At 53.1% G+C, this 115,343-nt stretch carries 104 protein-coding genes, 1 other RNA gene, 1 pseudogene and 1 other annotated feature (1 of these 107 running past the window's edge); of the genes and pseudogenes, 95 read left to right on the forward strand and 11 right to left on the reverse strand.

What is annotated here, in order from left to right; translation table 11 throughout:
- Window positions 1–522 precede the first annotated feature (522 nt).
- The 14 genes from J2X61_RS08740 to leuS all read left to right on the forward strand — a co-directional run bounded on the left by J2X61_RS08740 (window position 523) and on the right by leuS (window position 14,744).
- A complete protein-coding gene (locus J2X61_RS08740; protein ID WP_274469458.1) occupies window positions 523–1,482 on the forward strand; it encodes an AAA family ATPase in 960 nt (319 codons plus the stop codon).
- Window positions 1,483–1,486: 4 nt separating this feature from the next.
- A complete protein-coding gene (locus J2X61_RS08745; protein ID WP_310187417.1) occupies window positions 1,487–2,779 on the forward strand; it encodes a DUF58 domain-containing protein in 1,293 nt (430 codons plus the stop codon).
- Complete coding sequence (locus J2X61_RS08750; RefSeq protein ID WP_310187420.1) at window positions 2,772–5,000, forward strand: transglutaminase TgpA family protein; 2,229 nt, start codon at window positions 2,772–2,774, stop codon at window positions 4,998–5,000. The genes J2X61_RS08745 and J2X61_RS08750 overlap by 8 nt, the downstream gene beginning before the upstream one ends.
- 61 nt (window positions 5,001–5,061) lie before the next feature.
- Complete coding sequence (locus J2X61_RS08755) at window positions 5,062–5,838, forward strand: alpha/beta hydrolase (RefSeq protein ID WP_274469455.1); 777 nt, start codon at window positions 5,062–5,064, stop codon at window positions 5,836–5,838.
- Window positions 5,839–5,929: 91 nt separating this feature from the next.
- Window positions 5,930–6,424 carry a YqeG family HAD IIIA-type phosphatase gene (locus tag J2X61_RS08760; protein WP_274469454.1) on the forward strand — a complete coding sequence of 165 codons (495 nt, stop codon included), beginning with the start codon at window positions 5,930–5,932 and terminating at the stop codon, window positions 6,422–6,424.
- 8 nt (window positions 6,425–6,432) lie between these two features.
- Window positions 6,433–7,548 carry a ribosome biogenesis GTPase YqeH gene (gene yqeH / locus J2X61_RS08765; RefSeq protein WP_274469453.1) on the forward strand — a complete coding sequence of 372 codons (1,116 nt, stop codon included), beginning with the start codon at window positions 6,433–6,435 and terminating at the stop codon, window positions 7,546–7,548.
- Between the two features lie 17 nt (window positions 7,549–7,565).
- The gene (aroE, locus tag J2X61_RS08770) at window positions 7,566–8,426 is read left to right on the forward strand and encodes a shikimate dehydrogenase (RefSeq protein WP_310187425.1); all 861 of its coding nucleotides are present in this window, start codon (window positions 7,566–7,568) and stop codon (window positions 8,424–8,426) included.
- Between the two features lie 20 nt (window positions 8,427–8,446).
- Window positions 8,447–8,740, forward strand: a complete 294-nt coding sequence (yhbY, locus tag J2X61_RS08775) for a ribosome assembly RNA-binding protein YhbY (protein ID WP_310187429.1) — start codon at window positions 8,447–8,449, stop codon at window positions 8,738–8,740.
- Between the two features lie 12 nt (window positions 8,741–8,752).
- A complete protein-coding gene (locus J2X61_RS08780) occupies window positions 8,753–9,340 on the forward strand; it encodes a nicotinate-nucleotide adenylyltransferase (protein ID WP_274469450.1) in 588 nt (195 codons plus the stop codon).
- Window positions 9,330–9,896: a bis(5'-nucleosyl)-tetraphosphatase (symmetrical) YqeK gene (yqeK, locus tag J2X61_RS08785; protein WP_274469449.1), complete on the forward strand. Its 567-nt coding sequence runs from the start codon at window positions 9,330–9,332 to the stop codon at window positions 9,894–9,896. The genes J2X61_RS08780 and yqeK overlap by 11 nt, the downstream gene beginning before the upstream one ends.
- A gap of 19 nt (window positions 9,897–9,915) precedes the next feature.
- Complete coding sequence (gene rsfS / locus J2X61_RS08790; RefSeq protein WP_274469448.1) at window positions 9,916–10,263, forward strand: ribosome silencing factor; 348 nt, start codon at window positions 9,916–9,918, stop codon at window positions 10,261–10,263.
- Entirely contained in the window at window positions 10,260–11,153 is an 894-nt protein-coding gene (locus J2X61_RS08795; RefSeq protein ID WP_274469447.1) for a CvfB family protein, read from the forward strand. Before rsfS ends, J2X61_RS08795 begins: the two co-directional genes overlap by 4 nt.
- Before the next feature lies 1 nt (window position 11,154).
- The gene (locus J2X61_RS08800; RefSeq protein ID WP_310187436.1) at window positions 11,155–11,913 is read left to right on the forward strand and encodes a class I SAM-dependent DNA methyltransferase; all 759 of its coding nucleotides are present in this window, start codon (window positions 11,155–11,157) and stop codon (window positions 11,911–11,913) included.
- Window positions 11,914–11,980: 67 nt separating this feature from the next.
- Window positions 11,981–12,219, forward strand: a binding site (T-box leader).
- Window positions 12,220–12,284: 65 nt separating this feature from the next.
- A complete protein-coding gene (gene leuS / locus J2X61_RS08805; protein WP_274469445.1) occupies window positions 12,285–14,744 on the forward strand; it encodes a leucine--tRNA ligase in 2,460 nt (819 codons plus the stop codon).
- Window positions 14,745–14,774: 30 nt separating this feature from the next.
- Here the strand turns inward: leuS and comER are convergent, their stop codons facing one another.
- On the reverse strand, window positions 14,775–15,596 hold the full coding sequence (gene comER, locus J2X61_RS08810) for a late competence protein ComER (protein ID WP_310187439.1): 822 nt from the start codon (window positions 15,594–15,596) through the stop codon (window positions 14,775–14,777).
- Window positions 15,597–15,762: 166 nt separating this feature from the next.
- On the opposite strand from comER, the gene J2X61_RS08815 reads away from it, so the two are divergent.
- From J2X61_RS08815 to J2X61_RS08825, 3 genes are all read left to right on the forward strand, one after another.
- Complete coding sequence (locus tag J2X61_RS08815; RefSeq protein WP_274469443.1) at window positions 15,763–16,302, forward strand: ComEA family DNA-binding protein; 540 nt, start codon at window positions 15,763–15,765, stop codon at window positions 16,300–16,302.
- Window positions 16,303–16,379: 77 nt separating this feature from the next.
- Window positions 16,380–16,892 (forward strand): deoxycytidylate deaminase, encoded by a 513-nt coding sequence (locus tag J2X61_RS08820; protein ID WP_274469442.1) that lies wholly within the window; start codon window positions 16,380–16,382, stop codon window positions 16,890–16,892.
- Between the two features lie 150 nt (window positions 16,893–17,042).
- The gene (locus J2X61_RS08825; protein ID WP_310187441.1) at window positions 17,043–19,580 is read left to right on the forward strand and encodes a DNA internalization-related competence protein ComEC/Rec2; all 2,538 of its coding nucleotides are present in this window, start codon (window positions 17,043–17,045) and stop codon (window positions 19,578–19,580) included.
- Window positions 19,581–19,621: 41 nt separating this feature from the next.
- Here J2X61_RS08825 and J2X61_RS08830 read toward each other — a convergent pair whose 3' ends face one another.
- The 4 genes from J2X61_RS08830 to J2X61_RS08845 are packed head-to-tail and all read right to left on the reverse strand — an operon-like array spanning window position 19,622 to window position 23,670.
- Entirely contained in the window at window positions 19,622–19,807 is a 186-nt protein-coding gene (locus J2X61_RS08830; RefSeq protein WP_274469440.1) for a hypothetical protein, read from the reverse strand.
- Window positions 19,808–19,812: 5 nt separating this feature from the next.
- Window positions 19,813–21,009, reverse strand: a complete 1,197-nt coding sequence (locus J2X61_RS08835) for a Ger(x)C family spore germination protein (RefSeq protein WP_274469439.1) — start codon at window positions 21,007–21,009, stop codon at window positions 19,813–19,815.
- Complete coding sequence (locus tag J2X61_RS08840) at window positions 20,999–22,108, reverse strand: GerAB/ArcD/ProY family transporter (protein WP_274469438.1); 1,110 nt, start codon at window positions 22,106–22,108, stop codon at window positions 20,999–21,001. Before J2X61_RS08840 ends, J2X61_RS08835 begins: the two co-directional genes overlap by 11 nt.
- Window positions 22,105–23,670 (reverse strand): spore germination protein, encoded by a 1,566-nt coding sequence (locus J2X61_RS08845; RefSeq protein WP_274469437.1) that lies wholly within the window; start codon window positions 23,668–23,670, stop codon window positions 22,105–22,107. The genes J2X61_RS08840 and J2X61_RS08845 overlap by 4 nt, the downstream gene beginning before the upstream one ends.
- Before the next feature lie 334 nt (window positions 23,671–24,004).
- Between J2X61_RS08845 and J2X61_RS08850 the strand changes: the two genes are divergently transcribed.
- From J2X61_RS08850 to holA, 3 genes are all read left to right on the forward strand, one after another.
- Entirely contained in the window at window positions 24,005–24,553 is a 549-nt protein-coding gene (locus J2X61_RS08850; RefSeq protein ID WP_274469435.1) for an RNA polymerase sigma factor, read from the forward strand.
- Window positions 24,550–25,794 (forward strand): anti-sigma factor family protein, encoded by a 1,245-nt coding sequence (locus J2X61_RS08855; protein ID WP_310187446.1) that lies wholly within the window; start codon window positions 24,550–24,552, stop codon window positions 25,792–25,794. The genes J2X61_RS08850 and J2X61_RS08855 overlap by 4 nt, the downstream gene beginning before the upstream one ends.
- A 216-nt stretch (window positions 25,795–26,010) precedes the next feature.
- Window positions 26,011–27,030 carry a DNA polymerase III subunit delta gene (gene holA / locus J2X61_RS08860; RefSeq protein ID WP_274469433.1) on the forward strand — a complete coding sequence of 340 codons (1,020 nt, stop codon included), beginning with the start codon at window positions 26,011–26,013 and terminating at the stop codon, window positions 27,028–27,030.
- A 64-nt stretch (window positions 27,031–27,094) separates the two neighbouring features.
- On the opposite strand, the gene rpsT is transcribed toward holA, so the two are convergent.
- Complete coding sequence (gene rpsT, locus J2X61_RS08865) at window positions 27,095–27,346, reverse strand: 30S ribosomal protein S20 (RefSeq protein WP_274469432.1); 252 nt, start codon at window positions 27,344–27,346, stop codon at window positions 27,095–27,097.
- 196 nt (window positions 27,347–27,542) lie between these two features.
- On the opposite strand from rpsT, the gene gpr reads away from it, so the two are divergent.
- From gpr to J2X61_RS08965, 20 genes are all read left to right on the forward strand, one after another.
- Window positions 27,543–28,541 carry a GPR endopeptidase gene (gene gpr, locus J2X61_RS08870; RefSeq protein WP_274469431.1) on the forward strand — a complete coding sequence of 333 codons (999 nt, stop codon included), beginning with the start codon at window positions 27,543–27,545 and terminating at the stop codon, window positions 28,539–28,541.
- 123 nt (window positions 28,542–28,664) lie between these two features.
- Entirely contained in the window at window positions 28,665–29,138 is a 474-nt protein-coding gene (locus tag J2X61_RS08875; protein ID WP_274469430.1) for a nucleotide-binding protein, read from the forward strand.
- The gene (locus J2X61_RS08880) at window positions 29,135–30,112 is read left to right on the forward strand and encodes a TIR domain-containing protein (RefSeq protein WP_274469429.1); all 978 of its coding nucleotides are present in this window, start codon (window positions 29,135–29,137) and stop codon (window positions 30,110–30,112) included. The genes J2X61_RS08875 and J2X61_RS08880 overlap by 4 nt, the downstream gene beginning before the upstream one ends.
- Entirely contained in the window at window positions 30,096–30,251 is a 156-nt protein-coding gene (locus J2X61_RS08885) for a hypothetical protein (protein WP_310187447.1), read from the forward strand. The genes J2X61_RS08880 and J2X61_RS08885 overlap by 17 nt, the downstream gene beginning before the upstream one ends.
- A gap of 248 nt (window positions 30,252–30,499) precedes the next feature.
- Window positions 30,500–31,729: a stage II sporulation protein P gene (gene spoIIP, locus J2X61_RS08890; RefSeq protein WP_274469427.1), complete on the forward strand. Its 1,230-nt coding sequence runs from the start codon at window positions 30,500–30,502 to the stop codon at window positions 31,727–31,729.
- Between the two features lie 27 nt (window positions 31,730–31,756).
- Window positions 31,757–32,170 carry a DUF3679 domain-containing protein gene (locus J2X61_RS08895; protein WP_274469425.1) on the forward strand — a complete coding sequence of 138 codons (414 nt, stop codon included), beginning with the start codon at window positions 31,757–31,759 and terminating at the stop codon, window positions 32,168–32,170.
- 77 nt (window positions 32,171–32,247) lie between these two features.
- A complete protein-coding gene (gene lepA, locus J2X61_RS08900) occupies window positions 32,248–34,062 on the forward strand; it encodes a translation elongation factor 4 (RefSeq protein ID WP_274469424.1) in 1,815 nt (604 codons plus the stop codon).
- A gap of 86 nt (window positions 34,063–34,148) precedes the next feature.
- Complete coding sequence (hemW, locus tag J2X61_RS08905; protein WP_274469423.1) at window positions 34,149–35,318, forward strand: radical SAM family heme chaperone HemW; 1,170 nt, start codon at window positions 34,149–34,151, stop codon at window positions 35,316–35,318.
- A 148-nt stretch (window positions 35,319–35,466) separates the two neighbouring features.
- Window positions 35,467–35,946 (forward strand): N-acetyltransferase, encoded by a 480-nt coding sequence (locus J2X61_RS08910; protein WP_379239857.1) that lies wholly within the window; start codon window positions 35,467–35,469, stop codon window positions 35,944–35,946.
- A gap of 112 nt (window positions 35,947–36,058) precedes the next feature.
- Complete coding sequence (hrcA, locus tag J2X61_RS08915; protein WP_274469421.1) at window positions 36,059–37,087, forward strand: heat-inducible transcriptional repressor HrcA; 1,029 nt, start codon at window positions 36,059–36,061, stop codon at window positions 37,085–37,087.
- On the forward strand, window positions 37,084–38,625 hold the full coding sequence (locus tag J2X61_RS08920) for a TCP-1/cpn60 chaperonin family protein (protein WP_274470856.1): 1,542 nt from the start codon (window positions 37,084–37,086) through the stop codon (window positions 38,623–38,625). The genes hrcA and J2X61_RS08920 overlap by 4 nt, the downstream gene beginning before the upstream one ends.
- A 61-nt stretch (window positions 38,626–38,686) precedes the next feature.
- Window positions 38,687–39,262 carry a nucleotide exchange factor GrpE gene (grpE, locus tag J2X61_RS08925; protein ID WP_274469420.1) on the forward strand — a complete coding sequence of 192 codons (576 nt, stop codon included), beginning with the start codon at window positions 38,687–38,689 and terminating at the stop codon, window positions 39,260–39,262.
- Between the two features lie 79 nt (window positions 39,263–39,341).
- Window positions 39,342–41,186 (forward strand): molecular chaperone DnaK, encoded by a 1,845-nt coding sequence (dnaK, locus tag J2X61_RS08930; RefSeq protein WP_274469419.1) that lies wholly within the window; start codon window positions 39,342–39,344, stop codon window positions 41,184–41,186.
- Between the two features lie 114 nt (window positions 41,187–41,300).
- Window positions 41,301–42,413, forward strand: a complete 1,113-nt coding sequence (gene dnaJ / locus J2X61_RS08935; RefSeq protein ID WP_274469418.1) for a molecular chaperone DnaJ — start codon at window positions 41,301–41,303, stop codon at window positions 42,411–42,413.
- Window positions 42,414–42,612: 199 nt separating this feature from the next.
- The gene (locus J2X61_RS08940; RefSeq protein ID WP_274469417.1) at window positions 42,613–44,376 is read left to right on the forward strand and encodes an alkaline phosphatase; all 1,764 of its coding nucleotides are present in this window, start codon (window positions 42,613–42,615) and stop codon (window positions 44,374–44,376) included.
- Between the two features lie 85 nt (window positions 44,377–44,461).
- The gene (locus J2X61_RS08945; RefSeq protein ID WP_274469416.1) at window positions 44,462–45,139 is read left to right on the forward strand and encodes an ABC transporter ATP-binding protein; all 678 of its coding nucleotides are present in this window, start codon (window positions 44,462–44,464) and stop codon (window positions 45,137–45,139) included.
- Window positions 45,136–46,350, forward strand: a complete 1,215-nt coding sequence (locus tag J2X61_RS08950; RefSeq protein WP_310187450.1) for an ABC transporter permease — start codon at window positions 45,136–45,138, stop codon at window positions 46,348–46,350. The genes J2X61_RS08945 and J2X61_RS08950 overlap by 4 nt, the downstream gene beginning before the upstream one ends.
- Window positions 46,351–46,367: 17 nt before the next feature.
- On the forward strand, window positions 46,368–47,165 hold the full coding sequence (locus J2X61_RS08955; protein ID WP_310187452.1) for a hypothetical protein: 798 nt from the start codon (window positions 46,368–46,370) through the stop codon (window positions 47,163–47,165).
- Between the two features lie 79 nt (window positions 47,166–47,244).
- On the forward strand, window positions 47,245–47,394 hold the full coding sequence (locus tag J2X61_RS08960; RefSeq protein WP_274469413.1) for a YfhD family protein: 150 nt from the start codon (window positions 47,245–47,247) through the stop codon (window positions 47,392–47,394).
- A 2-nt stretch (window positions 47,395–47,396) separates the two neighbouring features.
- On the forward strand, window positions 47,397–47,672 hold the full coding sequence (locus J2X61_RS08965) for a hypothetical protein (RefSeq protein ID WP_310187454.1): 276 nt from the start codon (window positions 47,397–47,399) through the stop codon (window positions 47,670–47,672).
- A 64-nt stretch (window positions 47,673–47,736) separates the two neighbouring features.
- Here J2X61_RS08965 and J2X61_RS08970 read toward each other — a convergent pair whose 3' ends face one another.
- The gene (locus J2X61_RS08970) at window positions 47,737–48,543 is read right to left on the reverse strand and encodes a glycerophosphodiester phosphodiesterase (protein ID WP_274469411.1); all 807 of its coding nucleotides are present in this window, start codon (window positions 48,541–48,543) and stop codon (window positions 47,737–47,739) included.
- Between the two features lie 238 nt (window positions 48,544–48,781).
- Between J2X61_RS08970 and prmA the strand changes: the two genes are divergently transcribed.
- From prmA to deoC, 5 genes are all read left to right on the forward strand, one after another.
- The gene (gene prmA / locus J2X61_RS08975; protein ID WP_310187456.1) at window positions 48,782–49,756 is read left to right on the forward strand and encodes a 50S ribosomal protein L11 methyltransferase; all 975 of its coding nucleotides are present in this window, start codon (window positions 48,782–48,784) and stop codon (window positions 49,754–49,756) included.
- Window positions 49,757–49,766: 10 nt separating this feature from the next.
- Window positions 49,767–50,438: a site-2 protease family protein gene (locus J2X61_RS08980; protein WP_274469409.1), complete on the forward strand. Its 672-nt coding sequence runs from the start codon at window positions 49,767–49,769 to the stop codon at window positions 50,436–50,438.
- A 105-nt stretch (window positions 50,439–50,543) separates the two neighbouring features.
- Window positions 50,544–51,311 (forward strand): 16S rRNA (uracil(1498)-N(3))-methyltransferase, encoded by a 768-nt coding sequence (locus tag J2X61_RS08985; protein ID WP_274469408.1) that lies wholly within the window; start codon window positions 50,544–50,546, stop codon window positions 51,309–51,311.
- A 5-nt stretch (window positions 51,312–51,316) separates the two neighbouring features.
- The gene (gene mtaB / locus J2X61_RS08990; RefSeq protein ID WP_274469406.1) at window positions 51,317–52,657 is read left to right on the forward strand and encodes a tRNA (N(6)-L-threonylcarbamoyladenosine(37)-C(2))-methylthiotransferase MtaB; all 1,341 of its coding nucleotides are present in this window, start codon (window positions 51,317–51,319) and stop codon (window positions 52,655–52,657) included.
- A 106-nt stretch (window positions 52,658–52,763) separates the two neighbouring features.
- Window positions 52,764–53,444: a deoxyribose-phosphate aldolase gene (gene deoC, locus J2X61_RS08995; protein ID WP_274469405.1), complete on the forward strand. Its 681-nt coding sequence runs from the start codon at window positions 52,764–52,766 to the stop codon at window positions 53,442–53,444.
- Here the strand turns inward: deoC and J2X61_RS09000 are convergent.
- Entirely contained in the window at window positions 53,407–54,417 is a 1,011-nt protein-coding gene (locus J2X61_RS09000; protein WP_310187459.1) for a Na/Pi cotransporter family protein, read from the reverse strand. The two genes, deoC and J2X61_RS09000, sit on opposite strands and share 38 nt — an antisense overlap.
- 123 nt (window positions 54,418–54,540) lie before the next feature.
- Between J2X61_RS09000 and J2X61_RS09005 the strand changes: the two genes are divergently transcribed.
- The 8 genes from J2X61_RS09005 (at window position 54,541) to J2X61_RS09040 (ending at window position 73,250) form a co-directional block, all read left to right on the forward strand.
- Window positions 54,541–55,902 (forward strand): class I SAM-dependent rRNA methyltransferase, encoded by a 1,362-nt coding sequence (locus J2X61_RS09005; RefSeq protein WP_310187460.1) that lies wholly within the window; start codon window positions 54,541–54,543, stop codon window positions 55,900–55,902.
- Between the two features lie 469 nt (window positions 55,903–56,371).
- The gene (locus J2X61_RS09010) at window positions 56,372–57,490 is read left to right on the forward strand and encodes a citrate synthase/methylcitrate synthase (RefSeq protein ID WP_274469402.1); all 1,119 of its coding nucleotides are present in this window, start codon (window positions 56,372–56,374) and stop codon (window positions 57,488–57,490) included.
- A 154-nt stretch (window positions 57,491–57,644) separates the two neighbouring features.
- The gene (gene addB / locus J2X61_RS09015) at window positions 57,645–61,172 is read left to right on the forward strand and encodes a helicase-exonuclease AddAB subunit AddB (RefSeq protein ID WP_310187463.1); all 3,528 of its coding nucleotides are present in this window, start codon (window positions 57,645–57,647) and stop codon (window positions 61,170–61,172) included.
- A gap of 67 nt (window positions 61,173–61,239) precedes the next feature.
- The gene (gene addA / locus J2X61_RS09020) at window positions 61,240–65,205 is read left to right on the forward strand and encodes a helicase-exonuclease AddAB subunit AddA (RefSeq protein WP_310187465.1); all 3,966 of its coding nucleotides are present in this window, start codon (window positions 61,240–61,242) and stop codon (window positions 65,203–65,205) included.
- 15 nt (window positions 65,206–65,220) lie between these two features.
- The gene (locus J2X61_RS09025; RefSeq protein WP_310187467.1) at window positions 65,221–66,399 is read left to right on the forward strand and encodes an exonuclease SbcCD subunit D; all 1,179 of its coding nucleotides are present in this window, start codon (window positions 65,221–65,223) and stop codon (window positions 66,397–66,399) included.
- Between the two features lie 33 nt (window positions 66,400–66,432).
- Window positions 66,433–69,900, forward strand: coding sequence for an SMC family ATPase (locus J2X61_RS09030; RefSeq protein WP_310187469.1), 3,468 nt, complete (start codon window positions 66,433–66,435; stop codon window positions 69,898–69,900).
- Between the two features lie 152 nt (window positions 69,901–70,052).
- Window positions 70,053–71,153 (forward strand): chymotrypsin family serine protease, encoded by a 1,101-nt coding sequence (locus J2X61_RS09035; protein WP_310187470.1) that lies wholly within the window; start codon window positions 70,053–70,055, stop codon window positions 71,151–71,153.
- A gap of 150 nt (window positions 71,154–71,303) precedes the next feature.
- Window positions 71,304–73,250, forward strand: coding sequence for a stalk domain-containing protein (locus J2X61_RS09040; protein ID WP_310187471.1), 1,947 nt, complete (start codon window positions 71,304–71,306; stop codon window positions 73,248–73,250).
- A 68-nt stretch (window positions 73,251–73,318) separates the two neighbouring features.
- On the opposite strand, the gene J2X61_RS09045 is transcribed toward J2X61_RS09040, so the two are convergent.
- Window positions 73,319–75,241 carry an FAD-dependent oxidoreductase gene (locus J2X61_RS09045; RefSeq protein WP_274469395.1) on the reverse strand — a complete coding sequence of 641 codons (1,923 nt, stop codon included), beginning with the start codon at window positions 75,239–75,241 and terminating at the stop codon, window positions 73,319–73,321.
- Window positions 75,242–75,432: 191 nt separating this feature from the next.
- On the opposite strand from J2X61_RS09045, the gene rsgA reads away from it, so the two are divergent.
- From rsgA to rpoD, 22 genes are all read left to right on the forward strand, one after another.
- Window positions 75,433–76,494 (forward strand): ribosome small subunit-dependent GTPase A, encoded by a 1,062-nt coding sequence (gene rsgA, locus J2X61_RS09050; protein WP_310187473.1) that lies wholly within the window; start codon window positions 75,433–75,435, stop codon window positions 76,492–76,494.
- 66 nt (window positions 76,495–76,560) lie between these two features.
- Window positions 76,561–76,863, forward strand: coding sequence for a hypothetical protein (locus J2X61_RS09055; protein WP_310187475.1), 303 nt, complete (start codon window positions 76,561–76,563; stop codon window positions 76,861–76,863).
- Between the two features lie 153 nt (window positions 76,864–77,016).
- Complete coding sequence (locus J2X61_RS09060) at window positions 77,017–77,367, forward strand: histidine triad nucleotide-binding protein (protein WP_274469392.1); 351 nt, start codon at window positions 77,017–77,019, stop codon at window positions 77,365–77,367.
- A 114-nt stretch (window positions 77,368–77,481) separates the two neighbouring features.
- Complete coding sequence (gene rpsU, locus J2X61_RS09065; RefSeq protein WP_029195880.1) at window positions 77,482–77,655, forward strand: 30S ribosomal protein S21; 174 nt, start codon at window positions 77,482–77,484, stop codon at window positions 77,653–77,655.
- Window positions 77,656–77,663: 8 nt separating this feature from the next.
- Window positions 77,664–78,107: a GatB/YqeY domain-containing protein gene (locus J2X61_RS09070; protein WP_274469391.1), complete on the forward strand. Its 444-nt coding sequence runs from the start codon at window positions 77,664–77,666 to the stop codon at window positions 78,105–78,107.
- Window positions 78,108–78,251: 144 nt separating this feature from the next.
- Window positions 78,252–78,935 (forward strand): NfeD family protein, encoded by a 684-nt coding sequence (locus J2X61_RS09075; RefSeq protein WP_310187480.1) that lies wholly within the window; start codon window positions 78,252–78,254, stop codon window positions 78,933–78,935.
- Complete coding sequence (floA, locus tag J2X61_RS09080; protein WP_274469389.1) at window positions 78,925–79,914, forward strand: flotillin-like protein FloA; 990 nt, start codon at window positions 78,925–78,927, stop codon at window positions 79,912–79,914. The genes J2X61_RS09075 and floA overlap by 11 nt, the downstream gene beginning before the upstream one ends.
- Window positions 79,915–79,933: 19 nt before the next feature.
- Window positions 79,934–80,395 carry a hypothetical protein gene (locus J2X61_RS09085; protein ID WP_310187482.1) on the forward strand — a complete coding sequence of 154 codons (462 nt, stop codon included), beginning with the start codon at window positions 79,934–79,936 and terminating at the stop codon, window positions 80,393–80,395.
- A gap of 162 nt (window positions 80,396–80,557) precedes the next feature.
- Entirely contained in the window at window positions 80,558–80,836 is a 279-nt protein-coding gene (yqfC, locus tag J2X61_RS09090) for a sporulation protein YqfC (RefSeq protein WP_274469387.1), read from the forward strand.
- Between the two features lie 37 nt (window positions 80,837–80,873).
- Window positions 80,874–82,067: a sporulation protein YqfD gene (yqfD, locus tag J2X61_RS09095; RefSeq protein ID WP_274469386.1), complete on the forward strand. Its 1,194-nt coding sequence runs from the start codon at window positions 80,874–80,876 to the stop codon at window positions 82,065–82,067.
- Window positions 82,068–82,073: 6 nt separating this feature from the next.
- The gene (locus J2X61_RS09100) at window positions 82,074–83,039 is read left to right on the forward strand and encodes a PhoH family protein (protein ID WP_274469384.1); all 966 of its coding nucleotides are present in this window, start codon (window positions 82,074–82,076) and stop codon (window positions 83,037–83,039) included.
- A 39-nt stretch (window positions 83,040–83,078) separates the two neighbouring features.
- Complete coding sequence (locus tag J2X61_RS09105; RefSeq protein WP_274469383.1) at window positions 83,079–85,307, forward strand: HD family phosphohydrolase; 2,229 nt, start codon at window positions 83,079–83,081, stop codon at window positions 85,305–85,307.
- A gap of 24 nt (window positions 85,308–85,331) precedes the next feature.
- A complete protein-coding gene (gene ybeY / locus J2X61_RS09110) occupies window positions 85,332–85,862 on the forward strand; it encodes an rRNA maturation RNase YbeY (RefSeq protein WP_274469382.1) in 531 nt (176 codons plus the stop codon).
- Window positions 85,862–86,566, forward strand: a complete 705-nt coding sequence (locus J2X61_RS09115) for a diacylglycerol kinase (protein WP_274469381.1) — start codon at window positions 85,862–85,864, stop codon at window positions 86,564–86,566. Before ybeY ends, J2X61_RS09115 begins: the two co-directional genes overlap by 1 nt.
- A 32-nt stretch (window positions 86,567–86,598) precedes the next feature.
- Complete coding sequence (gene cdd, locus J2X61_RS09120; RefSeq protein WP_274469380.1) at window positions 86,599–87,018, forward strand: cytidine deaminase; 420 nt, start codon at window positions 86,599–86,601, stop codon at window positions 87,016–87,018.
- On the forward strand, window positions 87,019–87,918 hold the full coding sequence (gene era, locus J2X61_RS09125; protein WP_274469378.1) for a GTPase Era: 900 nt from the start codon (window positions 87,019–87,021) through the stop codon (window positions 87,916–87,918).
- A gap of 95 nt (window positions 87,919–88,013) precedes the next feature.
- On the forward strand, window positions 88,014–88,166 hold the full coding sequence (locus tag J2X61_RS09130; RefSeq protein ID WP_274469377.1) for a YqzL family protein: 153 nt from the start codon (window positions 88,014–88,016) through the stop codon (window positions 88,164–88,166).
- A gap of 44 nt (window positions 88,167–88,210) precedes the next feature.
- The gene (recO, locus tag J2X61_RS09135) at window positions 88,211–88,960 is read left to right on the forward strand and encodes a DNA repair protein RecO (protein WP_310187484.1); all 750 of its coding nucleotides are present in this window, start codon (window positions 88,211–88,213) and stop codon (window positions 88,958–88,960) included.
- Between the two features lie 122 nt (window positions 88,961–89,082).
- Window positions 89,083–89,898, forward strand: coding sequence for a pyruvate, water dikinase regulatory protein (locus J2X61_RS09140; RefSeq protein ID WP_274469374.1), 816 nt, complete (start codon window positions 89,083–89,085; stop codon window positions 89,896–89,898).
- 95 nt (window positions 89,899–89,993) lie between these two features.
- Complete coding sequence (locus J2X61_RS09145; protein WP_274469372.1) at window positions 89,994–90,458, forward strand: YaiI/YqxD family protein; 465 nt, start codon at window positions 89,994–89,996, stop codon at window positions 90,456–90,458.
- Between the two features lie 50 nt (window positions 90,459–90,508).
- On the forward strand, window positions 90,509–92,356 hold the full coding sequence (gene dnaG, locus J2X61_RS09150; RefSeq protein ID WP_274469371.1) for a DNA primase: 1,848 nt from the start codon (window positions 90,509–90,511) through the stop codon (window positions 92,354–92,356).
- Between the two features lie 37 nt (window positions 92,357–92,393).
- Window positions 92,394–93,509 carry an RNA polymerase sigma factor RpoD gene (rpoD, locus tag J2X61_RS09155; RefSeq protein ID WP_274469370.1) on the forward strand — a complete coding sequence of 372 codons (1,116 nt, stop codon included), beginning with the start codon at window positions 92,394–92,396 and terminating at the stop codon, window positions 93,507–93,509.
- Between the two features lie 195 nt (window positions 93,510–93,704).
- Here rpoD and J2X61_RS09160 read toward each other — a convergent pair whose 3' ends face one another.
- A complete protein-coding gene (locus J2X61_RS09160) occupies window positions 93,705–93,917 on the reverse strand; it encodes a hypothetical protein (RefSeq protein WP_310187485.1) in 213 nt (70 codons plus the stop codon).
- Window positions 93,918–93,990: 73 nt separating this feature from the next.
- Here J2X61_RS09160 and J2X61_RS09165 point away from each other — a divergent pair, with 73 nt between their 5' ends.
- From J2X61_RS09165 to rnpB, 4 genes are all read left to right on the forward strand, one after another.
- Window positions 93,991–94,461, forward strand: coding sequence for a hypothetical protein (locus J2X61_RS09165; protein WP_310187486.1), 471 nt, complete (start codon window positions 93,991–93,993; stop codon window positions 94,459–94,461).
- A 3-nt stretch (window positions 94,462–94,464) separates the two neighbouring features.
- Window positions 94,465–95,232: a tRNA (adenine(22)-N(1))-methyltransferase gene (locus tag J2X61_RS09170; protein ID WP_274469366.1), complete on the forward strand. Its 768-nt coding sequence runs from the start codon at window positions 94,465–94,467 to the stop codon at window positions 95,230–95,232.
- Entirely contained in the window at window positions 95,208–96,317 is a 1,110-nt protein-coding gene (locus J2X61_RS09175; protein ID WP_310187487.1) for a Nif3-like dinuclear metal center hexameric protein, read from the forward strand. The genes J2X61_RS09170 and J2X61_RS09175 overlap by 25 nt, the downstream gene beginning before the upstream one ends.
- A gap of 99 nt (window positions 96,318–96,416) precedes the next feature.
- Window positions 96,417–96,834: RNase P RNA component class A (rnpB, locus tag J2X61_RS09180), an RNA gene on the forward strand.
- 124 nt (window positions 96,835–96,958) lie between these two features.
- On the opposite strand, the gene J2X61_RS09185 is transcribed toward rnpB, so the two are convergent.
- Complete coding sequence (locus tag J2X61_RS09185; RefSeq protein WP_310187488.1) at window positions 96,959–98,899, reverse strand: S8 family peptidase; 1,941 nt, start codon at window positions 98,897–98,899, stop codon at window positions 96,959–96,961.
- A gap of 175 nt (window positions 98,900–99,074) precedes the next feature.
- Between J2X61_RS09185 and J2X61_RS09190 the strand changes: the two genes are divergently transcribed.
- The 16 genes and pseudogenes from J2X61_RS09190 to J2X61_RS09260 all read left to right on the forward strand — a co-directional run.
- Window positions 99,075–99,575 carry a YpuI family protein gene (locus tag J2X61_RS09190; protein ID WP_274469362.1) on the forward strand — a complete coding sequence of 167 codons (501 nt, stop codon included), beginning with the start codon at window positions 99,075–99,077 and terminating at the stop codon, window positions 99,573–99,575.
- A 79-nt stretch (window positions 99,576–99,654) separates the two neighbouring features.
- Window positions 99,655–100,749, forward strand: a complete 1,095-nt coding sequence (locus J2X61_RS09195; protein WP_274469361.1) for a glycoside hydrolase family 15 protein — start codon at window positions 99,655–99,657, stop codon at window positions 100,747–100,749.
- A 48-nt stretch (window positions 100,750–100,797) separates the two neighbouring features.
- Complete coding sequence (locus tag J2X61_RS09200) at window positions 100,798–101,013, forward strand: DUF1540 domain-containing protein (protein ID WP_274469359.1); 216 nt, start codon at window positions 100,798–100,800, stop codon at window positions 101,011–101,013.
- Between the two features lie 2 nt (window positions 101,014–101,015).
- Window positions 101,016–101,444: a hypothetical protein gene (locus J2X61_RS09205; protein WP_310187489.1), complete on the forward strand. Its 429-nt coding sequence runs from the start codon at window positions 101,016–101,018 to the stop codon at window positions 101,442–101,444.
- Between the two features lie 338 nt (window positions 101,445–101,782).
- On the forward strand, window positions 101,783–103,075 hold the full coding sequence (locus tag J2X61_RS09210; RefSeq protein ID WP_274470855.1) for a hemolysin family protein: 1,293 nt from the start codon (window positions 101,783–101,785) through the stop codon (window positions 103,073–103,075).
- A 102-nt stretch (window positions 103,076–103,177) separates the two neighbouring features.
- Window positions 103,178–103,480 (forward strand): annotated as a pseudogene (locus J2X61_RS36570) (IS91 family transposase); the annotation flags it as partial.
- Between the two features lie 429 nt (window positions 103,481–103,909).
- A complete protein-coding gene (locus J2X61_RS09215; protein ID WP_310187490.1) occupies window positions 103,910–104,620 on the forward strand; it encodes a lytic transglycosylase domain-containing protein in 711 nt (236 codons plus the stop codon).
- 126 nt (window positions 104,621–104,746) lie between these two features.
- Window positions 104,747–105,925: a cysteine desulfurase family protein gene (locus J2X61_RS09220; RefSeq protein WP_310187491.1), complete on the forward strand. Its 1,179-nt coding sequence runs from the start codon at window positions 104,747–104,749 to the stop codon at window positions 105,923–105,925.
- Window positions 105,922–107,130, forward strand: a complete 1,209-nt coding sequence (gene thiI, locus J2X61_RS09225) for a tRNA uracil 4-sulfurtransferase ThiI (RefSeq protein ID WP_310187492.1) — start codon at window positions 105,922–105,924, stop codon at window positions 107,128–107,130. The genes J2X61_RS09220 and thiI overlap by 4 nt, the downstream gene beginning before the upstream one ends.
- Window positions 107,131–107,197: 67 nt before the next feature.
- Window positions 107,198–107,878, forward strand: coding sequence for a TerC family protein (locus J2X61_RS09230; RefSeq protein WP_274469354.1), 681 nt, complete (start codon window positions 107,198–107,200; stop codon window positions 107,876–107,878).
- 135 nt (window positions 107,879–108,013) lie between these two features.
- Complete coding sequence (locus tag J2X61_RS09235) at window positions 108,014–110,440, forward strand: DUF7408 domain-containing protein (protein ID WP_310187493.1); 2,427 nt, start codon at window positions 108,014–108,016, stop codon at window positions 110,438–110,440.
- Window positions 110,437–111,390: an ABC transporter ATP-binding protein gene (locus J2X61_RS09240; protein ID WP_274469352.1), complete on the forward strand. Its 954-nt coding sequence runs from the start codon at window positions 110,437–110,439 to the stop codon at window positions 111,388–111,390. Before J2X61_RS09235 ends, J2X61_RS09240 begins: the two co-directional genes overlap by 4 nt.
- Entirely contained in the window at window positions 111,362–112,198 is an 837-nt protein-coding gene (locus J2X61_RS09245; RefSeq protein WP_274469350.1) for an ABC transporter permease, read from the forward strand. The genes J2X61_RS09240 and J2X61_RS09245 overlap by 29 nt, the downstream gene beginning before the upstream one ends.
- Window positions 112,199–112,223: 25 nt before the next feature.
- Window positions 112,224–113,879 (forward strand): coiled-coil domain-containing protein, encoded by a 1,656-nt coding sequence (locus J2X61_RS09250; protein WP_310187494.1) that lies wholly within the window; start codon window positions 112,224–112,226, stop codon window positions 113,877–113,879.
- 39 nt (window positions 113,880–113,918) lie between these two features.
- Complete coding sequence (locus tag J2X61_RS09255; RefSeq protein ID WP_274470950.1) at window positions 113,919–114,908, forward strand: AAA family ATPase; 990 nt, start codon at window positions 113,919–113,921, stop codon at window positions 114,906–114,908.
- On the forward strand, window positions 114,905–115,343 hold the 5' portion of the coding sequence (locus J2X61_RS09260) for a DUF58 domain-containing protein (RefSeq protein WP_310187496.1). 473 nt of this gene lie beyond the right edge of the window; the window shows 439 of its 912 coding nt (coding positions 1–439); the start codon lies at window positions 114,905–114,907; its stop codon lies off the right edge, out of view. The genes J2X61_RS09255 and J2X61_RS09260 overlap by 4 nt, the downstream gene beginning before the upstream one ends.

Raw genomic sequence — 115,343 nt, forward strand, 5'->3', positions numbered from 1 at the left:
GTGGCCGGCTAACGGACACAGATGCGCTTATTCGGCCGTTTCGGGCCGAATTGCCGAGCTAACGGACACCAGCGCAGCTATTTGGCGAATTCGAGCGTGATTTCGCTCAAAAACGCCAAATAAGCACGCGTGTGTCCGTTAGCTTTAATCCGCGGCGGCCAGCGCGTCAATAACGGCCGTGGTGTCCGTTAGCACGCCGCGGAGTCTTCCTCAAGGCGAGTAATTCCGCGCAGACATTTCACATGGTTAATTTTAACAAATAAATTTAGAGGAATTACAAGTATACGAGCGAAAAACTTTACTGTAAACTGGATTTATGCACTTTTTTCCGCGAAATTGGGGATTACGCTCATATCGGCGTTTTTTTGCGCGATGGCAGGACCCGCCACCTCGATTTTTTATTCATTCATTCATGCAGCAATCGCTTACGAGAATCAGCCGCAGCCTGCCAGCTCCAACCCATTCATCAGCAGCGGCTTACGGAGTAAGTCTTCTTACGAAAACTCTAAGGAGGATTAGGACATGGAAACTGCCACCCAACATCACGTAGAAGTTTTAGCAAGACTCAAAGCGAACTTGGAATCATGCATTCTTGGCAAAAGCGCCGAAATCGAATTATTGCTGACTGCGATGCTGGCCGGCGGACATGTTTTGCTCGAAGACGTGCCCGGCACCGGCAAAACCGTGCTGATCAAAGCGCTCGCCCGCTCGATCGACGGCCAATTCCGCCGCATTCAGTGCAATCCGGACTTATTACCCTCCGATATTACCGGTGTTTCTATATATCATCCCAAAGAAGAGAAGTTTCTGTTCCGCTCCGGTCCGATCATGACGAACATTTTACTGGTCGACGAAATCAACCGGGCGACGACCAAGACGCAATCCGCTCTGCTGGAAGCTATGGAAGAGCAGCATATTACAGTCGACGGCGACATCCATGAATTGCCTTCGCCTTTCCTCATGCTGGCCACGCAGAACCCGATCGATTTCGAAGGCACTTATATCCTGCCGGAAGCACAGCTGGACCGGTTCATGATCAAGCTGAGCCTGGGCTATCCGAACGAAACCGCCGAGAAGCAGATGATCGCCTCCCAGAGCCAAGCGCATCCGATGGAATCGCTGCATGCGGTCATCGATACCTCCACCGTACTCGACCTGCAGGAGCAGGTTCGCAAGGTGCATATAGACGATGCCGTTTCGGACTATCTCGTCCATATTTCCAGACGTACGCGGGAGCATGCCGCCGTCTTCCTCGGAGCAAGTCCGCGGGCCACGCTGTCTCTCGTACTAGCCTCCAAAGGCTATGCATTCTTGAAAGGCAGAGATTACGTCATCCCGGATGACATCAAATATTTAGCGCCTTACGTATTAGGTCACCGGATGATTCTACACTCCGAGGCGCGCATGGACGGGGCTTCGGTCCAATCCGTACTCGGATCGATCTTCGAACAAGTGCGCGTGCCGGTCCGATTGGAGAAGTGAGCCTATGAACCGACCGGTATTTCGACGATTCGGGGAACGCCCCCGGCTTCCGGCTCCGCTATGGGTTCTGATTTCATGTTTTACGGCCAGCTTGCTTTTCCTGCTGTTTCAAGGCGGGAAGCTGGCCTCCATGCTTTTTATTATTATCGCTCTGTTGTCCATCTATCTCCTCTCGGGGAATTGGAGCGGGATCAAGCGGACCCAAGGCGCCCGCAAGCTGACGAATTTGGCGCAGGATGCATGGGCGGAAGCGGGACAATCGCTGCAGATCGCGATCAACGTGCAGATTCCGGGCTTCTGGCCGATTCCCTACATGATGATTAAGGATCAGCTCATCCGCCAGAGCGGAGAAGCGACGATTTTCGAAGGCTCGCTCATTCCGGATTGGAAGCGAAGAGGCGAGATGGTGTACAGCACGCCGCCGCTGAGACGCGGGTATTACCGGTTCGGAACGACGGAGTGTCTGACAGAGGATATTTTCGGGTTCTTTCAACATAAGGGCCGTATGGAGCTGCAGCAGTCGATAACGGTCTATCCGCAAACGGTGGCGATCCGCGAGTGGGCGCAATTCCACCAGATGCTCAAAGGCATGCAGCATCATTCTACGACGACGAGGGCTCACCGGGAGACTACGCAAATTAATGGCGTCCGTGAATACATCTACGGCGACCGGTTATCCCGGATTCACTGGAACGCGACGGCGAAGACGGGAACGTGGAAGTCCAAAGAGTTCGAGCGGGAATCGCTGCCCAAAACGATTATTCTACTGGACCGGACAGCACGCGCATACGGGGATGCAGCCGAATTCGAATTGGCGGTCTCGATTGCGGCGTCGTTATTCCGGTACGGATCGGGCCGGGAGCTAGCGCTCGGACTGCTGTCCATCGGCAAGGAGTCCACCTATTTCGAGCCGAAGCAAAGCCAGAATCACCATAAGCACATTCTGAAGCATCTGGTTGGCGTGGAAGCAGACGGTTTCCATTCGCTGCACCAGATCTTGAAAGAGCATTCCCGGGAGTTGCCGGCCGGCTGCTTCTTTGTCCTGATTTCTCCGCAGAAAGGCTCCGCTATGATGCAGGTGCTTACTCAATTGGAGCATCTCCAGATGAATCCGTGCCATATATGGGTTCATGCGGATGCGGCACCGTCACAAGCTTTCAAGATGCAGGGCACGGAGCAGGAGCAGGCGAAGGACGACTGGGTGAAGGCTATTCGCTCGCAAGGCTACATGGGGTATGAGGTCAGCCAATTAACGGACTTGCCTAACCTGTTGGGAGGGGCGAAACGTTATGCTTAACACACTGTGGAGAAGAATCGTGCTGACCGACTGGGAGCAGCGGCTTTGCGCCATCTTGACCGGGATTTATCTCTATCAATTCGTTATTTGGATTACCAAAGAAGACGGTATGTGGCTGCCGGAAACGGTCGCCTACGTCACCGGAACGCTGGGCATCGTGGCGGCGACTTACATGCTGCCTCATATTCGCAGCGTGTGGCGTTCCTTCATTCAGTTCATTCTGATCGTCGGGATCCATGCCGTGGGCATGGGGTACCACTTCGTCACACTGCATGTAACCTCATGGAAAACGGCGCTGCGATGGATCGCTCTCAATGCCGGACAGCTCGAGCCGTATATTTGGTTCAGTCTAACGGCATGGGTCATCTACTTGTTCGCCATGTGGTCGGTCAAATCCAGGCTGCGTATTTTTGTCCTGATTACCGTCAGCATTCTGTTTTTTTCCATCCGCGACTCCTTCAGCGCGATATTTCTATGGCCGCAAGTCGCCATGGTCATCTTCTGCGGATTCTCTCTGCTGATCGTTCGGCATTTCGCCAAATTGAAAAAGCGGGCTCCCGTCATCTGGGAAACGATCACCGATTACCCGTCTTCGCTGCTTCTGCCTGTAGCGCTTATTGTCAGTGTCATCGGGATTGTCGGCTTCCTGGCGCCGACCGTAGACCCTGTGCTGACGGATCCTTACACGGCATGGAAGGTAAGCCGGGGGGAGCCTGTTCCCCTTCTAGGCAAAGGCGTCAGCGTTACGGCGTCAGCCGCCGACTCCTCCTCCGGATACAGCCGGGATGACAGTACGCTCGGCGGGGGATTCCAATTCGACTATACCCCTGTCATGACGGTCGAAACGAGCAAACGAACGTATTTCCGCGGCGAAACGCGGGCGCAATACAACGGGAAAGGCTGGGAACCCAGCGCTAACGAGAGAAGAATGCCGCTCAATCGGGTGAACCTGAATGTGCTGCCGCTTGACCCGAGATTCGATACCTCGCAGCTCGAGACGAAAGAAGTCACACAAACGATCGTGATGGAAAGGGATGAAACGTTCCCGGTTCTGTTCGGCGGTTACGCCATCCAGCGGCTCGTGGAAGTGAATCAGGGTGAGAATCAGTTCCAGCGCATTCTGTGGTCGCCTCGTCAATCCGAGCTTCGCTACTCGGGTCGGACGAACTACCCGAAGGAGTACGCTATTGTTACGCAGGAGCCGATTCTGGACGTTGCCAAGTTGCGCGAAGTGAATGTCGACTATGCGAATAAACCGGAATGGGCCGAATATTTGCAAGTGCCTGCGGATTTGCCGGCGCGCGTCAAGCAGCTGGCCGCCGACATTACGAAGTCTGCGACCAACGCGTACGATAAGGCGAAGCTGATCGAGACCTATTTGTCCGAAACCTACCCTTATACGAACACCCCGGACGAGTCCAAAGGGAAAAGCAAGGACTTCGTGGACCGTTTCCTGTTCGAAGTGAAACAGGGCTATTGCGATTACTACTCCACGTCAATGGCTGTTCTTAGCCGTTCCATCGGACTGCCGACCCGGTGGGTCAAAGGCTATTCCTCCGGCGCTTCGCCGGTTTCGGAGGAAGTCAGGGATTTCGGCATTCTGAGCCAGTTGGGCGCAGATATCGATGAGGATGCCGCCGGTACGTACACCGTCCGCAACTCCGATGCGCATTCCTGGGTGGAAGTCTATTTCGAAGGCTTCGGCTGGATTCCATTCGAGCCTACGTCCGGATTCTCCCTTCCGAACGTGTTTCCGGAGGTTACGCCTCCTCCTTCAGAGCTGTCGACAGAGAGCGATCCGGTTACATTGCCGGAAGAAGCGGAAGCGGCTCCTAGCTTTACCTGGTTATGGATAACGTTTAGTGCTGCAGCCGGAGCGGCAGCGATCGCCGCCGGTGCATGGCTGTTCTTCAAAGGCGCGTACTGGCAAGCCTTCAGAGCCCGCCGGAAGCTCAAAGCCGTTAACTTCAATCAGAAAATTATCGTGGAGTTCGAGAGGCTGCTGCGCATGAGCCGCCGCAAGGGCTACACGAGACTTGAACATGAAACGATGCGCGAAGCCACCGCCAGATGGGCTAATCAGAGCAAATGGATGAAGCACGAGCTGGAGACGGTGCTCGAGCTGTTCGAGCGGGCCAAATACAGTCAAGCGGCATCCACGGAAGCCGATTATCAAGCGGTTAGCCAATCGATTATCAAATTAAAAGAACAAATGAAATAGGCATTTGAGAACCACTCCCCCTCCCGGGGGGTGGTTTTGCCTATGAGAGGAGCTTATTCGTATGGCATTTATCGATTGTCATTTTTATTCCGATACACTGGGCGTTTCCGCATCCATGTACGTTCTGCTGCCCCAAGCCGCTCATTCCCAAATCGGAATGTCTTCGGCCAGCTTCGGCAAGAAGCATCCGACCCTCTATTTACTCCATGGCCTGTCGGACGATCATACGATCTGGATGCGCCGCACGTCCATCGAGCGGTATGCCGCCAAATTAGGCATCGCCGTCGTCATGCCGGCCGTCAACCGCAGCTTTTACACCGATATGGCGGCTGGACCGAAATATTGGACCTTCGTTAGCGAAGAGCTGCCGGCGCTGGCCAGGTCTTTCTTCCCTTTGGCAGAAGAGAGGGAATTGAACTACGTGGCAGGATTGTCGATGGGCGGTTATGGCGCGATGAAACTGGCGCTTACGCACCCGGACAGATTCGCGGCTGCGGCAAGCTTGTCGGGTGCGCTCGATATTTCGCACCGCGCGCTCAACTTTCCGGGCGATTTCCAATTGATATACGGCGATGTCAACCAAATCAAGGGCAGCGCCAACGATTTATTTCACTTGGCGCAGAAGCTCGCATCAAGTCCTCATGCCAAACCCGATCTATATCAATGCTGCGGCACGGAGGATTTCTTATATGAAGATAATCTCCGGTTCCGCGATTACTGCCGGGAAATCGGACTGGACTTAACTTATGAGGAAGGGCCCGGCGAGCATGAATGGGGATATTGGGACCGCCAAATTCAAAACGTCCTGAATTGGCTGCCGCTTCCAACCCGCGGATAGTGGGAAAATATGTTCTTTTCTTTTTGCAACAATCGGGTCACTATGGTATAGTTTCTCGTATATGTCGAGGAAGCAGTTGGAGGGAAATGGTTTGCTGAATAAGCTTGTACCCAGACAGTCCGTACATACGATCTATGATATTGACGCCAATCATTTATGGGATTTTGGCGTGCGCGGTATCATTACCGATCTCGATAATACGCTTGTCGGCGCGCGCGATCCGCATGCGACCCCGGAGCTGATAGAGTGGTTGAACCGATTGCAGAAGATGGGCTTCAAAGTCGTGATCGTGTCCAATAACAATCACGGACGCGTTTCCGCTTTTGCAGAGCCGTTAGGCATTCCATTTATTCACCGCGCCAAGAAACCGTCGAACGTTTCTTTTCACAAAGCTATGAAGCTGCTTGGTACGAGCGTAAGACAAACAGCGGTCATAGGCGATCAAATGTTAACCGATGTGCTTGGCGGCAATCGAATGGGGCTTTACACGATTCTGGTACAGCCGATTTCCATCAATGACGAAGGGTTTTTCACACGAATCAACCGTCGGATTGAGAAATGGGCGACAGCCAGAATGAAGAATTAGGAGGTTTCATGAGTACAGAAATCGTTAATCATTGTGCGGGATGCGGCGTACTGCTGCAAACGGAAGACAAAAGCAAGCTGGGTTTTATCCCGGAAGCGGCGCTGCAGAAGGAACCGGTCATCTGCCAGCGGTGCTACAGGATCAAACACTATAATGAATCTTCGAGCATCACCTTGCAGCAGGACGACTTCCTGAAGCTGCTCGGCCATGTCGGCCAAACCAAAGCGCTCGTCGTGAAGATTGTGGACATTTTCGACTTCGAAGGCAGCATGATTTCCAGCCTTGCCCGGTTCGTCGGGACGAATCCGGTGCTGCTCGTCGTCAACAAAATCGACCTGTTGCCGAAGGTGACGAACGCCAACAAAATCATCAATTGGGTGCAGCGCCGAGCCAAAGAAGCGAATCTCAAAGTCGTCGATATCGTGCTGTGCAGCGCGAAGAAGAATATCGGCTTTGATCGCGTCATTACGGCCGTACAGGAATACCGCGGCAATATGGACGTATATGTCGTCGGTGCTACGAACGTCGGGAAATCGACCCTTATTAATCGTTTGATCAGCGATTACAGCGATCTTGACGCTGAGCTGACGACGTCCCAGTACCCGGGCACGACGCTGGATTTGGTCAAAATCCCGCTCGATGATGGCCGGTTTATCGTCGATACGCCGGGGATCGTTCACCAACACCGGTTAACCGAGGTTGTGAAGAAACGCGATCTTTCCCGCATCATGCCGGACAAGCCGCTCAAACCGATCGTCTTTCAATTAAACGAGGCGCAGACGCTGTTTTTTGGCGCTTTAGCCCGGTTTGATTTTATGAAAGGCGAGCACCAGTCGTTCACCTGCTACATCTCCAATGCAATTCAAATTCACCGTACGAAATTGGAGCGGGCGGACGCCTTATATGAAGAACACAAGGGCGTGATGCTGGCACCGCCGAATGAGGACGATCTGGCAGAGCTGCCGCCGCTTGTGAAGCATGTGCTGAACATTCCGAAGGGGAAACAGATGGATGTGCTCATCTCCGGTCTAGGCTGGATCAAGGTGAATTCCGTGGCCGGCGCTCAACTTGCCGTTCACGCACCGAAGGGGATTAAGGTTATCACACGCGAGTCATTGATATAGGGGGACCAGAGGAAACCATGGAGAAGAGCCGGGCGATTGACAGTCATACGATTCTATATGGGGTATTCGGGGATCCGATACGGCACTCCCGTTCACCGATCATGCTGAATCGCGCTTTTCAGGAAGCCGATTTGAATTCGGTTTACGCAGCTTTTCATGTTCGTCCCGAAGAGCTTGGCGACGCCGTTCGCGGGATTCGGGCTCTAGGCTACCGGGGGATCAACGTAACAATCCCCCACAAAGTGGAAGTGATGCAGTACCTGGACGAGATCGACGAAGGCGCCCGCATCGTAGGCGCTGTGAACACGATTGTGAACGATGCCGGCAAGCTGACCGGATACAATACCGACGGCATCGGGTACGTGCGCTCGCTCAAAGAGGAAACAGGTATCGAATTGAAGGGCAAGAATGTGCTTGTCCTAGGTGCCGGAGGAGCGGCGAGAGGCGTTGCCTATGCGCTGGCCAAAGAAGGCGCAGGCTGCATTTACATCGCGAACCGGACCAAAGAACGGGCGCTTGAGCTGGCCGAGACGATCGGCACTTATACCAAGACGGTCGGACTCGGGCTGGATGAGGTGGCGGACGTCGTGGATCACGTTCAGTTCGTGCTGAATACGACCTCCGCAGGTATGCACCCTCATACCGAGGAGCTGCCGATGCCGGTCGAGCTGCTTCGAAAGCATCATCTCGTAAGCGATCTGATCTATAACCCGCGCATTACGCGTTTTCTCCGTGAAGCGGAGGCCGTCGGCGCCCGCATTCATGGCGGACTCGGCATGTTTATTTATCAAGGGGCATATGCCTTCGAATACTGGACTGGCACACCTGCGCCCGTTGAGGCGATGAGACAGGTGGTAGAGCAGTCGTTAGCTGAATAAGAATGAATAGAGGGACATCGATGTTAACAGGCAAACAGAAACGTTATTTGCGCTCATTGGCGCATCATGTAGATCCGATTTTTCAAGTTGGCAAAGGCGGCGTGAACGAACATTTGATTCGTCACATTCAAGAAGCGTTGGAGGTTCGGGAGCTGATCAAGATTACAGTTCTGAATAACAGCGGGGAAGACCGCGCTGAGGTTGGAGCGGAGCTGTCCGAGAAATCCGGCGCGGAGCTGGTACAGGTCATCGGCAAAATCGTCGTGCTGTACAAAGAATCGCGTGACAAGAAGAAGATCGAACTGCCGTGCTAAAGAGGTGGAAGCATGCTTGTCGGAATAATGGGAGGCACCTTCGATCCGATCCATACCGGTCATTTGATCGCGGCGGAGCGGGCGAGGGTGGAAGCGGGACTGGACGAAGTATGGCTCATGCCGGCTAACGTGCCGCCGCATAAGGCGAATGCGCCGAAAGCGACGACCCTGCAGCGCTGGGAGATGGTCTGTCTCGCAGCGGAGGGGAATCCTTTTTTTCGTCCGATTGATATCGAAATCAACAAAGGCGGCGTATCTTATAGTATCGATACGATTGAGTTGCTGCGCAATGAGCATCCCGATAAGGAGTTTGCTTATATCATAGGTGCAGATATGGTCCAATATTTGCCGCAGTGGCATCGCATCGATGACATCGTGCGGCATATTCGTTTTATCGGTTTAGCCAGACCGGGCTACGAGCTGGATATGACGTATATGCCGGCAAACATCCGGAATCGCGTAACGATTGTTCCCATGACGATTGTGGAAATTTCGTCAACGGCGATCCGCGAGGAACGGTCGCGGCGGCGTTCGGTTCGCTATCTGGTGCCGGAGGCCGTGAACGGTTACATGGAGGTGAACCGGCTGTATGAAGCGTGAAGAGCTTATTGCGGCGGTGAAAGAGCAGATGCCTGAGCGGCGCTGGCTGCATACGCTGGGTGTCATGGAAACGAGCGTCATTCTCGCCAAACGGTTCGGAGGAGATCCTGTCAAAGCCGATCTTGCCGCAATTCTGCATGACTATTGCAAGTATTGGCCCGTTCAGGAGCAAGCTAAGATTATCCGCGATAACGGGCTGCCCCCAGATCTGCTGGACTATGACAAGGAACTATGGCACTCGCACGCCGGAGCGTTCATCGCGAAGACGCAATTCGGAATTGCGGATGAAGAGATTTTGGATGCGATCCGGTACCATACGTCGGGCCGCGAGCAGATGACTTTGCTGGACAAAATCGTATGTCTGGCGGATTATATGGAACCCAGCCGGGAATTTCCCGGTGTAGAGTCCATTCGTCAAGCGGCCGAAAGCTCTTTGGAGAAAGCGCTGGTGATCGGCTTCGATTCGACGATCCGATTCCTGATCGAAAAAGGAAAACGCATTTACCCGCTGACGATCTTGACGCGGAATGATTTGCTTCAACAATTAAATGAATAATTTAGCGGAGGTTGATTGAATGATTAAAAACCCAGAGGAAATTTTGGCATTTGTAGTGGATGCGGCGGAGGACAAAAAAGCGCACGATCTTGTTACGCTCAATCTGCAAGGGGTATCGCTAATCGCTGACTATTTCGTCATTTGCCATGGAAATTCGGAAACCCAAGTACAAGCGATTGCCGGAGAAGCCCGAAAGAAAGCGCATGAGCTCGGCGTGCCGATCCGCGGCTATGAAGGTGTAGATACGGCAAGATGGGTTCTGCTCGATCTGGGAGATGTGGTTCTGCACGTATTCCACCGCGATGACCGCGAATATTATAACATCGAAAGACTTTGGTCCGATGCCAAAGTTGTGGAGCGCGTATGAGACTGGAAGCAGGATCCCTCGTGACCCTTGAGGTGGCGAGGGAAGTTCCGCCGAACGGCTATTACCTGAGCGACGGCTATCAGGACGTGCTGCTGCCGTATGCGGAAATTGCAGGCAAAATTAAAGACGGCGACCAAGTGGAAGCATTCCTGTTCCACGATACGCAGGACCGGTTAATGGCGACGATGAAACGCCCGCACCTGTTGATGGGCGAGGTCGGTTTGCTGGAAGTCGTCGATATTCATCCGAGATTCGGATACTTTCTCGAGATGGGCCTCGGACGCCATCTGCTGCTTCCATACCGCAACGTACCTGAGCTTGAAGAGCTGCGCCCCCAAGTGGGGGACAAGGTGTTTGCGACATTGGCGCATGACAGGCAGGGGCGCTTAATCGCGAAGCTCGCGCTGGAAGAGGATTTGGCTCCGCTATGCGTGCGGGCTCCGTCGAGCTGGAGCAACCGCTGGGTGAAAGCGCGCGTGTACAGGCCGCTCCAAATGGGAACCTTCGTCGTATGCGAGGCGGGAGTTCTTGGCTTCGGCGTGATCGGACTCATTGCTCCGATGGAGCGGACAAGGCTGCTGCGGATGGGCGAGCTGGTCGATGTGCGCGTCGCTTATGTCCGCGAAGAGGATGGCCGCGTCAATCTGTCGATGCGGCAGCCGAAGGAAAAGGGGCGGGACGAGGACGCCGAACGAATTCTCAGCGTACTTCAGGAAAGAGCCGGCAATGCCATGCCTTTTTCGGACAAGACCTCAGCGGACATTATCAAAGAGAAGTTCGGTCTCAGCAAGTCGGCGTTCAAGCGGGCTCTGGGCAAGCTGATGAAGGACGGGCTCATTTATCAGGAGGACGATTGGACCTATCTGAAAAAAGAGGAGAACCCCGGTTAAAATGAGCTACGAACAATTTGCATATACGTATGACCGGTTAATGGATACGATGCCATACAAGGACTGGCTTCGATTCGTGCTGGAGAGCTTTGAGCGGTTCGGCGTGAAGCCTGTTTCGATCGTCGATCTTGGCTGCGGTACGGGGAACTTGACAATCCCACTGGCAGCGGAGGGCTACCAGATGACGGGGATCGATTTGTCCGAGGACATGCTCGCAGTTGCTGAGCAGAAAGCCGGGGAGAGCGCCCAGCCTCGCGGCGGAGCGATTCGCTGGCTGCAGCAGGATTTGCGGGAATGGGAGCTCGGCGAGCCTGTCGACGCGGCGATTTCCTTTTGCGACAGCCTGAACTATCTGCTGGAGGAAGAGGATATTGCGGATGCGTTCCGGCAGACGTACGCCGGCTTGAAACCGGGCGGCTTGTTCCTTTTTGACGTACATACGCCGCAACAACTGTTCACTTACGCGGAGACCCAGCCGTTCTATTTGAACGAAGATGACGTCGCCTACATCTGGACAAGCGAGCTTGACGAGGAGCGCGTACAAATCCAGCATGAGCTGACCATCTTTGTGAAGGAGAGCGGGAACAGGGCTTTGTTCAGGCGCATCGACGAATCGCATGAGCAGCGCGCATATGACTTGGATTGGCTGGAGCAAATGCTGCGAGCAGCGGGCTTTCGTGAAGTCCGGATAGCTGCGGATTTTACGTGGGAGCAGCCGACCGAGCTTACGGAGCGGGCTTTCTTTATAGCGAAGAAATAAGGCGGAAGCCGGGTGCCGCTTGACAGTACGGCATTATTTTACATATAATCAAAGCTAATTAGATGATTTCAAAGCTTGGAAGAGGACTAGTAACATGTACAGCATCTTACAGAGAGCCGGTGTAAGAGTGGAAGCCGGCAGGTGCAGCTTGTGAACTCGCCTTGGAGCTAGAAGGTGAACCGCTATGAAGGTTGATGGCGCTAGCCGGATCGTTTCACCCGCGTTAAGGGGCAGAGTGAACACGGGCAAAGTATGCCTGGTGTTAACTAGGGTGGTACCACGGGAATCTAACCTCTCGTCCCTAGCGATATCCGCTAGCGATGAGAGGTTTTTTGGCGCTTGTAGCGCCGTACACAGGGAGGAAGTTGAACATGACACAGGAAACCAAAGAAGCAAGGGAAGTACAAGGCTACAATCCGCAAGCGATTGAGCCGAAATGGCAAGCCTATTGGGATGCGAACAAAACATTTAAGGTGCTGGATAATTCGGAGCTGCCGAAATTTTATGCCCTCGATATGTTTCCATATCCGTCTGGAGCCGGCCTGCACGTCGGACATCCGGAGGGCTACACGGCTACAGATATCGTCTCCCGTTTCAAACGGATGAGAGGCTATAACGTGCTTCACCCGATGGGGTGGGACGCCTTCGGTCTTCCGGCCGAGCAATACGCGCTGGACACAGGCAATGACCCGCGCGATTTCACGAAGAAGAATATCGATACGTTCCGCCGCCAAATCAAATCGCTGGGCTTCTCCTATGATTGGGACCGCGAGATTTCCACAACGGATCCGGAGTACTACAAATGGACGCAGTGGATCTTCATCCAGCTGTACAACAAAGGGCTCGCTTATGTCGACGAAGTGCCGGTCAACTGGTGCCCGGCGCTGGGTACCGTGCTTGCCAATGAAGAAGTGATCGACGGCTTGAGCGAGCGCGGAGGTCATCCGGTTATCCGCAAACCGATGCGTCAATGGATTTTGAAAATTACCGAGTACGCCGAGCGGCTGCTGGAAGATCTGGAAGAGCTTGACTGGTCGGAGAGCATCAAGGATATGCAGCGCAATTGGATCGGCAAATCCACGGGGGCGGAAGTACAATTCGCGATCGAAGGACATGCGGAGCGGAGTCTGACCGTGTTCACGACGCGCCCGGACACTTTATTCGGAGCGACTTACTGCGTGCTTGCGCCTGAGCATGAGCTTGTCGCGCAAATTACGACAGGTGACCAGGAAGCTGCAGTGAAGGAGTACCAGGAGAAAGCATCCCGCAAGAGCGATCTGGAGCGTACGGATCTGGCGAAGGACAAAACCGGCGTATTCACGGGCGCTTATGCGATTAACCCGGTGAACGGCGGCAAAGTGCCGATCTGGATCGCCGACTACGTGCTTGGCGGTTATGGAACCGGAGCGATTATGGCGGTTCCGGGACACGACCAGCGTGACTGGGAGTTCGCGAAGCAGTTCGATCTGCCGATTATCGAAGTCGTTAAGGGTGGAGATGTGGAGAAGGAAGCGTATGCCGGCGACGGCCCTCACGTGAATTCCGGACCGATTGACGGCCTGAACAACGAGCAGGCGATCAAGCAGATGATCGCATGGTTGGAAGAGAACGGAAAAGGCCGCGGCAAAGTGACGTACCGCTTGAGAGATTGGCTGTTCAGCCGTCAAAGATATTGGGGCGAACCGATTCCGATTCTTCATCTGGAAGACGGTACGATGAAGCCTGTCCCTGTCGACCAGCTTCCGCTTCTGCTGCCGCAGGTCGATGAGATCAAGCCGTCAGGCACCGGGGAATCGCCGCTGGCGAACGTTGCCGAATGGGTGAATACCATCGATCCGGAAACCGGCATGAAAGCCCGCCGCGAGACGAATACGATGCCGCAATGGGCAGGCAGCTGCTGGTATTACCTGCGCTTCATCGATCCGCGCAACGACCAGGAGTTCTGCTCGCCGGAGCTGCAGAAGAAATGGCTGCCTGTCGATCTGTATATCGGCGGCGCGGAGCATGCGGTTCTTCACCTGCTGTATGCGCGTTTCTGGCATAAGGTGCTGTATGATCTCGGTTTCGTCCACACCAAGGAACCGTTCCATAAGCTTGTGAACCAAGGGATGATTCTCGGGGAGAACATGGAGAAAATGAGTAAATCCCGCGGTAACGTCGTCAACCCGGATGATATTGTGAACGATCAGGGGGCCGATACGCTGCGCATGTACGAAATGTTCATGGGACCTCTGGAGGCGACAAAACCGTGGAACACGACCGGCGTAGACGGCATTTACCGTTACTTGAACCGTGTTTGGCGATTGTTCGTAGACGAGAACGGCAAGCTGCAGTCCAAAATCAGCGCTGACGAAACGCTTGGCAGCGATACGTTCAAACGCACGTGGCATCGTTCCATCAAAAAGATTACCGAGGATTTCGAGGCGCTTCGCTTCAATACGGCGATCAGCCAAATGATGATTTTCGTCAATGAGGCGTACAAAACCGACCGCTTGCCGCTGGAAGCGATGAAAAACTTCGTTCAAATGCTTTCGCCGCTTGCCCCGCACTTGGCGGAGGAGCTTTGGGAGAAGCTGGGCGGCACGACATCCATCACTTACGAGCCATGGCCGGCTTATGATGAAGCATGGACGGTCGATAATGAGATCGAGATCGTTGTGCAAGTGAACGGTAAGATCGTGGAGCGTACGATGATCTCCAAAGATACAGACGAAGCGGCGATGGAACAAATTGCCTTCGGTCTGGACAAAGTCAAAGAAGCGACCGCCGGAAAGGCCGTTCGCAAATTGATTGTTGTCAAAGGAAAGCTTGTTAATATCGTTGTCGGTTAGTTAGAGAAGAAGCTATTGAGAAGACTGCTGCTATATCGTTAATTGCTGCTCAGTCTTCTCAAGGTCTTCTTGATATTTGGCGTGGGTAGCACGGATGACTCGTGTGAACACATTAGAGAGCTCTTCGTCCAGAATACGCAAGCCCTCGGAAGTAATACCTCCGGGAACGGAAACGCGTTTCTGTAAAGTGAGCGGGTTAAAGCCCCCGGTCGTCAAAAGTTTGCCTGTTCCAAGCGTCATCTCGCTGGCAAGCATCGTGGCATCCTCAGCGGAAATCCCCGTAACTTCAACAGCAGCGTCCACAAATGATTGAATGAAATGCGCGAGGAAGGCAGGTCCGCAGCTGGACAGGTCGGAAGAAATACGTGTGTAATTTTCCGATACCCGAATCGGCGAGGAAATGTGCGCGAACAGATTTTCCAACCATTCTTTATCCTCAGGCTGCATCCGGTTGCCATGAATGATCAATGTGGCGCCGCTTAATACATAGTTCGTAATACTTGGAATGATTTTACTGATTTTGGCCGGCAAAAGGTTTTCCAATTGTTTGATCAATACTGGACTTGTGATGGATATGATGTATTGAGAGGGAAGCACGTCCTTTTTAATTTCATCGATAACCTTTTTGAACTCCGACGGCTTCACACACAGGAATATAATGTCACTCCCTATGACAACTTCTCTATTCGATTGGGCAACTCGAAGCCCAGGATACGTCTCCGCAAGAAGCTCAGCTTTACGAATCGTGCGATTTCCCGCAATAATTTGCTCCGGATTGAAAGCCCCAGAATGAATGAATGCTTCAATCAGTATACTTCCCATACTCCCAGTACCGATGAACCCTGCTTTCATCTAGTAATCCCTCCCGAAAAAATCAATCACTTTCGTTCATATTTTTAGCACGGGGTCAGTTTTGGACGCCATTCGGATGCTTTTTCATGTATATGTGCCTTTCTCGGGCATTATGTCTAGAGAGTTATTTCACCTTGCATTATTAAATTTCATATAGGAGGTTAACGTGACTTTTCTTCGTTATCGTAAATGGATCGTGATGGCGGCAGGCTTTTTTTTTGTTGGTTTTGTTGTTTGGCCTTATGTGCAGGGAAGCAGGTCATCGCTAAAGACGGAATTCGCGCCTATCAATGAGCAAATCTTAGAGGTTATTGCTCAAAGATCCGATGACACCATGCGTCCGGATGTACCGGAAGCGCCGGATGAAAAGGGAGAGTCAACGCCGAAGGAGACGCAAACTTCAGTCCGGAAGTCAACGGAATGGGAGAGCCGGGAAGCCAAGCCCAACATGGAAGCATCCCCATCCGGCGATTTGGAGGAAAGTCCGGCTGAGACGACGGGGAACGGCCTCTTAGATTTGAATGCGGCTACGCTCCAGCAATTGAATGAGCTGCCGGGGATCGGAGACAGCAAAGCGAGAGCGATAATGGACTATCGGGTGAAAAAAGGCAAGTTCACCCGGATCGAAGAGCTGATCGAGGTGAAAGGGATCGGAGAGAAGCTGCTGGAGAAGCTGAAAGAACATGTTTTCGTCCCTTCCACCTAGTCGTTTCTTTTATTTTGGCAAGAAGTATGAGAGAATACTAGAAATGAAAAAAGGAATAGAATGGAGGTATCGGTGCCATGAGCAACCGGAAAGACTGGGATACTTATTTCCTGGACATAGCCTATATGGCATCCACACGCTCCAGATGCAACCGGCGTCATGTAGGGGCGGTGCTGGTGCAGGGCAAGAAGCTGCTCGGCACGGCCTATAACGGTGCGCCTATGGGAGTGCCCGATTGTACGGAAGCAGGCTGCATGCTTGTCGAAGAGATTGAGCTGAAAGTGGTAGCGGATGTCGAAGAAGTCGTGCGGAAGCAGCGCTGCATACGTACGATCCATGCCGAGCAGAATTTGCTGCTGTTTACGGACAGAGAAGACCGCGAGGGTTCGACCGTCTATGTGACGGATCAGCCTTGCTGGACCTGTGCCAACATGCTGGCGAACAGCGGTGTGACGGAGATCGTGTTCCACCGGGGATATCCGAAGGACCATGAGAAGGTGAGCCAGCTGATGGCTGCCAGAGGTATCGTTTTTCGCCGAATGGACGGTTATGAACCTCCGCCCGGCACCGTATCCGATGTAGTGAATTAGAGCGATAAGCTAAGCCTAAGAGGAAGAACCTCTTTCCGGCAACAGCCCTATGATGACCAGGGCTTTGCAGGAAAGAGGTTTTTTGGTGTTGGCTGGATTGATATGGAAATTGGTGGATCACGACGTCGCGATGAAAGGAGATCTGTTAAGATGAAACGCCCAGTTGTTCTAGGAGGCTGTCTGTGGATAACCGGTTATGTGCTGGCGCTGTATACGGAGCTGCCTCTCGGCTTGTCTACGAGCGCGCTGCTGCTTGCCGCGCTCGCCGCCGTGCACCTGCTTCGGCTGCCCGGCAGACAGCTGCTGAGCACCCTCGTGCTGGTCGGAGCCGCCTGCGGCTACTTCGAATGGACCGACCAGCGCAACGTCTCTGCCCTGCCGCCTACGCAGCGGCAGGGCACCGCCGACGGCCGCGAAGCGCAGGTCCTCGGCCGCATCGCCACCCCTGTCACCGTCGACGGCGACAGGGCCAGCTTTGCCGTGGAAGCGGACAGCATCCGCTTCCCGGACGAACGCGCTTTCCCGCTCGGCGGGGAACGCGTGCAGGTTTCGCTGCGGCTGCTAGCACAGGCGCAGCAGGGGGTGGCGTCCGGCTGGCGCCGCGGGGACGCCATTACGCTTGCGGGGACGCTGCGGAGCCCGTCCCCGGCGCGCAACTTCGGCGGCTTCGACTACCGCCGGTATTTGCGCCTTCACCACACCCATTGGCTGCTCGCAGCCAATGGGGTGGATCAGGCGCAAGTGCAGCCTGCGGCTGCGCGCTTCGGCGTCGTTCAGCTGCTGCGCTGGAACGACGAGCTGCGCGGCTATCTCAGCAGGCGCATGGACCTTATCTTCCCCGCGCCGCAGGCGGGGTATATGAAGAGCATGCTGATCGGGCTGACGGACGATCTCGATCCTGCACGCTTCCAGCAATTCTCCGAGCTGGGACTGACTCATTTATTAGCCATATCGGGGCTGAATGTAGCCGTCTTTATAGGCGTTTGCATGTGGGGGCTGCGGCGGTTCAAGCTGACGAAGGAAACGTCCATGCTGGTCTGTTTGTGGCTGCTGCCCTTTTATATCGGACTGACAGGAGCTTCCCCGTCCATTGTACGGGCAGGGGGGATGGCGATGATCGCTCTGTATGCCGCCAAGAAAGGCTGGACCAAGGATGTGCTGCATACGATAGCCATTGTCGGCTGGATCATGCTGCTCTGGAATCCCTACTATGTGCTGGATGTTAGCTTTCAGCTATCTTTCCTGGTTACGCTCGGTTTAATTGTTGGCGTTCCGCGTGCGAATGCGCTGATCGAACGCCTCATCTCCTCCAATATGTTAAGGAATATGATATCGATCACATTCGTCTCCCAACTCGTTTCGTTTCCTGTCACCATCTACTATTTCAATCAGTTCTCCTTGCTTTCTTGGCTAGCCAATATGCTTCTTGTTCCTGTGATCTCCCTTGTGGTGTTTCCGGCCGGACTCGCGGCAGTCGCTGCAGGGTTAATCTGGTTGCCGGCCGGCAAGCTTATCGGCGCTCTCCTTGCAGGCTTGAACGATGCGGTCTTCCGGTTGACGGACGGGCTGCAGCAGTTTGCCATGTTCAAACAGATTTGGCCGTCGCCGAGCCTGGCTTGGCTGGCGGTCTATTACATGTTGGTCGTCGGCCTGTTCGTCATCTGTCATCTTTACCTGCAACAACATACCGATGAACCGCCGATTATATTGGATCACAGGCTGGCGCTTAAAAAAACGCACCTGCAAGCCGGACTTGGCTGTGCTGCAGCCGTCTTCATCGTGCATCTGTGGATCGGCTATTCGCCGGAACGGTTCGAACGAAGCGGACTGGTTCAATTCATTGATGTCGGGCAAGGGGATGCCATCCTAATACGGACCCCCTACGGAAAGCAGCTGCTTATTGACGGAGGAGGAACGCTTCGATTTCGCCAAGCGAGCGAAGGTTGGAAAGACAGGCAGGATCCTTACGAGGTAGGCAGGAAGCTGCTCGTGCCGCTGCTGAAGAAACGCGGGATCCACAAGCTGGATTTGCTCGTTCTCTCACACGCGGATGGCGATCATAGCGGCGGGCTGCAGGCGGTAGCCGAACAAATCCCCCTACGGCAGTTTCTGTTCAACGGGACGTATACCCCAAGAAATGGAATGGATAAGCTGTTTCGCACGCTGGACGGCAAGGGTGTTCCCCTGCTTGCCGCGCGGCAAAGCGATTGGATTGAGCTGGACAAGTCAACCAGGCTGCGCGTGCTGTATCCGTTTCGGGACACTGCCGATATCGCGGAGATGGTCAAAGAGCAGAACGAATACTCAGTTGTGATCTATCTGGAAATGCTGGGCAGCCGGATGCTTTTCACCGGAGATATCGGCAAGGCGACGGAGCAGGCAATAATCGACCGTTTGAACGAGGAACCCATAGCGGACGGGGAGCAACCGCGAATTGATGTCCTGAAGGTAGCCCACCATGGCAGCAAGCATTCATCGTCACAAGAGTGGCTGGATTACTGGAAGCCTGTAACTGCCGTCATCTCGGCAGGTGTTGGGAACGTTTATGGTCACCCGGCACCTGAGGTCATCGAGCGGTTAAGGCTGAGCGGCGCACATGTGCTGGGAACGGCCGATAGGGGGGAGATTCAGCTGGAAGTGCGCGAAGAGGGCATTTTCACGCGTCAACAACTGGCAGCTTCCCCATAATCGGGAGACCGTCATCGCAAAGTCTGCGCAGCCTGAGTCCTTCACGGTTGGTTCTGCGGAGACTTGTTGTGTTCCTGCTCGGTCTCGTTTTGCTGTTTCCACGGCGGATCTCCATTTTTGTGCAGAAGCCGATTGATCAGGTAAGTGCCCAAAGGCACGATGAAAGAAAGAATGGTGCACAGTATGACAAGCCCCGGCGGCAAGTAGCCTTGGAACGATGACCACATATCGATTACTCCCTTGTCGTTTCGAAAATATTGCCGACCCGGCGAATGATGACTTTAAATTGCACGTCGATGTCCGCTTCGCTAAATAAATGAGCCCCGGATTCCCAGTTGTCGGCAATCGGTTTCCACATTTTATAATGGTTTTGAAACAGATAGGAACCTAGTCCCATCGCATCTTTCTTATACGTATGCTGCAGTTTTTTGATGACTTTCGTTGTAGTTGTCGTAAGGGTGTCCTGGAGTTCGCTTTCTAGCGTTTCGATGGTTTTTCCATCGGAAGGATCGATATTTGCAACCGATTTTTCCAGTGTGCCCTCCACAATAATTTTTATGGTGAAATGGAGGATTCCGTTATTCGCTGGCTGCACATACAGCTTCCTGTTCGAACGTTCGACCTTGAAGGCGATCGGTTGCTCATTCATTTTGGCTTCGACAATGCCGCCCTTGATCCGATTGGTGACGAAATTAAGACCTTGTGTTTCAACACCGCTCAAAAAGCCGATGAACTGCTTGGTGTTCCCATCAAATAAGGCGCTTCCATTCAGAGTAACACCCCCGTTATCTCTCTTAATCATTTGTATAACAAAGCTCTCTTTTTTGACTAAAAATTCGTGAACGTCTCCAATCCTGGATTGCGGCAGCATGTAGTTGGTTTTTTGGTTATTTTTGGCGATGGATGAGATATAACTGACTGATGTTGATTCATTATTTGGATGTATGTTCAACATATCGGAGGCTTTGCCATCCGCAATCAATATTTGCACACCTCTGCGCATTTCGCTATTCCGGAGATAGAAATCGAGAATATTGGAGAGGTTGCCCTTGACTTTGGCGATCTCGTTCGAAATAATAATCATCTTCAGGTGCTCGAAATAGGGGGAGCGGCTCGTTCTGGCGGCTATCTTTGAAGCTATTGCCGGCATGGAATTCTCTGTCGTCGACATGTTGAAAAAAGCTTGACCCGCATGAGAATTCGTATTGTTGCTCTGGCCGCCGCTGCTGCCCGCATTCATCTTCAGTCCGCCGGGAACGATGATTTGATAGGTGCCTTCGAACAGATCTTTGGAACCATCTCCCGGACTATCCACGCCGACTCCGACAACGAAGCCGCGTTGGTCGATCTCCACCCGGTCCCAACAGCCTGTCAATAATGTCAGCGTACAGCACAAGATTAGGGTACTTGCTAGTTGTCTAGGCAGCATCACTCTTCACTCCCCGAAGCTTGGCCACCAGATGAATAGAGATCGGAGTTAAAATACTAATGACAAAACCGGTGTAGCTGATGAACGTGCTAATTCGGCCGAAATCGGACAAGTTCTTCGGATACATACACAACAAATAGATGATGGGACTGAGCATGAATACCCATGTTTGATGTTTGGGCTTTGCGAATAAGGACTTAAGGCCGTAGATCGCGCAGTCGTAAGCCATGACGGTCGTTGTAAATACAGCCATGATCCAAATGGTAAAAAAAATGGACTCGAAGCGTTCGAAAAATTCGCCCGGGACCTGCATTTCCTTCGCAAGCTCCACGGCCGGATAAGTGATCTCAGGCAAGGCCATTTGCGTGAATACCCCGACACATACCAGATAAATAGCGGTATACAGGATGATCGGTAAAGATATACCGATGACGACAGCCTTCGGAGCGCCCTTAGGCTTATTCATCATCGTGATATAGAAGAGGACGACCTCAAAGCCGAGAAGTGAGAACGCCGTCGTTTTCATAGCTGATGCCAGCGATTTCCAATCCGTTGTAATGTAAGGCTTCAATTCTTTGGCGTCCACCATGCTTAAGCTAAACAATAAAACGATAATCGTGACGAACAAGACGATCGGGATGAACAAAATGTTCAAACGAATCAAACCGACCCGGCTTCCCGAAACCGCGTAGACGTTCACCATTAAGAACCCGAAAGCAATGACTTCAACCGGAGTCGTTTCAAATAAATATTGCTTGGCGATATTCGCAATCGCCCTCGCTTCATAAGCGCAAAAGGAGAGAAAGTAGAGAGAAAGCCCGAGTACGGCGATGAAAGCGATCGGCTTCGTCACAGCTGCGGATGCGTAGGCATAATAGCCTTGCTTAGAGAAATGCGTAGCGATTTTGGCTAAAGCCCAACCTACGCTTATAGCTAATAAGCCAGCGGCAAGCATGGATATCCAGCCATCAGAACCGTGCACCGTATTGGCCAGCTCCCGGGGCAGCATGAGGATGCCGACACCGATAATCATTGAGGACACGGTGATGGCTATGTCTAGAACGCTTATTTCTTTATCCCCGTACTCAAATGACTTCATTCGTCTTTCCTCCCAACTTTCATTCTGTCCTCATTATTGGTTTGAAGCATCTTCGGCCGTTTCTTCATGAAATGCAGCGGAGCCCGCAGCACGAGATCTTTCCAATCTCCGATGAACATTGGTGCAAAGGGCGTGGAATACGGGATTCCGAAGCTTTTCAGGTTTACAATATGGATGTTGATCATGATGTAGGCTAGGATAATGCCGTATAGCCCCAAGAATGAGGCGATCAACATGATGCCAAAGCGCATGACGCGTAAGGAAATGGCGAACGAATACGAAGGCAAAGAGAAGGAAGCTATCGCGGTAACGGCAACGACGATAACCATAACGGGACTTACCATCCCCGCGGCAACCGCGGATTCTCCGATAACGAGACCTCCTACGATGCCGATCGTCTGCCCGATCGGCTTCGGAAGTCGAAGCCCCGCCTCCCTTAGCAGCTCAAGCGTAAATTCCATGACGAAGGCTTCGATGACCGCGGGGAAAGGGACGCCTTCCCTTGCACCGGCGATGGAGAAAGCGAGCTTGGATGGTATCATGCCGTGGTGAAACTCCAGCAGCGCAATATAGAGTGCTGGCAGGAACGTGGCGATGAATGCCGAGATCAAGCGAAGTACCCTTGTCAGCGTGGAAATGAGCCAGTTTTGATAATAATCCTCAGGCGACTGCAAGCTGGAAGAGAAAGTAATCGGCAATATGAGTGCAAACGGATCACCGTCAACGAGTATGGCAACGCGGCCTTGGAGCAGCGCTCCCGACACTTTATCCGGCCGCTCCGTATTCAGAATGACGGGGAAGGGGCTGAGGAAGCTGTCCGTAATCCACTGTTCCAAGAAGCCGGACCCTTCGATATCGTCCATATCGACACTCTGGATGCGTCTCGTAACTTCTTTGATCAAGTCCGGATGGACGATATCCGCAACGTACGTTAGGATCACTTTCCTCTTCGCTCTGCGTCCTATTTGAAAAGTATCGAAGACGAGATTCGTTTCTTTGATTCTTCTTCGGATCATCGCTGTATTCATCCGCAAGTCTTCTGTAAATCCCATCCGCGGCCCCCGGATGATGGATTCCGTCTGCGGTTCTTCAATCGCTCTCGTTTTCCAGCCGGATGTGGAGATGACGATGTACTGCGAGATATGATCCAATAAAATCAGCGTATTTCCCGACAGCAGGGCTAACAATGCGTCATCCAGGAGTTCTCCGGTTTCCATCTCGTAGGCTGTTAATACCTGTTCGATTAGCGTATTCAGCAGGTCCTGCGGCGAACTGACCAACTGGTCGAAAGAATGAAGCATCGGATGTATGAGCTGTTCATTGACAAGTGTGGTATCCACCAGGCCATCGATAAAGACAACTGCGCAAGGGTACTCTTGGCCTACCATAAATTGTCGGACGACAAGATCGCTCGGCTCATGCAAAATTGTCTTAATGGTAGACAGATTATCCTGCAGGCCAGGATGCAGCACTTTATTCTCTTCCGCATTCACACTGTTCTCTCTGGAGACTGTCCTGTAGCTGCCCTGCATGCGCCTTCTGCCGAATAACTGTTTGAACATGGGAAAGTCCTCCGCGTTTGGGATACCTTCTCTGTAATATTTACCACTTTCCCCAGAATTACTCGGGATATGAAGGTACTACACAAACATAGTACTTTCCGTACGGCCAAAATGGCTTAAAATGGAGTTGATTTGACCGAACCGGGAAAGGGGTTGGACGGATCCTTTGATGAGAAGTAAAACTAATCCGAGTTTTATGCGTCTAACAGGTGTATTAACGAAGCAAAATTTGTTATTCTGGTAGTTGCGAACTGACTTTTTATTTTATTCTAAAAGAGTTGCAACATTATGAGACGTTCTTGCGTCTGTAAGATTGCAAGAGGGAGGGATCCCAGTGGTAGCACCCGAACTGGTTAAAAGAGCTCAAGCCGGTGACCGTGATGCACTCATTACCCTATTGCGAGAAATTGAGTCTCACGTCTACCGAACCGCTTATTATATTTTGAATAATGAACAGGATGCTCTTGATGCGTCACAGGAAGCGCTTCTGCGCATTTATACCAAAATTAATTCATACGAAGAAAAAGCTCAGTTCAAGACGTGGGTACAGCGGATTGTAACGAACATCTGCATCGATAAATTTCGCAAGGCGAAACCTACGGTTTCTATTGATGAGCATGATATGACGTTTACTGCAGAGCACAATGTTGAATATGAAATTATGTCTGGCTATCTGGCCAAAGACATTCGAGAGGCAATCGATAAGCTTCCCGAGCACCATCGATCTGTTGTTGTTCTCCGTTATTTGCAGGACTTTTCGTATCATGAAATTGCCGAATCATTGAATTTACCGCTTAATACGGTGAAGTCTTACTTATTTCGAGCCAGACAGCAGTTGCAATCGCTGCTCCAAGAATATCAGAAAGGAGGTGTTCGGGGATGATTTGTCAAGAGGTGATGGAACTCATGCAAAGACAGCTGGATGGAGACCTGAATTCGCAAGAAGAAGATGAGCTTCACGCTCATTTGGAGTACTGTTTAGACTGTGCTGAAATGTTCGAACGATTACAACGATTATCCGATGATTTGACGCAACTACCGAAGGTTGTTCCTCCATACAGTTTGGTCGATGCAATCCTGCCGCAGCTAGCAGAAATAGATCGTGGTGCCGCGGCGTCCATTACCGACAAGGCAGCTGTCGTTACACCGGATGTGAGACAGAATGAACGAGGACAGACTACCAAACTCCCTTGGACACGCCGATTTGGCTCGCAGTTCTCCTGGAAATTCGCCGGCGGCGTCGTGGCCGCAGGTCTCATTCTTGGCTTCTTCGTATTCAATATGAAGCAGCCTGTACTGGATAATGCAGATGGCTTGCTGCCGATGTCGCGTCAAGCGGAAGAACGCAGCGCAGCTTCTTCCGAACTGAGAAGCAATCTTCCAGACGGAAGTAATATGAAGAAAGCCGAAACTCCGAATGCCGGCGCCGCAGCAACCGAAGCTCCCGCAGCAGATGCAAGCGCAGGCGGAGCAAGTGGAACGGATAAGCAGGAGACGCACAATTCCGATTCGGGAAGCTCAGGTCCGCAAGCTACAACAGATGCGAATCTGGAGAAGCCGGACGCGATCAAGATGTCCAAATCGGATGATGCCAAGGATGCCTCACAAGTCGATCCGTCCACAACAGCGCCTGAACGTATGAAGGACGCTCCTGCGGATAAAGTGGCTAAGAATACGGAAACGGCGCCGACGAGCCCGGCTTCCGGTCAGGGTGCGCCGAACAAGAACATGGTCGCGTCAACGCCATCGTCAACGCCATCGCCGTCGTTAACGCCGCAGCCGACTCCCGCAGCCGGGACGCCTGAACGAAATCAAGTCGCGAAGAAAGGCGCCGATGCGGATCAGCGCGGCGGAGTTTTCTCCTTGACGGTCCCTACTCACGAGAACATGCTCAAATCTGCCTCCGGCACTTTGAGCGCGACCGTGGAGGATCAGCATGTTGTCATTCGCAACAGCACAACAGGCGAGCTTGTATTCGCCTCTAAGAAGGCCTGGCAGCCGGAAGACCAGATTACGTTACTGGAATGGTCCAAGGACGATAAACTGTTCTATCAGGTCCAAAGCGGCGGTTCGCTGCATATGATGCGCATCGATGTGAACCTCAAAACAGAAGAAACTCCGTAAATTTGTGTCAAGAACGCACCAACAAGGCGGCTTCTGCGTATGTTATAGAGACGGAAGCGTAGTGTATGCTTTGGGGGTTCGTCCACATGGCTTAAGGTTTCTAGAGCCTTTCGCCGGTGTTTAAATAGACAAACAGAGGGATTGCTTCAAGGTCTTCGGGCTTTGACGTAATCCCTTTGTTGTTGGTAAAATGATAGCGAGGAGTGGACGCCAGCTATGGATGCGAAGAGAGCACTGAAAGATATACAAGCAGGGCGCCAGGCACCCGTCTATTTGTGCTACGGTCCCGAGAAATATAAGATGAGAGAATTTATCCAAGTGCTGACGGATTCCCTCATCGATCCGGAGCTGAGGGAATTTGCGGTAAGCAAATTCGATTTAAGCGAGACACCGCTATCCGCGGTGCTGGAGGATGCGGAGACGCTGCCCTTCATGGTGCCGAGGAAGCTCGTGATCGCCAAGAATGCGTTGTTCTTTACAGGAGCGAAGGAAAGCACGAAGATCGAGCATCATCTCGACCGGCTGACGGATTATTTGAAGTCTCCCGCCGATCATACCGTTGTTGTTTTTACGGTCGACGCCGATAAATTGGATGAGCGGAAGAAAATCGTCAAAGCGCTCAAAGAAATGGAAGCGGCCGTGCCTTTCCTGTCGCTTAGCGCGGAGGAGCTGCAGCATTGGGTCGCGGCCCAAGCGCGGCAGCGGGGCTTCTCTTTCACGCAGGAAGCGTCCGACTTGCTGATTCTGTATACAAGCGGCAATTTGCAAGCTCTATCGGCCGAGATCGAGAAGATCTCGTTATTCGTTGGAGCAGGCAGCGAAGCAACGGCTGACGTGATTGATAAGCTCGTAGCGCGTAGTGCGGAGCAGAACGTGTTCATTCTGATCGAAGACATCGTGAATGTGAGGCTGGAGCGGGCTTTCGTCATTCTCGAGGAGCTGCTGAAGCAGCGGGAAGAGCCTATCAAGATCGCAGCGCTCATTGCGCGGCAGTTCCGCATCATGCTGCAGGTCAAAGAACTGAGCAAGCAGGGATACTCCCAACAGCAGATGGCTTCGCAGATCGGATTGCATCCGTTCGCGGTGAAGGTGGCCGAAGGACAAGCCCGAAGGTACAATACGGAGAAGCTGAGCGACATTATGTCCCAGCTCGCCGATCTTGACTTTCAGATGAAGACCGGCAGAATCGACAAAGTATTAGGATTAGAAATGTTCCTTCTTAGGCTGGCTGCCTAAGAAGGAAATAGTAAAAAGTCCAGCTCTCCGAGGAGAACTGGACTTTTGCTTTTATGTCCTTGTATTACGCTTGGGCCGTAAGAGCGTTCAGCTTTTTAGCCAGACGGGACTTCTTGCGGTTAGCGGCATTTTTATGGATTAAACCTTTAGAAGCTGCTTTGTCAAGTTTCTTGGAAGCAGTAACAAGAGCTTCAGGGGTAAGAGCTGTTTCGAAAGCTTTCACAGCAGTACGCAGAGCGGACTTTTGGGAAGCGTTACGAAGACGGCGCTTTTCGCTAACTTTTACTCGTTTAATAGCGGATTTAATGTTTGGCATGAAATTCACCTCCTACTTACAAAACACGGTTCAACGTTACATTTGTATGTTTGCTGACAACTTTAAGTATTCTACCATGCAACAATTGAAATTGCAAGACCTGTCAATAGGTTTTCAGTGGTCATCACTTTTGCATAAGGGAATTCGAATCGTCGCACAATAAGAGATGCAATGTACCTGAGAAAGGGGAACTTCTATGGACTTAGGCTCTTTTAATACACATACGGATCTTGCGCTGGATGCGCGGGATATGGCTACAGCTGCCAATCAAGGGCAACCGATACCGGGGATTGAACAGGAATCGGTACGCGAGAACGGTATACGCGTCACCAAGATCAATGTAAAGAACGAAGAAGGCTCCAGAGCCCTAGGGAAGCTTCTCGGTCACTATATAACGATAGAAGTTCCCGCACTTCGAGAGAAAGATTCGCAATTGCAAGATCGGGTGGCGACGAAGCTGGCACAGGAGTTCGAGCAATTTCTACAAGAGATCGGGATTCCGAAGAATGCCAAGGCACTGATTATCGGACTCGGCAATTCCAATGTGACCCCGGATGCGCTCGGCCCGCTTGTCGTCGACAATGTGATGGTGACACGGCACTTCTTCGAACTGATGCCTAATGATGTCAGTCCGGGCTACCGGCCGGTCAGTGCGGTAGCACCGGGAGTGCTGGGAACGACGGGCATTGAGAGCAGCGATATCGTACTGGGGATCGTGGAGAAATCCAAGCCTGATTTCATCATTGCCATCGACGCGCTTGCCTCCAGATCGCTCGACCGCGTGAATACGACCATTCAAATTGCCGATACGGGCATTCATCCGGGGTCGGGCATCGGCAATAAGCGTAAAGGATTGACGAAAGAGAATTTAGGCGTGCCTGTAGTCGCCATTGGGGTTCCTACGGTCGTTTATGCTTCCACGATCGTGAATAACGCCTTCGATTTGATGCATAAGCATTTCAGCGAGCAAACGAGCAATACAGGTCAAATTCTGGGCCTATTGGACAATATTCACGAGGATGAACGCTTGCAACTGGTCAAAGAAGTGCTGAATCCTGTTGGGCACGATCTGCTCGTTACGCCCAAAGAAATCGACCAGTTCATTGAAGATATCGCCAACATCATTGCCAGCGGGCTCAACGCAGCCCTGCATGAGGCGGTAAGTGTCGAGAATGTAGCAGCCTATACGCATTAATATTTGAACGAGAACTGGGACCGCGGACTGCAGTGGGAACAGTTCTTTCTTTGTGTGCGGCAGGAAAAAGATGGGAAGTGTCGAAGTAACTGACCATCACCATTTGATGAGGAAGTGGTTTCTATGAGCAGCACACCGCTGGCTAAGCTTTTCATAGGGTCCTCTGCCGAGAGTATCGACGTAGCAGAGGCTTTGCAGTCTAACCTTCATTTTTCCTGTGACGTAACGGTTTGGAGTCAATTATTGTTCCCTCCTTCGCAAACGACGTTAGCTCCACTGATCAAGCAGGCTCAATCCAGCGATTTCGCTATTTTCGTCTTCCGTGGAGACGATCTGACTCTATTAAGAGATTCGGTCGTCAGTACGGTGCGGGATAATGTCATTCTGGAGCTTGGCTTATTCATTGGGCAGATCGGCTTGGAGAGAACGTATTTTCTGATTCCGGAGAAAGAAAGCCTACATATCGCTTCGGACTTGCTTGGCTTGACACCGCTTACGTACAAGCCGGATCATCCTTCCGGCCTCATGGCGGGACTGGGACCTGCTGTTTATACGGTGAAGCGGATGGTGAAGGAGTTAGGACTGAGAGCCCGATGAAACCGAAAATATTCATCGGCTGCTCGGCAGCCAGTCAGCTATGGGGCGAATTCTATCAATCTCAGCTAGCTTCTATTTCCGATGCGACGGTGTTGAACCAAGGTGTTCTGGCAGCGTCCCAGCATAAATTGAAAATGCTCAAAAGGCATTTGGAAGATTCCGATTTCGCTCTTCTGATCATGACGTCGGAGGACAGCGGGCATTCCGGGACATACGAAAATCTTTTGGTGCTGCTTGGGCTCTGCATCGGGGAGCTGGGGCACAGCCGAACATTCCTGATCCTGTCCAAGGATCTTGAATTGCCCGAATTTCTCGAAGGCTATAGTCCGCTCAGAATCGATGACAAGCAGTCGGACCGGGACGTTGCGGAGCTCGCAGGGCCGCATCTATACCCGCTCAAGAGCAGCATCTCCGCTCACAAGAAGCGGCATAAGCCATCCGATATGAAAAAAAATGAGGCGATCCGCAGCTTTCTCTTCGATGCGTTGGACTCGCTCAGCGTTTCCAGTGTGGATTACGACCGGGTTTTGGATAAATTCCATAAGACATTTGATACCAATTGTGGTATAATTGAGCTTCAAGAAGTGACGGCAGCCACACTGTTCGAGCTTCTTGACGACGGCGTGACACTGCGGCAGTTTGGCCGCGCGGGTCAAGTCAGCCATAATCACAGCTTTAACGTGAGCGATCCTGCGAGTTATTTGGCCGAATGCTATCGCAGCAAGGATACGAACATCATTCTCGGACGCGCCAGAGACAAGGATGACGGCGAGTTCGAATATATTTATTGCGTGAAGCTGCATCCGACGATCGTTTCCTCCATACATTTCAAAACAAGGGCGGATATTCCGCCGCGTCATCATCATCAAGTGATGATGGAGTTGTCGGAACGCAATGCGAAGCTTGTGTCTTCACTCAAATCCATTGTGAAAGGAAGGATTCTATATGCTGAAGCACATGAAGAAAGCTCGTAACCGGCTAACCGCCAAGACGGCAAAGAAGGCAAGCGATAAGAGCTTGCTTAAATTATATACCGGTCCTACCGTTCTCAAAGAAACAAGCGGGGTCACGATTGTGGCCAAAGGCACCTTCGATTTCGAATCGCTTGCTTGATCATAGGAGCTGCATGTAACCAGGAAACGTAAGAACCCCGCAAGGGGTTCTTTTTTTTGCGCTTTTCCGGGGAGGGACGCCGTCAGCGGCAAGTAAGCCTATGGCCGTTCTCCCGTCGGCTCAGAAGCGGATGTGGACAAGACAGGGTGCCCATCAAACTCCTCTATCAAAAAAAACTATCGTTCCGGGTTCTATCGACGGGGCTCAATTCATAGATTGAATTAAGATAGTTTAGGAGGAATCAGACTATGAAATGGACATCCGCCACACTCAATCTCAGCCAAGTTCGAAAAACGTTTCAGAGCGCCAGTTCCGTCGGAAAAACGTTTTTTATTCTCAGCACAGCGACCCTAGCCATTTTCGTTCTTATCGGTGTAGGCGGTTACTTGCAAAATAAAGTGATTACGACCTCGCCGGTTTCTTCCATGAAGAGCTTGGCCGCCTCCGTCACGAACCAGTTTTTTATCGATATGATCGGCATGGAAGTGCCACATCTGAATAAAGACCAGAAGAAATTCACTTTCTCCCAGCATAACGTCTTTCACTTCGCCTTTCAGTTTCTGACAGACATTAACCCAAGCGACCCCAAGAGTCTGGTAGCGAGCGAGGTGCCGGGGATGGATACGAACAAAACGACGGTCCTCGTAAAAGGCAGCGCATCGAATCCGAGCGAGCCCGTCGATTACAATCCGGGGACGACGGATCTGCAAGCAGAGGCGAAGAATCCGCTCCCTGCGCCATCGCCCGAACCTGCGCCAACAGCTTCAACGAATCCGATCGTCAGTCCTGTGGGACAGCCGCCAAAGACAGCAGGCGACAACATCGCTTTCATCTATCAAACGCATAGCAATGAATCCTTCCTGCCGGAGCTTAAAGGGGTGACCAACCCGGACAAAGCTTACAGCGACAAAGTCAATATCATCTCCGTCGGCCAACGGTTAGCGCAAAATCTGGAGAAAGACGGCATCGGCGCCGTACATTCCACAACCGTATATCCGAGCACGGTGAAAAATTTCGAATATCCGTACTCCTACAAATATTCTTTGAAGACGCTGCAGGAAGCTGCCGTCCAGCATCCGGACTTGCAGTATTATTTCGATATCCACCGCGATTCGGCGGCCCGCAACAAGACGACCGCGACGATCGACGGCGTCGACTATGCGCAAGTGTATTTCATTATCGGGGGGAAAAACCCGAACTGGAAGAAGAATGAGGAATTCGCCAACAAAATTCATCAAGTGCTGGAAGCGAAGCATCCCGGTATTTCCAAGGGGATTCACGCGAAGGAAGCGAGCGAAGGCAACGGCTTATACAATCAGAACTTTTCGCCCAACAATATATTGATCGAAGTCGGCGGTCCTTACAACACCTTGGAAGAGTGCTACCGCACGACGGACTGGCTGGCGGAAGCGATCTCGGAAGTCATCCTGAACGCGAAGAAAGTAGATGCTCCGGCGGCAAGCCCGAAGCAATCATAAACGATAACCCGAGGGAGGGTCTTTTCCATGAAGCTGAGGCAGTTTTATATTAAAGTAGGCTTATTCGGATTGCTGCTGCTGTTCTGCATTTTGTTCGGAGTCAGCCTGGCCTCCAGCGGAATGGAACGGATCCAGGGCGCTGAACCGGCCTCCAAAGCTCCGCAGGAATCGGTGAAGCCGGCCGGCAAAACGACAACGTCTGCTGCCGGCGCCGCGGCGCCTGCCAGAACGGCCTCATCGCAACCGGGCAAAGAAGAGGCGGCTGCGAAATCCAAGGCGACGCCGAAGCCGGATGCGGCCAAAACGGCGGAGCCTGTTGCCGATCACGACGATTCCTTGAATCATGTCGGCAACAAGCTCGGCGACCTGCTGCAAATCGCTTCCCATCACGGCATCAAGCTGTTTGTGTCACTATTTGACGCGGTATTAGGGAAAGGTTAGGACTCGTACATTGCTGCAACTCTCCACAACTGCTATAATGAAAATTATTTGCATGTTGTGGGGGTTAATACGTTAGCATGACTGACATTCGCGAAAGACAATCAAGAATTCGAAACTTTTCAATTATCGCTCATATTGATCACGGCAAATCGACTTTGGCCGACCGCATTTTGGAATATACGGGAGCGCTGTCGTCCCGGGAAATGCAGGACCAGGTCCTCGACCAAATGGATTTGGAGCGGGAACGCGGGATTACGATCAAGCTGCAGGCGGTAAGACTGAACTACCGTGCAGACGACGGCGTTGATTATATCCTCAATTTGATCGATACGCCTGGGCACGTCGACTTCACCTATGAGGTATCCCGAAGCCTTGCCGCTTGCGAAGGAGCGCTGCTCGTTGTGGATGCGGCTCAAGGCATCGAAGCGCAAACGCTCGCTAACGTGTACTTGGCATTGGACAACAATCTGGAAATATTACCTGTCATTAATAAAATCGATTTGCCAAGCGCCGATCCGGACAAGGTGAAGCAGGAGATCGAGGACGTCATCGGACTTGACGCCAGCGAGGCTGTATTAGCTTCGGCTAAGGCCGGTATCGGGATCAAAGAGATTATTGAGCAAGTGTGTCAAAAAGTGCCGGCTCCGCAGGGCAACCCGGACAATCCGCTTAAAGCGCTCATTTTCGATTCCCATTACGATGCGTACAAAGGCGTTATCGTGTATGTTCGGGTCGTTGATGGCTCGATCAAAGCAGGCTCCAAAATCAAAATGATGGCAACGAACAAGACGTTCGAAGTTATCGAAGTAGGAGCATTCAAACCGAGAATGTCTTCCGTTCCATCGCTTGAAGTCGGAGATGTAGGCTTTATCGTGGCCGGCATCAAAAATGTCGGAGATACGAGGGTCGGGGACACGGTAACCGAAGCGGACCGCCAAGCGCCTGAGCCGCTGCCGGGCTACCGCCGGATTAACCCGATGGTGTTCTGCGGACTGTACCCGATCGAGACGACGGATTATAACGATCTGCGCGAAGCTTTGCAGAAGCTGGAACTGAATGACGCTTCGCTTCGTTTCGAACCGGAAACCTCGACGGCCTTAGGCTTCGGTTTCCGCTGCGGCTTCTTGGGATTGCTGCATATGGAGATTATACAGGAGCGTATCGAACGTGAGTTTAACATTCCGCTCATTACAACGGCGCCAAGCGTTATTTATAGAATCACCTTAACGAATGGCGATGTGATGGATATCGATAACCCGTCCAATTACCCGGATCCGCAGCGTATTGATTTTGTGGAAGAACCTTACGTGAAAGCTTCCGTCATTGTACCGAACGATTTCGTAGGCACTATCATGGATCTGTGCCAAGGTAAGCGCGGCGAGTACTTGAACATGGAGTATTTGGATTCCAATCGTGTTACATTGACGTACGACATTCCGTTGTCCGAAATCGTCTACGATTTCTTCGACATGCTGAAGTCAAGAACGAAGGGGTATGCTTCCTTCGATTACGAGCTGTCCGGGTATAAGCGTTCCAATCTCGTGAAGATGGATATCCTGCTGAATTCCGAACAAGTCGATGCCCTATCCTTCATCGTTCACCGTGATTCCGCGTACAACCGCGGCAAAATCATTTGCGATAAGCTGAAGGATCTGATTCCTCGCCAAATGTTCGAGGTGCCGATTCAAGCGGCGATCGGGCAGAAGATCGTAGCCCGCGAAACCGTTAAAGCGATGCGCAAGAACGTACTTGCCAAGTGTTACGGCGGCGACATTTCCCGGAAACGGAAATTGCTCGACAAGCAAAAAGAAGGTAAAAAGCGCATGAAGCAGGTCGGCAGCGTAGAGGTGCCGCAAGAAGCGTTCATGGCTGTACTGAAAATAGACGAATAGGCTCACACGAATAAGAAGCCGGGGAGGCAGAGAATTCTGTCCCTTGGCTTTTTATCCATTGATAGGTCAGAAAGGAATAAACCCATATGGTAGTGACTCATACAGCTCAAACCAATCATGGCGCTGCGACCGCGGTGTACATTCATATCCCGTTTTGCACGAACAAATGCCATTATTGCGATTTTAATTCCTATGTGCTGAAGGGCCAGCCCGTCATGGAATATTTGGACGCGCTGGAGCGGGAGATGGAATTGACGGTAGGCCAATATCCGCCTGCCAAGGTGGAGACGATATTCGTCGGCGGAGGAACGCCGACCGTACTGCTCCCGGACCAAATGGAGCGGTTTCTGCGCATGGTTCGAACGTATTTCCCGGCGGATCCGAATGAGGTTGAATTCTCAATGGAGGCCAATCCGGGAACGACGGACGAGGATAAACTGGCAGTGATGAAAGAAGGCGGCGTCAACCGGATATCGTTCGGCGTGCAGTCCTTCAACAATGAACTCTTGGCCGCGATCGGACGTATTCATAATACGGACGATGTGCACCGGAGCATTGAGAATGCGAAGAAGCTGGGCTTCGATAATTTGTCGATTGACTTGATGTTCGGACTTCCGAAGCAAACCGTCGAAATCATGCAGGCGACATTGGATGAAGCGTTGTCCCTTGATTTGCAGCATTATTCGATATATAGCTTGAAAGTAGAAGAGAATACGCTGTTCCATACGCTCTATAACAAAAATCAGCTGCCGCTGCCCAGCGAAGACGAAGAAGTGGACATGTACGAGCTGATTATGAAGCGGTTAGAAGACGCGGGATATAAGCAGTACGAAATCAGCAATTTCGCCAAACCGGGACGGGAGAGCAGGCACAATACGATGTATTGGCGCAACCGGTACTACTACGGGCTTGGTGCCGGAGCTCACGGTTATATGAACGGACAGCGTCATGTGAATATCAAAGGCATTCAGCCGTATATCGACGCGACCCATGCGGGTCTGCCGGTCATGGAGCAATTCGAGGTCACGCGGCAGGAAGCGATGGAAGACTTCATGATGGTCGGCCTGCGCCTGTTGGAAGGGGTGCGCAGCGCGGATTTCGCCGCTCAGTTCGGTACGTCGATCGAATCGCAATTCGGTGAGACGCTGCAAGGGTGGCTGCATAAGAAGCTGCTCGAGCAAACGCCGGAAGGCTATCGTTTATCGAAGCAGGGCATCTTGTTGGGCAACGAAGTGTTTGCTTCATTCCTATCATAAATTAACGGAAGAAGCTGCAAAAAAATCCCTTGTGCAAATATACGCTTTGTTGTATATTTATTCATGAATCCACAAGCGTTTCAGCGGTAAGCCCGCAAGAGCGCTAGCGTGGGTTTTATGCATTTTGTTGCGATTGGTGGGATGTCGGATGACCTTGAATTCATCAACTACAGTTCTCGTAAGAAAAGCTTCAATCGACGATATCGAGAAGCTTTATGATATTATACAAGGCTACGCGAAGCAGGGGATTATGCTGCCGCGTACGAAGGAGATGCTTCAGGAGCAGATCGACACCTTCGTTGTCGCCGAGCACGATGGCACGCTCATTGGCTGCGGTTCGCTGACGCGGCTGGGTCCGGACCTTGTCGAGATTCGCTCGCTGGGGATGACGCCTGGTTACAAAGGGCAGGGGATCGGCGGTAAGCTGGTTGATTTCCTGGTAGAGGAAGCGAGAAGCCAAGGCATTGTGAAGGTCATGGCGCTGACCTATGAGGTCGCTTTCTTCCAGAAAAATGGATTTTCCCTCGTGCCGAAAGAGATTTTCCCGGAGAAGGTTTGGAAAGATTGCATGCATTGCAAAAAGCAGTATTGCTGCGATGAAATCGCCGTACTTAAACGATTGGATTGACTTGACAACAGACCTTAGGGTCTGTTATTTTTGTATTAGGATTTAGCACTCACTAAATACGAGTGCTAACGAAAGTGATCTAACACCATGTTGTGAAGAGGAGGGGTATTTGATGTTGACAGAACGCCAGCGCATGATTTTGAGTGCGATCATCGATGATTATGTTCGTTCTGCTGAACCGATTGGTTCAAGAAGTATTTCGAAGCGGGGAAATGTCGGGTTTAGTCCGGCCACGATCCGTAATGAAATGTCCGATCTCGAAGAGATGGGTTACTTGGAACAGCCCCATACGTCCGCAGGCCGTATTCCCTCGCACAAAGGTTATCGCTACTATGTCGATCACTTGCTGCAGCATGGAACTCTGCATGAGAATGATTTGAATTCGTTGAAAGGCGCATTCGCCGAACGCATTCAAGAGATGGAAGGGGTTATTCAGCATGTGGCTGGCATGCTCTCCTCTCTTACGAATTATACGTCCATCGTGCTTGGGCCTGAAGTGTTCAGCACGACGCTGAAGCATTTGCAGATCATTCCGCTGACGGATACGACGGCGGTTGCGATCATTGTTTTGAATACCGGCCATGTGGAGAACAGAACGGTCACGATTCCTGAAGGCATCCGAATGTCCGAGATCGAGAAGGTCGTGAACATTTTGAACGCCAAGCTGAAGAACGTACCGCTGATCCAGTTCAAATCAAGGTTATATAACGAGGTTTCCAGCGAGCTTAGCAAGTATGTGAATGGCTACCAGGAGCTTCTCGCCGTCGTAGAGAGCGTGATTAACAGCGACGACAAGGACCGGGTATTTCTTAGCGGTATGACCAATATGCTGATGCAGCCTGAGTTTAAAGATGTTGAAAAGGTGAAGAGCATTTTTGATCTATTGGAAGAAGCGCCGACATTAATCAAATTGTTTACACCTTCTAATGAAGGCATCGAGATCAAAATCGGTGCTGAAAATAGTATTGAAGCCATTAATAATTGTTCATTAATAACAGCGTCTTACGCGATTGGCGGACAGCCGCTTGGCACGATCGGAATTCTGGGGCCGACGCGGATGGAATATGCCCGGGTTATTTCTTTGATGCATCATTTATCCAAGCAAATGGAAGACGTCATGGGACGTTGGTATGGCAAATGAGTGGAATCAAAACGGTACAGGGAGAGGGCGAAGAACGCTACTCAACCTTAGTGAATAATGCCGCGGCCGTCCGGGCGATCTGCTCGGCGGTCGAGGGGACACTAGGTCCCAAAGGCTTGGACACGATGCTAGTTGGCGGGCAGGGTGAAGTGATCATCACGAACGATGGCGTGACCATCCTAGAGAAGATGGATGTTTCGCACCCTGCGGCGCGCTTGATGATTCAAGTTGCGCGCAGCCAGCAGCGGCAGATCGGCGACGGTACGACAACGGCTACCGTGCTGGCCGGGGCGCTCGTTCAAGAAGGCGTCGCCCAAGTTACGCGCGGCGTCCCTGTCGCGAAAGTCGTCAGCGGGATGCTGCAAGGCATCGAGCTGGCGACCGCCAGCCTGCAGCGCCGCAGCAGACCGCTCGCCGGATTAAACGACGGCGCGCTGCAGCGCATCGCCATCACGGCGGGCCGGGAGCAGGCGGATATCGCGCGGCTCATCGTGCAGGCGGCCGAAGCGGTCGGCGAAGCGAAGCTTCGCGAAGAAGGCTACCGCTTCGCCGACAGCGTGATCGCCCACGAAGAGGCGATCAGCGAGGTATGGACCGGCATTCTGCTGAACCAGAAGCCGATGAACCTGCATCTCGAGCAGGAGCGCCGAGATACCCGGATCCTCGTGCTGCACGATGCTCTCGAGCCTGAGGCGGTCAGCGAGGAATCGCTGGTGACCGAAGCGGGCTTCGGCCGGCATATGCAGCTCAGGGATCAGTTCCGCAGCTCGCTGGAGCGGCTGCTGGAGCTAGGGGTCGGCCTCATTGCCGCCGACCGCGGGGTAGATCCCGAGGCGGAGCAATTCTGCTCCGACCATGGGATTATCGTGCTGCAGCGGCTGTCCCGCCGGGACATGCAGCACTTGAGCGAGCACACCGGCGCCCGGCCGGTGCGGCGCACGGCGCTGCGCAAGAGCGCCGCCGAGCTGAGCGCGGCTTTAGGCCGCGCAGGCTATGCCGCATACGACGAGCGGCTGGGACGCGTGCGCGTGGCCGGCGGCCACGGCGAGCAGCACGTGACCGTGATCGTCGGCGCGGCAACGCGGGAAGCGGCGCATGAGCGCTCGCGCATCGCGAAGGACGCCGCTTCGGCCGTGCAAGCCGCCGTACGCGGCGGGTACTTGCCGGGAGGCGGCGCCGCGGAAATGGCGGTGGCCCATGATCTCGAGCGCGTTCGCGAAACGATCAAGGGCATGGAAGGCTTCGGCGTTGCCGCTGTTGCGGGTGCGCTGCGCAAGCCGCTGGCGCAAATTGTCGTTAACGCCGGCTACAATCCGCTTGAGAAGGTGGAGGAGCTGAAAGCGGCTCAGATCGCGCTGGAAACCGACAGCCTCGGCATCGATTGCGATACCGGTCAAGTGGCGGATTTTGTGGAAGCGGGCATCGTAGACCCCGCTGATGTGAAAATACACGCACTCCAGGCTGCAGGCGAAGTTGCTGCCGCCGTGCTGCGCATTCATACGGTTATTAAGATGAAGCAGCCTTTTGAAGAGGGCTAAAGCTGGGCAAACTGTCGATAGACGAACTTTTGGTGTATTATGTTTAGGAGGTGAAGGACAATTGAGTACTGAAAACAAAACAGAAGAGCAAAACGTGAACACTACATACGCAGCCGACAACGAGCAAGCCGCTGAGAATCAAGAAGATGCGGTTGCCCGCGAACAGGGCGCTGAGGCTTCTGTGGAGCCAAGCGAACTTGATAAGGTGCGTATGCAAGCCGAAGAAAACTATCAGCGTTTATTACGCGTTCAAGCGGACTTCGACAACTTCCGCCGCCGCGCCAGAGCGGAGAAGGAAGATTTCGCCAAATATGCTTCACTTAAATTGATCGAGCAGCTTCTGCCGATCATTGACAACTTCGATCGCGCGCTGGCTTCCAGCAAAGAGACGAAAGATTTCGACGCATTGGCCAAAGGTCTTGAGATGACGTATCGCGGGATGGACCAACTGCTGACGGCAGAAGGTCTGAAGCCAATTGAAGCAGTAGGTCAGCCGTTCAACCCTGAATTCCACCAAGCGGTGATGCAGGTTGAATCCGACGAGCACGAGGAAGGCGTCGTGGTTGAGGAGCTGCAGAAGGGCTATATTCTGAAAGATAAAGTCATTCGGCCGGCTATGGTGAAAGTCAGCGTATAAGAAGCGAACAGATCTTATCATTTTACCAAATCGCAAATTAACCATATGTTCCTGAGGAGCAAAAGGAGGAAGCTTTAACATGAGTAAAGTTATCGGTATTGACTTAGGTACTACGAATTCTTGCGTTGCTGTAATGGAGGGCGGAGAAGCTGTCGTTATCCCGAATCCGGAAGGTAACCGTACGACTCCATCCGTGGTCGGCTTCAAGAAAGACGGCGAGCGTGTCGTTGGGGAAACGGCCAAACGCCAAGCGATCACGAACCCGGACAAAACAGTTATTTCCATTAAACGTTACATGGGTACAAACCACAAAGAAGTGATCGACGGCAAAGAGTACACGCCGCAAGAGATTTCCGCAATCATCCTGCAAAAGCTGAAAGCTGACGCAGAAGCGTACCTGGGCCAAAAAGTAACCCAAGCGGTTATCACGGTTCCTGCGTACTTCAACGATTCCCAGCGTCAAGCAACGAAAGATGCGGGCAAAATCGCCGGTCTGGAAGTTCTTCGTATCGTCAACGAGCCGACTGCAGCAGCTCTTGCTTACGGCTTGGAGAAGTCCGAAGACCAAACGATTCTTGTATACGACCTTGGCGGCGGTACGTTTGACGTATCCATCCTTGAGCTTGGCGACGGCTTCTTCGAAGTAAAAGCGACAAGCGGCGATAACAAGCTGGGCGGAGACGACTTCGACCAAGTGATCATCGATCACCTCGTAGCTGAATTCAAGAAAGAGCAAGGCATCGACCTTAGCAAAGATAAAGCAGCGGTACAACGTTTGAAAGATGCTGCTGAGAAAGCGAAAAAAGAGCTTTCCGGCGTTCTGACAACGACGGTCTCCCTGCCGTTCATCACGGTAGCTGACGGCGTGCCTCAGCATTTGGAGCTTAACCTGACTCGCGCGAAATTCGAAGAGATTTCCGCTCACCTGGTAGAAAGAACGCTTGGACCAACTCGTCAAGCGCTGCAAGATTCCGGCCTTTCCACTAGCCAAATCGATAAAGTCGTTCTTGTCGGCGGATCCACACGGATTCCGGCGGTTGTTGAAGCGATCAAAAAATTGACAGGCAAAGAGCCTCACAAAGGCGTTAACCCGGATGAAGTCGTTGCGCTTGGCGCAGCTGTGCAAGCCGGTGTCTTGACAGGTGAAGTGAAAGACGTCGTTCTTCTTGACGTAACTCCGCTGTCCCTCGGTATCGAGACGGCAGGCGGCGTGTTCACGAAAATGATCGACCGCAACACAACGATCCCAACAACCAAATCCCAAGTGTTCTCCACTTATGCGGATAACCAAACGAGCGTAGAGATTCACGTGCTTCAAGGTGAGCGTTCCATGGCGTCCGGCAACAAAACATTGGGCCGCTTCATGCTTGGCGACATTCCACCGGCTCCGCGCGGCGTACCGCAAATCGAAGTATCCTTCGATATCGATGCCAACGGTATCGTGAACGTATCCGCATTGGATAAAGGAACGGGCAAAAGCCAAAAAATCACGATCACTTCCTCCAGCGGCTTAAGCGATGCGGAAGTTGAGCAAATGGTGAAAGACGCGGAAGCGCATGCTGAAGAAGACCGTCAGCGCAAAGAGCTTGTCGAGGCCCGCAACGAAGCGGATCAGCTCGTATACTCCGTTGACAAAACGATCAAAGATCTTGGCGACAAAGTCGACCAAGGTGAGATCGATAAAGCGAATGCAGCGAAAGAAAAAGTGACGGCCGCTCTGGCTGGCAACGAAATCGAAGCGATTAAAGCTGCGACTGCCGAGCTGACAGAAGTGATCCAACAGCTTTCCGTGAAGTTGTATGAGCAAGCTTCCGCAGCACAAGGTGCCGACGGTGCGGCTGGCGCAGGCGCTGGAGAAGCTCCGAAAGGCAGAGAAAATGTTGTTGACGCTGACTATGAAGTGGTTGACGAACAAAAAAAATAAACATATCCTAGAGTAATGCCGGATATGTAGGAACGAATGAGTCAAAGCCAAAGGGAGTTCTCCCGTGGCTTTGACTTTCCGTTCGTTGGTAGTCTTGAACATGGGAGTGGAATAATGAGTAAACGTGATTATTACGAGGTACTTGGGGTTGGCAAAGAGGCTTCGCAAGAAGAGATCAAGAAGGCTTACCGTAAAATGGCGCGCCAGTATCACCCTGACGTGAATAAAGCAGCGGATGCGGAAGATAAATTCAAAGAAGCAAAAGAAGCTTATGATGTGCTTAGCGATGATCAGAAGAAAGCCCAATACGACCGGTTTGGTCACGTTGATCCGAACCAGGGTATGGGTGGCCAAGACTTCAGCGGCGGCTTCGGCGATATTTTCGATATGTTCTTCGGCGGTGGCGGCGGCAACCGGCGCAATCCGAATGCGCCGCAGCGCGGGAACGATTTGCAATATACGATGCAGGTGGAGTTTAAGGAAGCGATCTTCGGCAAAGAAACCGATATTCATATTCCGCGTACCGAGAACTGCGACACTTGTAACGGATCAGGCGCCAAGCCGGGAACGAAGCCGGAAACGTGCGGCGGCTGCCATGGCAGCGGCCAGCAGGAAGTCGTGCAGAACACGGCGTTCGGCCGTATCGTGAACCGCCGCGTATGTACGCAGTGTAACGGAACGGGCAAAATCATTAAAGAGAAATGCGGAACGTGCCACGGCAACGGTAAAGTGAAGAAGCAGCGCACCATTCACATCAAGATTCCAGCAGGTGTGGATGACGGTGCACAACTTCGCGTATCCGGCGAAGGCGAAAGCGGTACGCGCGGCGGCCCTTCAGGGGATTTGTACGTCGTGATTCGCGTCAAATCGCATGAATTTTTCGAGCGTGAGGGCAATGACATTTACTGCGAAGTGCCGTTAACGTTCATGCAGGCTGCGCTCGGCGATGAGATCGAGATCCCGACACTGACGGAGAAAGTGAAGCTCAAAATTCCGGCAGGCACGCAAACCGACACGTATTTCCGCTTGAAAGGCAAAGGAGTGCCGCATCTGCGGGGCTTCGGGCAAGGCGATCAGCACGTCAAAGTCGTCGTCGTAACGCCGACGAACCTCAGCGAGGATCAGAAGGATCTGCTGCGCCAATTCGGCAAGCAAACCGGCGAGCATACGCATGAGCAAAATCAATCGATTTTCGAACGTATGAAAAGAGCCTTTTTAGGCGATTAAACCATAGCACCCCGTGCGAACTTTTGACAGAGAATGTTCTGTTTGAAATGTTTGCGCGGGGTGTTTTTTTATTGCGATGTTTACACTAAGCAAATAGTATATGAAATATTTTACATAGCGAATACGTTGGTATAACTTCCTCTTAATCTATCGGCCTTATGCTAGTTAAGGTGAAATACTATTATTGGAGGGAAACATCTTGAAAAAACGATTGAAACAAATCATGAGCTCCTCTTTAACTCTTTCCGTATTGGCGGTCAGCGTAGCAGGCGCAGCTTCGGCAGCGGAAACATCGGCACCTGCAACACCTGCTGTTCCTGCAACACCTGCAGCTCCTGCGGCTCCTGCTGCGGCGCAATCGAAGAATCTGATCGTGCTCATCGGTGACGGTATGGGTCCGGCCGAAGTGACGGCAGCAAGATACTACTCCAAAAAGTTTTTAAATAAAGACCGTTTAGAGCTGGATGGCGGATATTACGTCGGTAAAGCAACTACATACTCTCAGCCGGGCCCTTACACATCCGAATCCGGAGCCGTTACAGACTCGGCAGCGGCAGCGACAGCGTTCTCCACAGGCAATAAAACATACAATAATGCGATCAGCGTTTCGAACGGCGATGTGGCCAAGCCTTTCGGTTCGATCATCGAAGCGGCAATGAAGCAAGGTAAGGCGACAGGGCTTGTGTCGACGGATAATATCACAGGCGCTACGCCGGCGGTATGGGCGTCCCACGTTCGTCAACGCAGCAATCAGAATGCGATTGCTACGCAATACTTGAATAGCGGCGTGAACGTTATTTTCGGCGGCGGCAAAACGAATTTCGTAACCAAAGACGAGAAAGGCAAACGTACGGACAAAAACATTATCCCTGACTACGAGGCAAAAGGCTTCCAAACTGCGTTCGATAAAAAAGGCTTGGATGCAATCCCGGCCACAACGGACAAAGCGCTCGGTTTGTTCGCCATGAACGAGATCCCGTATGTGCTTGACCGCGATGCGAATACGCCAAGCTTGCCGCAAATGACGCAAAAGGCGCTGGACATTCTGTCCCAGGATAAAGACGGCTTCGTTCTGCTTGTTGAGCAAGGCCGCATCGACCATGCTGGCCATGCGAACGATTTGCCGGCGAACATTCAAGAATTGCTGGAATTGGATGCAACGTTCAAAACATTGGTCGACTTCGCGAAGAAAGACGGCAATACTTCGGTCGTTGTATCGGCTGACCACGAGACAGGCGGTTTATCCCTCGGGATCAACAACGTATACGAGTTGAACGTCGATCTGTTCAATAAGCAGAAGCATTCCTATGAATACCTGGACAGTCTCTTGAAAGCGGCGCAAACTGCGGAAGATGTTCGTAAAATTGTCGCCGACAATATCGGATTTACCGACTTGTCCGATGAAGAGGTTGCGCTCATTCTCAAAGGGGACGGTTCCTCTTACGGCCGCGCCGGCGGATACAATGCAGTCATCTCCAAAAGACTGGCTGTAGGCTGGACAGGGCATGGCCACACAGGTGTTGATGTTGGGGTCTGGGCATACGGTCCGATCGCTTCGCTGGTTAAAGGCGATATCGACAATACGGATATTGCGAAAAGCGGAGCGCAAGTGATCGGCGCCGATCTGGCAGCGGTAACCAAAGAACTGCAAGCTAAATATTTGTACCCGCTGTTCAAAGTCACTCGCGATAATCAAACCTTGTTTACAGCCAAATCGCTGGCTGAAGCGCTGGACATCACCGTTGCTTGGGATGAAGCCTCCAGAACGGTTACGTTGTCCAAGGGCAGCCAGAAGCTGTCCGTCCTCGTAGAAACCGGCGCAGTAACAGAGAACGGAGCTGCGAGCACCCTCGTAGGTAACGTAGACAACGGCAAACTGTACTTGCCGCTGGAAGCTTTCAACAAGCTGACTGGCACAGCGATGACTTGGGATTCCGTGAACGAGCGCATCATCAAAAATTAATGCATGCAAGCATAATGAAGGACAGGGGATCACGCTTCCCTTGTCCTCTTTATCTATCTGGGTGTACCGGATTCGGAGGATAGCGATGATTGAATTGAAACATATTTCGAAATCATTCAGGATGCACAACGGACAATTGCCCATCCTTAAAGTTGCCGATTGGGCGATCGCGCAAGGGGAGAGAGTGGCACTGCTCGGACCGAGCGGAAGCGGGAAAAGTACGCTGCTGCACTTGCTGAGCGGCGTCATGGTACCGGATGAAGGTGAAATCTGGGTGAACGGAATGCCGCTGCACACGTACTCCCAAAGCGGCAGGGACAGATACCGCGCTGAACACGTAGGCTATATTTTCCAAGACTTTCATCTGATTTCCTCACTGACAGCCAGGCAGAACGTGGAGCTGGTCCTTCCTGCCGCTTGGAGCAAGAAACAATCCAAAGAGATTCTCGACGAATGGTTTGAAAGGGTCGGCTTGAAGGATCGCCAGCATCATATGCCTTATGAGCTGTCTCGGGGCCAGCAGCAGCGGACGGCAATCATTCGCGCGCTCGTCACGAAGCCGCAGCTGGTACTGGCAGATGAACCGACAGGCAGCCTGGACTGGGAAACAGCCGGCGATGTCATGGCGCTGCTGCTCGATATATGCAAGACGGAGCAGTTGACGCTGGTGACGGTTACCCACGATTTGCACCTGGCGGAAATGTATCCGAAGCAGGTTCAAATCGGCGATATTAACGAAGTAACAAGGAGAAGCGCCGTATGACAATGATCATCTTAGTATGGAGAAACATCCTTCATCGGAAAACCTTGTCGCTGCTCACTGTGTTCTCCGTCGGTATAACGGCTGCTTTGGTCGTCTTTCTGCTCTTATGCAGCGCTGGCTTGGAGCGGGGCGCCGAGAAGGGGTACGGTCCGTTTGAGGTGACGATCGGCGCCAAAGGCAGCCCTTCCCAACTTGCGCTTAACACGTACTACCATGTCGGGGCGCCGACGGGAAATGTGCCGTTCGCTCTGCTGGATGAGATTCGCCAGGAGGAATCCGTTGACAGCGCCTACGCGATGACAACAGGAGACAATTACAATGGCTACCCGATTGTCGGCATCGACGCGGGATATTTCGCCACCCGCTACGGCGCGGATACCAAGCTGGCGCAAGGCCGTATGTACTGGAAGTTAGGCGATGCCATCGTAGGCTCCCATATTGCTGATTCACTGGGGCTGCACGTTGGCGATAAGTTTCAAGGTGCACACGGCCTCGTGAAGGAGGCGGCGGAGGCCGAGGAGCATGAGGACGGCCAGGATGAAGATGAGCATCACAGCTTCTCTTATACCGTTGTAGGTATTTTGCCTCCGCTAATGACTTCGGACGACCGGGCTGTTTTCACGACGATGGATTATGCTTGGGCGGTTCATGAGAGCGAGTCTGCGGAGCAGAAAGAAATTACGTCCATCCTGGTCAAGCCCAAATCGCTGCTTGGGGCGCAAGCCATCAAAACGAAATATGGGCAGCTCAGCAACATACAGGCCATCTATACGAGCAAATCCGTTGCCGAAGTTGTGAATGTCGTCGATCAAGGCGCCCAGGCGCTAAGCGTCGTAACGGGCATCTGTATTATACTTGCCGCTAGCGCTATCCTGCTGTCGCTGGTTGCCGCCGTGAACGAGCGGAAGAAAGATGTCGCGCTGCTGCGGTTAATCGGCAAATCACGGACATTCATATGGTCTTCCCTGATCGGGGAGGGGCTTCTTCTCACTATCATCGGTCTTGCTTCAGGGATGGCGGTTGGACACATCGGCGGTCATCTGAGCCGCGAGGCGGTGTTTGAATGGACGGGATTGCAGCTGCAGGCTTGGCAGTTTCTGCCGGGCGAGTGGCTCCTTGTGCTGGGTACGCTGTGCATCGGCCTTGTGGCTTCCGCCGGCCCTGCGCTGCAGGCTTACCGCGTTGATCCGCTGCAATTATTCAAGTCATGAAGGTTGAGGTGTTCGTCATGAAGATCAATCGATATTCGCTTATTGCATATGCGTTAATAGGCATCTTGCTCGTAACCGGCTGTGGGCAAAAGAATGCGGCAACGGCCGGTCAATCGTTCGGCAGCGCTTCAGACACCGCGTCAGTTATAGGCGCTCCGGCAGTCCCCACGGCAGCCCCTGCGGCAACCCCCACGGCAACTCCTGCCGCAACCTCCGCTGCAAGAGCTGCGGCGCCATCGGCTGCGCCGGCTGTATCGCCGGAGCTGGCTCCGGTGACGGCGAGCCCGCCGGCAGCCCCTGTGCGCGAGTCGGCGTCAGCGGCTCCTCCGGCTTCCGGGCAGCCTAAGGCTGCGCCGAGCACCGCTCCCGCTGTGACCAGCGCAGCGACGCCTGCCGTTAAGGTGAAACCGGCTGCCAGTCCGGAGAGCGCGAAGCCGGCTTCTACGAAAGGCAACGAGATCAACTGGGACCAGTTTTTCGACGATGACAAGCAGGACCGGCCATCCGAACGCTTCTGGGATATGAGCGGTAAGACCGTGCAAATCAAAGGATTCATGGGCGAGGTGCTGTCCTTCGACAAACATTGGTTCCTGCTCATTCCGAAGCCCGGGGCGGAGTGCCCTTTCGATAACGGTGACGAAACCTACTGGAATAAAATTATGATCGTCTTCGTGCCGGATGATGTGAAGCTGCGCTACACGTCAGGCCCGCTGCTCATAACGGGCAAGCTTGATGTGGGCGTGAAGCTCGACGAGTCGGGATACAAGACGATGTTCAGACTGTATGATGCTTCTTTCGAGAAAATAAAGGAATAGCCATATTTGCATAAAACCCCCTCACTTAGGCAAACTATGAACTGCATTTTACAACGATAATGTGCAGGAGGTTTATGGTATGAGTGCCAAACGAAGCCAAGAGAATCAGGGCAAACTGCCCATTGCAAAGAATGAGGACGTCGAATTTTCAGCTGAGGTTGCCGACCGGGATGATTTCGAGGCTGCCGAGCGCGCCAACGCGGCGGATCACCGGCAGGAAGAGTGCTAATTATGGCGGAAAAAGCGATTCTGGCTTATTTTCATGCGCATGAGCAAGCCGAAGGCGCGGCGGCCAAGCTGAGAGCCCTTCGCGCAGCCGAGGTGCAGGTTGACCGCTTTGACAACGATGTCGGACGCGGTTTTGAGTCGGCGATGGCGGACAGCATGCTAAGCGTAGACGGGGATATGAACGCAGTAGGTTTGGATATCATCTTGACGGCAGTCATTGACGACTCCATCTATGATCAAGCTTGCCGAGTCATTGAGAGCGCCGGCGGATCCATATAAACAAGGAAAAAGCATCTTTGTGCCCGCGGGGTCCCGCGAGGACAAAGGTGCTTTTCTTGTATGATTATATCGATTCGTTCATGAGACGAACAAGCTGTTCCGGAGCATCCGTAATAATGCTGGTGACCCCCAGCTGCAGCATGCGCTTCATGTCCGAAGTATCGTTGACGGTCCATGCGAACACTTCTTTATTATGAACCAGAGCTTTCCGCATAAATGGTTCGTTCACGATCGGATAGGCGGCAGAGATGACGTCATAATCCGGATTCTCCCAAAAAGCCGCTGTATCCGGGTTCTGACTTGTAATCAGCCCTGTCTTGATGCGCGGGTTCAGCTTCTTGACCGTGTGGAGCAGCGCGGCGTCAAAGGAAGTTACCGTGCACTGCTTCTCAAAGTCATGAGCCTTAATGATGTCGACCGTTTTCTCCGCAAGCCGTACACCATGCCCGTTGTTTTTCAATTCAATGTTCAGTTTAATCCGATCCTTGGCAAGCGATATGACCTCGTCCAGCGTGGGCACACGGTCATTTTTGAATTTGGGGCTGAACCAGCGTCCGGCGCTCTTGATTCTCAGCTCACTATAGGTGGCCTCCCACATGTTCTTATCGATTCCTGTCGTGCGGCGAACATTATCGTCATGCATCACCATCACGACGCCATCCGCTGTTTCTTGAACATCAAGCTCAGCGTAACCCGCTTTGTCCGCGATCGCTTGCCGAAAAGCGCTCAGCGTATTCTCCGGTGCTTTCACAGAACTGCCCCGGTGAGCGGTGACCTGACTGTAATTGCCGGCCAGCAGTGTGGTCGTTGCCAGCGGCGAGGTAAACTCAAGCCCTAGAATAACAAGTAAAATAAGCAGTGTTCTGACCATCGGGAAGGCTCCGTTCTAAGGTATGATGAGGGCGGGATCGGACTGCGTTCAACCGCTGCCACTTCTTCAAATGTACCATGAAATTATTAGAAAGTTGTTAGGAAAATAAAAGAAAATAAAACGTTTACAATTGGGCGATTTTACCCAAGAAGCGAAGTGTAGTACAATGTTCTTTATGAAGAAGCCCGGTCGGGCTTTTTTGGGTAATTTGCGATTATTGACAGGGGGAGCCACACCGATGCTTTGGCAAGAATTAACCGTACATACGACAGAAGAAGCCATAGAAATGATAACGAATTTCGTTCATGAACTTGGCGCCGGAGGCGTTTCCATTGAAGAGTCGGGAACATTGAACAAAGAACGCGATACATCGTTCGGCCAGCTGTACGAGACACCGTTTAACGATATTCCGGAAGGAAGAGCCGTGATCAAAGGCTATTTCTATCACGGGACGGACATGGAGCCGATTATGGCGAATCTCAAGGCCTCCGTTGCCCAGCTTAGCGACTATGATATTGATACGGGCAATCCGACTTTTGAGCTTAGAGAAGTGGATGACGAGGATTGGGCGCATGCCTGGAAGCAGTATTTCAAACCGATCCGCATTACGGACCGGCTCACGATCAAACCGACTTGGGAAGACTACGAGGCTTCGCCGGAAGAGCTGATTCTGGAGCTGGACCCGGGCATGGCGTTCGGAACGGGAACTCATGCGACGACATCTCTATGCTTGAAAACGCTGGAGAAAGTGATGAAGCCTGGGGACGATGTGATCGACGTGGGGACCGGATCGGGGATTTTATCGGTTGCGGCCGCTAAGCTTGGAGCCAAGCATGTCCTGGCGGTAGATTTGGATCCTGTCGCTGTCACCAGTGCGGAGGATAATACGAGACAGAACGGGCTTGAAGACCGAATTACCGTTAAACTGAGCGATTTGCTCGGCGTTCTGAAAGAGAGCGAAGGGGAAGGCGCGGCTGAGCTGGGCGTTACGATTCCCGTTCAACTGGTCGTAGCCAACATTTTGGCGGAAGTCATCGTTACTTTTGTCCAGGATGTGTATGAAGTGCTGCAGGAAGGCGGCTACTATATTACGTCCGGTATTATTACCGCTAAGGAAGAGCTTGTCGAAAAAGCGCTGGTTGCAGCCCATTTCACAATTGTAGAGAAAAACTATGATTCGAATTGGGTTGTGATCGTAGCTAGAAAGCTGTAGGTGTTCATCCATGGGAGGATTACTGTTCTATGACTGGAGTACGCTGCCTTTTGTCATTCTGGTCCTCGTGCTTTCATTCACGATTCATGAGTTTGCTCATGCGTACAGCGCTTATAAATTAGGAGACGATACCGCTTATCGGTTCGGCCGGGTTTCCTTGAATCCGATGGTTCATTTGGACCTGTTCGGGACGATTATGCTGCTGATTGCCGGTTTCGGTTGGGCGAAGCCGGTTCCCGTCAACCGCGGGAATTTCAAAAATCCGCGGCTGATGGGGATTATCGTAACGGCCGCGGGGCCGATCAGTAATTTGATTCTGGCCTTTATCAGTTTATTTGTAGCAATGCTTTTTGAGAAATACGGTTGGACGAATGGGATGACTAAGGGGAGCGCTGATGCCATCCATCTCTTTTTACAACTGATGATCGTAATTAATATCCGGTTGTTTCTATTCAACTTAATCCCAATTCCTCCATTAGACGGATACCGGATTATACAGGATGTTGTGAATTTAAAATACAGTGAAGCTTTGCTTAAGTTTGAGCAATGGGCTTCTGTCATTTTTTTACTCGTGGTGTTCGTACCGCCGTTAAGAAGAGTTACCTTAGATCCATATCTGGGTCTTGGCAATGACATCCTCAACTTATTTCTTCGTCCTATCGCTTGGATGCTCGGCATGTAACTGCCAAGTTCAACCCCTTGTAGATTTTCTAGTGCAAAAAAGGTATGATGGTGAGTGGAAGTTTCAACTAATATCGAAATGAACGAAGATAGAGAGGCTTTGACTATGCAGCGTTATTTTCTCCCGCCGGAGCAGTTTCACGCCAGCAATCCCACCGTCACGATTGAGGGGGACGATGCGCATCATTTGGTGCGGGTGATGCGGGCGGATATCGGCGACCAAGTCATCTGCAGCAATGGCAATGACCGCGAGGTGCTCGTCCGTATCATCGAGCTGAACAAAGGGCTTGTCACTGCGGAGATCGTAGAGGAGCTGCCGATGAACGCGGAGTCCTCGGTTCAGGTGTGGATTGCCCAGAGCTTGCCGAAGGGCGACAAGATGGAAACGATTATTCAGAAAGGGACCGAGATCGGGGCAGCCCGGTTTCTTCCTTTTTTATCCGAGCGCACAATCGTTCAGTACGATGCCAAGAAAGAGGCGAAGCGGACGGAACGCTGGCAGAAAATTGCCAAAGAAGCCGCCGAGCAAGCGCACCGCAACCGTGTGCCGCAAGTCGAAGCTGTGCACGCCTGGAAAGATTTGCTGAAGCGTGCCGCGGAAGCGGACGTCGCCTGGATCTGCTACGAGAAGGAAGACGGACAGCAGCTGAAGCCTGCTATACAGGAAGCGCGTGCCGCAGGCAAATTGGGGCCAGGAAGCAAAGTCGTGATCGCAGTTGGCCCGGAAGGCGGGTTTACGGAGCAGGAGATCAAGCAGGCGGAAGAGGCCGGCTTCCGTTCCGTATCGCTGGGGGCGCGCATTTTACGCACGGAGACTGCCGCAATGGTAGGTCTTACGTGTCTTTTCTATGAAACCGGAGAGATGGGAGGATAAGCATTATGGCAACGGTAGCGTTTCATACATTAGGCTGTAAAGTGAATTTCTATGATACGGAAGCCATTTGGCAGCTTTTCAAAAATGAGGGTTATGAGCAGGTCGACTTCGAACAAACGGCTGACGTCTACGTCATCAATACATGTACGGTAACGAATACGGGGGACAAGAAGAGCCGTCAAATGATCCGCCGCGCCATTCGCCGCAATCCCGAGGCGATTGTTGCCGTGACAGGCTGCTACGCGCAAACGTCGCCGGCGGAAATCATGGCGATTCCGGGCGTCGACATGGTCATCGGGACGCAGGACCGGGACAAAATCATTCCGATCGTGAAGCAGTTCGAGCAGGAGCGCAAGCCGATCAACGCCGTGCGCAATATCATGAAAACACGTCAGTTCGAAGAGCTCGACGTGCCTGATTTTGCCGACCGGACGAGAGCATTCCTGAAAATCCAGGAAGGCTGCAACAACTTCTGCACATTCTGCATCATTCCATGGTCGCGCGGGCTGATGCGCAGCCGGGAACCGCAAAGCGTGATTGCGCAAGCGGAGCAGCTGGTGGCTGCAGGCTACCAGGAAATTGTATTGACGGGTATTCATACAGGCGGATATGGTGAAGATATTGAGGATTACAGCTTGGCGAAGCTGCTGTGGGACTTGGACAAAGTCGAAGGCCTTAAGCGCATTCGGATTTCTTCCATTGAAGCCAGCCAAATTACGGATGAAGTGATTGAAGTGCTGCAAGCGTCGGACAAGATGTGCCGCCATCTGCATATTCCGCTGCAGGCGGGGGATGACCGCGTGCTGGCACGGATGCGGAGAAAGTATACGACTGCCGAATTTGCCGGCAAAATCGAGCGTCTGCATGAAATTATGCCGGATGTAGCGATTACGACGGACGTTATTGTCGGCTTCCCCGGCGAAACGGAAGAGATGTTCAGGAACGGCGTGGCCTTCATGGAGCGCATGAAGTTTTCGGAAATGCACGTGTTCCCTTACTCCAAACGGACGGGTACGCCTGCCGCGCGGATGGAAGACCAAGTGGACGAGGAGATCAAGAATGCCCGCGTTCACGAGCTCATCGATCTCTCTGAGAAGATGCAGCTTGCGTATGCGCAGCAATTCGTAGGTCAAGTGCTGGAAGTCATTCCGGAACGGGCTTACAAGGGAGCTCCTGACAGCGGCTTGTACATGGGCTATTCGGATAACTATGTGCAGCTAGTTTTCGAAGGCTCCGAAGATATGATCGGTCAAGTATGCCGGGTGAAGGTGACGGAAGCCGGTGTGAATGAAAGCAAAGGGCAGCTGGTTCGCGTAATGGAAACAGCGGCCGTTGTGAATCTGTAAGGCGATAACCTTGCCTCTAGCGCGGTCATACTCCGTGGTTAGAGGCTTTCTCATTGTTTTCCTGCAAGGAAAGCTTGTTTAACAATACGACGACGAGGTGTACCCAATGACATTGACTGCCAAAGAAATTGCCAAATATATCGACCATACGCTGCTGAAGCCGGACGCCAGCACAGCAGCCATCCACAAATTATGCGAGGAAGCGGCGCAGCATCAATTTTTCAGCGTATGTGTGAATTCCCAATTCGTCAGCACCGCCAGCCAAGCGCTGGAAGGGACAGGCGTTAAAGTTGCGGCGGTCGTAGGCTTTCCGCTGGGCGCAAGCTTAAGCGAAGTGAAAGCGTTCGAAGCGGCGAAGGCGGTAGAGAACGGCGCGGCCGAGATTGACACGGTGCTGCCGATCGGACTCCTAATGGAAGGCCAGTATGATGCCGTACGTTCCGATATTAAGCAAGTCGTAGATGCGGTCAAAGGAAAAGCGATCGTCAAGGTGATCATGGAAACCGGATTTTTGAATGACGAGCAAAAAGCGATGGCGTGCAAACTTTCCGAAGAAGCGGGCGCTCATTTCGTGAAAACGTCCACGGGCTTCGGTCCGGGCGGAGCAACCGTAGAAGATGTCCGCTTGATGCGCCAAAACGTACCGGACACGATCGGCGTGAAAGCTTCCGGCGGCGTTAGAGATTATCAAACGGCGGTTGCCATGATTGAAGCGGGAGCGACACGTCTTGGCACTAGCTCCGGCGTCGCTATTGTGAACGGAACTCAAGGCGCTTCCACATATTAAGATAGCAAAGCGGCAAGGCGAGCAGTGAACAGGCCACATTGAAAATCGTCTGCGAACGGGCGATTTGCGATGAAGCATCGGGCGCCAGCAGTGCGGACAGGCTGACCAGTTGATGAATGAACGGGTAGAACAGCACCGCTCCTCCGATATTCAGGAGGATATGCGACCAGGCGACATAGCGCCCGGCCCGCGAGGAGCTCATCCCGGCGATCAGCGCGGTTACGCAAGTGCCCACGTTGGCGCCGATCGTGATCGCGATGCCCAGCTCGACGGGGATGCCTTGCACCGCCGCTAGGCCCATCGCCATTGCGATGACCGCGGCACTGCTGTGCACGAGCGCGGTGACGGCGGCCCCGGCGATGATTCCCCACAGCAGGCTATGCTGCGCTTCCTGAACGAACCAGGCGAAGAGCCCGCGGGACTGCAGCGCAGGCCCGATGGTTTGCATGATCTCGATGCCGAGCAGCACGAGCGAGAAGCCCGCGGCCGCCAGCGAACCGTACCGGACGCTGCGCACCCAGCCTAGGCCGACTCCAGCAGGGGCGGCAACGGTTATGTCTTGCCGCTGCGTCGCAGCCGACGGCAAGGGGCCGGCCAGCCAGCTCAGCATCCAGATGCTGGCGCTAACGATCAGGATCGGCACGCCGATCCCTCCGAGGCTGAGTCCGATCAGCTCGGTGGTGAGACAGGTGCCGATGTTCGTGCCGAGAATGACGCCGAGCGTTCTCGGGAAGGTCAGCACGCCGGCGCCGACGAGGCCGATGGCGATGACGGTAATGGCGGTGGAGCTTTGCAGCGCCGCCGTCAGCACCGTGCCGGTGATCAGGCCGCGCACCGGCGTGCGGGTGAACCGCTCCAGCCACAGCTGGAGGCGAGGGCCGGCCCACTGTTGAAGCGAAGTTTCCATCAGTTTCATGCCGAACAAGAAGAGGACTAAGCCTGCGACAACAGGCACAATAATGGTATTCATCATAGCGGCAGTTCTCCTTTGCAACACCATACTTAATCATTATCCATCAATATATGTGACCGTACAGACAAGCATGACAAGCAGCGCACGCAGGGAACGGTACAGACAAAGGACGGCTAAAGCGATATGGCAGCAGTATTTTTACATAAGAAACGCAAAGCTCGCATTGAGCAGGGGCACCCGTGGGTGTACAAAAGTGAAATTGAACGCGTGGACGGCGAAATTGCACCGGGACAATTAGTTCCTGTCCAAACGCATCTTGGCCAGTATTTGGCGACCGGCTATTATAATGAGGCTTCGCAAATCACCGTGCGCATCGTCTCGTACAAGCCGATTGAAGCGATGACGACGGCATTTTTCGTCGAAGGGTTTACCCGCTGCTTGCAGCACCGCAGACGCTTCGTGGAAGAGGCGGCATCCTACCGCCTTGTCTACGGCGAAGCGGACTTTATGCCGGGATTGATTGTCGATAAGTTCGAGGACATCCTCGTGGTCCAAATCCTGACTTTAGGGATGGACCGCTGCCGCGAGCAAATCGTCGAAGCCTTGGTCCAGGTCATGAAGCCGGCCGGCATTTATGAGCGCAGCGATGTGCCGATTCGTGAGCTTGAGGGTCTGCAGCAAACGAAAGGCTTGCTCTACGGGGAGTGTCCGAAGCACGTCGACATTCTGGAGAACGGTCTGCGCATTCGCGTGGATATCGAGGAAGGGCAGAAAACCGGTTACTTCTTCGATCAGCGCGAAAACCGTGCAGCGATAGCTCCGCTAATGACAGGCTGGGGCGAGCGCAGCGGCATTGAGCTCAAAGAGGTGGAGCACGAAGGCCGCCTCCAGACGATGCCTGTCAACGCCAACGGCAAAGTCGTCACATTCCCGCTATGGGATGGCGCTTCGGTGCTGGAATGCTTCTCACACACGGGCAGCTTCACGCTCAACGCCTGTAAATTCGGGGCTAAGAAAGTGACCTGCCTGGACATCTCCGAGCATGCGATTGAAAGCGCTCGGACGAATGTCGCTTTGAACGGTTTTGAAGACCGCGTGGAGTTCGTTGTTGCGGATGCATTCGACTATTTGCGGACACAGGTTCGCGGATTGGATGAGCGCAAAGCACGTGCGGGCGGTCAAGGTAAGGTCGATACGTCCAAGCCGGTTAGTGCCGGCGGCAGAACGTGGGACGTCGTCATTCTTGACCCGCCGGCTTTCGCCAAAACGCGCAGCGCGGTGGAAGGCGCTTGCCGCGGTTACAAGGACATTAACCTGCACGGGATGAAGCTCGTGAATGAGGGCGGATATCTGGTGACAGCCAGCTGTTCGTACCATATGCGTCCGGAGTTGTTCCTGGAGACGATTCATGCGGCGGCCGTAGATGCGGGGAAAATTTTGCGTCTGGTCGAATTCCGCGGAGCGGGAATGGATCATCCGCGCATTCTCGGCGTGGACGAGGGGCATTATTTGAAATTCGCCATTTTTGAGGTGCGGAGCAAATGAGTTTGGATGAAGCGGGGCCTTGGGGCCTCGCTTTTTTTGGTGTTAGCTGCTTAGGGCACTCTCCCCGTAGCTCAGGTGGCCGCGTGTTGATTTACGGCTAACGAATGATGTGCGGAGCTGAGAGAGGCTTGTACAACTGCGGCGCAGCGCTAACGGACATAGCGGCCGTTATTCGTGCATATTAGGCATTTTTGTCAAGCTAACGGATTGTACGATCACTATTTGCTGAATTCAGGTGCAGCACGCAGTGATTTTGGTCAAAGAGGGGCTGCTGAGTCCGTTACCGCAATCGCCGTGTGGATGTATCCTACATGTAATCGCATTCTTCATAAACGAATGTAATCACATAATTTTTAATGATATATTTTATTTATCATAACGAAAAAAAACGCCGATTGGATGAATTCGCCGGCAACGAATATGATGAGAATAGGGAAATACTCACATCATTTCGAGAGGAAAATGAGCTATGGCATCTGTAACCGGACTGGAAGGCGTCGTTGCAGCACAAACAGAATTGTCCCTGGTTGATGGACAAAAAGGATATTTGGTGTATCGCGGACATGAAGCGAAAGAGCTGGCGCTGCACGCAAGCTTTGAGGAGGCCGCTTACTTATTGTGGCAGGGAGAGCTTCCGGCAGCGGACCAGCTCGCAGCGTTCAAAGCGCAATGGGCGGATCGGCGCAGCATGCCGGCTGAGCTGAAGGCTGTCCTCGACTTGCTTCCGAAGAACAGCGATACGATGAGCGTTCTGAGAACAGCTGTCTCCGTTCTAGGAACGGCTGCGGCAGCACAAACGGCGGTGTGGCCGCCGCAATCGGACAGCATGCTAGCGTATACGGCTATGCTGCCTACGATCATCGCTTATCATTACCGCCGATCGCAGGGGCTGCAGCCGGTAGAGCCGGATCCTCAGCTCGATCATGTCGCCAATTATTTGTACATGCTGACGGGGACCGTGCCGGAGCCTGTACATGTGAAAGCATTGACGGCGTATTTCATCCTGGCGATGGAGCACGGCATGAATGCTTCGACGTTCGCCGGCCGTGTCGTGCTGTCCACGCAATCCGACCCGGCGTCCGCGATTTGCGCCTCAATCGGGGCGATGAAAGGACCGCTGCACGGCGGGGCTCCGTCGGAGGTGCTTCATATGCTGGATGAAATTGGGGCGAAAGAAAGAGCCGGAGATTGGATTCGCCAAGAGCTGGCGGCAGGCAGGCGGCTGATGGGCTTCGGCCATCGGATCTACAAAACAACCGATCCGCGAGCGGAAGCACTCAGAGTCATGATGACGGAACTAGCTTCAGAGGATCCTTGGTTCGATTTGGCGGTTCACGTCGAGAAAGTGGCTGTCGAGCTTTTGGAAGAATACAAGCCCGGCCGCAAATTGTATGTGAATGTGGAGTTTTATGCCGCGGCGGTTATGCGGGCTATCGCGCTGCCGACGAGCCTGTTTACGCCCAGCTTTACATTAAGCCGGATGGTCGGCTGGACGGCTCATCTGATGGAACAGGCAGGCTGCAACCGGATTTTCCGTCCGCAATCCCAATATATCGGAGAGCTGCCGCAATCGCTGCAGAGATCTTAACCGCTATTCAAGCCGTTTCCCGCTAAGGGGAAGCGGCTTGATTCATTTTCAGCCCATCATCTGCCACACCTCTTTCCTACCAAAAGTATGATAGAATAGGAGAGATTGATATTTTTCGAACTCTATCTTTTCGAACGGCTGAAGGAGGGCCCGTATGTCCATTCGATTCGTGATCGGCAGAGCCGGAAGCGGCAAGAGCGACCGTTGTCTCACAGAAATGAAGCAGCGTCTGGCAGATCAGCCGGAAGGCGATCCGCTGATTTTGTTGGTGCCTGAACAGGCGACTTTCCAGGCTGAACATGCGATTGTATCCGATCCTGGCATCCGCGGAATGATTCGCGCCCAGGTGCTGAGCTTTCACCGGTTAGCCTGGCGTGTGATGCAAGAAGAAGGCGGTACGGCTAGGCTGCCTATTGATGATACAGGCAAGAAACTGCTCTTGACGAGCATTTTACATAAACAGAAAGATCAACTCCGTTTATTCGGTCATTCGGCCGAGCAGATGGGCTTTGTAGACCGTTTGAACCAGCTCTACACCGAGATGAAGCGGTACTGCGTATCGGCGGCACAGCTCGAGGAACATGAGCGGAAGCGGGCCGCCGTGCTTGGCGAAAGCGGGCTTCTCCGCGATAAAATGCATGACATCGGGCTGATCTACAGCCATTTCGAGGCTGAGCTGTCCCGTCAATATTTGGACGGTGAGGACTATTTGACACTGCTTGCGCAGCAAATTCCGGATTCCTGCTATTTGCGCTCGGCGTCCCTCTGGATCGATGGCTTTCATGGTTTTACGCCGCAGGAGTTCGCCGTGCTCGGTGCGCTGTTCGCCGCTTGCAAGGAGGTTACGGTAACGCTGTGCCTGGATCGCGAGCTGCAGGCCGGGGATACGCCGGACGAATTGGATTTATTCCACCCGACCGCAACGACGATGGTGCGTCTGCAAGAGTTGATCTGGCAGCTCGGGCTGCCTGCCGCAGAAGTGCTGGTGTTAGCCCCGGAGAGCTCGCCGCGATTCGAGGACAGTCCTGCCTTGGGGTACTTGGAGCGGAATTTCGACCGGAGACTCGGCGGGGGATCGCTGCGGTACAAGCCCGGCGAATACGAGAGGGTCGGCGATCAGCTTGTTATCGCAGAAGCCGTTCATCGCCGTGCGGAAGTCGAGGGAGCGGTGCGGGACATGCTGCGTCTCGTACGGGAGCAAGGTGTGCGTTGGCGGGAGATCGCGGTGATGGTCCGCAATATGGAAGGCTATCAGGATTTGCTGAAAGCGGTGCTGACCGATCTGGAGATTCCGCACTTCTTCGACCAGAAGCGGACGGTGCTGCATCATCCGCTTGTTGAGTTCATCCGCTCCGCTTTGGAGATCGTGCAGCACAACTGGCACTATGATGCGGTTTTCCGCTGTGTCAAAACGGATCTACTGCTGCCGATCGATGCTGGGGACAGGCGGACGGAGATGGACAAGCTGGAAAATTATGTGCTTGCGTTCGGCATTCAAGGCTACAGATGGACGGACGGCAAGCCATGGAGCTACCGGTTCCGGGCCAGCCTGGAGCAGGAGGGCGAGCCGCTTCAGGAGCAGACGGAGGAGCTGGCCGCTTTGAACAGAAGCAAAGAATGGGTCGTTCGTCCGCTGCTTGCCTTTGCCAGACGCATTCAGCAGGCGAAGACGGTGAAGGCTCAGGTCGAAGCCCTGTATGAGCTGCTCATGACCGTGCAGGCTCCGGAGAAGTTGGAAATGTGGAGCCAGCAGGCGATAGCGCTCGGCAAGCCGGAGAAAGCGCGCGAGCACGGACAGATGTGGAACAGCATGATGGATATGCTGGATCAATTGGTTGAGACGATGGGGGACGATGATCTGTCGTTGGAGCTTTTTAACGGACTGGTGGAGACGGGCATGGAAAGCATGAAGCTGGGTCTCGTGCCGCCGTCGATGGACCAGCTTCTGATCGGTAGCATGGACAGGACGCGCTCCAGCGGAATTCGGTATGCATACATATTAGGGGTGAACGATGGCGTTATCCCGGCGCAAATGCCGGAGAAAGGCGTTCTGACCGAGGCCGAGCGCAGCGTGCTGATGGAGTCGGGTCTGCCCATGGCGGACGGAAGCCGCAGGAAGCTGCTGGACGAGCAATTTATTATCTATACGTCGCTAACTGTTCCGGGCAAAAGGCTGTGGATCTCCTATCCGCTCGCGGATGAAGAAGGGAAGTCGCTGCTGCCGTCGGAGCTGATTAAGCAGCTGCGGCATTTGTTTCCCGGGACCGAAACACCGTTACTTCTGGCAGAGCCGGCCGGCGAATCGCCGGAGACCGAGCAAGCGGCATATGTGGCGCATCCGAATCAAGCGATCTCCTATCTCGCCGTGCGCATGAAGCATTGGATGCTCGGCGGGCGCATGACGGACCTGTGGTGGGAGACGTACAACTGGTTTGCGGACCGGCCGGATTGGAGCATGAAGCTGCAGTCCGTTGTTCAAGCCTTGCATTACACGAATCAAGAGGTCAGAATCTCTTCAAAAACGAGCAAACTGCTATATGGCCAGCATTTGCGCGCGAGTGTATCGCGAATGGAGAAATATGTGGCGTGCCCGTTTTCTCATTTCGTTTCACACGGCTTGCGCTTGCAGGAAAGACGCGTATACAGGTTGGATGCGCCGGATATCGGGCAATTGTTCCATGCGGCTTTGAACCAATTCGTTCGCAAGCTGCAGCAGGACCAGCTCGATTGGGGGGCGCTGACCGCCGAGCAGTGCATGGAGCGTTCCGCTCAAGTTGTGGATGAGCTGGCGCCAAGGCTGCAAGGAGAAATCCTGCTCAGCTCCAGCCGCTACGCGTACATCGCAAGGAAGCTGAAGCAGGTTGTGGGCAGAGCGGCGGTCGTACTAGGGGAGCATGCGAAGCACGGGCAGTTCGAACCGCTCGGGCTGGAGATCGACTTTGGTCCCGGCAAAGAGCTGCCTTCGCTGACTTTCGAGCTGGAGAACGGTTGTACGATGGAAATTATCGGGCGGATTGACCGGGTGGACCGGGCGGACGGCGAACAAGGTGTGCTGCTGCGTGTCATCGACTACAAATCGAGCTCTACCTCCTTGCAGCTGTCTGAAGTGTACTACGGTCTGTCACTGCAAATGCTCACTTATCTGGACGTTATCATCACGCATGCAGAGCGTTGGTTGGGCATTGCGGCGAAGCCGGCGGGCGTGCTTTATTTTCATGTGCATAACCCGATGCTGCAGCAAAAAAATGCGCTCGATCCGGCAGCGGTCGAGAAGGAGCTGCGCAAACGGTTCAAAATGAAAGGCCTGATCACCGCCGATGCAAGCGTCGCCGGACTTATGGACGACGAGCTCGCGAAGAGCGCCGGACACTCCCAGCTGATTCCGGTCGCGCTCAAGAAGGATGGCAGCTTCTATTCCAGCTCCTCCGTCGCCACCGAGCAGCAATGGGATACATTGCGGAAATATGTGCGCAAACAGGTGAAGGGGATCGGCACGAGCATTACCGACGGACATGTCGACATTGCTCCGTACCGCCTCGGCAAGAAGACAGCCTGTCTGCACTGTTCGTATAAATCGATTTGCCAGTTTGATCCCTTGTTCGAGGGCAATGAAATTCAAGTGTTGAAACAGCGGGGGAGAGATCAGCTGTGGACCGATTTGGAGCAAAACGTGAGCCAATGAGGGTCCGTGTACACGAACGAGAACAGGGACGAAACTCGAACATTAATGCGGAAAGGAGCCTAACGACGTGAATAAACAACAACCGCCTAAGCCTGCCGGCTCTACATGGACGGACGACCAGTGGGATGCCATTACGTTAAAAGGCGAGAATATGCTCGTTGCCGCAGCAGCCGGCTCAGGTAAAACAGCCGTTCTGGTCGAACGGATCATTAAGCGTATCTCCGACGAGTGGGAGCCGCTCGATGTGGACCGGCTGCTCGTGGCGACCTTCACCAAAGCGGCAGCCTCGGAGATGAAGCACCGCATTCGCGAAGCGCTCGAGAAGGAGCTGATGAAGCAGCCGCACTCGCAGCACTTGCGCAAGCAGATCGCGTTGATGGGGCGGGCTTCCATTACGACGCTGCATTCCTTCTGCTTGGAGGTCGTGCAGCGTTACTTCAGCCTCATCCGGCTGGATCCGGGCTTTCGGATCGCCAATGAGACGGAAGCGGAGCTTATGCGCCAGGATCTTCTCGGCGAGATGCTGGAGGAATATTACGCCGGCAGCGGGGAGGACAGCGCCTTCTGGCGGCTGGTCGATTCGTTCAGCGGCGAACGCAACGACGATGCGATCATGGGGCTGATTCAGAAGCTGTACGATGTATCGCGCAGTCACCCGTGGCCGGAGCACTGGCTCCGGGCGACGGCTTCGATGTTCGGCTCCCCGGCACCTGGGGAGCCGGAGGTACAGGACGAGGCGGCTTCCGTCATGCAGGAGGCGCTGCCTTATGTTGCGGCAGCGTCGGCGCAGGCGGATTATGGCATCTGGGAGAAGAGCCTGACCCGCGATCTGACCCTGGAGCTGGAAGGGGCGGCCGACTTGCTGCGGCAGGCGATGCAGATCGCCGATGCGCCAGGCGGCCCGGCTCCGTATTTAGACAATTTGCGGGACGACTTGGAGCTGGTTGCCAATTTGCTGGAAACGACGTCGTACCCGTGGCATGTTCTGTATCAAGGGTTCCAAACCGTCGAATTCGGCAAGCTCAAAGCGTGCAAAGGCGACGATTACGATAAAGCGCTGCAGGAGGAAGTCAAGGAGCTGCGCAATAAGGCCAAAGATCAAATCAACAAGATGCGGGACGAGTTGTTCGGCCGCACGCCGGAGCAATTCTATCGGGAGATCGCCGATATGGCGCCGGTTCTGCATACTTTGGTCGATTTGGTCGTTGATTTCGGGCACCGTTACCAAGCGGGCAAGCGCGCCAAGGGATTGATTGATTTTGCCGATTTGGAGCATTACTGCCTGCAAATTCTTAGTGCTCCGGGATCGATCCCCGGTGAACTGGCGCCGTCCGAAGCGGCGCAAGCCTACCGGAAGCAATTCGCCGAAGTGCTTCTCGACGAATATCAGGACACGAACCGCGTCCAGGAAGCAATCGTCGAGCTGATTTCGAATCCGCAGCCGGGGAACCGGTTTATGGTCGGCGACGTGAAGCAGAGCATTTACCGGTTCCGGTTGGCGGAGCCGGGGCTATTCTTGGAGAAGTACAAAGCTTACGCGTCCAAGCATGAGAATCGGCCGCAAGGTGCTGCATCCGGAGGGAGAATCGATCTGGCGCGCAATTTCCGCAGCCGGGTCGAAGTTGTAGATGCGGTTAATTATATTTTTAAACAAATGATGAATGAAACGGTAGGCGAGATCGTCTACGATGAGCGCGCCGAGCTCGTATACGGAGCGGGTTACCCGCCGTCTGCCGGTGATTGCGCCGTGGAGATGATGGTCGTCGACAAGGCGACGGACGCGCCGGAGCCGGCAGAGGCCTATGCATCCGATTCGGATGAGCAAGAAGAGGCCGGCGACAACGCCTCAGAGGGGACTCCCGATCCCGTCTCGGAAGCGCAGGAGCTGGAGACGGCGCAGCTGGAGGCGCGCACGATTGCCCGCCAAATTCGCGAGCTGCTGGGGGCTGACGGCCGGAAGCCGTTCCAGGTTTTCGATAAACGAACGGGAGGTGACCGTCCCGCCACATACCGGGATATCGTCATTCTGCTCAGGGCTACGCAAATGTGGTCGCCGATCATCATCGAAGAATTGAAGAAGCAGGGAATACCTGCCTATGCCGAGCTGAGTACGGGGTATTTCTCCGCTACGGAAGTGGAAGTCATGCTTTCATTATTGAAAGTGATCGATAATCCGTACCAAGATGTTCCGCTGGCGGCAGTGCTGCGTTCACCGATCGTCCAATTGACGGCGGAGGATTTGGCCCAAATACGCGTTGCGGACAAGTCGGCGCCGTTCTACGAAGCTGTTCTGGCGGCTGTACACAATCGAGATGAACGCAACGCAGAGCAGGAGCCTTATTTGGCTAAACTCGGTTATTTCTTAAATCTGCTGGAAACGTGGCGCTCGGAGGCAAGGCAAGGCTCGCTCGCCGACTTGATCTGGCATATCTACAGACAGACGGGGTATTACGATTTCGCCGGGGGCTTGCCGGGCGGCCTGCAAAGACAGGCGAACTTGAGAGCGCTCTATGACCGGGCAAGACAATACGAGAGCACATCGCTTCGCGGGTTATTCCGGTTCCTGCGTTTTATCGAAAGAATGAAAGAAAGCGGCGGCGATTTGGGTACGGCGCGAGCGCTTGGGGAACAAGAGGACGTTGTCCGGATCATGTCGATTCACAAAAGCAAAGGGCTGGAGTTTCCGGTCGTGTTCGTTGCCGGCATGGCCAAAATGTTCAACCAGCGCGATCTGAACGATGCCTTCCTGCTGCATAAGGAGCTCGGGTTCGGCCCCCGGTATGTGGATACCACGCTGCGTGTCAGCTACCCCACCCTGCCTTCCTTGGCGATCAAGCGAAGAATGAAGCTGGAGCTGCTGGCGGAAGAAATGCGGGTCTTGTATGTAGCGCTGACGAGAGCCAGAGAGAAGCTTTATTTGCTAGGGACGGTCAAATCGCTTGATAAGCTGCTGAGAGGCTGGGGCCGGCATCTGTCCAGAGCCGAATGGGTGCTGCCGGATTTCGAGCTGGCGAAGGCCAAAAGCTATCTTGATTGGGTCGGACCGTCCCTGCTCCGGCATCCCGATGCAGTACTGTGGCGCGAGCGTTTGGGGCTGGGTGAGGGGTCCGCGGGATTGCGGCTGCTGGCAGACGCCTCGCGGTGGAAGCTGACGGTCATCAAACCCGATAGCTTACAAGGGGATGAGGAGACGGAAGAGCAGAGCGCCGTACCTGACGGCGAGCGGTTGGCTAACATTCGACAGCTGCAATCCGTTCCTGCATCGGGGGAATGGAAGGCGTGGCTGCACGACAGGCTGTCTTGGACGTATGCCTATCAAGAAGCGCCTAAGCTTTTTGCCAAAACGACCGTTTCGGAAATGAAAAGGCTGTCTGAGTTGAACCGGATCGCCGACGACATGGAAATGCCTGCGGGAACTTCCGAGCTGTCATCCTTATCATCGTCACCGGCCAGCGCCCGGAGATCAACCGTCTGGCGCAGGCCCAAGTTCATGGAAGAGAGAAAGCTGACGGCGGCTGAGAAGGGGACGGTCGTTCATGCCGTCATGCAAAACCTCTCACTGCAGGAAATGCCGACGGAAGCTAGCGTCAGGTCGACGCTTGCGGACATGCTGGACAAGCAAACTTTGACGCCTGAACAGAGCGAAGTGGTGGACATTGCCGTGGTGCTCCGCTTCTTCGAGACAGAGATCGGCAAGCGATTGATTGCAGCCAAGCATGTGCAGCGGGAGGTGCCTTTCAGTTACGGACTTCCGGCCGGCGAGGTATATCGCGGAGACGGGACGGAGCTCGCTACGTCAGGCGAGACGGTGCTGATCCAAGGGGTGATCGATTGTTTGTTCGAGGATGAGCTCGGTCTTGTCCTGGTTGATTACAAAACGGACGCAGTGAAAGGCAGCGGGGACGAACAGCTGAAGCAGCGCTATGAGCAGCAGCTCGGGTTGTACACGCGGGCAGTGGAACAAATATGGAAGCGGCCGGTTACCGGGAAATATCTATATTTCTTTGACGGTGCGAAATTGCTGGAAATGTAAAGTGGAGGATGAACTATGCGAATTTTACACACGGGTGATTGGCATTTTGGCCGCACGCTGGAAGGGCGCAGCCGGCTTCAGGAGCAGACCGCCTTCGTGGATGAGCTTGTGCGCATCGTGGAAGACGAAGCGATTGATCTGGTCATGATCGCCGGCGACATCTATGATAGCGTTAATCCTCCCGCAGCGGCCGAACAGCTGTTCTATGAAAGTTTGGCAAGGCTTGCCGACGGCGGGAAACGGCAGGTTGCCGTCATTTCGGGCAACCATGACCATCCCGACCGGCTGGCCGCTGCGGAGCCGCTTGCGGCGAGGCATGGCATAACGCTCATCGGGCTGCCGGGATCGGATATTCAGTCGATCGGCGTTGCCCGTACGGGTGAGCTGGCCCGGCTGATCGCGCTTCCGTATCCGTCGGAGTCGCGGCTGAAGGAGCTGCTCTCGGATGTGGCCGAAGAGGAAGCGCTGCGCAGCAAATATTCCGAACGCGTCGGAGCGCTCATCCGCCGGCAGGCGGCTGCGTTCGAGCCGGGGACGGTCAATTTGATCATGAGCCATCTCTACGTGCTCGGAGGCTTGGAAACCGAATCGGAACGCCCGATTCAAGTAGGCGGCGCGTATACGGTCGACACGTCGGCCTTGACAGCCGGCGCGCAGTATGTCGCGCTAGGCCACCTGCACCGGCCGCAGCAGGTGAAAGCTGTCTCGCCGATCCGCTATTGCGGGTCACCGATCGCATACAGCTTCTCGGAAGCCGGTCAAGCCAAGTCGGTAACGATTCTGGATCTTGCGCCGGGTGGCGTCGCGGAGCCCAAGGAGATTTTCCTCCGCTCCGGACGTCCGCTCGTCAGTTGGAAAGCCAAAGAAGGAATTGCCCAGGTTCACCGGTGGTTGGATGAGAAGCGCGACGCTTCCGCATGGATCGATCTCGAAATCACGATGACGGAAGCGATGTCGATGGAACAGATTCAATTCCTTCGCAAAGCGTATGACGGCTTCATACATATACGTCCCATCTATCCGGAGATGGAGGCTGCCCGGGCGTACGAGCCGAAGGCGGACTTATCGATGGAGGAGCATTTTACACGCTTCTATGCGCGCCAAACCGGCGGTGCGCAGCCCGAGCCGGAATTGATCCGGTTGTTTCTGGAGCTGCTGCAGGAGAAGGATTTGGCGGATGCGGCAGGGGAGTAAGAGATCGCGTTATGATGAAAGGAGGACTTGAGCATGCGTCCTATTCAATTGCAAATGTCCGGGCTTCAGAGCTACCGGGAGCTGCAGACCATCGATTTCGCCGGGCTCATCGATGCCGGGGTGTTCGGTATATTCGGGCCGACGGGAAGCGGAAAATCATCGATTCTTGATGCGATCACGCTGTCGCTGTACGGCAAAGTGGAGCGAGCGAGCGGTGGTACGCAAGCGATCATGAACCATGCGGAGCAGACGCTGTTCGTTGCTTTCACATTCGAGCTTACGAATGCGGCGGGTACGGAGCGTTACCGTGTCGAGCGGCAGTTCAAGCGGGGATCGGAGATGTCCATCAACGGAACGATTGCCAGATTGCTGCACCTTGGGGAGAGCGAAACGATCGTCCTGGCGGATAAGGCCGGCGAGGTCAACCAGAAGGTGCTGCACATATTAGGGCTGTCGATGCAGGATTTCACGCGAGCCGTCGTGCTGCCGCAAGGCAAGTTTGCGGAATTTCTGACACTGACGGGCAAAGACCGCAGGCAGATGCTGCAAAGACTATTCCACCTTGAGCAATATGGAGACCATCTGAGCGCCAAGGTAAGCGCCAAAGTGAAAGAAACGGACAGCGCGGTCAAGCAGCTCGCCGCAGAGCAAACGGGCTTGGGGGATGCCTCCGAGCAGGCGCTGCAGGAAGCGAATGACAGGCTCCGGGAAGCGGAGCAGGAGACGGTCAGGAGCCGCCGTCATCTGGAAGTGCAGGAGAAGCTCCATGAGGAGCATAAACAAATTTTCCAATGGCAGCAGGAGAAGACGGTGCTGGAGAATGAAGCGCGGCGTCTTGACGAGCAGGAACCGCTCATTCGCCAGAAAGAGCTGCTGCTCGGACAAGCGGATAAAGCCGAACGGGTAAGGCCTTATCTCGAACAGCAGGATTCGGCTTCAAAGGACGTGCTTGGCGCGCAGGCGCAGCTGTCGTCGGCGGCGTCGAGCGGTCAGACGGCCGATGCGCGCTTCAGTCAAGCGGCCGAGTCGTTCGAGCGTGCACAGCAAGAGCTGGCGGCGCAGGAAGGGCCGCTGCTGCTGAGACTGGATCAGCTGCAGCAGGCGCTTCTGATTCAGCAGGAGCTGGAACAGGTGCAGCAGCACATCCAGACTTCGCAGCGCCAAGAGCAAGAGGTGAAAGCGGCGCTTGCGGGCAAGCAAGCGGAAATCGCGAGAACCAACGAGACGAAGCAGAAGGCGCTGCTGAAGCAAGCGGATCTGAAGGAACAGCTGAAACAAGCGGAAACGAATACGGCCGCCAGGCAGCTGATGCAAGCGGCGCACCAAGAGAAACAAGCTATCCGGCAGCTGCAAGATCAGCTGTCTCAAGCGCTGCAAGTGAAGGAAGCCAGAGCGAGAGCGCTGTCCGAGCTGGATCGGAGCTTGCTTCAGCACGAGGCCAAAGGACAAGCGCTGCAGCATCAAGCGGGCGAGTGGCTCCGGCAATCGGAGGCGACCCGCGGGCAGGGGGTGAAGCGCTATGAGGCCATTCAGTCTCTCATTCCGAGAGTGGAAGCTCAACTGGAGCAGCTGAAGATCAGCTGGAAAATGCAGGAGCGTCATGCGTTGGCGGCTATTCTGGCTGACGAGCTGGCGGATGGCGAGCATTGCCCTGTATGTGGCTCGACGGAGCATCCTGGCAAGGGGAAAGTTAGCAGCGGACCGCATACCGGTGATGAGCTGGAGAAGCAGATTCAACAAGCCGAACGGCTGCTGCAGCTTATCAAAGAGCGCTTGTACACCCAAGAGCAGCGGATGAACAGGATGCATGCCGTCCATCGGCAAGCGGTGGATCTGGCCGAGCAGGTTAGCCGCTTCGCACATGCTGCGAAGGTTGAGCAAGCCGCGAACTTATCCGAACTTGAAGCTGCTGCAGCGATTGATGAAATGACGCTCCCGAGCGGCAGCGTACGGCAAGAAGGTATGCAGACTCTGCACAATATATGGGAATACATGGAAAAAGCATTGCTTTCATGGGGCACCGCCGCAGACGCTCTGGAACAATCGATCCAAGTGCTGCTGAAGGAGCATACCGCTTACGAGCAGCAATACGTCCAGACGACAGCCCAGCAGAGAGCGGCTGCCAGCTTGCTGGCGGAAGCCGATGCCCAAGTCTCCGCCGTTCAAGGGGCCGTTACGGAGCGGACAACCGGCTGGCAGCAGCGGTATCCTGAATTTACGTGGGCATCGATCGACGAGCAGCTTCAGGAGCTGCTGGCGAAGGAACGCTTGGCCGAGGAGCTGCGGGGGCGCATTGAGCGCAGTATCCCGTTCCTCGAGCAGGTGGCGGCGCAGCTGGAAGAGCTGCAGCGCGCAGCCGCTGAGCACGACCGTACGGCTCTGCAGCTGCACGAACGGCTGCAGGGGCTGGCGCAGCTCGCTGCCGACAAGTCGCGGCAGCTGGCGCAGCGCGCGCCCGGCGCGGCCGTGCCGCAGCTCATCGCGGAGGCGTCCTCCGCGCTGGAGAAGCTGCGCCTCGCCGCGCAGCAAACCAAGCTCGCGCACGCTGAAGCGCAGCGCGAGCAGTCCCTGGCGGCGCAGCGCCTCAGCGCCGCCGCCGAAGCCGCTGCCGCCGCGGAGCGGCAGCTGGCGCAAGCGGAGCGCGCGCTGCACAGCGCGCTCGGGGAGAGCGGCTTCGCGTCGCGCGAAGCCGCAGCGGCTGCGGCGCTGGCGCCCGAGCAGCGCCGCGAGTGGACGCAGCTCGCGGCGGAGCATCGCGAGCGGGAGCAGGCGCTGCGCGCCCAGCTGGCGCAGCTGGCAGCGAAGCTGCAGGGCCGCGTGCTGAGCGCGGACGCGTGGGCGCAGACGCAGGCGGAGCTGGCCGCCGCGAAGGGGGCCGCCGAGGCGGCCCTGGAAGCGCGGGCCAGAGCGGCCCAGGGCGCCGGCGAGCTCGCCTCGCGGCATGCGCGCTGGTGCGAGCTGGAGGCGCAGCGCGCGGAGCAAGCGAAGCAGCTGGAGCGGTTGGGCAAGCTGCAAGCCGTGCTTAAGGCGAATGCCTTCGTCGAGTATTTGGCCGAAGAGCAGCTCATGCAGGTCAGCCGCGCCGCTTCGGAGCGGCTGGGCGAATTGACGCGCCGCCGCTACGCGATCGAGGTTGACTCCGGCGGCGGATTCGTCATCCGCGACGATGCCAACGGCGGCGTGAAGCGGCCGGTCAGCACGCTGTCAGGCGGCGAAACGTTCTTGACCTCGCTCGCCCTGGCGCTTGCGCTATCGGCACAAATCCAGCTTAAGGGGGAATACCCGCTGGAATTTTTCTTCCTCGACGAGGGCTTCGGCACGTTGGACCAAGAGCTGCTCGACATGGTCATCGGCGCGCTGGAGAAGCTGCATATGGACAGCTTGGCCGTTGGGGTTATCTCGCACGTACCGGAGCTTAGGGCGCGGCTCGCCCGCAAATTAATCGTTCAGCCTGCTGAACCGTCGGGCCGGGGTAGCCGTATTGTGATGGAGGAACAATAGTAGGATTGTGCGGGGGATTGGTAGTGAGAGGATCTGGACGAGTGTCATTCGCCCTTTTTATATCCGGTAACCGCCTTGGTAGGTAAAGTCATCATGCCGATTCGTACAAGTTAGCATACACTGCTACATCTTTACGAAGAGGAGAATGGCGTATGGCTACATTTCATGAGGCGCTGAAACATAAGAACAGACTATCGCCTGTATTGTTGAAGCGTGCGGAGGTTGTCGCCGTCGGCGTCGGTTATGCGGATCCCGGCAAGCCTGCGCTTGGCGCTGGTGTTATCGTGTACACGCAGAAGAAGATCGTCCCCTCCAGTCTTACGAGCCTTAAGGGCGTTCTCGCCAAGTCCGGCGCGGGCATCCCGATTCGATTCGTTCCATCCGGAGGATTCAAGCTGCATGATGCGGCGCCTAATGCGAAAGCCGTCAGGCCCAAACTGTTCAGCTCCCGGGTTCGGCCTGTTCCGGGCGGTGTCAGCGTAGGCAAAGTGGACCCGTCCGCAACGGGATCAGGGGGCCTTATCGTCACTAGAGACAATCAGTTATATCTCTTGAGCAATAACCATGTACTTGTCAAAAACAACTCGAATGCCTTCGCTGCTGTCGTGCAGCCAGGTCCTTCGGACTCGGGAACGGCGGCGCGGGACACGATTGGACGGCTGTTTCGTTTTGTCAAATTAAACCCCTCCGGCACGAATTACGTGGATGCGGCGCTCGCCCTCCCGAGCTCGAACCGTCTGCTGAATCCGCGATACTTACTCCGCTCTTCAGGTCAGTTAGTCACGGTTCCCGGTCATTTGGCCAGCTACCCGGTAGGGTTGCAGTTGGTCAAAGGGGGGCGTACGACCGGATTCGTCAGAGGTACGGTTGAGTCGAATAACGCGGACGTACGGGTAACCTACGGCGGAAGCTTAGGTGTATTGACGTTTCGCAATCAGTCGATCATTCGCGGCAACGATGGGGCTGTCTCGCTGCCGGGCGATTCGGGGTCGGTTTGGCTGCGGGCCAGCGACCGCTTCGCGGCAGCGCTCAATTTCGCCGGTACAGGCGACGGAATGCGATCGATTGGCAATCCGATCGGCTATGTGATGTCGGCCTTTGGCGTCAGGACGGCGGTTCCGTTAGGCGGCGGGAAATTCCGCGCAGGCACGGTTACAGGCTTCGCGCCTCCGGGTAACCCGTCTTATGTGCGTGCGCTGACGAAAGCGCAGCGGGACAGCATTCGGGTGGAAACGGCCAAATCCAAGCCATAATAGCGTACCTGCAAGCTCCGCCTCTATACGAGACGGGGCTTTTTGGCGTACCGAAAATATTTTCGCCTCAAAATGCTACTTTCCGTACGCCTGTACGTATCAAGTATAAGCAAATCATTAGATAGAGAGATTGAAGGGAGTCATCGCAACTTGAATAAGACGAAGAAAACGATCGGTATTATGATGCTGGCCGCCGGCATTCTAGCGGCGAGCCTGGTTGGCACGCCGGCTCCCGCGCAGGCCGATATCATCTGGGATCACTGGCAGAAGGCGGAGGCGCTTAGCGCCAGCGGGGAACAAGAAGCGGCCGCAGTACATTGGAAATTCCTTGCGGATCACTATGCGAGCGCTGGGGAATGGGAGAATGCTGCACTATTTTGCGGGAAATTGGATGCTTATTATGACGCGATCGGCGATTACGATCAAGCCATTCATTATTATGAGCTGGAGAATGAATATTGGGTGAAAGCCGGGAGGGATTGGGGGGCTGTCAAGCTGCAGCGGGCAGATCAAATTCGCACGACCGTCGAGCTGTACCGCAAGGAAAGCGGCGAGGCTTCCGTACGTGAGCTCACGGTGCCTGCGAATGGCAAACTGGCGAAGTTCGAACCTGCCTACGGCACCTATTTGGGCATGTACGCCGAGCAGGATCCTAAGGTCGGGAACATGTTTACGAAGAATGAATCGGTCTACGGCAAGAAGCATGCGATTTATTTGGCCTATGCCCATTGGGGTCAAGGCTTCCCGGCGACCTATGCGAAGAGAGCCAAGGAGGCCGGCGGCGCGCTCCAAATCGCATGGGAGCCGGATGACGGCCTGGATCCCGTGACGGACGGCGACTATTTGCGCAAATGGGCGCGGGACGCGAAGGCTGCCGGCATCCCGATCTTCTTGCGCTTTGCCGGTGAAATGAACGGAGCCTGGGTCAAGTGGCACGGCAATCCTGCGCAGTATATCGCGAAATTCCGGATGCTGCATGATGTTTTCGCTGCCGAAGCGCCGAATGTCGCGATGGTGTGGAGTCCCGGAGACGTGCCGGCGAATGACATCGATCCGTATTACCCCGGCGACGCTTATGTCGATTGGGTTGGCGTCAGCCTGTATATCGAGCCTTATGAGAACGGGGATCCGTCTCTGCCGTCGATGCTCGCGACAAGCAATGTTGAGCGGCTGACGCGATTATACGACACCTATGCCGACCGCAAGCCGCTCATGCTAAGCGAGACCGGCGTACCGCATTACTCCTATGCGACAGGCGAAGATTTCACGGAATGGGCCAAGCTCAATCTGCAGCGGCTTTACGAAATCATGCCATATAAATATCCGAGACTGAAGGCGATCACGTACTTTAACGTGAACCAGCAGACGGATAATGCCAAGAATGATTATTCCTTGTCGAGTTCCTCCGAGATTCAGAGCTACTATGCCAAGCTGATCGCGAATCCTTACCTGCTGTCCAAAGTCGCCGATTCGGCTAAGCCTGCGGACAATGCCGGCTATGTGCCTGTCGATGCGGATCACCAATCGTTCACGAAGCGAACGAAGGTGGTTCCGTTCGTCAAAATCCCGGAAGTCTATATCGGGAAGGTCGAATATCTGCTGAACGGACGAGTTGTCGCATCCCAAACCGAACTGCCGTATGGCTTAGAGCTTCGCGCCGGGGAGGTGCCTGAGGGCTCCGTTCTGCAAATCCGCGTGTGGAACAAAGCGGGACAGGAAGTCGCGCTGCGCACGTTCGGCATCTCCTCTCAGGTATCCGTCGAGATCGACGGCAAGGAGCAGTCGTTCGAGCAAGCTCCCGCCATTGTCAATGGCTCGACACTGACTCCGCTGCGCGCGATATTTGAAGCGATGGGGGCATCGGTTGAGTACGAGGCCTCCAGCCGGACGGTGACGGCGAAGAAGGGGAGCACGACAGTGCGTCTGACACTGGACCAGAAGACCGTCTATGTGAACGGATCGGCCGTTCAGCTGGAAGAGCCTGCCCGCTTGATTAACGGCTACACGCTTGCGCCGGCGAGATTCGTCGGCGAGACGTTCGGCGGTCGAGTGAGTTGGGACGGAAGCAGCCGGACGGTCACGATTACAACCAAATAATGGCTGGCTTATATAAAAAAGCTGCTCCATCCTTTGACGCGAGAGTCAAGGGCGGAGCAGCTTTTCGTTTACACGCTTTGCAGAGCTTGCTGAACTTCTTGGATGACGGCTAGCGCCGCGGTGCGGGCACTGGAGAAGGCGCGTTCCGCCAACTCGCCTTTCCCTGTGCAGCCGTCGCCGCAGAAATAAAACGGCACGTTCTCTACGCGGGTCGGGAGCAGGCTGTTAGAGGCGATATTTTTTACGCTGGATACCATCGCTTTCTTCGACACCCTTTTGACGGCCGTTACGTCGCGCCAGCCTGGATAATGCTTGTCGAAGAGAGCTTCCATCTGCTTATTTTTGTTATCGAGATATGTTTTACGCTCTTCTTCATTATCGAAACGATCGCTCAAGTAAGCGATGCCTTGCAGCAGCTGTCCGCCTTCAGGCACTAGCGTATGGTCGGTAGCCGATACGTCGCTGATGAACAGCTTGTTGTCCATATCGCTGATGTAGCTGAACGGTCTGGCCACGACTTGGCTTAACCCGACGTCGTAAACCATTACTTCGGTTGCGGTATTGGATTCGTATGTCGCAAGGAACGGCTCCCATGCCGTGCCTTTCAACAGCTTGACGACTTGCTGTACAGGCATGGCGAAGATGACTTTATCGAATGCGGCTTCGCGGTTCTTCGTTTGCAGGACGAATTTACGGTCTGCATAGCGCAAGCTTTCCACGCCTTCTTGCAGCGCGATTTCCCATTTGCCGGATGCCGTAAGCTTCTCCTTGAGCTGGTTCGTAATAACGGCCCAACTGCCTAGAATATAGTTCACAGGCTTCGAAGAGAGAAACAAATTATGATAGTACTCGCTGATAACCGCACCGGATACGTTGCGGGCATCCTCCGGCGTGATGAAGAAGTTGGAACATACGAGATGCTCCCACAGCTCTTTGACATCCTCGTCGGCATTGGATTCAGCCAAGTAGTCGGCCAAGGTGGCGTAATTTTTCAAATTATGGATGTTCGCGATAATCGCGGCGATTTCACCGACGAACCGCACTTTCTGGGCGGTGCTGAGCAAATCGGTTTTGAGCAGGTTGATCGCGTCAAGCGGTGCTTGCGTCAGTTGGTTATGCTTGGCGTAAAACACTTTGCGCTTATCCACTTGCTTGGAGGAGAAGGACAGTCCCAATTCACGTTCCATATTCGTAATCGTATGGCGATCGATTCCGTAGATGGCATGCGCGCCATAGTTGAGTGTGAATCCCGCTTTCTCATACGTAAAAGCACGGCCGCCAAGCTGCGGGCTGCGCTCGAACAGAACGCCTTCGATATGCGGGTTCTCCGATAAATAGGCGGCCGCGGTTAAGCCGGCGAGACCTCCGCCGATAATTGCTACTTTCATTGTGTGTTCCTCCTTGGGGACTGGTTCTACTTGCAGAAGGGCATTAGGCTCGTCGGAACGTAGGCCCGCCCACATCCAAGCTAAGTTGTTTTTCATCATGGAGAGTAAATCGGCATGCTCTTGCGTACACCAAGTGCGTATGGTGCCCGTGTACATGCAAACGAGCAGTTCAACCTTCCTGGCTTCCGGCAGCCAGTGGAGCAAGCTCTCGGTGAGCACATTCAGCTGGCGCTGTTCTTCGGCTTTCACCGTATCATTTTGCAGTGATAAGGCTTGCAAGCTCCGAATCAACCGGGGGGAGACGCGAATGTTAGACGCCAAGTCTAAAAATAAGCGGTTGATGTGTCCTTCCAGGGACTGCACCTTGGACGGGGGCTGCTTCACCCATTCTTGGATCAGTTGGATTTGTTTGTTGTAAAGGTCGGCGATGATGGCATCTTTGCTTTTGAAATAATGGTAAAAAGTTCCCTTAGATGTCCGTGTTGCCGCGATAATGTCATCGACGGACACATTCTCATAGCCTTTGTCCATGAACATGGATAAGGCGACGTCCATCATGACATCGCGCTTTTTGCGGGTGGTCGCTCGCATGAATTGACTCATGGGCTCACTCCATTCCAACCATCGATTTACTCCTATTATATGCAAAATTAGACCGTTAGTCTACATACGAATTGACCGATGTATAAATTCCTTCGAAGGAAAAATTAATCTAAATGATAGTTTACCGTGTGAGGGCAATAACCTTAGTCTATACTTTTGATCAGAACCCCATGAGAGGATGAATTTAACACTTGAATAAAGAAGCATTAGGTTGGAATTCGCACTTTGAGAAAGCTTTCGAACCTTATCTTACCGAAGGGTACCGTGCGGGACGGGTGTCCTTGGAACATAAACATATGTATCGCGTTCTGACGGAGTCCGGCGAAGTGTTGGCTGAAGTTTCCGGCAAAATGCGCCACATGGCTCTTCACCGCGAAGATTATCCGGCGGTTGGCGATTGGGTTATCGTTGCGGTGCGGGAAGAAGAGCAGCGGGCGACGATTCATGCCATACTTCCGCGCCGAAGCAAGTTTTCCCGGAAAGTAGCCGGTCAAGTTACGGAAGAGCAGATCGTGGCGACGAACGTAGATACGGTCTTCTTGGTCACTGCGCTGAACCTGGATTTCAATATTCGCCGAATCGAGCGGTATTTGGTTCTGGCTTGGGAGAGCGGGGCTACCCCTGTCATCGTGCTGAGCAAAGCGGACCTGTGCTCGGATCCCGAAGCGTTGGCCGCCGAAGTCGCCGCGGTAGCCGTCGGCGTACCCGTCCATGTCATCAGCTCGGCGGAGAACAGAGGACTTGACGAGCTGGCCTCCTACATGGCGCCCGGCCGGACCATTGCGCTGCTCGGCTCCTCCGGCGTCGGCAAATCGACGCTTGTGAACCGCATCTACGGCAAGGAAATTCTCCAGACCGGCGACATCCGCGAAGGCGATGACAAAGGAAAGCATACGACGACACACCGCGAATTGATTGCGCTGCCGGATGGCGGTATTCTGATCGACACGCCGGGGATGCGTGAGCTTCAGTTATGGGACGCCTCCGAAGGCCTCAGCACATCGTTTCAGGATATCGAAGAGCTTGCGCAGAGCTGTTATTTCCAGGATTGCAAGCACGAGAATGAGCCCAAGTGCGCGGTGAAAAGCGCTTTGGCCGACGGAACGCTGCCGCAGGAACGATTTCACAACTACGTGAAATTGCAGAAGGAACTTGCCTATTTGGCCCGCAAAGAGGATGAAAGCCTCCAGCTTGCGGAGAAAGCCAAATGGAAGAAGATCCACCAGTCACTCAAAAACCAGCATAACCGATAATTTGCCACTTGCAGTAGCCTTTTGCCTACAGCTGAATATGCTGTAGAAAAAAGGAGGCAAAGGCCCATGAATCATCCTGAGAAGCATGAGATTTGTATCAATCATATGCATCGTTATGTCAGCGTTACGATGGATAACGGCGCCATGTACGACGGCATTGTCGAGCATGTCGACGGCGACCATCTATACTTAGCGGTACCGATCGGCGGTGCAGAACCGGAACAAATGCGCGCATTCGTGCCATTCGGCTCCCCTTTCCCGTTCTATGGTTTTCCGTATCCCGGTTACGTATTCGGCCGGCGGCGTTTCGCCAGACAGGTTCTGCCTTTAGCCGGGTTGCTGGCTTTATCCTTACTGCCCTATTATTAATAGAAAAATTCTTTTCTGACATCTCGGTGTTCTGAGATGTTTCTTTTATTTGTAACCGTTCCTTGTATAAGGATGGATTGGATTGGATTTTTTGTTTCGTTTCCGATAAAATTAAAAGATGAGAGTTTACGAAAGCGAGGGACAAGCCCAAGAATGAGTGATTGTATTTTTTGCAAAATTGTTGCGGGGGATCTCCCGTCCAAGAAAGTATATGAGGATGATCAGATCCTTGCTTTTCACGACATCCAACCGGCTGCGCCTGTGCACGTGCTTATTATCCCTAAGAAGCATATTGCATCGCTGGCTGACGCTCAGGCCGAAGATTGGCCGCTCATGGGTCAATTGCAAGCGGCTGCCGCGCAAATTGCTAGAGAACTAGAGGTTGAAGAGTCCGGTTACCGTGTAATCACGAATATTGGGGCCAACGCCGGGCAGATTGTTCACCATATCCATTATCATTTGATGGCAGGGGCCCGGTTGTCCCCGTTAGGCGTACATAATTAGGGGCAACTTTCAGGAAACGTAAGGATTCGATTGACACCCTAATTACTATCACCTATAATGAGATTTGATGAACCGTTTGATCCTAGATGGTCTGTTCGGAGGGAGGGAAATCTGTTGTCAGAAACTCGAGTTCGTAAGAACGAAACTATAGATGCTGCACTTCGTCGCTTTAAGCGTTCCATCGCAAAGGATGGCATTCTAGCAGAAGTTAAGAAACGTAAACATTATGACAAGCCTAGCGTTAAGCGTAAGCTTAAATCTGAGGCTGCTCGCAAGAGAAAGTTCTAGGAGGCAACATGAGCTTAAGCGATCGATTGAACGAAGATATGAAGCAAGCGATGAAAAGTCAGGACAAGTTCAAACTCTCTGTTATTCGTATGGTACGATCTACCATTAAGAATGCTGAGATTGAATTGAAAAGAGCTTTAGACGACAATGAAGTGCTTGACGTACTAACTCGTGAAATCAAACAGCGTAAGGATTCCCTCCAAGAATTTTCCAAGGCCGGCAGAGATGATCTGGCCGACAACCTGAAGGCTGAACTTACCATTCTAACTGAGTACATGCCGCAACAGCTTTCTGAGGAAGAAGTGAAAGCCATTGTACAGCAGACCATCCAGCAAATTGGTGCTTCTTCCAAAGCGGATATGGGCAAGGTCATGACGGCATTGATGCCTCAGGTCAAAGGACGCGCTGATGGCAAGCTTGTTAATCAGTTGGTCCAACAATTATTGGGATAATACTTAAATATGTTTGAATGAATAAGACTGAGCGGATCGCTATCCACTCGGTCTTTTTATTTTTTATTGACGTAGACGAAACAGATCGGGATGTCAGACGTACATATTAATGATAAGGCAGCAATAAGAAAGGAGTGAGTGACGATGCTTGCAGACAACTTATCAGCCTTTCTGACACATCCTGTAACAGCAACGGTTTTATTAATGGTTGGCATTATTGGCATAGCACTGGAACTTTTGTTTTTTAGCAGCGGTTTGCTTGCCTTGGCGGGCGTTGCGGGTTTTGCGCTTTATTTTCTTGGGTACTACTTGGCAGGCTTTGCCGGCTTTGGCGATCTGGCCGTGTTCGGTTTAGGCATCGTTCTTCTCGTCTTGGAACTGTTCGTTCCGAGCTTCGGCATCCTAAGCGTGTTAGGGGCAATCTGTTTGTTCGGCGGCGTGCTGATGGCCTCCTCGGATCCGGCGGAAGCCGCGGTTATGTTAGGAATTGCGCTGCTGGCGGCGATTATCGTCATCCTGTTCGCTATTCGCACCTTCAAGCACCGCGGCGTGTGGAACCGGTTCATCCTGAGGGAGCAACTGACGACTGACAAGGGCTTCACGTCCAACCCGGACCGTTCCCATCTCCTTAGGCTAACAGGCCGGTCTATAACCCCGCTGCGGCCGGCAGGAACGGCCCTGATTCAAGGGGAACGTGTGGACGTCGTTACGAACGGGAATTTTATCGCAGGGGATAAAGAAATTATCGTTGTCGAAGTGGAAGGAGCGCGCGTTGTCGTGCGTGAGACGGATGAGACGAACCTAGGAGGAATGTTGAATGACGATTGAACCTGGACTTTATTTGGTACTGCTGGCGGCGGTCATTATTGTTGCGCTGTCGATTCTGCTCAGCGTGGTACCCGTTATGCTGTGGATTTCGGCACTTGCTTCCGGCGTGCGCATCAGCATCATTACATTGATCGCCATGAGGCTTCGCCGCGTGACGCCGAGCCGCATTGTGAACCCGATGATTAAAGCGACGAAGGCGGGCCTTGATTTGAGCATCAATCAGTTGGAAAGCCATTTCCTTGCCGGCGGGAATGTGGATCGCGTCGTCAATGCGCTGATCGCCGCGCACCGGGCCAAAATTCATTTGGAGTTCGAGCGTGCGGCGGCAATTGATTTGGCGGGACGGGACGTTCTCCAGGCCGTTCAAATGAGCGTCAATCCGCGTGTCATCGAGACGCCTAATGTCTCTGCAGTGGCGAAGAACGGGATTGAGGTCAAAGTTATCGCGAGAGTGACGGTGCGGGCGAATATCGACCGCTTGGTCGGCGGCGCCGGGGAAGAGACGATAATCGCCCGTGTCGGCGAGGGGATTGTAACGACGGTAGGCTCCAGCGATTCCCACAAGGATGTGCTCGAGAATCCGGATCTGATTTCCCGCACCGTGCTGGGCAAAGGCTTGGATGCCGGGACGGCATTTGAGATTCTATCTATCGATATCGCCGATGTGGATGTCGGCAAGAACATCGGCGCACATCTGCAAACGGAGCAAGCGGAAGCCGATAAGCGCATCGCCCAGGCGAAAGCTGAGGAAAGACGGGCGATGGCGGTTGCGGCGGAGCAGGAGATGAAAGCGAAAGTCGTGGAAATGCGCGCGAAAGTTGTCGAATCGGAATCGCAAGTGCCGCTGGCGATGTCAGAAGCACTTCGGAACGGCAAAATCGGTGTGATGGATTACATGAATTTGAAGAATATCGATGCGGATACGCAGATGCGCTCTACGCTCGGCAAGCTGAACGACGGCAAGGGCGATAAAGAATGACCGCGGATGAGGTGATGGTTTGGAGCAGCTCATTGAATTTCTAGTCAAACACTGGTATCTCGTACTGATTGGACTAACCTTCTGGTACCAACTGCAAAATAAAGCCCGCCGCGCGGCGAATCGTAAGCCGTCGCCCAGAGGCGGCATGCCCGCGTTCGGGGGTGCGCCTGACCAAGACAGGAGGCCGCCAAGCCCCGGCAGGCAAGAGGTGGAAGCCGCCGCTCGCGATACGCGCTCCAAAGGCGTACAGGGCGATTACACGCGTTCCGGCGCACCGGTGGCACCGGATGCCCCTAAGCCGAAAGGATCCCCGTTCAGCAAGCCTGCCGCTTCGTTACATGACGCCTCGCCGGTATATGCGGGCGATCTGACGGGACCCGGGGCATTCCCGGAGTCGCCGAGCCGGGAGCAGCTGCTGCAAGGTGTGGTGTGGGCGGAAATATTAGGCCCTCCAAGGTCCAAAAAGCCTTATCGCAAATAAATATGAACAGAGGAAGCGTCACTTTTCGAGCGATCGAAAAGGGGCGCTTTTTGTTTTCCAGTTTTTTCTCATAAAACAAGGGTCATTCGCATAATTTGGTAGAAAGTCTATGCACTTTTTCTGCTGCTCTGATCATCCAGTTAGAGGGGGTACTGCCCAGCTATGCGTCGCTTGACCCGCAAATGGAACCAGTTCACGGCCAAAATCCTGGATTTGCCTCAGGATGTGGTTCAGGACTTGCCGCGAATTACGATGATCGGCAACGTACAGCTCTATGTAGAGAATCATCGGGGCGTGCTTCATTTTTCCAGTGAAAACCTCAAGCTTGAATTAACGAAAGGGACTCTTGAAGTGCTCGGGAAAAATTTGGTCATCCGGGCGATCCTTTCCGAAGAAGTCTTCATCGAAGGTTTGATCGACAATGTCAAATACATGCCATAGGACGTAATACGCTTCAATTGGAGGGGGAGGCTGTCTCATGCAGCAATCATTGTTCATTGCCCGTTTGCGCGGGTATGTGCGCATTCAGATACGGGGAAACGGGTGTGAAAGGTTAATCAATCCCATGATGGAGAATGAATTCTCCATATGGGATATTCAAGTTGCCGGCGACGGGAAGCTTGAATTGAATATATTGATTAAGGATTTCTTCAAGCTTCGGCCGCTGTTGAAGCGGACAGGCTGCAGAGTGCATGTCCAGGAAAGGCACGGGCTTCCTTTCTTCATGGAGCGATTGGGCCGGAGAAAGGTGTTCCTGAGCGGGATAGCAGGCTTCATCCTCGGCATTTATTTGCTGACCTCGTTGGTTTGGCAAGTCAGTGTAGAAGGCAACGACCGCATCTCGGAGGCGGAAATCCTGCAGGCTGCGGCCAAACAAGGGATTCATACTTACCAATGGAAGTTCAGGCTGAAAAAGGCGGAGGACTTATCGCGGGAAATTCAAAGCTTGCTGCCGGGCACAGCCTGGGTCGGCGTTGAAATTCGCGGCACGCATGTGACGATCAAAGTGGTCGAAGCGACGATTCCGGATAAAAAAGAGCTGATGAATCCGCGAAATCTGGTCGCAGCCAAGAATGCGCTGGTGACGGAAATTTTAGCGGATAAAGGCAGACCGATGGTGAAGCCGAACACATATGTCAAAAAAGGGGACGTGCTGATCTCAGGCACGATCGGGGACGAGCAGAACAGCCAGACGGTAGTCGCTAACGGAAAAGTCAAAGGTGTGGTATGGTACACATCCCGAATCGAAACGCCTCTTACGAAGTCGTACCGGGTATATACGGGTGAAACGCGGAATCGCAATTATCTTGTTTTCGGCACCCGCGCTCTTCAGGTTAGCGGCTATGGGAAGCTGGAGTATGCCAACTTTGAGACGATTCCGGAGCGTAAAACGCTTGCCTGGCGGTCTTGGGCGCTTCCTGTCGGATGGCTTCACGAGAAGGTCATGGAAGTCGAAATCGTAGAGGAGCCTATCGACCCGGCTGCGGCCAGAAAGATAGGTCTGGAGCAGGCCAGAGCGAAATTGTTGACGACTGTTGGCGGCGATGCGAGACTCGTAGGCGAAAAAATTTTGCATGAAAAATCAGAGAATGGTAAAATTTATATAGACGTGCATTTTGAAGTCGAAGAAAATATCGCCGAAGAGCAACCAATTGTCATACGAGGAGACTGAGACCTGTTGGTAGAAAACGCACAATCCGTAAAAATAACATTGAAAAATCCGGCAGAAGGACTTGCATTGTTCGGTCCTCGGGATAAGTTCCTGCATGTGATCGAACGGGAAATCGCTGCACAAATTTATACGCGTGAAGCCGAAATAACGATTCAAGGACCGGCTGCGGAAGTGAACTCGCTTCAGCAGCTTTTTGAGGTTTTGCTGCAGCTTATCCGCAACAATTACACGCTGACCGAGCGCGACGTCCTGTACGCCGTTGAGCTCGCGAAGCAGATGAAAGCCGATCAACTTCTGGATTTATTCAAAGGTGAAATCACGACGACACACCGCGGGAAGCCGATTCGCGTCAAAACGATCGGACAACGGAAATATGTCGAAACGATCAAGAAGAAGGATATCGTCTTCGGTATCGGACCAGCGGGAACGGGCAAAACGTATCTGGCTGTCGTCCTTGCGGTTACCCGTCTGAAAGAAGGCGCTGTCAAACGAATCGTTTTGACGCGTCCTGCTGTCGAAGCAGGGGAAAGTTTAGGGTTTTTGCCCGGCGATTTACAGGAAAAAGTTGACCCCTATTTGCGCCCATTGTATGATGCTCTTAATGACGTCTTAGGCCCAGAGCAGGTGGCGAAGTCGCTGGAGCGCGGATTGATCGAAATCGCTCCGCTCGCTTATATGCGGGGAAGAACCTTGGACGATTCATTCATTATTCTGGATGAAGCGCAAAATACGACGCCTGAACAAATGAAAATGTTTCTGACCCGCCTTGGCTTCGGTTCCAAAATGGTCATTACCGGGGATGTTACGCAGATCGATTTGCCTCGCGGCAAATCCTCCGGACTTGTAGAAGCGACTCGCATTCTAAGCGGCATCGAGGAGCTTGGCTTCATTTACTTTGATGAGCAGGACGTTGTCAGACACTCGCTGGTTCAGAAAATCATCGTTGCTTACAATGCTGAAAACGAAAAGTAACTGTGCTGGTTTGTCAGGTAGAGAGGAATGACCTTCCGTATGAAAAATGAAGTGCAAATGAAAGGTAAATTTCATTACCAGCTCAACGGATGGAAATACAGTACGGGGATTCGGATACTGTTGTTTCTCTTGCTGGCTTTAGTATTCTTTACTTCCCTTTACGCAAAGCTCGTACCACAAGTGTATGACATCGAACTCGGAACGACGAGTGAAACGACGATTTACGCACCCAGGCAAATTGAGAACGCGATTGCAACCGAGCAAGCCAAGGAAGACGCGGCCAAGCGCGTTCAGCCTGTGTATCGTATCGTGAATCTCAAGAACGATACCATTATCGACGCTATTTATGATAAATTATTACAAATCAATGCGGACGAAGAAGTGAAGTTTGACGACAAAGTCAGCATTTTCCGGCGGGTGATACCCGGATTGATCAGCGATATGGAGAATCAGGCGGTCAAATCGCTCAGTGCGAGCGGCCAGTACAATGATACGCTGATCGAACAGATCAAGCAGGGGCTCGCGGAACAATCGTATCCGCTGCCGGAGGAATCGTATTTCAAGCTGCCACGGCTAACGAAGGACGAGCTGGCGGAGATGCGGCCGGTCACGAAGGAGATCGTGGCGAAACTGATGAACGATCAAGTGCTGGATGCTCAGACGGCGCGTGCCAAAGTCGCCGAAATGGTCAACACGTCCAATCTGTCGAAGAATACGATGCGTGAGATGGTGACGGAGATTGCAAGAGCCGTCATTACGCCGAATAAGTTCTTTGATCAGAAGGGGACGGATGATGCCAAGGGACAAGCCAGAGAAAGCGTCAAGCCGGTTTACATCAACAAGAATGATGTACTCGTCAAAGTCGGAGACGTCATAACGGAAGAGATTTACGCCAGGCTGGATAAGCTGGAGCTGCTGAAGAGCAAAGCGAACCACCTGCCGCAGATCGGTTTGGGCATCCTCTCCGCTTTATTGTCTTTCGTTGTGTTCATGTTCGTGCGACAGAGTCTGTTAGCGATCAAATACAACAATTCGCAGCTGGTAATGCTGATCCTTATTTTTATAATCAACATCACTTGTATGAAAATTATTTCGCTTGTCCAGAATTTGGACTATCCGTATATCGGTTATCTCGCACCGACAGCGCTGGGCAGCATTTTGATTGCCATTTTATTGGATGCACCGCTGGCTTTCATTTCATCGGTCTTATTCTCCTTGATGGCAAGTATTATTTTTAATGCAGAGCATACGCAGCTGTTCGATTTCCGTTACGGGATCGTTTCGCTCGTTATTTGCTTTACCGCCGTATTTACGATTCAACGGGCAAGCCAGCGGGCTACGATTCTGAAGGCGGGTCTGATGATCGCGTTTTTCTCGATATTGACGATATCGTCGCTCATGCTGCTGGAAGATCATTTCCAACAGAGAGAAGCGTTGTTCTCGATGGCATTCTCGGCCGTTGGAGGCCTGCTCACCGTTGTGTTCGTCATCGGCCTGCTGCCGTTCTTCGAAGTGGCGTTCGGCATTCTTTCGCCGCTGAAGCTGGTGGAGCTGTCGAATCCGAACCATCCGCTGCTGCGCAAGCTGCTGACCGAAACGCCAGGCACATACCACCACAGCGTTATGGTGGGCAATCTGTCGGAGGCTGCTGCGGAATCGATCGGCGCCGACGGACTTCTCTGCCGCGTCGGCTCGTATTACCACGATATCGGGAAGACGAAGCGGCCGAGCTATTTTATCGAAAATCAGACTAATATCGAGAATCCGCATGACCGCATCGATCCGAATTTGAGCAAATCGATCATCATCGCTCATCCGCGCGATGGCGTCGAGATGCTGAAGGACTACAAGATGCCAAAGGCGATCCGGGATATTGCCGAGCAGCATCACGGCACCACGTTGCTTCATTATTTCTACCACAAAGCCATGAAGCAAGCCGAAGAGGAGGGCAGCGACAAGTCCATTCTGGAAGAGGATTTCCGCTACCCGGGGCCCAAAGCGCAGTCGAAAGAAGCGGCCATCGTCGGGATCGCCGACAGTGTGGAAGCGGCTGTCCGCTCATTGCGCAATCCGACGCTGGAGCAGATCGATTCGATGGTTCACAAAATCATTAAGTCCCGTTTGGACGACGGGCAGTTCAACGAATGCGATCTTACGCTCAAGGAGCTGGATAAGATCGCCAAGACGCTGAATGAGACCTTGCTGGGCATCTTCCATGCAAGGATCGAGTATCCGAATGAGCTAGCTCCGAAGAAATCGGGAGCTTGATGACACAATTAGGAGGCACAGCCTATGGCAAGTGTAGATTTGACGCTGGAGTGGAGCAGCGAGCAGGACGCCAAAGAAATTACACCGGCGCTGATGGATAAGATGGAAGAGCTGCTGCGTTTGGCAGGGGAGCTTGAAGGGATCACGGCCGGCGAAGTCGCCTTGACGTTCGTCGACGACGAAGCGATTCAGGAGCTGAACAAGCAGTACCGCAATTTAGATAAACCGACCGACGTTCTTTCGTTCGCCATGAGTGAATTCGGGGAAGATGAAATTCACATTAATTATGAGGATGAGGGAACAGAGAACGCAAGTGACGACGATGAAACGGCTTCCGAAGGGTTCATTGAACCGCTGGGAGATATTATCATCTCGGTCCCGCGGGCGATTGCCCAGGCCGAGGATTATGGACATTCCGTTGAACGGGAGCTCGGCTTTCTGTTCGTACACGGTTTCCTGCATTTGATCGGCTACGACCACCAAAGCGAGGAAGAAGAGAAGGCAATGTTCGCCAAGCAGGAGGACATTTTGCAAAAGGCAGGTTTGACGCGCTAATGACAGACGGCTTCCGTAAATGGCGCAGGAGCTTCCGGTATGCCTACGAAGGAATCAAATATGCATTAGATACGCAGCGCAATATGAAATTCCATTTTTGCGTTGCTTTTCTTGTTTTGTTGGCTGCACTGCTTGTTCATTTGCCCAAAACGGATATTCTGTTTATTATGTTAGCTGTCACTTTGATGATTGTAACGGAACTGATTAATACGGCTGTAGAGAAAGCGGTGGATCTGGCGATGCCGGATCGGCATCCGCTAGCCAAGATTGCCAAGGACGTCGCAGCGGCGTCCGTCTTGGTGTCCGCAGGCTTCGCGGTCATCGTCGGGATGGTCGTCTTTTATGAGCCGATCGACCAGCTGCTCCGCGAGTCGCGTATTCAGCAGACGAATATGTCGGCGGGATCGATCTGGGTGTTGATCGCCTTGGTCGTGCTCACCGTCATCGTCATCGAGACCCGGTTCTCGGACAAAGGCAAATTAGTCCGGCCCAGCCTGTTGACGGCGGTCGCATTCTCCATCGCAACGGTCATTACCGTCTTCGTGGACCAGACGATCGCCGCACTGCTGGCCTATTCGCTGGCCGTAATTATTTTTATTATGCTGTATGACAAAAAAACACGCCCGTTTCCCGCGCTGTTCCTGGGCGCATTGATCGGCGCGGCGGTAACCGTCCTCGCCTTTTCCTGTTTAAATATGCTGTAGCGTGACAATATACGAAAGGAAGGTTAACGGACATGAATCCACAGGAGCTTATTCAACATGCCAAAGAAGCGATGAAAAGAGCCTATACGCCTTATTCGAACTTTAAAGTAGGTGCGGCGCTTCTTGATGCTGACGGCCATGTCCATTATGGCTGCAATGTGGAGAACGCGGCCTACGGTCCGACGAACTGCGCCGAACGGACGGCGCTGTTCCGCGCCATCGCAGACGGCCGCAAGGCAGGCTCCTTTCAGGCAATCGCGGTAATGGGAGATACGGATGGCCCGATTTCGCCCTGCGGCGTATGCCGTCAGGTGCTGGTCGAGCTCTGTCCGCCCGATATGCCCGTTTACCTGGGCAGTCTCAAGGGCGATTTCGCACAAACGACGGTATCCGCGCTGCTGCCAGGCGCATTCACAACCAAAGATTTGCAATCAAATGGAGGATCAGACTAAGTGGCTAAAAAAGAATTCAAATCAGGCTTTGTCGCCATCATCGGCCGTCCGAACGTAGGAAAGTCGACGCTCATGAACCAAATTATCGGACAGAAGATCGCGATCATGTCAGACAAGCCTCAGACAACCAGAAACAAAATTCACGGCGTTTATACGTCGGCCACCGGACAGATCGTATTTCTGGATACGCCGGGTATTCATAAGCCGACTTCCAAGCTTGGCGATTATATGAGCAAAGTCGCCCACGGGACACTGGGTGAAGTCGACGCCGTGTTGTTTCTCGTAGATGTCGTCGACGGCATCGGCGGCGGAGACCGCTACATTATCGAACAGCTGAAGCATGTGGAGACACCGGTCATCTTGGTATTGAATAAAATTGATCTTGTCAAGCCGGAAGAACTGCTCGCTATCATTACAACCTACAAAGATTTGTATAACTTTGCAGAAATCGTTCCCGTATCCGCGCTCAAAGGGAACAATGTTACGACGCTGCTGGAGCAGATCATCCGCTATTTGCCGGAGGGGCCGCAGTATTACCCGGCCGATCAAATCACCGATCATCCGGAGCAGTTCGTATGCGCGGAGCTTGTCCGCGAGAAAATTTTGCACTTGACCCGTGAGGAAATCCCGCACTCGATCGCTGTCCAAATCGAGGATATGCGCGTGGAATCCAACGGCGTCGTGCATATTTCGGCCGTTATTTTCGTGGAACGCGATTCCCAGAAAGGCATCATCATCGGCAAGCAGGGCAGCCTGCTGAAAGAAATTGGCCGTCAAGCGCGCCATGATATCGAGACGCTGCTCGGTTCCAAGACTTTCTTGGAGCTGTGGGTCAAGGTGAAGAAGGACTGGAGAAACCAGGAACGCGTGCTGAAGGATCTTGGCTTCCGACACGATTAAACGGCGATTGCCTAACAGTACCAATTATTTTTCGCATAGAGAAGCTTTCTCTGCACATCCTATGAACATCACGTTCGATGGGGAGAGTGCTGAACATGAAAGACTTTTCGTGGACGTATTTTTCAAAGACCGGTGATGTAGACGCCTATTTATTGTACAAGCAAGTCACCGGACAACCCGGCATGGATGCGGATGTGCAGGAAGAGGATCAGAGTAACGATGAGCCGTTGGAAGGTCTGGACATGTGACAGAAAGATCGTAAGTTCAGAGCGGCCTACATGGGGGAAATCATTTGCTGCGTAGTGTACAGGGGATCGTACTCCGTAGTATGGACTATGGAGAGGGGAATAAGATCATAAGTCTGTTCACCCCCGAGCTGGGTAAAGTTGGAGTCATGGCTCGGGGTGCGAAGAAAGTGAAGAGTAGACATGCCGCCGTTACGCAGCTTTTTACGTACGGCGATTTTGTTTTTTTCAAACAGAGAGGGCAGATGGGTTCCTTGAATTCGGCGGAAATCATTGAAGCCCATCATTCGCTGCGGGAAGACTTGCATAAGTCCGCACATGCCTCCTACTTGGCGGAGATGACGGACCGAATGCTGGGCGACGAGGAAGGAAGCACCTATCTTTTTGAGCAATTGAAAGCAGGCCTGAAGGCGATCGAAGAGGATAAGGACATGCAAATTGTCGTTCACCTCTACGAAATGAAAATGTTTGAGCTGGCCGGTTATTTGCCGGTCACGGACGGATGCGTATCCTGCGGCGAGACGTCGGGGATCACGCACTTTAGCCCGGGCATGGGGGGGACGCTATGCATCAGGTGCCGGCATAAAGATCCCGCCTCGATTGCCGTGGGCGAAGGTACGCTGAAGCTGCTGAAGCTGTTTCCGCGCATGGATATGCGGCGATTAGGGGCCGTTCAAGTGAAAGAGGAAACGAAGGCACAGCTTCGAACATGCATGAGAACTTATATGGATATACATATTGGAGTCAAATGGAAATCACGGGATTTCATCGAGCAGATGGAAAAATACAATATTTAAACAAGTCTGATTTGACATGTAAATTATGGTTTGATATGATTTGATGGCAATCACCTCGCCTTTGTGCTGTCCGCATATCGGTGAGTTTTTTTTATGCTTTTCGGAAAGGGGCTTTATGGGAGATGGATCATTCGCTACCTACACGCGTTTATGTCGTTTCTGACTCTGTCGGGGAGACAGGGGAGTCTGTCGTGCGCGCCGCCGCCATGCAGTTTCATCCGGTACCGGTCGAGATTGTCAGAGCGCCGTTTATCCATGATACAGAAGGCATTGATAAAGTGATTAATGCAATTCGGATTCATGGGGGCATCGTCGTCTTTACACTGGTTATTCCGAAGCTGCGGGATGATCTGATCGCCAAAGCGACGGAGCACGGTATCCCGCATATCGATTTGCTCGGACCCGTCGTCGGCGCCCTTGGTCAAGCGCTGCATCAAGAGCCGCGGCGGCAGCCGGGCATGATACATCCGCTGGATGAGGACTATTTCAAGAAAGTCGAAGCGGTCGAATTTGCCGTCAAATACGATGACGGGCGGGATTTCAGCGGCATTCAGAAGGCGGATATCGTCTTGCTGGGTGTATCCCGCACATCCAAAACGCCGCTGTCGATGTATCTGGCGCACAAGCGCTTTAAAGTGGCCAATGTGCCGTTAGTACCCGAAATGCAGCCTCCTGCGGCTATTTATACGGTTCCTAAAGAAAAGATTATCGGTCTCAGAATTGATCCGGATAAATTGAATGTCATACGTCAAGAACGGCTCCGCACGCTTGGTCTTGCAGAAAATGCAACCTATGCGAATGTGGAACGTATTAAAATAGAACTGGCTTTTGCTGACAAAATCATGAGCAAAATCGGTTGTGTGATCTTTGATGTCTCAAACCGGGCCGTAGAGGAAACGGCGAGCTTGGTCATGGATCATATCGAACGGGTTCAATAACGTTTTTATGTTATTCCTTGCAGGATTTTTTGCAAGTTCATCGTATATAATAGTACGGTGAGATTTCGTCAAAAAAGGGCGTGGACTGTAACCGTATGCGAGCGAGAACTATTATCGTCGATGCCGACGCTTGTCCCGTGAAACCGGAGATCGAAGAGGCAGGCAAGCAGTTTGACGTGCAAGTGGTGATGGTGGCTTCTTACGATCATCGCATGCAGGAACGACCCGGCGTCAAAGTGATTCAGGTGGACCGTTCCGATCAGTCCGTAGACCTCTATATCGCCAATCAGATTCAAGCAGGCGATATTCTGGTAACGCAGGATTTCGGTCTCGCCGCTTTAGGATTAGCCAAGGGTTCCTATTGTTTGACGAATCGAGGACAGGAATATACGGATAGCTCGATTGATTTTTTGTTGGACCGGCGGCATACATCTGCCAAAATGCGCAGGTCCGGGAAGTATGGTAAGGGCCCGAAGCCTTTCACGGAAGAGGACCGCCAAAAATTTCTACATGGTTTGACAAAACTTTTAAGATATTTGCAGGAAATCGAAAAAAAATAGCGAATAGTACTTAGTCTGAAAAGCAACTTGAATTGTGGGTGGATGGATTCATGAGGTACGGACGCATACCTGAAGAGGTCATTGAGGCTGTACTGAAGCGCCACGACATCGTTGATGTCATTGGCAGGCACGTACATTTAAGTAAGCAAGGGCATTATATGAAGGGGCTATGCCCGTTCCATTCCGAGAAAAGCCCGTCGTTTACCGTTACGCCCGAGAAGCAGATTTATCGTTGTTTCGGTTGTCATGCAGGCGGTAATTTAATTCGTTTCGTCATGGAAATCGAAGGACTGAGTTTCTCGGAAGCCGTTACGAAGCTCGCAGAGGAAGCGGATATTCCGATTACTTGGGAAGAAGCAACCGAAGAGCAGAGCGAACAGCAGCTCGAGAGAGCGGCGCTGCACAAGGCTTATGATTTTACAGCGAAATTGTATCATTATATTCTTGGCAACACCGAGCAAGGCAAAGTGGCCAAAGGCTATCTGGCCTCCAGAGGGATTTCGGATAAACTGATCGATACGTTCCAAATCGGTTACGCCCCCGCCATGTGGGATACGCTGGTGCAGCAGCTCGCCAAACGCGAATTCGATTTGGCTTTAATGGAGAAGGGTGGCTTAATATCGGCCAGGCAAGAAGGCGGCGGTTATGTGGACAAATTCAGAGAACGCATCATGTTCCCGATTTGTGACGCAACCGGCAAAGTGATTGCCTTCGGCGGGAGATCGATGGGCGATGCGCAGCCCAAATATTTGAACAGTCCCGAAACGATGCTGTTTAACAAAAGCAGAACGATGTACAACCTCCATCTCGCCAGACCCAATATGCGGAAGCTTCAACAGGCGGTGCTCTTCGAGGGCTATGTGGATGTCATCAAAGCTTGGGAAGCAGGCATTCATAACGGGGTTGCTACGATGGGAACCGCGCTCACCAAGGAACATGCCGCACTGCTGAACCGAAACGCCGAACAGATCGTCATTTGCTATGACGGAGACAACGCAGGCCAATCGGCTGCTTACAAAAGCATACCGATCCTCGAAGAGACGGGAAGCCGAGTAACCGTCGCCATGCTGCCGGAAGGCAAAGACCCTGACGATTATGTGAAAAATTATGGTTTTGACCGATTCGTACGGGAGATTATCGAACCTGCCGTACCATCGATGAAATATAAGCTTTTGTACATCCGCAGAAATTTTAAGCTGCATGAGGACGGTGACCGACTTCGTTATCTGCAATCTGCTGTAAAGCTGATTAGTGAACTGCACTCTCCTATGGAACGAGAACATTATCTGAAGCAATTGGCATCCGAATTCCCGGATTCCTCGTATGAGGCCATGAAGTTAGACCTTCACGAAATCTTGCTGCAGTCGGAAAAAAACCGAACAGATGGGGATAATAAACCGATTCTGTGGAATAATGTTATGAATAATGGGAGACCAGCGGAACGAACACGGAAGAAAACACCATCGCTGCTGCCGGCTTATCACAACGCGGAACGATTGATTTTAGCGGTAATGATGCATGATCGAGATGTCTGCGCACATGTGGAAGAACAGTTAGGAGATCAATTCAACGTTGAAGCTCACGCAGTCTTAGCTGCTTATTTATATGCTTACTACGCTCAGAATGCTGAGCCGGACGCAAGCCGATACATTGCCATGCTGCAAGACGAACAGCTGGAGAGCTTGGCCAGCTCCATCGTCATGATGGGAGCCGGTCATGGAATGAACGAACAAGTGATTGACGACTATATTCGCCAAATTCGTAAAGTTCCGATGCAAGAAGAAGTAGAACGTAAGAAAGAAGAGCAGGTTCGCGCCGAACGCGCGGGAGACCCTCTTCGGGCAGCACAAATTGCAATTGAAATTATCGCCCTAGAAAAAAGATTGAAGTCAACGTAGCTTTTACTGAACAACTAGGGAGGAGGGAGTCCGTACTATGGCGAATGATCAGCGTACAGAACTAGAGACAGAATTAACCTTGGAGCAAGTGAAAGAGCAGCTAATTGAGCAAGGGAAGAAGCGGTCCTCACTTACTTACAAGGATATTATGGAAAAATTAGCTCCCTTCGATCAGGATCCTGAGCAAATCGATGAGTTTTTCGAGCTGTTATCGGAACAAGGGATTGATGTAGGGAATGAGTCTGATGACGATTCCATGAATCATGATGACAACGATCGTGATGAATTTAACTTCGACGATGATCTGGCTTTGCCGCCGGGGATTAAAATTAACGATCCAGTTCGGATGTATTTGAAAGAAATTGGCCGTGTACCGCTTCTCTCTGCGGAAGACGAAGTCGGATTGGCCAAACGGATTGAGAATGGGGACGAAGAGGCTAAGAGACGTCTGGCTGAAGCGAACCTGAGGCTCGTTGTGAGCATTGCCAAAAGATATGTAGGCCGCGGCATGCTGTTCTTGGACTTGATTCAAGAAGGAAATATGGGTCTTATTAAAGCGGTTGAGAAATTCGACCATACCAAAGGCTACAAATTCAGTACATATGCGACTTGGTGGATTCGCCAGGCTATTACGCGCGCGATCGCGGACCAAGCAAGAACGATTCGTATTCCTGTCCATATGGTTGAGACGATTAATAAATTGATTCGCGTTTCCCGTCAATTGCTCCAAGAGCTTGGGCGCGAACCCACACCGGAAGAGATTGCGAAAGAAATGGATTTAAGCACGGATAAAGTTCGTGAAATTATGAAGATTGCACAAGAGCCTGTATCGCTCGAAACACCGATCGGTGAAGAAGACGATTCGCATTTGGGTGATTTCATCGAAGATCAAGAAGCGCTTGCCCCAGCGGATGCCGCTGCATACGAGCTTCTCAAAGAACAGCTGGAGGACGTATTGGATACGTTGACAGAAAGAGAAGAGAATGTGCTTCGCTTGCGTTTCGGACTGGACGACGGACGTACGCGCACCCTCGAGGAAGTAGGCAAAGTATTCGGCGTTACACGCGAGCGGATCCGTCAGATTGAAGCCAAAGCTTTGCGCAAGCTGAGACATCCTAGCCGCAGTAAACGATTGAAAGACTTCTTGGAATAAAACATAACGCTGTGAGAAGGGCCCTGCCAATTTCGGCGGGGTCTTTATTTATGTACAAAAAGTAATGCTAAAGCAAATGCACACAATCACCGATATAGTAGCTAGGAAGGTGAGCGCTAAGATGGATGCGGAAAAACGAAAAATACTTGTAAAAGAAATCGATCATTGGCGGCGGAGCAAATTGCTTCCCGAGCATTACTGTGACTTTTTGATGAATTTGTATATGGACGAAACAACGCCGAAGCCTGCTTCGATAATGGGCGTATCAGCGTCGTCAATAGCAAACAGTTCTTGGAAAATCTGGTTGGTCATTTTGGCGGTAATCGCCGCTCTGGCCTTATCTGCTCTTAATTTTAACTCTTTTGGAATGCCAATGCAAATTGGAATTTCCTCGCTTTTTGTCATCATTTGTTATGTCTTCGCTTATCGTCAGCATAGCAAATCGCCGGTCGTTTCGTATATGCTGTGCGGAGTATCTGCATTGGCGCTGTTATTGCTTGGCGTCTATATCATGGATATGTATGAAGTGACATCGCCTTATTCGTATATTGGTTATTTGGCGTTCTGTAGTGTAGTATGGTTAATAAACGGTGTGGCAGGGCGAATGGGCATTTTCCAGTTATGCGGCTGGTTGGGGCTGGTCGGTACATATGGCTGGCTGCTCCTGCAGAAGCTGAACAATCCAGGCTGGTTCTCGCTTGAAATCAGCTGGATTCCGGTTAGTATTGTGCTTATATGGATTGCGTGGCTTGCACATCATACGAATAAGCAGGCGGCTGGCGTGCTGCTGCTCGTTGGCATGCTCGTGTGGTTCGCGCCCGAAGCGATGACATTCCTCACAGATGTCGAGATAAGTTCCCGCGTCATTCAATTGTCGTTCACAGGGAAATTGGTTACAGCTGGTGCAGCTTTCTTCATGCTGCGAAAAAAATGGGTAGAGTGGGTTGTATAACACATGGTGAAATTATCGAAAAGATTGCAAATGATTGCCGACCGGGTACCGCCTGGATCCAGATTGGCGGACATCGGGTCAGATCATGCCTTGCTGCCGACTTACTTGGCGCAGCAGGGTGTTATTGCGTTCGCAGTTGCGGGTGAAGTGAACCCGGGGCCCTTCGAGGCGGCGACGCGCCAAGTACTGGAGAGCGGATTGTCAGCCAAGATTAGCGTCAGATCCGGCGATGGCTTGGCGGTGATCGAGCCGGGCGAAGTGAATGTCATCACGATTGCCGGTATGGGCGGCAGCTTGATTGCGAGCATTCTGGAAGCAGGCAAAGAGAAGCTGCAAGGCGTAGAACGTCTTGTTCTGCAGCCGAATGTCGGTGAAGATCACGTTCGCAGGTGGCTGCTCGCCGAGGACTGGCGTCTGGATGCGGAAGCCATTCTGGAAGAGGATGGCAAAATCTATGAGATTTTGACGGCGACCAAAGGCGTTTCTGCTGACAGCGGGACTTCGCAGGAACAATTATATGCGGACCGCACGCTGCCTGGCGGCGTTCATGTCAGCAAAGAACGTTTGCTGCTGATGGGACCTTATCTCATGACGGAAGCCCCTGAAGTGTGGTTTGCCAAATGGGCAAGCGAGCTGAATAAACTGGCTATGATCGAAGGTCAGCTGAAACATTCCGCAGCGGAGGCATCCGCGGCCAAAGCGGAGAATATCGCTCGAGAAATTAGGGAAATAAAGGAGGTACTCGCTTGTTTGCAAAAGGTCAAACCGTAATTCAGCTGTTCGAACAGCTGGCGCCTAAGCATTATGCGATGCCTGATGATAAAATCGGCTTGCAGCTCGGTTCTTTGCAGAAGGAGATTACGAAGGTTCTCGTCGCTCTGGACGTTACCGATGACGTGGTGGAAGAAGCGATTCGCCTGGGGGCCAATCTTATTATTGCGCATCATGCGATCATTTTCAGACCGTTAGCCCATCTCCAAACCGATACGCCTGCCGGCCGCTTATACGAGAAATTAATCAAGCACGATATCGCCGTCTATATCGCCCATACCAATCTGGATGTGGCGGAAGGCGGGATTAACGATATGATGGCGGAGTTGCTCGGTTTGACGGAGCTTACGCATCTGGAGGACGTGCATACGGAGAAGCTGCAAAAGCTCGTCGTCTTCGTCCCCGAGACGCATCATCAGGCTGTGCTGGATGCCCTATTCACCGCCGGAGCGGGGTGGATCGGGCAGTACAGCCACTGCTCCTTCAACATCCCCGGAACGGGGACGTTCCTGCCGCAGGAAGGAACGCACCCGTATATCGGGGAAGCGGGCAAGCTCGAACGCGTACAGGAAGTACGCGTGGAGACGATCGTAACCGCCAGCGTGCAGCGCAAGGCGGTTCAGGCCATGCTGAAGGCCCACCCGTATGAGGAGGTGGCCTACGACCTCTACCCGATGGATCTCAAGGGTAGAGTGTTCGGCCTCGGGCGCGCCGGCAAGCTGCCCGCGCCTATGACGCTCCGCGAGCTGACGGAGCTCGCGAAGCGTGCGTTCGACGTGCCCGCCGTGCGCGTCGTCGGCGATTTGGCACGGCCCATCCGGAAGGTGGCCGTGCTAGGAGGCTCCGGCGGCCGCTATATGCGGCACGCCATGTTCGCCGGCGCCGATGTGCTCGTCACCGGCGACATCGACTACCACACCGCGCATGATGCGCTCGCGGCGGGGCTGACGTTGATCGACGTCGGTCACAACGTCGAGAAGATTATTAAGCGCGGCGTGGCGGACTATCTGGCCGCGCAATTAGCCAAAACGGATACGCAGGTGCTGGCGTCCGAAGTGAATACGGAGCCGTTTCAGTTCCTGTAGAACATGAGGCTCTATGAGCATTATCGGAGATTTCCAAGCAAGGAAACGATCAGCAGTTGTATTTCGCAGGCATTCCTAGTATACTAGCCTATGCATCGGAAAGTTTGACAGACAATCGCTGGCTGCGGGTAAGCCGCAGCGAGAGGAAAGTCCGGGCTCCACAAGGCAGGGTGCTGGATAACGTCCAGTCAACGCGAGTTGAAGGATAGTGCCACAGAAATGGACCGCCGATGGCTCGCCTCAGGGCGAGATCAGGCAAGGGTGGAACCGTGGTGTAAGAGACCACGAGGTTCTATGGTGACATAGATCCTGGTAAACCCCACTTGGAGCAAGACCTAGAGGAACGCTAGCCGTTTTCGAGACGGCAGTCTTCGCCTGAGACGCGTTCGGGTTGGTCGCTTGAGCTGTGCAGCAATGTATGGCCTAGATAGATGATTGTCGCTTCAATGGTGGCAGGGGACAGACGCCCGTTACGACCACTGGAAGTACAGAACCCGGCTTACGGCAAACTTTCCATATCTGTCGGTTACCCGCATGGCCTCGGCTATGCGGGTATTATAGTTTTGAGACCACAAGAGACCGCCATACGCATTAGGTTATGCTCCTATTCAGCAACCTACGCGCAGGCGGTCTTATTTGGTTTAGCGATTCAATTCCATACCGGCATATTTCTTCGAAACAAGATTCATCTGACGGAACCACTTTTGCGGCCAATCAAACCCGATGCTCGCTTGCTCCTCGGCTTTCTGCACGGCTTTGACGACATCGATCAGGCCGTAGCCGAAATACTTATCATGACCTGGGTCGCCGAGGTCTTTGGCCGTGTCGCGCATAATTTGGTACACTTCCGTATTTTTCAGCTTCGGGTTCGCCGAACGAATTAACGCGGCCAAGGCAGTTACATGCGGGCTGGCCATCGAGGTACCCGATAAAGCGGCGTATTGATTGTTCGGATATGTGCTTGCGATGCTCACACCTGGCGCCGTCACATCGATATAGTCGCCATAATTGGAAAATGGCGCTTTGTTGTTGTTCGAGTCGCTTGCTGCAACGGCGAACACTTCGGGATACGCAGCCGGGAAGCCCGGTCGCTCCGTGTTGTCGTTACCGCTAGCAGCGATTAAGGCCACATCTTTATCATACGCATATTTAATTGCATCGTGGAGGAAGCCGGAATCCGCATAGTTCCCCAAGCTTAGATTCATGACTTTAGCACCGTGGTCCGCAGCCCAGATGATGCCTTGAGCGACGGAGTATGTGCTGCCGGCTCCGGTCTGGTCCAATACCTTCACTGGAAGCACTTTATTATACCAAGTCATGCCGGCAACGCCCAGCTGGTTGTTCACGAGGGCTGAGATGACCCCGGTGACGTGTGTGCCGTGTCCCACATCATCCTGCGGCTTATCATCACCGCTGATGACATTATAGCCGGACAGCAATTGATCTTTGAGATCGGGATGCTGGAGATCGACGCCGGTGTCAACGACCGCGACGATGACATCTTTGGCACCGCGGTTGTACTGCCAGCCCTGAACGGTTTCAATCAAAGGCAAATTCCACTGGTACCTGCCGAACAGATTATCGTTCGGCATGAAGTTCGGTTCGATGCTGGCGGCTTCGCCATTCGTATCCGCATGATCGTTATGGTAATCGCTCGTATCCTCGTCATCCGTTTCATCTTCATCGTGATCATCATAATAACCGTTCGTTAGATACAAGAAATGAGGCTCCACATAGGCAACATCCCATTTTTTGAAATACGCCATCAATGCTTTGGCCTCCATGCCTTCCGTGCGGAATACATAGGTGTACCCCAGCTTCTGGACGGAGGTGGCTTTGATTTCCGATTTGATTTGCGTGAGCTGAGCGTCCGACGGATCCTGTTTGAACTTCACGACAACCTCGTTCTGATGGTAATGGCTCGTTCCTTGGTTGTCTTCGGGATGATCGACGACCTTGTCCTTTAGTGTATCGGTATCGACGGATTCGACTTTCCAACGGTTTTCATTCGGATACGGTTCGAGCCGTAAATTTTTCATTTGATGGTCCGTGACCTGATGCAAAATATCCTGATGAATGACGCCGATGAGTGAGCTGGTACCGTCCGAGGAAGGTATTCCTTGAACGAAATACACCTGCTGTGCGGCACCGAATTTCGGGGATTGGTAATGCTTGCCTTGTCCGGCCGCGGTTTTGGCTTCCTGCAGATAAGTGCGGGCTTGCTCCCGGTAAGCGGCAGGTATTTCGCCTGCTTTGACGCCTTGTTCGAGCTTCTGCTGATTCCCGGACCAGATCAATACGTCCATCTTCTCATGCTGGGCCTTCATTGCAGTGAGAACTTTGGCTGCAGATTCGCCTGCTTCGATTTGCGCTATCATTTTGGCATAATCAACGGAGCACTGAGTTCGGCACAAATCGTCCGTCAGTTGAACATCCTGCTGAAGCAGAGTAAGCTTGGCATCCGTTTCATACTTGGTGCTGTATACCTCCGGACCGGGTTGATTCTCTTTGTTCGAGTGATGTGGAAACAGCACGACGCCTAAGCCGAGTACTAGACTAATAGAAGTTAAATAACGCCACATGCATAGCCCTCCTTCTGAAATCGTATCGCACCATCTAGCTGCGAAACGAAGTATCTTTGATTAGAGTGAGGAGCTTAGGAATCTTTTATGCACGGAATCGGGAGTTTTGCATATACCTTTTCAGGTTAATTTATGGTAGGATAGGAATAGCGCAATTAGAGGAGGTCTTCATAACATGGCTGTTTTTAATGTCAAAAATCTTTGTGATTCAACTCGTACAAAACTAAAAGAAACAACCGCCAAAATGGAGTTGTTTCTGAATCAACATTCGCTTTCACAACTTAATGTAGAAAATGATCCCGCTATGGATGAGTTTTACCGTGGTTATTTGCAAGATACACGCCACTTGCTCGTGTTCTGTGAAGTGGCTTATGAGAAACTGGGCGTTAGCTTGCGCCGTCCGACTTTCAATGTTGACTTTTCAGAGAAAGTATTATATGAAGTTTATCATACTTGCGTTAATACATTTTTCTATCCTAAGAATGAGTGTTATTCGGAAGATGGCCGTTATGCTTACACAGGACAAGACGCCATCCGTTTCCGCAAGAAACCTTCACGCGAAGTGCGCGATTTGACGATTGAGCTTTCCAAAGTGTTCGAAGAGCTTCGTGAGGATCTGGCTTACTACGAAACAGATTATATCACGCAGCGCCGCATGCAAGGCGAGAAAGTATAAACGTAACGCATAATGTCAAAAGATATAAGAGGTGCCGCTTCTCAGCAGCATCTCTTTTCTTTTCAAAAGGAGATGGAACATGCAGCATGAAGACTTGATCCAGAGAAGCATAACGATTATTACAAGCAATCAGCATCCTCGCGGAGGGTATATCGCATCGCCGCTATTTCCGCCGTATGCTTACAGCTGGTTGCGGGACGGTACGTTCATCGCAAACAGTATGGACCGAGCCGGCGAGCCGGCGAGTGCTGAGCTTTTCTACGATTGGGTGGCAGGCGTATTGAAGAATAAGCGCCCCCAAGTGGACTCCTTATTACATAAGCATGAGCATAAACAATGGATCGACCGCTCCGAGTTTCTAGGAACGCGCTATCATCTGGATGGCCGGGATGACGTATCGGAGTGGGGGCATTTTCAGCTGGACGGTTACGGTGCCTATCTATGGGGGCTAACGGAACATGTGAAGCGGACGGGCAATCGGGACCTGCTGGCAAAGTGGCGCGAAAGCATTGAAATTACAGTCGATTATTTGATGGCGTTCTGGCACTACCCGAATTTCGATTGTTGGGAGGAGTTTCCGGATTATGTTCATCCGGCGACGCTTGCCTGCGTTTATGGCGGTTTAAGGGCGCTCGGAGAGCTTGAGGAACGGCAGCCGCTTCTGGAGAAGGCTGCTCTGATTCAAGATTTCATCTTACGCCATTCTGTACATGACGGCCGTTTCGTCAAATCGATTCAATGCGTCGATGAGCTGTGGAAGCCCGTCTTGACCGGGGTTGACGCCAGCTTGATCTGGCTGGCCGTCCCCTTCGGCGTGTGTCAAGCAGACGATCCGTTGATGGTCAAGACGGTGGAAACCATCGAAAATGATTTGAAGCACGAAGGCATTCAGCGATATGTGGAAGACCGCTATTACGGGGGAGGCGAGTGGCTGATCCTGACAGCCTGGTACGGTTGGTACCAGCAGGCGCTCGGCAATCGTTCTGAAGCCCAGAGGTGCTTGGACTGGATCGCGAGCAAGGCGGATTCGCTTGGTCGTCTACCCGAACAAGTGGCAGATAGTCTAAGGGCTCCTGAAGCCTATCCGGAGTGGATAGCCAAATGGGGAGAGCCCGCGCTGCCGTTGCTGTGGTCTCACGCGATGTACTTGGTGCTATCTGACAGCCTCTCCTGAGCATAGCTCACCCTGCCCACGGGCAAATTGTTAATGAGGTGATGAACTATGCCGGATGTAAAATGTTCAGTTGCTAACTGCGAATATTGGACGCAAGGGAACAACTGCAACGCGGGAACGATCATGATTGAAGTCGATCAGCATGCCAATGCCAGCTACAATGAGGAATTCGCAGGGGAATCATTTGATACCGATCATCAAGATGCAGCGAGCAAAGCCGCGAATACTTGCTGCCACACTTTCCAAGCAAAGAAGAAGCAGTAGCGATGCGACAGCATGGAGGCCGTCTGGATAAATCGACGAAAGCGCGATTCCAGAAGGAACAGTTTCAGAAGGAAAGCGGCGTAACCCATCAAGAGGAGTATGCGGCAGAAATCACGGCGCCCTCGCGGAGAATCAATTATGCCGAGCCGTATAAGGCTAAGAATGCGGAGAAGGTCGCTCAATCGGATGTGCCCGATGAAGAGATCGATGAGCTTGTAGAGGCTGTTACACGCAATAAGGCGGTAGGGTACATCGCATTGTTCGTAGCCTTGGCTTCGCTTTTCGTATGGCCTGTGCTTCTTGGCGTATCGGGCATCGTGCTGGGCATCATCGCCTTTTTTATGGGAAACAAGGGACTGGGAACGTGGTCCGTTGTCCTAGGCTTTATCGCTTTAGCCGCCTATTTTTTATTGGTTCCTTTTTATGCCTGAAGGAGCAGCAGAACAAGCCGAGATATCGGCTTGTTTTTCTTTTTGGACAAAAAATCGGGGATTTTCGAGTTTCAGAGGGATAATTCGCGGGTAAAGTCCCGTTATGGCGTAATTATTAACCTTATCCTCCCGTTTGCTCGTACTATTTACCTTCAAGAGTCATATTCGCACCTTTGAATGATTACAGTATTATTATATAATAAACAGTGATATTTCAAATCTAAATTTAAAATTAAGGGAGGTGTACCTACTCTCCTTGGCGCGGCCGCCGTGCTTCATAGGGGATAGGTAAGGTATTGGAAGATCCTTTGCCCGAAACGTTAATTAGCTTCATATTAATGTTTGCGCTGGTTTTGTTGAATGGTTTTTTCGTCGCAGCTGAATTCGCGATGGTCAAAGTAAGAGGTAGTCGAATTGATTCGCTTGTTGAAGAAGGTCGCCGCAATGCTAAATTTGCACAAGGGATTATGAATAATCTCGATGCATATTTAGGGGCATGTCAGCTTGGGATTACATTGACTTCGTTGGGACTTGGTTATGTCGGGGAGCCGACGTTCGCAAGAATTTTAGAACCTTTATTTGCTCCACTGCATTTGCCAGATTCGGTGTTCCACACGATTACCTTTCTTATCGCATTTTCATTGATGACCACTTTGCATATTACATTGGGTGAGCAGTTCCCCAAAACGTATGCGATTCGTAAAGCTGAACAGATTACATTGCTTTCCGCAGGACCGATGGTATTATTTTACAAGATTATGTATCCATTCATTTGGTTGCTCAACGGGATTTCCAACTGGATGCTGCGCCGCGCGGGTATTGAGCCAACGACGGAGCATGAATCCGCACATACCGAGGATGAGATCAGGGTCCTCATGAAAGAAAGTCACAAAAACGGACTTATCGATAACACAGAGCTAACGCTTGTTGATAATATATTCGGATTCGCCGAGACAACAGCTAGAGAAATTATGATCCCCAGAACTGAGATGGAATGCTTGTATGCCGGGTTGTCTTATTCCGAAAACTTGGCGATAGCCATCAAAGAGATGCGCACGCGCTATCCGGTCTGCGATCCGGATAAAGATAATATTATCGGATTCGTCCATATCAAAGATTTGTTGAAGCCTGACGCTAACTTGAAGGGAATTAAGAAAATTATCCGTCCGATCACGACGGTACCGGATTCCATTCATATTGCCGATTTGCTCAAAATGATGCAAAAAAGAAAAAGTCAGATGGCGCTGCTTATCGATGAATATGGCGGAACTTCCGGTCTGGTTACGCTGGAAGACATCATGGAAGAAATCGTTGGCGAAATTCAGGATGAGTTCGATGAAGAGCGTCCGACGATTGAGATGAAGGACGAAAACACATTCTCGATCGATGGGTTACTATTGATTGATGAAGTTAATGAGTATTTCGGTCTCGATATTGAGTCCGATGATTACGATACAATTGGCGGATGGATTTACTCACAGACGGAGATACCGCCGAGCAGGAACCAACAGGTGAATTATAACGACGAGTTCCTGTTTATTGTGGAGGAAACGGATCATCTGCGTATTTCACGGCTCATCGTCCGAAGAATGACGGAACAGGACGAGATTTTGCAGCAAAATATTTCTTGAACGGAAAGAGGGACAGTCGAATAGACTGTCTTTTTTTTCAAGATATAAGAATTTATATGTTTTGGGTTTGGGGTGAGCGAAGCTTACCCCTTATTTAAATTACTGAAACCAATATTTTTCGATGAGCATCGATACTGGGATGCCTTTGTAGAAAAGCATAAAGAACATATTCGACCTAACGTAGTGAAAAAAGTACAGTAATTTCGTGGCTGCGGAGATCCCCGAAACGGAAGAATGGAGCCGATTACTAACAGAGGATGTATTCCAGGTGAATCATCGACATGTGGTATTTACGATCGATGAAGGGCTGATTTTTTGCTGCATAGAAAAATGTTGAAAGAGTTCATGGACGAAGCCGTACGGATGATTAAAGAACATTTTGAGAAGAAGCATAAGAGCGGACCGTCAGGTCGATATTCCCTGACGGTTTTTCTTAAACTGCGGCGGGGCGGGGCTCTCTCGTTGAGGGAGCCGAGCTTTTCTTGATCTGCCGCAGGCCGTAACTGGAATTTCTCCCGTTATTCGCGAGAAAATTAGCCCAGTTGTACGAATAAAGGGAATTCCTCCCGTTAATTCATTCCCATTTCGCGTAGAGGCTGCAAGTGCGGGCTGAATAACGGGAGGAATTCCTGTTATTCAGCCTTCGAGATCCGCCAGGCTGCATTTAACAGGAGAAATTCCCGCTATGGGCGGGACTCTCGGCAGAGGCTTGGCTCTCTAGGAGGAGCCGAGCTTTTCTTGTGTCGTCCCCGCAGTGAAAATTTGGGATGGTCGCGAGGGCACAAAACGTGTACAATGAAAACAACAATAGTTGAAGGAAACGAGGTTTGACGGATGAACAGCAACACCACGAGCAGTATGAACAGCATTGATCCTAGAGTATTGAAGGAGCTGCTGCAGCTTCAGATCATGGGCAAAACAAGCCTGCTCGCCGGCAATGCCGAAAGTTCGAGCACCGACGATTCCAGCGACTTCAGCGCTTTGCTGAGCACGCTAATGGGACAAGCCTCCGTCTCCGGCGATGATAACGGATCTTTGTCGGGGAATCCAGCGAACAGGATCCCAAGCTCTTTGACTGCTTTGAATCGGGCGTATTCACCGCTGCAATCGGTGAGCCATGCTTCGGCAGCCTCGCAATTCGACGGTTTGATTCAAGAAGCCAGCAGCAAATATGGGGTAGCTGTTCCGCTGGTGAAAGCGGTTATTCAGCAAGAATCCAGTTTCAACCATCAAGCGGTATCACCGGCGGGCGCCAAAGGTTTGATGCAGCTCATGGACGGTACGGGCAGAGGGTTCGGCGTCACGAATCCGTTTGATCCTCAGCAGAATGTGGATGCCGGTACGCATTTCTTAAGCAACCTGCTCAAGAAGTATAACGGCAATGAAGGCGTAGCGCTGGCCGCATATAATGCCGGACCGGGACGTGTTGACCGGCTGGGGATTAGAAACGATCAAGATTTAGCGAACAAACTGCATTTGCTGCCCAAGGAAACGCAAGCCTATGTCTCCCAGGTGTTAGGTCATAAGGTGAAATTTTCACTGTAAAAGGGAGCTCTCTTAAGCTGATTGTCGCATGCATCATGCGGGAATCGGCTTTTTGTGTTACAGTGATAACTTGAGTCCGTTATCTATTTAGGCTTTAATGAAAGAAAAAGGGGAATGAACGCAGTTATGTTATATCTCGATTATGCGGCGACGACTCCGCCCTATGAAGAAGTTATAGATACGATAGCCGAAGTTATGAAGACCCATTATGGGAACCCTTCCTCGATTCACGGGCTTGGCGTAGGGGCCGAAAGGCTCCTCGACGGGGCGAAAGAGGTTATCGCGGCGGCTCTCGGCGTAAAAGCTGCTCATATTATTTGCACGTCCGGCGGGACGGAAAGCAATAATTTGGCGATCCGGGGGGCGGCCTACAGCTACCAGAACCGAGGCAAGCACCTCATAACGACATGCATTGAGCATCCCTCGGTGAAAGAGGTGTTCGGCCAGTTGGAGCGGGAAGGCTTCCGTGTCACTTATTTGCCGGTCAACCGTCTGGGCCGCGTAGAGCTTGAATCGTTGGAGGCGGCGCTCAGCGAGGATACGATTCTGGTCAGCGTGATGCATGTTAACAACGAAGTAGGAACGATACAGCCTATCAGGGCAATCGGCTCCTTGCTGGCCAAATATCCGAAGGTGTTGTTCCATGTGGACGCCGTCCAAGGCGCCGCGAAGCTGCCTTTCTCGCCGAAGGAGTGGGGCGTGGACCTATGCAGCGTTTCCGCGCATAAGTTCCGCGGTCCTAAGGGAGCGGGTTTTCTGTACCGCAGAGAAGGCGTGCAGCTGAAGCCGCTTCTGCTCGGCGGCGGCCAAGAGGGCGGTCTGCGCTCCGGTACGGAAAATGTGCCGCTCATCGTCGGCATGGCGAAGGCGCTGCGAATCTCGATGCAGGGGCTTGAGGCGAAGGTGGCGCACAAATACAAGCTTAGAGGCCAACTGGTGGAGGGCATCCGGTCGATCCCCGAGCTTACGCTGACAGGCTCTGAAGTGAACGAAGAGATGGCGCCGCATATCGTGCATTTTGCTTTTGCCGGTATGAAAGCCGAGGTTGTCGTGCATGCCTTGGAGCAAAGGCAGATGTATATTTCAACGAAATCAGCCTGCGCTTCCGAGGAATCTGATCCCAGCGCCGTCATGCTGGCCTTGGGCTGCACGCGCGAACAGGCTGTGAGCGGCCTGCGAGTCAGCTATTCGGACGAACATACGGAAGCGGATATAGCGAACTTTTTGGCGGCGCTTAGAGCGGTTGTGAGCGAGCTGTCACCGATGATGGACCAAACGACAGGAAGAAGGGGCAAGCAGATATGAAACCGGATTGTTTGATATTGCGTTTCGGCGAGCTGACGCTTAAAGGCAAAAATCGCAAGCGCTTTGAGCGCAGCGTCATCGCGCAAATTCGTAAAATTTTAGGAGCATTTCCCGATTTGAGGTATATTCCGGAATATGGACGCGTATATGTGGAGCTAGGGGGTGCTCCATACGAGGAAGCGTCCGCGGCTTTGCAGCGCGTGTTTGGACTTGCGTCGTTCAGTCCGGCTTACCATGCAGCGATGGAGGTCGAGGCCATTAAAGAAACGGCGCTGCGGTTGATGCGTCATCTCCCCAAACAGCCGGCAACTTTCAAAGTGACGGTGCGCAGAGTCAATAAATCGTTTCCGCTGGATTCGCAGCAGATGAATTATGCCGTAGGCGGTTATGTCCTCGAAGGGATGCCAGGCCTCAAGGTTGACGTTCGGCAGCCTGAAACGGAGCTTCGTGTCGAGATTCGCGAGGATCAGGTGCTCCTGTATGCCGAAGTGATCGAATGTGCCGGCGGTTTCCCGGCGGGAACCAGCGGCAAGGCGCTGCTGATGCTTTCCGGGGGAATCGACAGTCCGGTGGCGGGTTGGCTGGGCATGCGGAAGGGACTTACGCTGGAAGCCGTTCATTTCCACAGTTACCCTTATACGAGTGAACGCGCCAAGGATAAAGTGCTGGAATTGGCGCATCAGCTTGCGGGCTATACCGATTCCATCCGGCTGCATCTCGTGCCTTTTACGGATGTGCAGACGTCCATTCACCGTTTCTATAAGGATAACTTATTAGTAACGTTAATCCGCAGAGCGATGTACCGCATTGCCGAGGGGATCGCCGAACGCGAGGGGCTGAGCGCTTTGCTGACAGGTGAAAGCCTGGGTCAGGTAGCCAGCCAAACGCTGCCAAGCTTGAATGCGATCGGGCGCGTCGTGTCTCTGCCGATTTTGCAGCCGCTCATGATGATGGACAAGCAAGAGATTATCCGAATCGCCGAACGGATCGGCACATTTCCGATTTCTATTTTGCCGTACGAGGATTGCTGCTCGTTGTTTCTTCCTCCTTCCCCTAGTACGAATCCGAACCTGAATATGGTGGAAAGACTCGAGGGCAGTATGGACTTTCTGCCAGACTTGATTCGCAAAGCCGTGGAGCAAACGGAAACGATCGAAATTGTACATGGACAATTGAACAAGGTGCCGGACCCGCATTTCTTCTAAATGCGTTCCCGGCGCCAGCAGTCGGTGATTGTTCACCAGCTCGCCATGCACCGGGAGGTTGTAAAGCATGATTGATGCGCTCATTTTGTTCCTGCAAATTATGTTGATCAATATTGTGCTTAGCGGCGATAATGCGGTTGTGATTGCTTTGGCAAGCAAAAACCTACCGCTGGAACAGCGCAAGCTGGCCGTCTGGTGGGGGGCGTTCGGGGCCATCGCCCTGCGGCTTGTGCTGACGCTAGTGGCGGTAAGCTTGCTGGACATTCCGTTCATTCAAGCGGGGGGCTCCATCTTGCTGTTCTGGATAGCAATCAAGCTGTTGACGGATGATGACGGGCATACGAATGTGAAAGAAGCTTCGACGCTCGGGAAAGCGATCTGGACTATCATTGTCGCGGACTTCGTCATGAGTCTGGACAATGTTCTGGCGATCGCGGCCAAAGGGAACGGCAACAACACCGTTATTATTTTGGGTATTGGGCTCAGCATCCCGATCATTATTTGGGGAAGCACACTCGTCATGGAGCTGCTGCATAAATTCCCGATTCTTGTTTACATAGGCGCAGGTATACTGGGGTATACGGCCGGCGAAATGTTCGTTAAAGACGAGAAGATGATCGACTGGTTCCTGCACGACTATGAATTTTTGCACGTTTGGATTCCGATCGCGCTCTGCACGCTGGTGATTTTGATCGGAGCTTCGGTGAAATGGCTGCGTCTGTTTCAGCTTAGGGCAAGAAACGAATAAATGGGAACACAAACCGTCAAGCTGGTTAAAACCAGTGAAGCGGTTTTTTTCTATTTATTGGACATCGAATTGAAACTTTTTTCCATTTTTGTCGTCTATCTATGAGATAGGTATGATGAGAAGGGAGTTACCCAAGTGAATGCCAGATTGTTAAACAAGCGCGCAATGCGTATGACCTGCTTCATCGGCAGTATTTTACTGGCTCTATGGATGCAAGGGGCCGGCTTTTGGGCGAATTCCGCTCAAGCGGAAACGGCGGTTCCTGTGCAAATCGAATCCCAAGTCGGATTCGGCGCGACGAACGTCAAGCAAGGCCGCTGGACGCCCGTCACGTTGACCCTGACCAATCAAGGCGCCGATGTGGCAGGGGATGTGGTCGTGCAGATTGCCAACCCGAACCGGAGTAAGGATTTCACGTATGTGCAGCATGTCGAGCTTCCGAGAGGGAGTACGAAAGCGGTTACGATGCTCTTGCCAGGTTATGCGTATACCAAAAGCAATAATACAATCGCATTTTATGAGAAATCACAAAATAACGGCAAGAAAATACCGCTGGAAGGCCGAACGTATTTGGAAGCCTTTAATTTGCCGAAGGAAACGATGCAGGTAGGCGTGCTGGCCAGGGATGTGGATACGCTGAATTTCCTTACGCTGCTGAATCAGTCCGGGGTGAAAGTGAACGTGCTCCATCTGAAGCAACCGGATATCCCGAAGGCGTCGCTGGGACTCGACGGCATCGACGTGCTGGTGCTGAACGATTTTGCTTCGGATACATTAGCTTCTGAGCAAGTGCAGGCGATCCGGCAGTGGACGAGATCAGGCGGTACGCTTCTTCTGTCCGGCGGCGCAGGCTACACGAAGACATCGGGCCCTTTCGCGGAGGCGTCCCCCATTACATATGAAGGCACGACATCGGTCACCAAGCTGACAGAGCTTGAGAAGGCGGGGGAGAAGGAGCTGGTTCTCGCCCAACCGTTTACGCTATCGAGCGGGAAACCGGTTAAGGGAGCGGAAACGGTATACGCTGAGGGGGAGATTCCCGTTGTTGCAAGAGCTCCTTACGGTAACGGGTTCGTCGTTTATGCGGCCTATGATTTATCCCTTAACCCGCTGGCTTCGTGGAACGGGAATCAGCGGCTCTGGGAGAAGGTTCTGCAAGGGCCGATTCAATCGGCTAATGCGCTAAGTACGAACCAGATGAAATTCGGCAATAACGCTTTCTGGGAAATGGACAGGGCTTTGGACTATTTCCCTTCCATACAGCCTCCCAAGCTGCCGATGCTGGCTCTCGTCCTATTGTTGTACGCCTTAATCGCAGCTCCCGTGCTCTACATCGTTTTGGCGCGTTTGGACCGGCGGGAGTGGGCTTGGTTTATCATTCCGGTCATCGCGCTTGTAACCAGTGCCGGCATTTTTCAATTCGGTGCCACGAACCGGGGCAGCATGATGGGACAGACACTGTCTGCCGTAACGCTGAACGGATCCGGGGGAGGGGCGAAGACGACGTGGATGTCGATATTTCTGCCTAAGGGCGGCGATTTGGAACTGAAGTTGGCGGGGAAGCCCGCTATCTCGCCACTCCTGCAAAGCGACATCTATCCCGGTCTGCTGCTTCATGAAGGCAGCGAGATGGCGATCAGACAAGAGCCGGAGGCAGCTGTCGTGAGGCTTCAGGATATTCCTTATTCATCGATCAGCAAACTGCTCATGAAGGAAGATCAGCTTCCTTCATTCGGCAAGCTGGATTACCGCATCACGGAGCTAACGGCCCAAAGTGCGAAAGGTCAAATTATAAATAACACGGCGAAAGAGTTAACGGATGTCGCTGTCATAATGAATCAAACGTACATTCAGGTCGGCTCCATCCCGCCGGGCGGATCGGCGAGCTTCGATACGAATATCGGTATAGGGAACATGAACGGGCCCGATATCGCGCAAATTGCTTTTCCGTACGGAGCGAATAACGGGGTGGATGCCGGTTTGCAGCAGCGCGCTATGCTGGCAACCTATTTGAATGAGAAAGTCAACTTCTCCGGAAGCTTCACGCCGATGATCATCGGATGGGCGAAAGAACAATCCGGCATCTCTTTAGCATCCTCAGGCACGATCCCGACGGATCAGCTGACACTTGTCGCTCAAGAAATGAAGATCGATTATGTGACGCCGGAAGGCAAGATCATGATTCCAAGCTCGGCGATCGTCCCGAATCTGACCGAAAACCATATGAAGATGAGCGCGGTACAATTCCAAAACGGTCCCTTCATGCAGTTGGGCAGCGGCGATCTGACTCTGGAATATCCATTGCCTGCCATTGCGGGAGCTGCCTATCAAACGATGACGCTCAGCGGCGATCCGAATCCCGATGTGACGACGGAGCTGTGGAATGCAAATACGCAGGCTTGGGAGCCCGTGACCTTAAAATCCATACAGACCTGGGAGGGAGCCGCTCTGCAGCCATATTTGACAGCAGGCCATTCGATTCGATTGAAAGTAACGACCATGCAAAATAACACCATGTTCCGCATCCCCGCCATCTCGCTGGAAGGAGCTGTACGGCGATGATTTCTATTACGGAGCTAACGAAAACATACGGCAACTTTACGGCGCTTGATTCATTGACGATGGAGATTGCCAAAGGAACGGTGTTTGGCTTCGTCGGTCCTAACGGGGCAGGCAAGTCGACGACGATGTCTATTTTGGCGACACTGCTGAGCCCGACGTCCGGCACAGCCAGAGTAGGCGGATTTGATGTAACCGAGAAGCCGAAAGAGGTTCGCAAATTAATCGGCTATATGCCGGACTTCTTCGGTGTGTATGATAATTTCAAAACAACCGAATACCTGGATTTCTACGGGGCCAGCTACGGGATTCCCCGGGCCGAACGGATGAAGCTGATCCCGCAGCTGCTTGATCTGGTCAATTTGACCGAGAAGGCTGATTTCTACGTGGACTCGTTATCCCGTGGCATGAAGCAGCGGCTTTGCTTGGCCAGATGTCTGGTTCACGAGCCGGAAGTGCTCATTCTGGATGAGCCGGCATCCGGATTGGATCCGAGGGCGCGTATCGAAATGAGAGAGATTTTGAAAGAGCTGAAGGCAATGGGCAAAACGATCATTATCTCTTCACATATATTGCCGGAGCTCGCTGAGATGGTTGATGAGATCGGAGTCATTGAATATGGGAAGCTGATCGCCAAAGGGCGGGTATCCGACATTCAAAGCCGCATGAAAGCAAACCGTGTGCTCCAGATTCGGATGGTTGGCGGGGCGGAGGAAGCATTGGCATATTTGAGAGAGCAGCCGCATGTTACGATGGTGCTGCACGATGAGAAAGGGCTGCATGTCCACTTTGGCGGTACGGACGAGGACCAAGCCGGCCTCCTCGCCCGGTTGGTGGAGAGAGGCTTTCCGCTCCTTTCCTTCAGCGAAGCTTTGACGAATCTGGAAGACGTGTTCCTGGAAATCACCAAAGGAGGCGGCGCACATGATGAAGGTCAAGTTAAACTGGATTAATCCCGTGTTGGAGAAAGAGTTTCGCTTGCGTATGCGAACCATACGTTCTCCGCTATCGATTCTGGCATACTTGCTTGCGATCGGGCTTATCGCGCTCGGCTTCGCTTATATCAATATGAACCATCAGCAGGCAGGGGTGCTGAGCAGCGCCAGAAGCAGCGAATTGTTTTATTTTCTTAGCGGCACTCAACTCGTACTGATCGCCTTCATGACGCCGGGGCTGACAGCCGGCGTCATTAGCGGCGAGCGGGAGAAGCAGACCCTGAACATGCTGCTGACAACGCAGCAAAGCTCGGGGACGATTATTCTCAGCAAGCTGTTTGCGGCGCTTAGTTTTATGGTTTTGACCGTAGTGGCGACAATGCCGCTTTATAGCATCGTTTTCCTCTACGGGGGCGTATCGCCGGCGCAAGTAGCCGCCGTATTCGCTTTTTACTTATTTGTTATGGTGCTCTTTGGGGCTGTCGGCATTTTCTTCTCGACGATATTAAAGAAAACCGTCATTTCCGTTATTGCGACTTACGGTTTTGTTTTGTTTATTTTTGGATTTACGGCTTTGGCCGGCATGTTTTTTGCGAATATCGGGCGCACAGGGTTAAATGAGCAAATCTTAGGTTATTTTCTAAGCTTCAACCCGATGGCTGTGCTCATATCGCTAATGGTTCCCGATTTCGCCAAGGAATTGTTCAAGGGGCATACCTATTTGCAAATGTGGCATATTTTCGCAGGTGTATACCTGCTGCTTTCAATCGTGCTTATCTGGCTCAGCGTCAGATATTTGCGGCCAATCCTGAGAAGAAAGAAATAAGGGTTCAGAAAAGAGCGTGGTGAGAATGAAATTCACATCTCTGGAAGAACTGCTGCTTCCTGTCAGACGGCGTCTGCTGCAAGTGAAAGGGCTGCAATTCACCGTACGGGGTGTAACGATCGGCTTATTCGCAGGCTGCTTGTGGATGGGGCTTGCGCGCCTCTTGCCGCTCAGCGGATACCGGCTTGCAGCATTCATCAGCATGCTGGCGGCTGTCATCGCCTCCGGCATCTGGCTTTACGTACGCCGGCCAAGCATGGCGGATGCAGGATATGCGCTGGATCGCTGCGGTTTGGAAGACAGGATGACGACGGCCCTCAAGTATCAGGAGGTCAACACACTGATGGCAGTCCTGCAGAGGCAGGATGCGATGGAGAAAGGCACTCCGATTGTAGAGTCGCAGCTGAAGCAAGTGATTAAGCTGCATGTACCCATGAAATGGCTGCTGACGCTTGCGGGTATGGCAGCCTTGTTATTGATCTTGGTCATGCTGCCGAATCCGCAGGACGCGGTGCTGCAGCGAGAGGAACAAGACCGGGCTTGGGTGGAGCAGCAGAAGAAACAGGCGGCAGCGTTAGCCGCCCAGCTGGAAGCGAAGCCCTCGCCGCTGCCGGCGATGCAGCAGATCACCGATGACTTGAAAGAGTTAGAGCGCCGGTTGGGTCAGACGCCAACCACTGCCAAAGCGTTGGAGGAGCTGGCCAAAACGCTGAAAAACATGGAAGACCGTTTAGGCGAGCTGGCCAAGCAGCAGCAGCGCGCCGACCAGTGGGCGGAGTCGATGCAGCGCACGCAGGAGCTGCGGGAGCTTGGCAAAGCGGTTGCGCAGCGGAGCCCCGAGAGCATACAGCGCGAAGCGTCTAAACTTGCTGAGCAGGTGCAGAAGATGACGCCCGAGCAGAAGCAGCAGCTCGCCAGTGAGCTGGAGCGGCTTGCGGCGTCGGCGGCCGCGGCATCGCCTGAGGCGGAGCAGCAGCTTCGCGAGCAGCTGGCGCAAGCGGCAAGCGCTCTGCGCGCCGGCGACAATGCCGCTGCGCAGCTGAGCCGCCTGCAGGCGGGCCTGGCAGGGGCGAGCGCAGCGCAGGAAGCGCTCGCGGCGCAGCAGGCCGAGGCCGCCCAAGCGGCGGCCAGCCTCGCCGCCGGTGCGCTGCCTGAGGCGCGCGAGCTCGCCGCTAGCGGCGCCGCGCCGGGGCAGGCGTGGGCACCCGGGGGCCGCGCGGAGCAGCTGGCCGCCGCAGGCAGCCCTGCGCCGGGCGCGAGCGCACCGACGGCCGGACAAAGCGCCGCAGGCCCGGGTGCCGGAGCAGCCGCCGGAGCAGCCGCAGGCGCTGGCGCCGGTGCGGGCGCCGCGCCGGGGACCGGCAGCGCACCCGGGGCCGGCAGCGGAGCCGGCGGCACGCAGGGCGGGACGGGCGCCGGCTCGCGCGGCCTGGTGACGACGCCGCGCGAACGGTCCGGCACCGGCGGCACATACGCCGACGGGGGCCCGACGCGCGGCAGCGGCGGCGAAGTGAGCCAAGGCGGCTCTGCGCCCGCTCTGGACGGGGCATCGCGGCCGTACGAGGACGTCTACGCCGATTATGCAGCGGAGGCGTCGAGCGCCTTGAACCGCTCGGAGCTGCCGCAGCATATGCAAAATTTGGTGCGGGACTATTTCCTCGAAATTCAACCGCAGCGTTAGACAGAAAGGTTAGAGGATACTGGAGGGAGAGCGGAACGGATGGTCGAATCGAAGGAGCAATTGGAAGCGTGGGGTGCGGCGGTTGCCCGCATGAAAGAACAAATCGGACGCGTCATCGTCGGTCAGGAAGAAGTTGTCGAGCAGCTGCTCTGGTGCATCTTTGCCGGAGGTCACGCGCTGCTTGAAGGCATCCCCGGGCTCGGCAAGACAATGCTCGTCAAAACGATCGCGGATACGGTCGACCTCAGCTTCGCCCGCATTCAGTTCACGCCGGACTTGATGCCGGCCGATATTACGGGCACGAATGTCATTCAATTCGGAGCGCAGGGCGAAACTTCGTATAAATTTCAAAAAGGTCCTCTATTCGGCCATCTTGTGCTGGCCGATGAGATCAACCGGGCTACGCCGAAAACACAGAGCGCCCTGCTGGAAGCGATGCAGGAGAAAACCGTAACGGTTGGCACGGAAACCTACTCGCTGCCTTCGCCTTTCTTCGTGCTGGCAACGCAGAATCCGTTGGAACAGGAGGGGACGTACCCGCTGCCGGAAGCGCAGCTGGACCGGTTTTTGCTCAAAATTCACGTTACCTATCCGACGAAGCAGGAGCTGAAAGAAATCGTGCTGCGCACGACCTCCGCACAGACCCTCCAAGCGGATAAGGTGGCGGACGGGGAATTGATCCTGCACATTCAGCAGGGGCTGAAGCATATTCTTGTGGCCGAAGATGTTCTGGACCATGCGGTCGAGCTGCTGCTGAGCACTCATCCCGATGAGCCGGCGGCGCCCGAAGATGTTAAGCGGTACGTCCGTTTCGGTGCGGGGCCTCGCGGCGTGCAAGCGATGATCGCCGTGGCCAAAGTAAGAGCCTTCCTGGCAGGCAGGTTTCATGTGTCCAGGCAGGATCTTCATGCGGCAGCCGTCCCGGCGCTGAGGCACCGCTTGTTTCTGAACTTCGAAGGCCAGGCGATGGGCATATCGCCGGATGCGATTATCGCTTCGGTCATTCGATCGATGGAGCAGAACCGATGAACGGCGGCAACGATTTGCTTGAGCCTGCGCTGATGCGGCGCCTGGATCATCTGGCTATTGCAGCCAAGAACCGGATCAGGGGCACGATGCAGGGAAGAAGGAGGTCGAAGGATATGGGGTCGTCGCTGGAATTCGCCGATTACCGGTTGTACACGCCTGGCGACGATACGCGCCAATTGGATTGGCATGCTTACGGACGGACGGGCAAGCCGTTCATTAAGCTCTTTATGGATGAACAGGAGCTGCAGGTTAACCTGTGGCTGGATGCCTCCGAATCGATGAACTTCGGCGGCCGGGCGATGGATCGTGCACGTGCCGGCACGAAGTGGGACTATGCTTTGCAATTAGCTGCGGGCATCGGTTACTTATCGCTGGGGCGGTATGACCGGGTTAGCGCAGGTGCATTTGCGACAGTCATGACGAAGCAGTTGAGGC

This window comes from Bacillus sp. 3255, assembly GCF_031456485.1.
Classification (GTDB): Bacteria; Bacillota; Bacilli; order Paenibacillales; family NBRC-103111; genus Paenibacillus_E.

Coding starts and splice junctions, on each gene's coding strand:
- J2X61_RS08740 (WP_274469458.1), top strand. CDS start 523: ATGGAAACTGCCACCCAACATCACGTAGAAGTTTTAGCAAGACTCAAA.
- J2X61_RS08745 (WP_310187417.1), top strand. CDS start 1,487: ATGAACCGACCGGTATTTCGACGATTCGGGGAACGCCCCCGGCTTCCG.
- J2X61_RS08750 (WP_310187420.1), top strand. CDS start 2,772: ATGCTTAACACACTGTGGAGAAGAATCGTGCTGACCGACTGGGAGCAG.
- J2X61_RS08755 (WP_274469455.1), top strand. CDS start 5,062: ATGGCATTTATCGATTGTCATTTTTATTCCGATACACTGGGCGTTTCC.
- yqeH (WP_274469453.1), top strand. CDS start 6,433: ATGAGTACAGAAATCGTTAATCATTGTGCGGGATGCGGCGTACTGCTG.
- aroE (WP_310187425.1), top strand. CDS start 7,566: ATGGAGAAGAGCCGGGCGATTGACAGTCATACGATTCTATATGGGGTA.
- yhbY (WP_310187429.1), top strand. CDS start 8,447: ATGTTAACAGGCAAACAGAAACGTTATTTGCGCTCATTGGCGCATCAT.
- J2X61_RS08780 (WP_274469450.1), top strand. CDS start 8,753: ATGCTTGTCGGAATAATGGGAGGCACCTTCGATCCGATCCATACCGGT.
- yqeK (WP_274469449.1), top strand. CDS start 9,330: ATGAAGCGTGAAGAGCTTATTGCGGCGGTGAAAGAGCAGATGCCTGAG.
- rsfS (WP_274469448.1), top strand. CDS start 9,916: ATGATTAAAAACCCAGAGGAAATTTTGGCATTTGTAGTGGATGCGGCG.
- J2X61_RS08795 (WP_274469447.1), top strand. CDS start 10,260: ATGAGACTGGAAGCAGGATCCCTCGTGACCCTTGAGGTGGCGAGGGAA.
- J2X61_RS08800 (WP_310187436.1), top strand. CDS start 11,155: ATGAGCTACGAACAATTTGCATATACGTATGACCGGTTAATGGATACG.
- leuS (WP_274469445.1), top strand. CDS start 12,285: ATGACACAGGAAACCAAAGAAGCAAGGGAAGTACAAGGCTACAATCCG.
- comER (WP_310187439.1), bottom strand. CDS start 15,596: ATGAAAGCAGGGTTCATCGGTACTGGGAGTATGGGAAGTATACTGATT.
- J2X61_RS08820 (WP_274469442.1), top strand. CDS start 16,380: ATGAGCAACCGGAAAGACTGGGATACTTATTTCCTGGACATAGCCTAT.
- J2X61_RS08825 (WP_310187441.1), top strand. CDS start 17,043: ATGAAACGCCCAGTTGTTCTAGGAGGCTGTCTGTGGATAACCGGTTAT.
- J2X61_RS08830 (WP_274469440.1), bottom strand. CDS start 19,807: ATGTGGTCATCGTTCCAAGGCTACTTGCCGCCGGGGCTTGTCATACTG.
- J2X61_RS08835 (WP_274469439.1), bottom strand. CDS start 21,009: ATGCTGCCTAGACAACTAGCAAGTACCCTAATCTTGTGCTGTACGCTG.
- J2X61_RS08840 (WP_274469438.1), bottom strand. CDS start 22,108: ATGAAGTCATTTGAGTACGGGGATAAAGAAATAAGCGTTCTAGACATA.
- J2X61_RS08845 (WP_274469437.1), bottom strand. CDS start 23,670: ATGTTCAAACAGTTATTCGGCAGAAGGCGCATGCAGGGCAGCTACAGG.
- J2X61_RS08855 (WP_310187446.1), top strand. CDS start 24,550: ATGATTTGTCAAGAGGTGATGGAACTCATGCAAAGACAGCTGGATGGA.
- holA (WP_274469433.1), top strand. CDS start 26,011: ATGGATGCGAAGAGAGCACTGAAAGATATACAAGCAGGGCGCCAGGCA.
- rpsT (WP_274469432.1), bottom strand. CDS start 27,346: ATGCCAAACATTAAATCCGCTATTAAACGAGTAAAAGTTAGCGAAAAG.
- gpr (WP_274469431.1), top strand. CDS start 27,543: ATGGACTTAGGCTCTTTTAATACACATACGGATCTTGCGCTGGATGCG.
- J2X61_RS08875 (WP_274469430.1), top strand. CDS start 28,665: ATGAGCAGCACACCGCTGGCTAAGCTTTTCATAGGGTCCTCTGCCGAG.
- J2X61_RS08880 (WP_274469429.1), top strand. CDS start 29,135: ATGAAACCGAAAATATTCATCGGCTGCTCGGCAGCCAGTCAGCTATGG.
- J2X61_RS08885 (WP_310187447.1), top strand. CDS start 30,096: ATGAAGAAAGCTCGTAACCGGCTAACCGCCAAGACGGCAAAGAAGGCA.
- spoIIP (WP_274469427.1), top strand. CDS start 30,500: ATGAAATGGACATCCGCCACACTCAATCTCAGCCAAGTTCGAAAAACG.
- J2X61_RS08895 (WP_274469425.1), top strand. CDS start 31,757: ATGAAGCTGAGGCAGTTTTATATTAAAGTAGGCTTATTCGGATTGCTG.
- lepA (WP_274469424.1), top strand. CDS start 32,248: ATGACTGACATTCGCGAAAGACAATCAAGAATTCGAAACTTTTCAATT.
- hemW (WP_274469423.1), top strand. CDS start 34,149: ATGGTAGTGACTCATACAGCTCAAACCAATCATGGCGCTGCGACCGCG.
- J2X61_RS08910 (WP_379239857.1), top strand. CDS start 35,467: ATGACCTTGAATTCATCAACTACAGTTCTCGTAAGAAAAGCTTCAATC.
- hrcA (WP_274469421.1), top strand. CDS start 36,059: ATGTTGACAGAACGCCAGCGCATGATTTTGAGTGCGATCATCGATGAT.
- J2X61_RS08920 (WP_274470856.1), top strand. CDS start 37,084: ATGAGTGGAATCAAAACGGTACAGGGAGAGGGCGAAGAACGCTACTCA.
- dnaK (WP_274469419.1), top strand. CDS start 39,342: ATGAGTAAAGTTATCGGTATTGACTTAGGTACTACGAATTCTTGCGTT.
- dnaJ (WP_274469418.1), top strand. CDS start 41,301: ATGAGTAAACGTGATTATTACGAGGTACTTGGGGTTGGCAAAGAGGCT.
- J2X61_RS08945 (WP_274469416.1), top strand. CDS start 44,462: ATGATTGAATTGAAACATATTTCGAAATCATTCAGGATGCACAACGGA.
- J2X61_RS08950 (WP_310187450.1), top strand. CDS start 45,136: ATGACAATGATCATCTTAGTATGGAGAAACATCCTTCATCGGAAAACC.
- J2X61_RS08955 (WP_310187452.1), top strand. CDS start 46,368: ATGAAGATCAATCGATATTCGCTTATTGCATATGCGTTAATAGGCATC.
- J2X61_RS08960 (WP_274469413.1), top strand. CDS start 47,245: ATGAGTGCCAAACGAAGCCAAGAGAATCAGGGCAAACTGCCCATTGCA.
- J2X61_RS08965 (WP_310187454.1), top strand. CDS start 47,397: ATGGCGGAAAAAGCGATTCTGGCTTATTTTCATGCGCATGAGCAAGCC.
- J2X61_RS08970 (WP_274469411.1), bottom strand. CDS start 48,543: ATGGTCAGAACACTGCTTATTTTACTTGTTATTCTAGGGCTTGAGTTT.
- prmA (WP_310187456.1), top strand. CDS start 48,782: ATGCTTTGGCAAGAATTAACCGTACATACGACAGAAGAAGCCATAGAA.
- J2X61_RS08980 (WP_274469409.1), top strand. CDS start 49,767: ATGGGAGGATTACTGTTCTATGACTGGAGTACGCTGCCTTTTGTCATT.
- J2X61_RS08985 (WP_274469408.1), top strand. CDS start 50,544: ATGCAGCGTTATTTTCTCCCGCCGGAGCAGTTTCACGCCAGCAATCCC.
- mtaB (WP_274469406.1), top strand. CDS start 51,317: ATGGCAACGGTAGCGTTTCATACATTAGGCTGTAAAGTGAATTTCTAT.
- deoC (WP_274469405.1), top strand. CDS start 52,764: ATGACATTGACTGCCAAAGAAATTGCCAAATATATCGACCATACGCTG.
- J2X61_RS09000 (WP_310187459.1), bottom strand. CDS start 54,417: ATGATGAATACCATTATTGTGCCTGTTGTCGCAGGCTTAGTCCTCTTC.
- J2X61_RS09005 (WP_310187460.1), top strand. CDS start 54,541: ATGGCAGCAGTATTTTTACATAAGAAACGCAAAGCTCGCATTGAGCAG.
- J2X61_RS09010 (WP_274469402.1), top strand. CDS start 56,372: ATGGCATCTGTAACCGGACTGGAAGGCGTCGTTGCAGCACAAACAGAA.
- addB (WP_310187463.1), top strand. CDS start 57,645: ATGTCCATTCGATTCGTGATCGGCAGAGCCGGAAGCGGCAAGAGCGAC.
- J2X61_RS09025 (WP_310187467.1), top strand. CDS start 65,221: ATGCGAATTTTACACACGGGTGATTGGCATTTTGGCCGCACGCTGGAA.
- J2X61_RS09030 (WP_310187469.1), top strand. CDS start 66,433: ATGCGTCCTATTCAATTGCAAATGTCCGGGCTTCAGAGCTACCGGGAG.
- J2X61_RS09035 (WP_310187470.1), top strand. CDS start 70,053: ATGGCTACATTTCATGAGGCGCTGAAACATAAGAACAGACTATCGCCT.
- J2X61_RS09045 (WP_274469395.1), bottom strand. CDS start 75,241: ATGAGTCAATTCATGCGAGCGACCACCCGCAAAAAGCGCGATGTCATG.
- J2X61_RS09055 (WP_310187475.1), top strand. CDS start 76,561: ATGAATCATCCTGAGAAGCATGAGATTTGTATCAATCATATGCATCGT.
- J2X61_RS09060 (WP_274469392.1), top strand. CDS start 77,017: ATGAGTGATTGTATTTTTTGCAAAATTGTTGCGGGGGATCTCCCGTCC.
- J2X61_RS09070 (WP_274469391.1), top strand. CDS start 77,664: ATGAGCTTAAGCGATCGATTGAACGAAGATATGAAGCAAGCGATGAAA.
- J2X61_RS09075 (WP_310187480.1), top strand. CDS start 78,252: ATGCTTGCAGACAACTTATCAGCCTTTCTGACACATCCTGTAACAGCA.
- floA (WP_274469389.1), top strand. CDS start 78,925: ATGACGATTGAACCTGGACTTTATTTGGTACTGCTGGCGGCGGTCATT.
- yqfC (WP_274469387.1), top strand. CDS start 80,558: ATGCGTCGCTTGACCCGCAAATGGAACCAGTTCACGGCCAAAATCCTG.
- yqfD (WP_274469386.1), top strand. CDS start 80,874: ATGCAGCAATCATTGTTCATTGCCCGTTTGCGCGGGTATGTGCGCATT.
- J2X61_RS09105 (WP_274469383.1), top strand. CDS start 83,079: ATGAAAAATGAAGTGCAAATGAAAGGTAAATTTCATTACCAGCTCAAC.
- ybeY (WP_274469382.1), top strand. CDS start 85,332: ATGGCAAGTGTAGATTTGACGCTGGAGTGGAGCAGCGAGCAGGACGCC.
- J2X61_RS09115 (WP_274469381.1), top strand. CDS start 85,862: ATGACAGACGGCTTCCGTAAATGGCGCAGGAGCTTCCGGTATGCCTAC.
- cdd (WP_274469380.1), top strand. CDS start 86,599: ATGAATCCACAGGAGCTTATTCAACATGCCAAAGAAGCGATGAAAAGA.
- J2X61_RS09130 (WP_274469377.1), top strand. CDS start 88,014: ATGAAAGACTTTTCGTGGACGTATTTTTCAAAGACCGGTGATGTAGAC.
- J2X61_RS09140 (WP_274469374.1), top strand. CDS start 89,083: ATGGATCATTCGCTACCTACACGCGTTTATGTCGTTTCTGACTCTGTC.
- J2X61_RS09145 (WP_274469372.1), top strand. CDS start 89,994: ATGCGAGCGAGAACTATTATCGTCGATGCCGACGCTTGTCCCGTGAAA.
- dnaG (WP_274469371.1), top strand. CDS start 90,509: ATGAGGTACGGACGCATACCTGAAGAGGTCATTGAGGCTGTACTGAAG.
- rpoD (WP_274469370.1), top strand. CDS start 92,394: ATGGCGAATGATCAGCGTACAGAACTAGAGACAGAATTAACCTTGGAG.
- J2X61_RS09160 (WP_310187485.1), bottom strand. CDS start 93,917: ATGATGACAAAAAGCGAGGAAATTCCAATTTGCATTGGCATTCCAAAA.
- J2X61_RS09170 (WP_274469366.1), top strand. CDS start 94,465: ATGGTGAAATTATCGAAAAGATTGCAAATGATTGCCGACCGGGTACCG.
- J2X61_RS09185 (WP_310187488.1), bottom strand. CDS start 98,899: ATGTGGCGTTATTTAACTTCTATTAGTCTAGTACTCGGCTTAGGCGTC.
- J2X61_RS09190 (WP_274469362.1), top strand. CDS start 99,075: ATGGCTGTTTTTAATGTCAAAAATCTTTGTGATTCAACTCGTACAAAA.
- J2X61_RS09195 (WP_274469361.1), top strand. CDS start 99,655: ATGCAGCATGAAGACTTGATCCAGAGAAGCATAACGATTATTACAAGC.
- J2X61_RS09200 (WP_274469359.1), top strand. CDS start 100,798: ATGCCGGATGTAAAATGTTCAGTTGCTAACTGCGAATATTGGACGCAA.
- J2X61_RS09205 (WP_310187489.1), top strand. CDS start 101,016: ATGCGACAGCATGGAGGCCGTCTGGATAAATCGACGAAAGCGCGATTC.
- J2X61_RS09210 (WP_274470855.1), top strand. CDS start 101,783: ATGTTTGCGCTGGTTTTGTTGAATGGTTTTTTCGTCGCAGCTGAATTC.
- J2X61_RS09215 (WP_310187490.1), top strand. CDS start 103,910: ATGAACAGCAACACCACGAGCAGTATGAACAGCATTGATCCTAGAGTA.
- J2X61_RS09220 (WP_310187491.1), top strand. CDS start 104,747: ATGTTATATCTCGATTATGCGGCGACGACTCCGCCCTATGAAGAAGTT.
- thiI (WP_310187492.1), top strand. CDS start 105,922: ATGAAACCGGATTGTTTGATATTGCGTTTCGGCGAGCTGACGCTTAAA.
- J2X61_RS09230 (WP_274469354.1), top strand. CDS start 107,198: ATGATTGATGCGCTCATTTTGTTCCTGCAAATTATGTTGATCAATATT.
- J2X61_RS09240 (WP_274469352.1), top strand. CDS start 110,437: ATGATTTCTATTACGGAGCTAACGAAAACATACGGCAACTTTACGGCG.
- J2X61_RS09245 (WP_274469350.1), top strand. CDS start 111,362: ATGATGAAGGTCAAGTTAAACTGGATTAATCCCGTGTTGGAGAAAGAG.
- J2X61_RS09250 (WP_310187494.1), top strand. CDS start 112,224: ATGAAATTCACATCTCTGGAAGAACTGCTGCTTCCTGTCAGACGGCGT.
- J2X61_RS09255 (WP_274470950.1), top strand. CDS start 113,919: ATGGTCGAATCGAAGGAGCAATTGGAAGCGTGGGGTGCGGCGGTTGCC.